The 112,411-nt window shown below is 69.9% G+C and carries 106 protein-coding genes, 1 tRNA gene and 3 pseudogenes (1 of these 110 cut by a window edge); 40 read left to right on the top strand and 70 right to left on the bottom strand.

The window, feature by feature from the left end:
* The 3 genes from pta to pyk form a co-directional block, all read left to right on the top strand.
* On the top strand, positions 1 to 715 hold the 3' end of the coding sequence (pta, locus tag PUR53_RS37510) for a phosphate acetyltransferase (protein ID WP_329898446.1). 1,379 nt of this gene lie to the left of the window's left edge; the window shows 715 of its 2,094 coding nt (coding positions 1,380-2,094); its start codon lies off the left edge, out of view; it ends in the stop codon at positions 713 to 715.
* A gap of 29 nt (positions 716 to 744) precedes the next feature.
* Positions 745 to 1,956, top strand: a complete 1,212-nt coding sequence (locus PUR53_RS37505; protein ID WP_329911294.1) for an acetate kinase — start codon at positions 745 to 747, stop codon at positions 1,954 to 1,956.
* A 135-nt stretch (positions 1,957 to 2,091) separates the two neighbouring features.
* Positions 2,092 to 3,522, top strand: a complete 1,431-nt coding sequence (gene pyk / locus PUR53_RS37500; RefSeq protein ID WP_329898444.1) for a pyruvate kinase — start codon at positions 2,092 to 2,094, stop codon at positions 3,520 to 3,522.
* Between the two features lie 104 nt (positions 3,523 to 3,626).
* Here the strand turns inward: pyk and PUR53_RS37495 are convergent, their stop codons facing one another.
* The 4 genes from PUR53_RS37495 to PUR53_RS37480 all read right to left on the bottom strand — a co-directional run bounded on the left by PUR53_RS37495 (position 3,627) and on the right by PUR53_RS37480 (position 8,089).
* A complete protein-coding gene (locus PUR53_RS37495) occupies positions 3,627 to 5,060 on the bottom strand; it encodes a hypothetical protein (protein ID WP_329911293.1) in 1,434 nt (477 codons plus the stop codon).
* Positions 5,050 to 5,673, bottom strand: a complete 624-nt coding sequence (locus tag PUR53_RS37490; RefSeq protein WP_239757333.1) for a DUF6114 domain-containing protein — start codon at positions 5,671 to 5,673, stop codon at positions 5,050 to 5,052. The genes PUR53_RS37495 and PUR53_RS37490 overlap by 11 nt, the downstream gene beginning before the upstream one ends.
* A 165-nt stretch (positions 5,674 to 5,838) precedes the next feature.
* Entirely contained in the window at positions 5,839 to 6,474 is a 636-nt protein-coding gene (locus PUR53_RS37485; protein ID WP_045558889.1) for a DUF6230 family protein, read from the bottom strand.
* 637 nt (positions 6,475 to 7,111) lie between these two features.
* Complete coding sequence (locus PUR53_RS37480; RefSeq protein ID WP_329898442.1) at positions 7,112 to 8,089, bottom strand: tetratricopeptide repeat protein; 978 nt, start codon at positions 8,087 to 8,089, stop codon at positions 7,112 to 7,114.
* A 188-nt stretch (positions 8,090 to 8,277) separates the two neighbouring features.
* On the opposite strand from PUR53_RS37480, the gene PUR53_RS37475 reads away from it, so the two are divergent.
* Positions 8,278 to 8,904 carry a TetR/AcrR family transcriptional regulator gene (locus PUR53_RS37475; RefSeq protein WP_329898441.1) on the top strand — a complete coding sequence of 209 codons (627 nt, stop codon included), beginning with the start codon at positions 8,278 to 8,280 and terminating at the stop codon, positions 8,902 to 8,904.
* 85 nt (positions 8,905 to 8,989) lie between these two features.
* On the opposite strand, the gene PUR53_RS37470 is transcribed toward PUR53_RS37475, so the two are convergent.
* Entirely contained in the window at positions 8,990 to 10,690 is a 1,701-nt protein-coding gene (locus PUR53_RS37470) for an acyl-CoA mutase large subunit family protein (protein WP_329898440.1), read from the bottom strand.
* Between the two features lie 94 nt (positions 10,691 to 10,784).
* Between PUR53_RS37470 and PUR53_RS37465 the strand changes: the two genes are divergently transcribed.
* Positions 10,785 to 11,126 carry a DUF3817 domain-containing protein gene (locus PUR53_RS37465; protein ID WP_329898439.1) on the top strand — a complete coding sequence of 114 codons (342 nt, stop codon included), beginning with the start codon at positions 10,785 to 10,787 and terminating at the stop codon, positions 11,124 to 11,126.
* A 10-nt stretch (positions 11,127 to 11,136) separates the two neighbouring features.
* On the opposite strand, the gene PUR53_RS37460 is transcribed toward PUR53_RS37465, so the two are convergent.
* From PUR53_RS37460 to PUR53_RS37435, 6 genes are all read right to left on the bottom strand, one after another.
* Positions 11,137 to 11,646, bottom strand: a complete 510-nt coding sequence (locus tag PUR53_RS37460) for a MarR family winged helix-turn-helix transcriptional regulator (protein WP_055523039.1) — start codon at positions 11,644 to 11,646, stop codon at positions 11,137 to 11,139.
* Positions 11,647 to 11,909: 263 nt separating this feature from the next.
* The gene (locus tag PUR53_RS37455) at positions 11,910 to 12,542 is read right to left on the bottom strand and encodes a TetR/AcrR family transcriptional regulator (protein ID WP_329898438.1); all 633 of its coding nucleotides are present in this window, start codon (positions 12,540 to 12,542) and stop codon (positions 11,910 to 11,912) included.
* Positions 12,539 to 13,273 (bottom strand): DUF4166 domain-containing protein, encoded by a 735-nt coding sequence (locus PUR53_RS37450; RefSeq protein ID WP_329898481.1) that lies wholly within the window; start codon positions 13,271 to 13,273, stop codon positions 12,539 to 12,541. The genes PUR53_RS37455 and PUR53_RS37450 overlap by 4 nt, the downstream gene beginning before the upstream one ends.
* Positions 13,274 to 13,278: 5 nt before the next feature.
* A complete protein-coding gene (locus PUR53_RS37445; protein ID WP_329898437.1) occupies positions 13,279 to 14,034 on the bottom strand; it encodes a hypothetical protein in 756 nt (251 codons plus the stop codon).
* Between the two features lie 165 nt (positions 14,035 to 14,199).
* Positions 14,200 to 14,493, bottom strand: a complete 294-nt coding sequence (locus tag PUR53_RS37440; protein ID WP_329898436.1) for an MTH1187 family thiamine-binding protein — start codon at positions 14,491 to 14,493, stop codon at positions 14,200 to 14,202.
* A complete protein-coding gene (locus PUR53_RS37435) occupies positions 14,490 to 14,834 on the bottom strand; it encodes a DUF3817 domain-containing protein (RefSeq protein ID WP_329898435.1) in 345 nt (114 codons plus the stop codon). Before PUR53_RS37435 ends, PUR53_RS37440 begins: the two co-directional genes overlap by 4 nt.
* Positions 14,835 to 15,013: 179 nt before the next feature.
* On the opposite strand from PUR53_RS37435, the gene PUR53_RS37430 reads away from it, so the two are divergent.
* The 4 genes from PUR53_RS37430 (at position 15,014) to PUR53_RS37415 (ending at position 17,711) form a co-directional block, all read left to right on the top strand.
* Entirely contained in the window at positions 15,014 to 15,646 is a 633-nt protein-coding gene (locus PUR53_RS37430) for an AIM24 family protein (RefSeq protein WP_239760535.1), read from the top strand.
* Position 15,647: 1 nt separating this feature from the next.
* Complete coding sequence (locus PUR53_RS37425) at positions 15,648 to 16,298, top strand: AIM24 family protein (RefSeq protein ID WP_033529327.1); 651 nt, start codon at positions 15,648 to 15,650, stop codon at positions 16,296 to 16,298.
* A gap of 2 nt (positions 16,299 to 16,300) precedes the next feature.
* Positions 16,301 to 17,098 carry an AIM24 family protein gene (locus PUR53_RS37420; protein WP_329898480.1) on the top strand — a complete coding sequence of 266 codons (798 nt, stop codon included), beginning with the start codon at positions 16,301 to 16,303 and terminating at the stop codon, positions 17,096 to 17,098.
* 136 nt (positions 17,099 to 17,234) lie between these two features.
* Positions 17,235 to 17,711, top strand: a complete 477-nt coding sequence (locus tag PUR53_RS37415; RefSeq protein WP_045558902.1) for a MarR family winged helix-turn-helix transcriptional regulator — start codon at positions 17,235 to 17,237, stop codon at positions 17,709 to 17,711.
* Between the two features lie 77 nt (positions 17,712 to 17,788).
* Here the strand turns inward: PUR53_RS37415 and PUR53_RS37410 are convergent, their stop codons facing one another.
* Both PUR53_RS37410 and PUR53_RS37405 read right to left on the bottom strand, forming a co-directional pair.
* On the bottom strand, positions 17,789 to 19,210 hold the full coding sequence (locus tag PUR53_RS37410) for a sensor histidine kinase (protein WP_329911292.1): 1,422 nt from the start codon (positions 19,208 to 19,210) through the stop codon (positions 17,789 to 17,791).
* The gene (locus PUR53_RS37405; RefSeq protein ID WP_329898433.1) at positions 19,207 to 19,875 is read right to left on the bottom strand and encodes a response regulator transcription factor; all 669 of its coding nucleotides are present in this window, start codon (positions 19,873 to 19,875) and stop codon (positions 19,207 to 19,209) included. Before PUR53_RS37405 ends, PUR53_RS37410 begins: the two co-directional genes overlap by 4 nt.
* Positions 19,876 to 20,056: 181 nt before the next feature.
* On the opposite strand from PUR53_RS37405, the gene PUR53_RS37400 reads away from it, so the two are divergent.
* Positions 20,057 to 20,764 carry a PepSY domain-containing protein gene (locus PUR53_RS37400; protein ID WP_329898432.1) on the top strand — a complete coding sequence of 236 codons (708 nt, stop codon included), beginning with the start codon at positions 20,057 to 20,059 and terminating at the stop codon, positions 20,762 to 20,764.
* A gap of 236 nt (positions 20,765 to 21,000) precedes the next feature.
* Here the strand turns inward: PUR53_RS37400 and PUR53_RS37395 are convergent, their stop codons facing one another.
* The 3 genes from PUR53_RS37395 to PUR53_RS37385 all read right to left on the bottom strand — a co-directional run bounded on the left by PUR53_RS37395 (position 21,001) and on the right by PUR53_RS37385 (position 24,803).
* A complete protein-coding gene (locus PUR53_RS37395; RefSeq protein WP_329911291.1) occupies positions 21,001 to 22,290 on the bottom strand; it encodes an MFS transporter in 1,290 nt (429 codons plus the stop codon).
* Positions 22,291 to 22,590: 300 nt separating this feature from the next.
* Entirely contained in the window at positions 22,591 to 23,547 is a 957-nt protein-coding gene (meaB, locus tag PUR53_RS37390) for a methylmalonyl Co-A mutase-associated GTPase MeaB (protein ID WP_329898430.1), read from the bottom strand.
* Between the two features lie 53 nt (positions 23,548 to 23,600).
* Positions 23,601 to 24,803, bottom strand: coding sequence for an acetyl-CoA C-acetyltransferase (locus tag PUR53_RS37385; protein WP_329898429.1), 1,203 nt, complete (start codon positions 24,801 to 24,803; stop codon positions 23,601 to 23,603).
* Positions 24,804 to 24,950: 147 nt separating this feature from the next.
* Here PUR53_RS37385 and mce point away from each other — a divergent pair, with 147 nt between their 5' ends.
* The 7 genes from mce to PUR53_RS37350 all read left to right on the top strand — a co-directional run bounded on the left by mce (position 24,951) and on the right by PUR53_RS37350 (position 35,030).
* Positions 24,951 to 25,391: a methylmalonyl-CoA epimerase gene (gene mce / locus PUR53_RS37380; RefSeq protein ID WP_239757317.1), complete on the top strand. Its 441-nt coding sequence runs from the start codon at positions 24,951 to 24,953 to the stop codon at positions 25,389 to 25,391.
* 275 nt (positions 25,392 to 25,666) lie between these two features.
* On the top strand, positions 25,667 to 29,518 hold the full coding sequence (scy, locus tag PUR53_RS37375; protein ID WP_329898428.1) for a polarized growth protein Scy: 3,852 nt from the start codon (positions 25,667 to 25,669) through the stop codon (positions 29,516 to 29,518).
* A 257-nt stretch (positions 29,519 to 29,775) separates the two neighbouring features.
* Entirely contained in the window at positions 29,776 to 30,714 is a 939-nt protein-coding gene (locus PUR53_RS37370; RefSeq protein ID WP_329898427.1) for a cellulose-binding protein, read from the top strand.
* A 264-nt stretch (positions 30,715 to 30,978) separates the two neighbouring features.
* The gene (locus tag PUR53_RS37365) at positions 30,979 to 31,953 is read left to right on the top strand and encodes an ATP-binding cassette domain-containing protein (RefSeq protein ID WP_329898426.1); all 975 of its coding nucleotides are present in this window, start codon (positions 30,979 to 30,981) and stop codon (positions 31,951 to 31,953) included.
* Positions 31,950 to 32,720, top strand: coding sequence for an ABC transporter permease (locus PUR53_RS37360; protein ID WP_329898425.1), 771 nt, complete (start codon positions 31,950 to 31,952; stop codon positions 32,718 to 32,720). The genes PUR53_RS37365 and PUR53_RS37360 overlap by 4 nt, the downstream gene beginning before the upstream one ends.
* Before the next feature lie 169 nt (positions 32,721 to 32,889).
* Complete coding sequence (locus PUR53_RS37355; protein ID WP_329898424.1) at positions 32,890 to 34,167, top strand: ABC transporter ATP-binding protein; 1,278 nt, start codon at positions 32,890 to 32,892, stop codon at positions 34,165 to 34,167.
* The gene (locus PUR53_RS37350; protein ID WP_329898423.1) at positions 34,164 to 35,030 is read left to right on the top strand and encodes an ABC transporter permease subunit; all 867 of its coding nucleotides are present in this window, start codon (positions 34,164 to 34,166) and stop codon (positions 35,028 to 35,030) included. The genes PUR53_RS37355 and PUR53_RS37350 overlap by 4 nt, the downstream gene beginning before the upstream one ends.
* Before the next feature lie 31 nt (positions 35,031 to 35,061).
* Here PUR53_RS37350 and PUR53_RS37345 read toward each other — a convergent pair whose 3' ends face one another.
* The gene (locus tag PUR53_RS37345) at positions 35,062 to 35,412 is read right to left on the bottom strand and encodes an ATP/GTP-binding protein (RefSeq protein WP_329898422.1); all 351 of its coding nucleotides are present in this window, start codon (positions 35,410 to 35,412) and stop codon (positions 35,062 to 35,064) included.
* Positions 35,413 to 35,633: 221 nt separating this feature from the next.
* On the opposite strand from PUR53_RS37345, the gene PUR53_RS37340 reads away from it, so the two are divergent.
* Positions 35,634 to 36,662: an LLM class flavin-dependent oxidoreductase gene (locus PUR53_RS37340; protein WP_329898421.1), complete on the top strand. Its 1,029-nt coding sequence runs from the start codon at positions 35,634 to 35,636 to the stop codon at positions 36,660 to 36,662.
* Positions 36,663 to 36,753: 91 nt separating this feature from the next.
* Here PUR53_RS37340 and PUR53_RS37335 read toward each other — a convergent pair whose 3' ends face one another.
* Positions 36,754 to 37,146 (bottom strand): SCO5389 family protein, encoded by a 393-nt coding sequence (locus PUR53_RS37335; protein WP_329898420.1) that lies wholly within the window; start codon positions 37,144 to 37,146, stop codon positions 36,754 to 36,756.
* Positions 37,147 to 37,540: 394 nt separating this feature from the next.
* Here PUR53_RS37335 and nucS point away from each other — a divergent pair, with 394 nt between their 5' ends.
* On the top strand, positions 37,541 to 38,212 hold the full coding sequence (nucS, locus tag PUR53_RS37330; RefSeq protein WP_239757309.1) for an endonuclease NucS: 672 nt from the start codon (positions 37,541 to 37,543) through the stop codon (positions 38,210 to 38,212).
* Positions 38,213 to 38,411: 199 nt separating this feature from the next.
* Here nucS and PUR53_RS37325 read toward each other — a convergent pair whose 3' ends face one another.
* Positions 38,412 to 39,035: a MerR family transcriptional regulator gene (locus tag PUR53_RS37325; protein WP_329898419.1), complete on the bottom strand. Its 624-nt coding sequence runs from the start codon at positions 39,033 to 39,035 to the stop codon at positions 38,412 to 38,414.
* Positions 39,036 to 39,125: 90 nt separating this feature from the next.
* On the opposite strand from PUR53_RS37325, the gene PUR53_RS37320 reads away from it, so the two are divergent.
* Positions 39,126 to 39,527: a DUF3291 domain-containing protein gene (locus PUR53_RS37320; protein ID WP_329911289.1), complete on the top strand. Its 402-nt coding sequence runs from the start codon at positions 39,126 to 39,128 to the stop codon at positions 39,525 to 39,527.
* Positions 39,528 to 39,573: 46 nt separating this feature from the next.
* The gene (locus PUR53_RS37315) at positions 39,574 to 41,031 is read left to right on the top strand and encodes an MFS transporter (protein ID WP_329898417.1); all 1,458 of its coding nucleotides are present in this window, start codon (positions 39,574 to 39,576) and stop codon (positions 41,029 to 41,031) included.
* A 74-nt stretch (positions 41,032 to 41,105) separates the two neighbouring features.
* Here PUR53_RS37315 and PUR53_RS37310 read toward each other — a convergent pair whose 3' ends face one another.
* The 4 genes from PUR53_RS37310 to PUR53_RS37295 all read right to left on the bottom strand — a co-directional run bounded on the left by PUR53_RS37310 (position 41,106) and on the right by PUR53_RS37295 (position 46,177).
* Complete coding sequence (locus tag PUR53_RS37310) at positions 41,106 to 43,760, bottom strand: PT domain-containing protein (RefSeq protein ID WP_329911288.1); 2,655 nt, start codon at positions 43,758 to 43,760, stop codon at positions 41,106 to 41,108.
* A 275-nt stretch (positions 43,761 to 44,035) separates the two neighbouring features.
* Positions 44,036 to 44,359, bottom strand: coding sequence for an STAS domain-containing protein (locus PUR53_RS37305; RefSeq protein WP_329898415.1), 324 nt, complete (start codon positions 44,357 to 44,359; stop codon positions 44,036 to 44,038).
* A gap of 198 nt (positions 44,360 to 44,557) precedes the next feature.
* Positions 44,558 to 45,406, bottom strand: coding sequence for a 3-hydroxyacyl-CoA dehydrogenase family protein (locus tag PUR53_RS37300; protein ID WP_329898414.1), 849 nt, complete (start codon positions 45,404 to 45,406; stop codon positions 44,558 to 44,560).
* A 129-nt stretch (positions 45,407 to 45,535) separates the two neighbouring features.
* Positions 45,536 to 46,177, bottom strand: a complete 642-nt coding sequence (locus PUR53_RS37295; RefSeq protein ID WP_329898413.1) for a TetR/AcrR family transcriptional regulator — start codon at positions 46,175 to 46,177, stop codon at positions 45,536 to 45,538.
* Between the two features lie 101 nt (positions 46,178 to 46,278).
* On the opposite strand from PUR53_RS37295, the gene PUR53_RS37290 reads away from it, so the two are divergent.
* From PUR53_RS37290 to PUR53_RS37280, 3 genes are read left to right on the top strand one after another with little or no spacing between them, the layout of a single operon-like run.
* Complete coding sequence (locus PUR53_RS37290; protein ID WP_329898412.1) at positions 46,279 to 47,061, top strand: ABC transporter ATP-binding protein; 783 nt, start codon at positions 46,279 to 46,281, stop codon at positions 47,059 to 47,061.
* A 19-nt stretch (positions 47,062 to 47,080) separates the two neighbouring features.
* Entirely contained in the window at positions 47,081 to 47,830 is a 750-nt protein-coding gene (locus tag PUR53_RS37285; RefSeq protein WP_329911287.1) for an ABC transporter permease, read from the top strand.
* A gap of 13 nt (positions 47,831 to 47,843) precedes the next feature.
* The gene (locus PUR53_RS37280; RefSeq protein ID WP_329911286.1) at positions 47,844 to 48,416 is read left to right on the top strand and encodes a cob(I)yrinic acid a,c-diamide adenosyltransferase; all 573 of its coding nucleotides are present in this window, start codon (positions 47,844 to 47,846) and stop codon (positions 48,414 to 48,416) included.
* Between the two features lie 22 nt (positions 48,417 to 48,438).
* Here PUR53_RS37280 and PUR53_RS37275 read toward each other — a convergent pair whose 3' ends face one another.
* Positions 48,439 to 48,654 (bottom strand): DUF5708 family protein, encoded by a 216-nt coding sequence (locus PUR53_RS37275; RefSeq protein WP_329911285.1) that lies wholly within the window; start codon positions 48,652 to 48,654, stop codon positions 48,439 to 48,441.
* Complete coding sequence (locus PUR53_RS37270) at positions 48,651 to 49,241, bottom strand: hypothetical protein (RefSeq protein ID WP_329898408.1); 591 nt, start codon at positions 49,239 to 49,241, stop codon at positions 48,651 to 48,653. Before PUR53_RS37270 ends, PUR53_RS37275 begins: the two co-directional genes overlap by 4 nt.
* Before the next feature lie 153 nt (positions 49,242 to 49,394).
* Here PUR53_RS37270 and PUR53_RS37265 point away from each other — a divergent pair, with 153 nt between their 5' ends.
* The 3 genes from PUR53_RS37265 to PUR53_RS37255 all read left to right on the top strand — a co-directional run bounded on the left by PUR53_RS37265 (position 49,395) and on the right by PUR53_RS37255 (position 53,195).
* Positions 49,395 to 50,582 (top strand): sensor histidine kinase, encoded by a 1,188-nt coding sequence (locus PUR53_RS37265; protein WP_329898407.1) that lies wholly within the window; start codon positions 49,395 to 49,397, stop codon positions 50,580 to 50,582.
* Positions 50,579 to 51,220, top strand: coding sequence for a response regulator transcription factor (locus PUR53_RS37260; protein WP_329911283.1), 642 nt, complete (start codon positions 50,579 to 50,581; stop codon positions 51,218 to 51,220). The genes PUR53_RS37265 and PUR53_RS37260 overlap by 4 nt, the downstream gene beginning before the upstream one ends.
* A 151-nt stretch (positions 51,221 to 51,371) precedes the next feature.
* Positions 51,372 to 53,195, top strand: a complete 1,824-nt coding sequence (locus PUR53_RS37255) for a glycoside hydrolase family 18 chitinase (RefSeq protein ID WP_329911282.1) — start codon at positions 51,372 to 51,374, stop codon at positions 53,193 to 53,195.
* 3 nt (positions 53,196 to 53,198) lie between these two features.
* On the opposite strand, the gene PUR53_RS37250 is transcribed toward PUR53_RS37255, so the two are convergent.
* From PUR53_RS37250 to PUR53_RS37125, 26 genes are all read right to left on the bottom strand, one after another.
* Positions 53,199 to 53,651, bottom strand: a complete 453-nt coding sequence (locus tag PUR53_RS37250; protein WP_329898404.1) for a DUF2550 domain-containing protein — start codon at positions 53,649 to 53,651, stop codon at positions 53,199 to 53,201.
* 133 nt (positions 53,652 to 53,784) lie between these two features.
* A complete protein-coding gene (locus PUR53_RS37245; protein ID WP_033526509.1) occupies positions 53,785 to 54,159 on the bottom strand; it encodes a F0F1 ATP synthase subunit epsilon in 375 nt (124 codons plus the stop codon).
* Positions 54,160 to 54,289: 130 nt separating this feature from the next.
* Positions 54,290 to 55,726, bottom strand: coding sequence for a F0F1 ATP synthase subunit beta (atpD, locus tag PUR53_RS37240; protein WP_329898403.1), 1,437 nt, complete (start codon positions 55,724 to 55,726; stop codon positions 54,290 to 54,292).
* Positions 55,726 to 56,640: a F0F1 ATP synthase subunit gamma gene (locus tag PUR53_RS37235; RefSeq protein WP_220646520.1), complete on the bottom strand. Its 915-nt coding sequence runs from the start codon at positions 56,638 to 56,640 to the stop codon at positions 55,726 to 55,728. Before PUR53_RS37235 ends, atpD begins: the two co-directional genes overlap by 1 nt.
* A 21-nt stretch (positions 56,641 to 56,661) precedes the next feature.
* Positions 56,662 to 58,257, bottom strand: a complete 1,596-nt coding sequence (gene atpA / locus PUR53_RS37230; RefSeq protein WP_033526512.1) for a F0F1 ATP synthase subunit alpha — start codon at positions 58,255 to 58,257, stop codon at positions 56,662 to 56,664.
* Positions 58,258 to 58,401: 144 nt separating this feature from the next.
* Positions 58,402 to 59,217: a F0F1 ATP synthase subunit delta gene (locus PUR53_RS37225; RefSeq protein ID WP_329911280.1), complete on the bottom strand. Its 816-nt coding sequence runs from the start codon at positions 59,215 to 59,217 to the stop codon at positions 58,402 to 58,404.
* Positions 59,214 to 59,762 carry a F0F1 ATP synthase subunit B gene (locus tag PUR53_RS37220; RefSeq protein WP_329911279.1) on the bottom strand — a complete coding sequence of 183 codons (549 nt, stop codon included), beginning with the start codon at positions 59,760 to 59,762 and terminating at the stop codon, positions 59,214 to 59,216. The genes PUR53_RS37225 and PUR53_RS37220 overlap by 4 nt, the downstream gene beginning before the upstream one ends.
* Before the next feature lie 40 nt (positions 59,763 to 59,802).
* Entirely contained in the window at positions 59,803 to 60,036 is a 234-nt protein-coding gene (atpE, locus tag PUR53_RS37215) for an ATP synthase F0 subunit C (RefSeq protein ID WP_003997868.1), read from the bottom strand.
* 77 nt (positions 60,037 to 60,113) lie between these two features.
* Positions 60,114 to 60,884 carry a F0F1 ATP synthase subunit A gene (gene atpB, locus PUR53_RS37210; RefSeq protein ID WP_217177345.1) on the bottom strand — a complete coding sequence of 257 codons (771 nt, stop codon included), beginning with the start codon at positions 60,882 to 60,884 and terminating at the stop codon, positions 60,114 to 60,116.
* 273 nt (positions 60,885 to 61,157) lie between these two features.
* Positions 61,158 to 61,595: a hypothetical protein gene (locus PUR53_RS37205; protein ID WP_329898399.1), complete on the bottom strand. Its 438-nt coding sequence runs from the start codon at positions 61,593 to 61,595 to the stop codon at positions 61,158 to 61,160.
* A 329-nt stretch (positions 61,596 to 61,924) separates the two neighbouring features.
* The gene (locus PUR53_RS37200; protein WP_329911278.1) at positions 61,925 to 63,208 is read right to left on the bottom strand and encodes an MraY family glycosyltransferase; all 1,284 of its coding nucleotides are present in this window, start codon (positions 63,206 to 63,208) and stop codon (positions 61,925 to 61,927) included.
* A 141-nt stretch (positions 63,209 to 63,349) separates the two neighbouring features.
* Entirely contained in the window at positions 63,350 to 64,588 is a 1,239-nt protein-coding gene (gene glyA / locus PUR53_RS37195) for a serine hydroxymethyltransferase (RefSeq protein WP_329898397.1), read from the bottom strand.
* A gap of 83 nt (positions 64,589 to 64,671) precedes the next feature.
* On the bottom strand, positions 64,672 to 65,343 hold the full coding sequence (locus tag PUR53_RS37190) for an arsenate reductase/protein-tyrosine-phosphatase family protein (RefSeq protein ID WP_329898396.1): 672 nt from the start codon (positions 65,341 to 65,343) through the stop codon (positions 64,672 to 64,674).
* Complete coding sequence (locus PUR53_RS37185) at positions 65,340 to 65,987, bottom strand: L-threonylcarbamoyladenylate synthase (RefSeq protein ID WP_329911277.1); 648 nt, start codon at positions 65,985 to 65,987, stop codon at positions 65,340 to 65,342. The genes PUR53_RS37190 and PUR53_RS37185 overlap by 4 nt, the downstream gene beginning before the upstream one ends.
* Positions 65,988 to 66,055: 68 nt before the next feature.
* Entirely contained in the window at positions 66,056 to 66,895 is an 840-nt protein-coding gene (gene prmC / locus PUR53_RS37180) for a peptide chain release factor N(5)-glutamine methyltransferase (RefSeq protein WP_196790165.1), read from the bottom strand.
* 81 nt (positions 66,896 to 66,976) lie between these two features.
* The gene (gene prfA / locus PUR53_RS37175) at positions 66,977 to 68,053 is read right to left on the bottom strand and encodes a peptide chain release factor 1 (protein WP_329898395.1); all 1,077 of its coding nucleotides are present in this window, start codon (positions 68,051 to 68,053) and stop codon (positions 66,977 to 66,979) included.
* 99 nt (positions 68,054 to 68,152) lie between these two features.
* Positions 68,153 to 68,374 (bottom strand): 50S ribosomal protein L31, encoded by a 222-nt coding sequence (rpmE, locus tag PUR53_RS37170; RefSeq protein WP_028804216.1) that lies wholly within the window; start codon positions 68,372 to 68,374, stop codon positions 68,153 to 68,155.
* A gap of 362 nt (positions 68,375 to 68,736) precedes the next feature.
* A complete protein-coding gene (locus PUR53_RS37165) occupies positions 68,737 to 69,894 on the bottom strand; it encodes an LCP family protein (protein WP_329898394.1) in 1,158 nt (385 codons plus the stop codon).
* A gap of 222 nt (positions 69,895 to 70,116) precedes the next feature.
* On the bottom strand, positions 70,117 to 71,823 hold the full coding sequence (locus tag PUR53_RS37160; RefSeq protein ID WP_329898479.1) for a trypsin-like serine protease: 1,707 nt from the start codon (positions 71,821 to 71,823) through the stop codon (positions 70,117 to 70,119).
* A gap of 208 nt (positions 71,824 to 72,031) precedes the next feature.
* The gene (gene rho / locus PUR53_RS37155; protein WP_329898393.1) at positions 72,032 to 74,074 is read right to left on the bottom strand and encodes a transcription termination factor Rho; all 2,043 of its coding nucleotides are present in this window, start codon (positions 74,072 to 74,074) and stop codon (positions 72,032 to 72,034) included.
* Between the two features lie 407 nt (positions 74,075 to 74,481).
* Entirely contained in the window at positions 74,482 to 75,435 is a 954-nt protein-coding gene (thrB, locus tag PUR53_RS37150) for a homoserine kinase (RefSeq protein ID WP_329911275.1), read from the bottom strand.
* A 335-nt stretch (positions 75,436 to 75,770) separates the two neighbouring features.
* Positions 75,771 to 76,829 carry a threonine synthase gene (gene thrC / locus PUR53_RS37145; protein WP_329911273.1) on the bottom strand — a complete coding sequence of 353 codons (1,059 nt, stop codon included), beginning with the start codon at positions 76,827 to 76,829 and terminating at the stop codon, positions 75,771 to 75,773.
* A gap of 6 nt (positions 76,830 to 76,835) precedes the next feature.
* Entirely contained in the window at positions 76,836 to 78,128 is a 1,293-nt protein-coding gene (locus PUR53_RS37140) for a homoserine dehydrogenase (protein WP_329898390.1), read from the bottom strand.
* A gap of 227 nt (positions 78,129 to 78,355) precedes the next feature.
* Entirely contained in the window at positions 78,356 to 79,747 is a 1,392-nt protein-coding gene (gene lysA, locus PUR53_RS37135) for a diaminopimelate decarboxylase (RefSeq protein ID WP_329898389.1), read from the bottom strand.
* A gap of 251 nt (positions 79,748 to 79,998) precedes the next feature.
* A complete protein-coding gene (nrtL, locus tag PUR53_RS37130; RefSeq protein ID WP_329911271.1) occupies positions 79,999 to 81,270 on the bottom strand; it encodes an ArgS-related anticodon-binding protein NrtL in 1,272 nt (423 codons plus the stop codon).
* Positions 81,271 to 81,427: 157 nt separating this feature from the next.
* Positions 81,428 to 81,949, bottom strand: coding sequence for a response regulator (locus PUR53_RS37125; RefSeq protein ID WP_443080411.1), 522 nt, complete (start codon positions 81,947 to 81,949; stop codon positions 81,428 to 81,430).
* A 193-nt stretch (positions 81,950 to 82,142) separates the two neighbouring features.
* Here PUR53_RS37125 and PUR53_RS37120 point away from each other — a divergent pair.
* Positions 82,143 to 82,214, top strand: a tRNA-Arg gene (locus tag PUR53_RS37120).
* Positions 82,215 to 82,443: 229 nt separating this feature from the next.
* On the opposite strand, the gene PUR53_RS37115 is transcribed toward PUR53_RS37120, so the two are convergent.
* The 9 genes from PUR53_RS37115 to PUR53_RS37075 form a co-directional block, all read right to left on the bottom strand.
* Entirely contained in the window at positions 82,444 to 83,850 is a 1,407-nt protein-coding gene (locus PUR53_RS37115) for a tyrosine-type recombinase/integrase (RefSeq protein ID WP_329911269.1), read from the bottom strand.
* Entirely contained in the window at positions 83,847 to 84,017 is a 171-nt protein-coding gene (locus PUR53_RS37110; protein WP_319112502.1) for a helix-turn-helix transcriptional regulator, read from the bottom strand. Before PUR53_RS37110 ends, PUR53_RS37115 begins: the two co-directional genes overlap by 4 nt.
* Positions 84,017 to 85,384 (bottom strand): replication initiator, encoded by a 1,368-nt coding sequence (locus PUR53_RS37105; RefSeq protein ID WP_329911267.1) that lies wholly within the window; start codon positions 85,382 to 85,384, stop codon positions 84,017 to 84,019. The genes PUR53_RS37110 and PUR53_RS37105 overlap by 1 nt, the downstream gene beginning before the upstream one ends.
* Positions 85,385 to 85,490: 106 nt before the next feature.
* Positions 85,491 to 85,799, bottom strand: a complete 309-nt coding sequence (locus PUR53_RS37100; protein ID WP_329911266.1) for a SpdD-like protein — start codon at positions 85,797 to 85,799, stop codon at positions 85,491 to 85,493.
* Positions 85,800 to 85,819: 20 nt separating this feature from the next.
* Positions 85,820 to 85,975 (bottom strand): hypothetical protein, encoded by a 156-nt coding sequence (locus tag PUR53_RS37095; protein WP_005476066.1) that lies wholly within the window; start codon positions 85,973 to 85,975, stop codon positions 85,820 to 85,822.
* A 15-nt stretch (positions 85,976 to 85,990) separates the two neighbouring features.
* The gene (locus tag PUR53_RS37090; protein ID WP_329911265.1) at positions 85,991 to 86,170 is read right to left on the bottom strand and encodes a mobile element transfer protein; all 180 of its coding nucleotides are present in this window, start codon (positions 86,168 to 86,170) and stop codon (positions 85,991 to 85,993) included.
* Between the two features lie 16 nt (positions 86,171 to 86,186).
* Positions 86,187 to 86,918 (bottom strand): DUF2637 domain-containing protein, encoded by a 732-nt coding sequence (locus PUR53_RS37085; protein ID WP_329911263.1) that lies wholly within the window; start codon positions 86,916 to 86,918, stop codon positions 86,187 to 86,189.
* An 85-nt stretch (positions 86,919 to 87,003) separates the two neighbouring features.
* Positions 87,004 to 88,374 (bottom strand): FtsK/SpoIIIE domain-containing protein, encoded by a 1,371-nt coding sequence (locus PUR53_RS37080; RefSeq protein WP_329911262.1) that lies wholly within the window; start codon positions 88,372 to 88,374, stop codon positions 87,004 to 87,006.
* A 5-nt stretch (positions 88,375 to 88,379) separates the two neighbouring features.
* Entirely contained in the window at positions 88,380 to 88,727 is a 348-nt protein-coding gene (locus PUR53_RS37075; protein WP_033526536.1) for an SCO3933 family regulatory protein, read from the bottom strand.
* Positions 88,728 to 89,000: 273 nt separating this feature from the next.
* On the opposite strand from PUR53_RS37075, the gene PUR53_RS37070 reads away from it, so the two are divergent.
* Positions 89,001 to 89,615 (top strand): hypothetical protein, encoded by a 615-nt coding sequence (locus tag PUR53_RS37070; RefSeq protein ID WP_329911261.1) that lies wholly within the window; start codon positions 89,001 to 89,003, stop codon positions 89,613 to 89,615.
* Between the two features lie 76 nt (positions 89,616 to 89,691).
* Here PUR53_RS37070 and PUR53_RS37065 read toward each other — a convergent pair whose 3' ends face one another.
* From PUR53_RS37065 to PUR53_RS37050, 4 genes are all read right to left on the bottom strand, one after another.
* On the bottom strand, positions 89,692 to 90,513 hold the full coding sequence (locus PUR53_RS37065; RefSeq protein ID WP_329911260.1) for a protein phosphatase 2C domain-containing protein: 822 nt from the start codon (positions 90,511 to 90,513) through the stop codon (positions 89,692 to 89,694).
* A complete protein-coding gene (locus tag PUR53_RS37060; protein WP_033526538.1) occupies positions 90,510 to 91,361 on the bottom strand; it encodes a sigma factor-like helix-turn-helix DNA-binding protein in 852 nt (283 codons plus the stop codon). The genes PUR53_RS37065 and PUR53_RS37060 overlap by 4 nt, the downstream gene beginning before the upstream one ends.
* A 172-nt stretch (positions 91,362 to 91,533) precedes the next feature.
* The gene (locus PUR53_RS37055; protein ID WP_329911259.1) at positions 91,534 to 91,929 is read right to left on the bottom strand and encodes an ATP-binding protein; all 396 of its coding nucleotides are present in this window, start codon (positions 91,927 to 91,929) and stop codon (positions 91,534 to 91,536) included.
* Between the two features lie 98 nt (positions 91,930 to 92,027).
* Complete coding sequence (locus PUR53_RS37050; RefSeq protein ID WP_329911258.1) at positions 92,028 to 92,879, bottom strand: helix-turn-helix domain-containing protein; 852 nt, start codon at positions 92,877 to 92,879, stop codon at positions 92,028 to 92,030.
* A 519-nt stretch (positions 92,880 to 93,398) separates the two neighbouring features.
* On the opposite strand from PUR53_RS37050, the gene PUR53_RS48415 reads away from it, so the two are divergent.
* Positions 93,399 to 93,953 carry an endonuclease domain-containing protein gene (locus PUR53_RS48415; RefSeq protein ID WP_443080408.1) on the top strand — a complete coding sequence of 185 codons (555 nt, stop codon included), beginning with the start codon at positions 93,399 to 93,401 and terminating at the stop codon, positions 93,951 to 93,953.
* A gap of 195 nt (positions 93,954 to 94,148) precedes the next feature.
* Here PUR53_RS48415 and PUR53_RS37045 read toward each other — a convergent pair whose 3' ends face one another.
* Positions 94,149 to 95,135: a DUF6414 family protein gene (locus PUR53_RS37045; protein ID WP_329911257.1), complete on the bottom strand. Its 987-nt coding sequence runs from the start codon at positions 95,133 to 95,135 to the stop codon at positions 94,149 to 94,151.
* A gap of 845 nt (positions 95,136 to 95,980) precedes the next feature.
* Between PUR53_RS37045 and PUR53_RS37040 the strand changes: the two genes are divergently transcribed.
* Complete coding sequence (locus tag PUR53_RS37040; protein WP_329911256.1) at positions 95,981 to 96,799, top strand: hypothetical protein; 819 nt, start codon at positions 95,981 to 95,983, stop codon at positions 96,797 to 96,799.
* A 769-nt stretch (positions 96,800 to 97,568) separates the two neighbouring features.
* Here PUR53_RS37040 and PUR53_RS37035 read toward each other — a convergent pair.
* Entirely contained in the window at positions 97,569 to 98,024 is a 456-nt protein-coding gene (locus tag PUR53_RS37035; RefSeq protein ID WP_329911255.1) for a hypothetical protein, read from the bottom strand.
* 385 nt (positions 98,025 to 98,409) lie between these two features.
* Between PUR53_RS37035 and PUR53_RS37030 the strand changes: the two genes are divergently transcribed.
* From PUR53_RS37030 to PUR53_RS37005, 5 genes are all read left to right on the top strand, one after another.
* A complete protein-coding gene (locus tag PUR53_RS37030) occupies positions 98,410 to 98,703 on the top strand; it encodes a hypothetical protein (RefSeq protein ID WP_329911253.1) in 294 nt (97 codons plus the stop codon).
* Between the two features lie 95 nt (positions 98,704 to 98,798).
* Positions 98,799 to 99,551, top strand: coding sequence for a DUF5677 domain-containing protein (locus tag PUR53_RS37025; RefSeq protein ID WP_329911251.1), 753 nt, complete (start codon positions 98,799 to 98,801; stop codon positions 99,549 to 99,551).
* 511 nt (positions 99,552 to 100,062) lie between these two features.
* Positions 100,063 to 100,629: a hypothetical protein gene (locus PUR53_RS37020; protein WP_329911249.1), complete on the top strand. Its 567-nt coding sequence runs from the start codon at positions 100,063 to 100,065 to the stop codon at positions 100,627 to 100,629.
* A 638-nt stretch (positions 100,630 to 101,267) separates the two neighbouring features.
* Positions 101,268 to 101,792 (top strand): hypothetical protein, encoded by a 525-nt coding sequence (locus tag PUR53_RS37010; protein WP_329911248.1) that lies wholly within the window; start codon positions 101,268 to 101,270, stop codon positions 101,790 to 101,792.
* Positions 101,793 to 101,972: 180 nt separating this feature from the next.
* Positions 101,973 to 102,197 (top strand): hypothetical protein, encoded by a 225-nt coding sequence (locus tag PUR53_RS37005; protein WP_329898383.1) that lies wholly within the window; start codon positions 101,973 to 101,975, stop codon positions 102,195 to 102,197.
* 204 nt (positions 102,198 to 102,401) lie between these two features.
* Here the strand turns inward: PUR53_RS37005 and PUR53_RS37000 are convergent, their stop codons facing one another.
* A complete protein-coding gene (locus PUR53_RS37000) occupies positions 102,402 to 102,857 on the bottom strand; it encodes a MarR family transcriptional regulator (RefSeq protein WP_329911246.1) in 456 nt (151 codons plus the stop codon).
* Positions 102,858 to 103,322: 465 nt separating this feature from the next.
* On the opposite strand from PUR53_RS37000, the pseudogene PUR53_RS36995 reads away from it, so the two are divergent.
* Positions 103,323 to 103,673, top strand: a pseudogene (locus tag PUR53_RS36995) (DNA-binding protein); the annotation flags it as partial.
* 6 nt (positions 103,674 to 103,679) lie between these two features.
* On the opposite strand, the gene PUR53_RS36990 reads toward PUR53_RS36995, so the two are convergent.
* Complete coding sequence (locus PUR53_RS36990; protein WP_329898381.1) at positions 103,680 to 104,051, bottom strand: (2Fe-2S) ferredoxin domain-containing protein; 372 nt, start codon at positions 104,049 to 104,051, stop codon at positions 103,680 to 103,682.
* Complete coding sequence (locus tag PUR53_RS36985; RefSeq protein ID WP_329911244.1) at positions 104,048 to 104,644, bottom strand: hypothetical protein; 597 nt, start codon at positions 104,642 to 104,644, stop codon at positions 104,048 to 104,050. The genes PUR53_RS36990 and PUR53_RS36985 overlap by 4 nt, the downstream gene beginning before the upstream one ends.
* A gap of 21 nt (positions 104,645 to 104,665) precedes the next feature.
* Here PUR53_RS36985 and PUR53_RS36980 point away from each other — a divergent pair.
* Positions 104,666 to 105,097: pseudogene (locus PUR53_RS36980) on the top strand (VOC family protein); the annotation flags it as partial.
* Positions 105,098 to 105,106: 9 nt separating this feature from the next.
* Here the strand turns inward: PUR53_RS36980 and PUR53_RS36975 are convergent.
* Complete coding sequence (locus PUR53_RS36975; RefSeq protein WP_329911243.1) at positions 105,107 to 108,220, bottom strand: SpoIIE family protein phosphatase; 3,114 nt, start codon at positions 108,218 to 108,220, stop codon at positions 105,107 to 105,109.
* A gap of 410 nt (positions 108,221 to 108,630) precedes the next feature.
* Here PUR53_RS36975 and PUR53_RS36970 point away from each other — a divergent pair, with 410 nt between their 5' ends.
* Together PUR53_RS36970 and PUR53_RS36965 are read left to right on the top strand one after the other, a co-directional pair.
* On the top strand, positions 108,631 to 109,866 hold the full coding sequence (locus PUR53_RS36970; protein WP_329911242.1) for a lysylphosphatidylglycerol synthase transmembrane domain-containing protein: 1,236 nt from the start codon (positions 108,631 to 108,633) through the stop codon (positions 109,864 to 109,866).
* 554 nt (positions 109,867 to 110,420) lie between these two features.
* Positions 110,421 to 111,671, top strand: a pseudogene (locus PUR53_RS36965) (beta-ketoacyl-[acyl-carrier-protein] synthase family protein); the annotation flags it as partial.
* Between the last annotated feature and the right edge of the window lie 740 nt (positions 111,672 to 112,411).

The raw sequence follows: 112,411 nt of genomic DNA, 5'->3' as shown, positions 1-112,411 counted from the left end.
CAGCATGGAGCTGGCGTACGACGTGGTGTCCGACGTGAACTACTTCGGCACCCTCATGGTCCAGGAGGGACTGGCGGACGGGATGGTCTCGGGATCGGTGCACTCCACCGCCGCCACCATCCGCCCCGCCTTCGAGATCATCAAGACCAAGCCGGACGCCGACATCGTCTCGTCCGTCTTCTTCATGTGCCTCGCCGACAAGGTGCTGGTGTACGGCGACTGCGCGGTCAACCCCGACCCGAACGCCGAACAGCTCGCCGACATCGCGATCCAGTCCGCCGCCACCGCACAGCGGTTCGGGGTGGAGCCGCGGATCGCGATGCTGTCGTACTCGACGGGGACGTCCGGGTCGGGCGCCGACGTCGACAAGGTGCGGGAGGCGACGGAGATCGTGCGCTCGCGGCGGCCCGATCTGCTGATCGAGGGGCCGATCCAGTACGACGCCGCGGTGGAGCCGAGTGTCGCGGCGACCAAGCTGCCGGGCTCCGAAGTCGCGGGCCAGGCCACGGTGTTGATCTTCCCTGACCTCAACACCGGCAACAACACCTACAAGGCCGTGCAGCGGTCGGCGGGCGCGCTCGCGGTCGGGCCGGTCCTCCAGGGGCTGCGCAAGCCGGTCAACGACCTGTCCCGGGGCGCGCTGGTCCAGGACATCGTCACCACGGTCGCCATCACGGCGATCCAGGCCCAGACCCCCGCGGCGCCGGCCCAGTGACCCCCACCGACGACAGAAAGCGCAGCCCCGTGACCGCCACCCGCGTCCTCGTCCTCAACTCCGGCTCCTCCTCGGTGAAGTACCAGTTGCTCGACATGCGTGACAGCAGCCGTCTCGCCATGGGTCTGGTGGAGCGCATCGGTGAGGAGACCTCCCGGCTGAAGCACAGCCCGCTCGTCGACGGGGGAGCCTCCCGCGAGCGCACCGAGCCGATCGCCGACCACGAGGCCGCTCTGAAGGCCGTCGCCGAGGAGCTGGCCGAGGACGGCCTCGGCCTCGACTCCCCCGAACTGGCCGCCATCGGGCACCGCGTGGTGCACGGCGGGCAGAGCTTCACGGAGCCCACCGTGATCGACAGCGCCGTGCTCGCCGAGATCGAGCGCCTGATCCCCGTGGCACCGCTGCACAACCCGGCCAACCTCACCGGGATCCGGACCGCCCAGGCACTGCGCCCCGATCTGCCGCAGGTGGCGGTGTTCGACACGGCGTTCCACACCACCATGCCGGAGTCGGCCGCCCGCTACGCCATCGACGTCGAGACGGCCGACGCGCACCGCGTCCGCCGCTACGGCTTCCACGGCACCTCGCACGCGTACGTGTCCCGGGCGACGGCCGAACTGCTGGGCAAGGACCCGTCCGAGGTGAACGTCATCGTGCTGCACCTCGGCAACGGGGCGTCGGCCTCGGCGGTCGAGCGCGGCCGGTGCGTGGACACTTCCATGGGGCTGACGCCCTTGGAGGGGCTCGTGATGGGTACGCGGTCCGGAGACCTGGACCCGGCCGTCATCTTTCATTTGATGCGCGTTGGCGGAATGTCCACGGACGAGATCGACACTCTCCTCAACAAGAAGAGCGGTCTGATCGGGCTGTGCGGCGACAACGACATGCGGGAAATCCGTCGGCGAATCGACGAGGGCGACGAACGGGCGAAGCTGGCCTTCGACATCTACATTCACCGGTTGAAGAAGTACATCGGCGCTTACTACGCGGTGCTCGGCCGGGTGGACGCGGTCGCGTTCACCGCGGGTGTCGGCGAGAACGCCGCACCGGTGCGGGAGGCCGCCGTGGCGGGCCTGGAGGGGCTGGGCCTGGCCGTGGACGGCGACCTCAACGCCGTACGGGGCGACGAGCCGCGGCTGATCTCGCCGACCGGTGCGCGGGTCGCGGTCGCCGTGGTCCCGACGGACGAGGAACTGGAGATCGCGGCACAGACGTACGCCCTGGTCGGAAAGAACATCTGAGCTTCGAAAAGAACAACTGAGCGCCATCGAGCAATACACGCCGGTAACACGGCTGAGCGCATAGCCGCCCATATGAATTACAGCATTCCGCCAGACGGAATATTCCGGAGCGAAACAAACCGATAGGATCGTCCCATGCGCCGTTCGAAAATCGTCTGTACTCTCGGCCCCGCGGTCGACTCCCACGAGCAACTGGTCGCCCTCATCGAGGCCGGCATGAACGTGGCCCGTTTCAATTTCAGCCACGGCAGCCACGCCGAGCACCAGGGCCGCTACGACCGGGTCCGGGCCGCCGCCGCCGAGACCGGTGTGGCCATCGGTGTCCTCGCCGACCTCCAGGGCCCGAAGATCCGTCTGGAGACCTTCGCCGAGGGTCCGGTGGAGCTGGTGCGCGGTGACGAGTTCACCATCACCGCCGAGGACGTGCCGGGCGACAAGCAGATCTGCGGGACGACGTACAAGGGTCTGCCCGGTGACGTCTCCCCCGGTGACCAGGTCCTCATCAACGACGGCAACGTCGAGCTGAAGGTCATCGAGGTCGACGGCCCGCGCGTGCGGACCGAGGTCGTCGAGGGCGGTGTCATCTCCGACCACAAGGGCATCAACCTGCCCGGCGCGGCCGTCAACGTGCCCGCGCTGTCCGAGAAGGACGTCGAGGACCTGCGGTTCGCCCTGCGGATGGGCTGCGACCTGGTGGCGCTGTCCTTCGTGCGGGACGCGAGCGACGTGCGGGACGTCCACAAGGTGATGGACGAGGTGGGCCGCCGGGTCCCCGTCATCGCCAAGGTGGAGAAGCCGCAGGCGGTGGAGAACATGGAGGACGTCGTGATGGCGTTCGACGGCGTGATGGTCGCCCGTGGCGACCTGGCCGTCGAGTACCCGCTCGAGAAGGTCCCCATGGTGCAGAAGCGGCTCATCGAGCTGTGCCGCCGCAACGCCAAGCCGGTGATCGTGGCGACCCAGATGATGGAGTCGATGATCACCAACTCCCGCCCCACGCGCGCCGAGGCCTCCGACGTGGCCAACGCGATCCTGGACGGCGCGGACGCGGTCATGCTGTCGGCGGAGTCCAGCGTGGGCGCGTACCCGCTGGAGACGGTCCGGACGATGTCGAAGATCGTCGCGGCGGCCGAGGAGGAGCTGCTCTCCAAGGGCCTCCAGCCGCTGGTGCCGGGCAAGAAGCCGCGCACGCAGGGTGGTTCGATCGCCCGTGCCGCCTGCGAGATCGCCGACTTCCTCGGCGGCCGGGCCCTGGTGGCGTTCACGCAGTCGGGTGACACCGCCCGCCGGCTCTCCCGCTATCGCGCCTCGCAGCCGATCATCGCGTACACCACCGACGAGTCCACCCGTAACCAGCTGGCGCTCAGCTGGGGTGTCGAGTCGCACGTCGTGCCGTTCGTGAACAGCACCGACGAGATGGTCGACCTGGTCGACCACGAGATGGTCAAGCTCAACCGCTTCAACGAGGGCGACATCGCGGTCATCACCGCCGGCTCTCCCCCCGGTGTCCCGGGCACCACCAACATGGTCCGGGTGCACCACCTGGGCGGCGGCGCCCGCGACTGACGCGGCCGTCACCGTCGTACGACGACACTGAGGGCGCCCCCTGGAAACAGGGGGCGCCCTCAGCGCTGTGCGGCTCCCGGAACGGGTCCTGGGTGACCGGCTGCTCAGTCGGTCATGAACTGGTGCATGCCGGGAACGGTGAGCGTTCCGCCGAACTGGCCCGCCTGGACGACCTTCACCTTGGTGAAGTAGATCAGCGGGATGTTCAGCGGCGGCGGGTGCTTCGGGTCGAAGGTCACCGGGATCAGCCCGAGCAGGTTGCCGGAGATGCTCTCGGTGTACATGACCGTCTTGCCCTCGCGGATCGTGGACGTCGTGCCCTTGCCGGCCTGCACGTGGTAGGTCACGCCGGCCTGCTTGTCCTCGACCGTCTGGTGGAGGTCGCCGATGTCGGTGCCGTCGGAGATGACGTACTTCAGCACCTCCTTGACCGAGCCGTCGGCGGTCTTCACCTTGACGACACCCTTGTAGTCGGCGCCCTTCAGCAGCAGCGAGCTGGCGTTCAGGTACCAGGGGTCGTTCGGCAGCGGCGGGATGCCCTTCTCGACGCCGCTCTCGTCGTCCGTGGCGACCGGGCAGCCCTCCGCGTCCGTGCTCTCGCTCGGCGAGGGGCTCGGCGTGGCGGTGGCATCGTCCGTGGCGTCGTCGGTGGCGTCCTCGGCCGTCTTGTCGGTGTCGTCGGCGCTGTCCGTGACGTCCTTCGCCGCGTCCTCGACCTTGTCGGAGGCGTTGTCGGCGGTGTCCTGGGCGTCCTTGCCGGCGTCCGAGCCCGTGTCCTCGTCCTCGTCCGAGCCGGAGGCGTCCTCCGAGGGGGAGGGCGACGGGGACGGGCTGGTGGACGTGGACGGGGTGGTGGTCTCCGTCTCCTTGTCGTCCGGCGTGAACAGGTCCTCGATCGCGGTGCCGATGTCCTCCAGCACGTTGCCGTCGCTGTCGGTGTCGGAGGTGTCGGCCGACGAGGTGTCGCCGGAGTCGGCCGTGTCCGTCGCGGACTTGTCGGTGCCGTCCGTCGTCGACGACTCGTCCGAGGTCGAGCTGTCCTTGTCGTCGGAACCTGAATCCGACGACGCGGAGTCGTCCGTGGTCGTGTCGTCGGCGGCCGAGTCGCCGGAGGAGTCGCTGTCGTCGGCGGAGTCGTCGCCCGCGGACGCGTCGTTGTCCTCGTCCGTCGACGTGCCCTCGTCCGTCGACGTGCCCTCGTCCGTGGAGTCGGTGCTCTCCTCGGCGGACGGCGTCGGGGTCGGCGTGGCGGAGGCGTCGGTTCCCTCCTCGGCGGCCTCCAGGGCCTCCACGCAGTCCTTGTACTCGTCGGCCGTCAGGCTCAGCTTCGTCGGGTCGTCGGCGCGGGCGAGCGTCAGCGTGGGCGTGAAGCCCATGCCCATGAGGACCGCCGTCGGCATCGCCGCCAGGGCTATCGCCTTGCCCGCCGGCACGTTCAGCCGGGTGAGAAGGGGCTTCTTGGGCGCCGCGTGCCGCGGTCCGGATCTCGCACGGGACTCTCCCACCGAAGTCCCGTGGGTCACCTCGTCAGCCGGCACTGTGCCTCCCGTTCGTCCCGTTCGTGGGGGTGGTACCTGTCAGGTCGTCGCCCTCGCCGTTCGGCGCCCCGCTCACCGAACCCGCTCCCGCGGGCTCCGGGGCATCGCCCTTGTGCAGGGGGACCGCACCTTGCTGTGCCGTGTTCTCGGGGGCCGTGTCCTGCGGCACCGGCGTCCGCGACGGGGTCTTGTAGGTGGACGGCACCGCCGCCTCCTCGTGACCGGGCGCCCAGGCGATGGCCAGCGCACCGCCGATCAGGGAGAGCAGGAAGCCGACACCGAAGCCACCGAGGTTGGAGACCGGGATGGACACGAGCGCCAGGAGGATCGCCGCCGTACCGGCGAAGGTGCGTACGTGCCGCTGGAACCAGAGGCTGACCCCCAGCACCACCAGCAGCACGCCGATGATGAGGGAACCCGCGCCGCCCGTCGTCGACATGGCGAGCGTGAGGTGACCGATCTGGAGGTTCGCGTACGGCAGGTACATGATCGGGAAACCGCCGAGCAGGACCAACAGGCCCGCCCAGAAGGGACGAGAGCCCCTCCAGTCGCTAAAGCGCCGCCGAAAGGCGCGGAGATAGTCTTCGTTCTGCCCCGTTGACTCGGCGCTCATGGACAACAGCTCCCTGGAACGGTGTTGCTGTGAGAAGTTCACGTACGACACGAACGAAGCGGCCGTACGGAATTCAGGTACGGAGGTCGCGTGCGCGGTGGAGCGCACGACGGGAGGGACGGGCGGGCGAAGAAGCGGACGCCCCCTCACCCGCCCAGGGAGTGCCTAGTAGCACTCCACGACGCCCTTGTGGAGCGACATCTTGAGGTTGCTCAGCTTGAAGGTTCCGGCAGTGGTGGCCCACGCCGTCTGCTTCACGCCGGTCAGCGAGGCCGAGTCGGCCTGCTGGGCGAACCCGTAGGGGTTGGCCTGCTCCGAGCCACCCTTCATACCCGGACCCTTGTTGGCGTCCTTGGCCGCCACACCGATGTCGATGCCCTTGAAGACGGCGTCCGCCTCAAGGTCCTCGACGTCGATGTAGAGGTTCTCGGCCTCGACCTTCTTGCCACCGGTGCCGGCGGTCAGCTTGAGGCTGACGCTGCCGAGGATCGGGACACCGGGGGTGACGACCGACTGGCACATGTTGGTGATGGTCGCGGACTTGAACGCCGAAACGGCGACGGGGTGAACCGTCTTCTCGCCCTTGAGGGTGTAACCCTCGTCGAGCGCTCCGTACTGCGAGAAGCCCGTGCCGTCGAGCTGGCCCGCCGTCACCTTGAACGACTGGCCCGACACACTGAACGACGCGGCGAGAGCACCCTGCGCGAGGGCGACACCTATCGCTGCTGTGGCGGCGACGCTGGGCACCATGACCACAGCGAACCGCTTCCATCTGGTCCCGCCACGCACCTGGGACTCCATATTTCCTCCTTCTCGGACGTACATCTCCTGACACCGGCTCGCCCCTTGGCGGCGGCTCGGCCGGACAGGGATGGGAGAAGTGCTACGTCCTCGGGAAGGAGAGCGCCCGCGCTCGGTGGCGCGAAAAGCGCCCGAATCACCGGCGATCACCCCCGAGCGACAACCACTGGTCGCGCCTGACACGCATCACGCACAACCTGCTGGACAGGCTCCGCGGTTGGCGGAGACCCCCCTGCCCAAGAGCCGGCGCCACTGTCGCCCGCTCTACTCGGTGGGGACCCAGAAAACCCGTTGACCCGACTGGCTGGCGGGGTAGGGGACAGGACCGAGCGTCGCCGATCGTGGTGCATTCTCGCCGCCCCCGCAAGGGGGGTCGTTACTGGCTAGTAACGGACGGATAACCGAACAACGACCCATCGGCATCGGCCAGCGACCCTGGGTGGCACCCAGTGAGGCGACACATGGGTGAACAGTCGGACAGAGTCCGACAGAACGACGACTTTCTCTTACTGCAAGTAACAGCGGCCGCGATTACCAAGATTTGGTAAAACGCGGCCGCGGTGTCGCTGTGTCGCCAAATCTTTCACTCGCGCACCACCCGTCCCGGCACTCCGGGACGGGGGCGCTCACGAGCCCGTCAGAACAGGGCCCGCGCCAGCGAACGGCGCGCCGCGGCCACCCGCGGGTCGTCGCCGCCGACCACCTCGAAGAGCTCCAGCAGCCGCAGCCGTACGGCGTCCCGGTCGTCACCGGCCGTGCGCCGCACCGTGTCGATGAGTCGCCCGAACGCGTCCTCCACATGTCCGCCGACGAGGTCGAGGTCCGCCGCCGCGATCTGCGCCTGCGCGTCGCCCGGGTTCTCGGCGGCCGCCTTGCGCACGTCCTGCGGGTCGACGCCCTGCACGCGCTGGAGCAACTCGGCCTGGGCGAGGCCCAGTTTGGCCTCGGTGTTGCCCGGGTCGTCGCTCAGCACGTTCTTGTACGCCTGCACCGCGCCACCGAAGTCGCCCGCGTCCAGGGCCCGTACGGCGGCTTCGAGCAGGTGGTCGTAGGGGCCGGCCGGGATCTGCGGGGCCGCCTCGACGGGGGCGCCGGACTCGGCGTCCGGGTCCACCACCAGGCCGGTGAGCCCGAAGCGCTCCTCGGCGACCTGGACGAGCTGGTCGAGGGTCGCGCGGATCTGCTGCTCGGGGGCGGCGCCCTGGAAGAGGGGCAGGGCCTGACCGGCGACAACGGCGAACACGGCCGGGATCCCCTGGATCCCGAACTGCTGCATCAACATCTGGTTGGCGTCGACATCGATCTTCGCGAGGACGAACTTGCCGTTGTACTCGACGGCGAGGCGCTCCAGCACCGGGCTGAGCTGCTTGCAGGGCTGGCACCACTCGGCCCAGAAGTCGATGACGACGGGGACTTCGGTGGACCGCTGCAGGACCTCGCTCTCGAACCCGGCCTCATCGACATCGATGACCAGGTCCGTCGGGGAGACCGCCCCTCCCCCGCCCTGCCGGGCCGCTTCGGCGCGCGCCTGCTCCGCCTTCGCCTTGGCCTCCTGGGCCGCCTTCACCGCGGCGAGGTCGACGACTCCGCTCATGGACATGTTCCGTGGCTGCATGAGTACATCCTCCCCCTTCCGAGCACGCAGGTGAAAAGCGTCCTGAGGCCGGCGTCCACCCCGGCTTTCGCTACGACTCGTAGCGTAACGGCCCCGGCGACTCTCCTGCACCCCTCATTACCCACTCCGCAGTGATCTGCCTCACGACGACGGGGAGGACTTCGACAACGGCCGGATATGGTCGGCGGATGCAGAGCCGCAGTCCCGCCGCCCGCGCCACGGGCGGCCGTCCGCGCAGCGCCGCCGCGGACACCGCGATCCTGGCCGCGACCCGTGCGGCGCTGGTCGAGCTGGGCTGGTCGAAACTGACCCTGGGCGACGTGGCCACCCGGGCCGGTGTCGCGAAGACGACCCTCTACCGCCGCTGGGCCGGCAAGAACGAACTCGTCGTGGACGCGGTGGCGGAACTCTTCGACGAGCTCCGCCTCCCGGACCGGGGCAGCCTGGCGGCCGACATCGAGGGCGTGGTGCTCCAGTTCGCGGCGATCCTGGCCCGCCCGGAGGCCAAGAGCGGCCTCATGGCCGTCGTCGCCGAGTCGACCCACGACGGCGCCCTGCGTGAACGCATCCGCGCGTCCATCGTCGACCGCCAGAAACGTCTCGTCCTCGAGGGCCGCGCCCGCGCCCAGGCCCGCGGCGAACTCCCCCCGGAACCCGACCCCACCACCGCCGCCCGCACCGTCGACCTCATCTTCGACGTGGTCGTGGGCACGGTCGTCCACCGCACCCTGGTCAGCGCGGAACCGGCGGACGAGACCTGGGCCAAGGGCTTCACGACCCTCCTGCTGCACGGCCTGAAGGGAAGCGCCCCGTAAGGGGCGCGGGGAACTGCGCGACCAGCCCACACCCACCCGCACCCGGCAGCGGACCCCCACCCGCCCCGCCGGAGGCAACCGCGCCCTAGAACCCCGCCGGCTCCGTATACACCCCCCACTCCTCCCGCAGCACCCCACAGATCTCCCCCAACGTCGCCTCGGCCCGCACCGCGTCGAGCATCGGCCCGATCATGTTGGCCCCACTCCGCGCCGCCGCGAGCATCGCGTCGAGCGCGGCCCGCACCGCCCCGTCGTCGCGCGCCCCCTTGCGCCCCGCGAGCACCCGCACCTGCTCCCGCTCCACCTCGTGGCTGACCCGCAGGATCTCCAGGTCCCCGGTCACCGACCCGTGGTGGACATTGACCCCGACGACCCGCTTCTCCCCCTTCTCCAGGGCCTGTTGGTACCGGAAGGCGGACTCCGCGATCTCCCCGGTGAACCATCCGTCCTCGATCCCCCGCAGGATCCCGGACGTGATCGGCCCGATCGGATGCACCCCGTCCGGACGCGCCCGCAGCCCCCGCTCCTTGATCTGGTCGAAGATCTTCTCGGCGTCGGCCTCGATACGGTCCGTCAGCTGCTCGACGTACCACGAACCGCCCAGCGGATCGGCGACGCCTGCGACGCCGGTCTCCTCCATCAGCACCTGCTGCGTCCGCAGCGCGATCTCCGCGGCCTGCTCGGACGGCAGCGCCAGCGTCTCGTCCAGCGCGTTGGTGTGCAGCGAGTTGGTGCCGCCGAGCACCGCCGACAGCGCCTCCACCGCCGTACGCACCACGTTGTTGTACGGCTGCTGCGCGGTCAGCGAGACCCCGGCGGTCTGGGTGTGGAACCGCAGCCACTGGGCCTTCTCCGTCCGCGCCCCGTACACGTCGCGCATCCACCGCGCCCAGATCCGGCGCGCCGCGCGGAACTTGGCGATCTCCTCGAAGAAGTCGACGTGCGCGTCGAAGAAGAAGGACAGTCCGGGCGCGAACACGTCGACGTCCAGCCCCCGGCTGAGCCCCAGCTCCACGTACCCGAACCCGTCCGCGAGCGTGTAGGCGAGTTCCTGCGCAGCCGTGGCCCCGGCCTCACGGATGTGATAGCCGGAGACGGACAGCGGCTTGTACGCCGGGATCTCGGCGGCACAGTGCTCCATCAGGTCCCCGATGAGCCGCAGATGCGGCTCGGGCTGGAAGAGCCACTCCTTCTGCGCGATGTACTCCTTGAAGATGTCGGTCTGGAGCGTGCCGTTGAGCACCCCCGGGTCGACGCCCTGCCGCTCGGCGGCGACGAGGTACATGCAGAAGACGGGGACGGCGGGCCCGCTGATCGTCATGGAGGTGGTGACGTCGCCCAGCGGGATGTCCTTGAACAGCACCTCCATGTCGGCGGCGGAGTCGACGGCGACCCCGCAGTGCCCCACCTCACCGAGCGAGCGCGGGTCGTCGGAGTCCCGCCCCATCAGGGTCGGCATGTCGAACGCGACGGACAGTCCTCCGCCCCCGTTGGCCAGGATCGTCTTGTAGCGCTCGTTCGTCTGCTCCGCGTTCCCGAAGCCCGCGAACTGGCGGATCGTCCACGTCCGCCCCCGGTAGCCGGTCGGATACAGCCCGCGGGTGAAGGGGTACTCCCCCGGCCAGCCGATCCGCTCGAAGCCCTCGTACACATCGCCCGGCCGGGGCCCGTACACGGGCTCCACCGGATCCCCGGAGAGCGTCGTGAAGTCGGCCTCCCGCTTCCGCGCGGAGTCGTAACGGTCCTGCCAGCGGCGGCGGCCCTCTTCGATGGCGTCAGCGTCCATGGAACCAATTTACTAGGACGTCCTAGTAAACGACAGCAACGCAGGTCAGGACGCGCCCGCGGAGCGCCGAGGAGCACCCGTTACGCTCGGTGCCATGAAGAAGAGCGTCTTGACCCGCTACCGGGTGCTGGCCTACGTCACCGCCGTCCTGCTGATCCTGCTGACGGCGGGCGTGATCGGGAAGCGTCTGCTGGGCCTGGACGGCTTCGACGGCTTCGTCACCGTGGTCGGCTTCGCCCACGGCTGGCTGTACGTGCTGTACCTGGTCTTCGCCTTCGACCTCGGCAGCAAGGCCAAGATGCCGCTCGGCCGCCTCGCCTGGGTGCTGCTCGCGGGCACGGTGCCCACGGCCGCCTTCTTCGTGGAACGCAAGGTCAGCCGCGAGGTCGAGCCGCTGATCATCAAGGAGACGGCCCCGAACCCGGCCGCCGCCTGACCGCCGCCGGTCAGCCCTCCTCGAAGTCCCCCGCCGCCACCCGCAGCGGCCTGAGCATCGCGAAGATCTCCGCGCACTCCTCGGCGTCGTAGGCGCCGAGGCCGAAGTCCATGGCCATGAGGTCACGGGTGGCGGCGTCGCAGACCTCGCGGCCCTTGTCGGTGATGGAGGCGAGGGTGCCGCGGCCGTCGTTGGGATTGGGGCGCTTGTCGACCAGACCGGACTTCACCAGACGGTCGACGGTGTTCGTCACGGAGGTGGGGTGCACCATGAGCCGCTCACCGATCTTGGACATCGGCAGCTCGCCCTTCTGCGAGAAGGTGAGCAGCACGAGGGCCTCGTAGCGCGCGAACGTCAGCCCGTACGGTTTGACCACCGCGTCGACCTCCGCCAGCAGGATCTGCTGGGCACGCATGATCGACGTGATCGCGGCCATGGACGGGACGTTTCCCCAGCGCTGCTTCCAGTGCTCGTCGGCGCGCGAGATGGGATCGAAGGAGAGGCTGAGCGGCTTCGGCACGCCCCCGACCTTACCGGCCGGTCACATGCCGGTCAGCCCCGTCTCGCCCTTCGGTCGCCCCCAAGGGGCGCGAGGAACCGCGCGAACGGGGTCCACCCCGGGGGCGCGGGGAACTGCGCGAACGGGGTCCGGGGCGGAGCCCCGAATCTTTGACGGGGGGTCGAAGGGGCGCCCAGCCCCTGGAGGATGGGACGGGTAGGGGCGGCGGGGGCGAAAAATCCCGCCGCGTCAACGGCCGGCACCCCCGCCCGCCCCCCGACGCCTCACCGCCCCGCGGCCCGCCGCAACTGATGCCGCACCGCCCGCTGCGCCACACCCCCGAGCCCATCCAACGCGGCAACAAGCCCCGCCAACTGCTCGAGCGCCCCGAGCGCCTCCCCCGCCCCCTCCGGATCAACCCCCTCGTACAGCTCCAGCCCCACGAACGAAGCCGCCACGGCCCGAGCCAGTCCCCCCGCATCGGCGAACTCCCCGAGCGGCGAGGCCGCGAGGACCCGCCGCAGCACCCCCTCCACCTCCGCGATCCACAGGTCCAGCCCCGCGGCCGTCGCCGGCGCCAGCCGCGCCTGGGTCTGGGCCCCGGCCAACAGCTGACCCAGCACGGCCACATGCCCCGCCGCCCGCTCCTCCACGTGCATCTCCCGCCCGAAGGCCAGCAGTTCGGAGAGTGACCCGATCGCCGCCATCCGCTCCCGGTGGCGGGCGACCCGCTGCTCCGCCCCGTACCGGCAGGCGGCCGCCAGGAGTTCGTCCACGGACCCGAAGTGGTAGAAGACGAGCGCCTGGTTCACCCCGGCGGTCGCGGCGATCGTACGGGCGGACGTCTTGGCGATCCCCTGCTCGACGAGCGTCCGCAGCGCGCCCTCCAGCAGCTTCGTCCGGGTCTCCGCGCTCATGCCCGCGCCTCCTCACGGACCGGCCGCAGCCCGGGCCGGACCCCGCACACCCGGACGTCCTGGTAGGTCGCGGCGAAGGAGCCCTCGTAGCCGAAGAGCGGCCCGACGTACCGGTTCACCACTCGCACCTGGATCCGGAAGCGCCCGGTCCGCTCGTCGAACCGCTCCCGCACCTCGGCGTCACCGCCGATGAGCCCGGGGACACGGACGTCGACCGGCCCCTCACGGAAGCGGTGCTCGCCGGAGCGGATCAGCAGCGACCCGTCGGGCTCCGCACGGAAGTGCAGGTCGCTGGCGAGGTGCTGGTGGGTGCCGAGGTAGTCGAGGACGCGGTCGCCCTTGGGGCTCAGCACCATCTGGGCGTCGAACCGGCGGGACCGGCCGGGCAGGTCGAAGGTACGCACGAAGGTCACCGTCTCACGGCCGAAACCGTCGGCGTACGGCACGTTCTCGATGGTGAAGGGGACGTCGCGCCCCTCGCGCGGGACGAGGATGTTCCGGGTGCCCCCGAGCGCGAGGAACGGTTTCACCAGGCCCCGCCCGTGCCAGACGCGGTCCATCACCCCCCGGCCCGTGCACGCCTGCCCGCTCGCCAGTCCGACCGAGAAACGGCGGCGCAGCTCGGGATGGAGCCGGTCGAAGTCCGCGCCCATGACCGTACGGAAGATCGAGGCCCGGGAGGGCTGCGCGGCGGAGGGGGACGGGGCGGACCCCGGAGTCGTGGCGTCCATGCCGGTCATCCCTTCAGGGTCGCGAGCAGCCGGGGCGCACGCGCACGTGCGGGCGCGGTCCGCAGGCAGCGGCGGGCGGAGGGGGTGCTGGGCAGGGGCGGTACGAGCAGGGCGGCCAGGACCGCCGACACGGCCAGGACCGGAGTCGCGAACAGCGCGAGCGGCGCGAGCTGCGCCGGCACGCCCGCCGGGTCCCCCAGCGCCCCGCACACGAGCCCGGCGCAGGCGGCCACGATCGTCAGCCCGCGCACGCCCGCCTCGGCGAGCCAGCGCCGCAGGGCCCGTTCGGGGGTGATGTCCCGCTCCAGCCACAGGCGGAGGCGGTCGAAGGACCAGGCGGTGGCCCAGCCCATGAGCGGGCGGAACAGCACCCGGTCGGCGAGGGCGCCCGCGCGGCCCCAGCGGGGGCGGTAGTCGTAGCCGGTGAGGAAGCGGACGCCCTCGTCGTCCGGGACGTATCGCCAGTAGCCGCTGCCCTCGGCGATCAGGGAGAGCGGGTGCGGCGAGGCGAACCGCAACGCCGAGGTCCTGGTGCCGTCCGGCCGCTCCTTCTCCCCCGCCGAGACCCCGGTCCCGGCGACCGTCAGGCCGGGGAGCACGCGGGTGGCGTACCGGAAGCGCTGCGGCTCGCCCTCCGCGTGCGGGAGGTAGTCGATCTCGGTGAAGCGCAGGTCCCAGCGCCGGTGGAGGGCGGGGTCCTGGGTGCGGGCCCACACCTCCTCCAGGTCCGCCCGTACGCGTGTCTCGATGTAGAGCCCCATCCGTGTTCCCCCAGGTCGATGCGGTCTTTCCGCGACTTTTGAGCGACTGCTCAATGTGCTGGGCACGACCGTATCCCGATTTGAGCGATCGCTCAAACGGCTTGGCACGAGAAAACCCCGGCCCACAAAGGACCGGGGTTCTCCGGGCGGCCGTACGGCAGACGACTACGCGGACAGGTGACGCTCCACCGTCTCCACCTTGGACGTGAGGCCGTCCGTGACGCCGGGGCGGATGTCGGCCTTGAGCACGAGGGAGACGCGGGGCGCGCGCTCCTCGACGGCGGCGACGGCTCGGCGCACGACGTCCATGACCTCGTCCCAGTCACCTTCGATCGAGGTGAACATGGCGTCGGTGCGGTTCGGCAGACCCGATTCACGGACGACCCGTACGGCCTCGGCGACGTACTCCCCCACGTCCTCGCCGACGCCGAGAGGGGTCACGGAGAAGGCGACGATCACGCGCTCACGACCCCTTCCTTGCGGGCGCGGGTCGCGATCACCGCGTCCTCGGCCTCGCGCCGCAGCCTGCGGTCGGCGAAGAAGCCGCCGGTGGGCAGGACGGAGAGGGCGAAGTAGAGCGCGGCGGTCTTCAGCGACCACTTCGTACGGTTCCAGGCGTCGGCCCAGAAGATCAGGTAGAGGATGAAGAGGATGGCGTGGACCCAGCCCATCACGGGCACCGCGTTGAACTCCGTGGTCCGCTTCAGCACCGAGCAGACGAGCAGCAGCAGGAAGGAGACGGCCTCGGGGGCGGAGACGAGGCGCAGGCGGCGGAGGGCGGAGACGGTCTTTATGTCCACGGGTCACCTTCGGTGGGGTCTGTTTTTCGGTGGGATCTATTTGTGAACGGATGCACAAGCTCGGTCCCATTCTGACATCCGGCGCTCCCGGGAGGTCCCCTAGGGTCCCTTCAGGGTCGAGATCCCCCTCTGGGCCCTGTCCTGTCCGGCCATCGGCCGGTTAACGTCACCCCGTGGCAATGTTCCGACTTCAAGGCAGCAAAGTGCTGGCCGTCGACATGACCGGGGACGCCGTGAAGGCGAAGAACGGATCGATGGTCGCCTACGACGGTCAGATGTCGTTCAAGAAACTGAGCGGCGGTGGTGAGGGCCTGCGGGGGATGGTGACGCGGCGGCTCACGGGTGAGCAGATGACGTTGATGGAGGTGACCGGCCAAGGGACCTGCTGGTTCGCGGACCGGGCCTCCGAGATCAACCTCGTGAATCTTCAGGGGGACAAGCTGTTCGTGGAGTCGAGCAATCTGCTCGCGACGGACTCCGGGCTGCGTACGGGCACGAGCTTCACGGGGCTGCGCGGCGCCTCGCAGGGCAACGGCCTGTTCACCACGACGATCGAGGGCCACGGCCAGGCGGCGATCATGTCCGACGGTCCGGCGGTGGTGCTGCGGGTGAGCCACCAGTACCCGCTGACGGTGGACCCGGGGGCGTATATCGCGCACCAGGGCAACCTCCAGCAGTCCTTCCAGTCCGGTGTGACGTTCCGCACGTTCATGGGCGAGGGCGGCGGCGAGGCCTTCCAGATCCGCTTCGAGGGCGACGGACTGGTCTACGTCCAGCCCAGCGAGCGCAACACGGTGGCGGGGGACGTCTGACATGGCCTTCCGTGAGATCAACTCGAAGATGATCGAGGCGACCGTGATGCCGGGCCAGCGGCTGTTCAGCCAGCGCGGCGCGATGCTCGCCTACAAGGGCGAGGTGTCGTTCACCCCCAACATGCAGGGCGGCCAGGGCGGTATCGCCTCGATGATCGGCCGCCGGGTGGCGGGCGAGGCGACCCCGCTGATGACCGTCGAGGGCAGCGGCACGGTCCTGTTCGGGCACGGCGGTCACCACATCCAGGTGATCAACCTGACCGGCGAGACGCTCTACGTCGAGGCCGACCGGCTGCTGGCCTTCGACGGCACCCTCCAGCAGGGCACGATGTTCATGGGCTCGCAGGGCGGCGTCATGGGCATGGTCCGGGGCCAGGTGACGGGCCAGGGCCTGTTCACCACCACCCTCAAGGGCCACGGCGCGGTCGCCGTCATGGCGCACGGCGGAGTGATCGAGGTCCCGATCACCCCTCAGCGCCCGGTCCATGTCGACCCGCAGGCGTACGTGGCGCACCACGGCGACGTACGCAACAAGCTCTCCACCGCGCTCGGCTGGCGCGACATGGTGGGCCGGGGCTCCGGCGAGGCGTTCCAGCTGGAGCTGAGCGGCAGTGGTGCGGTGTACGTCCAGGCCTCGGAGGAGAAGCTGTGAGCATGTACGGGGCCCCGGTCGCCGGCCCGACCGTCCACGACCCGATGACGCTGCCGTCGGACGACAACGTCAACAACTACACCTTCTGCGTGGAGCTCAAGGGGAGCCAGTGGTTCCTGCAGAAGGGCAAGATGATCGCCTACTACGGGCAGATGGAGTTCAACGGCATCGGGCACGGCGGGCTCGACCGTCTCGTCCGCTCCTCGTTCCATTCGCCTCTGCACGCGAGCGACTGGGTGGTGGCCCAGGGGTCGGGCAAGATGCTCCTCGCCGACCGGGCCTTCGACGTCAATTCGTATGACTTGGAGGAGGGCAACCTCACCATTCGCTCGGGCAACCTCCTCGCTTTTCAGCCAAGTCTCGCGCTGAAGCAGTCGATCGTCCCGGGCTTCCTGACCCTCATCGGCACGGGCAAGTTCGTGGCGGCCTCCAACGGCCCGGTGGTGTTCATGGAACCCCCCATCCGGGTCGACCCGCAGGCCCTGGTCGGGTGGGCCGACTGCCCCTCTCCGTGCCACCACTACGACCACGGCTACATGACCGGTCTCATGGGCGGTCTACGTGCGATGACGGGGGTCGGCGGGGCGTCCGGCGAGGAGCACCAGTTCGAGTTCGTCGGGGCGGGCACGGTGCTGCTCCAGTCCTCCGAGACGCTGATGGCCGAGCAGGCCACGGGGATGGTCCCGCACGAGCCGGGCGTACCCGGCGGCGGCGGGGTGCCCGGGCATCACGGACAGCCGGCGGGGGCACCGCGCCTTCCCGGACAGCTGGGGGACCTCCAGCGTCGCTTCGGGCTGTGAGCGGTAGTCTGCGGAGTGTGACATCGAACGTGTGCGCGTTGTCATGCCTCGACCCGTAAGGCCCGACCTGTCCGTACGAGCGGCACCACCGAACCCTCACTAGTTCGCCTTTCAACATTTTAGGTAGACTTCATTCATGGAGACCGAAACGGCCACGCGCTGGCTGACCGATGCGGAGCAGTGCGCCTGGCGCACCCATCTGGACGTCAACAGGCTGCTGACGCACCAGCTCGAAAGGGATCTGCAGCCGTTCGGCCTGACAATGAACGACTACGAGATCCTGGTGAACCTCTCCGAGTCGGAGGGGCGGCGGATGCGGATGAGCGACCTTGCCGCCGCCACGCTCCAGTCCAAGAGCCGCCTCTCGCACCAGATCACCCGGATGGAGAACGCCGACCTGGTGCGCCGGGAGAACTGCGAGTCCGACCGCCGCGGGCTGTTCGCCGTGCTCACGGAGCACGGCATGGCGACGATGCAGCGGGTGGCGCCGCATCATGTCGCGTCCGTGCGGCGGCACTTCATCGATCTGCTGTCGGAGGAGGCGATGGAGGAGCTGCACAAGTCGCTGGTGCCGATCGCGGAGCACCTCCGGAGCCATCGCGGTAAGCCGTAGGGGGTCGGGGGACTGCCGGTTCGGTTTCGGCCGCGGGTTCGTCGTGGCTGGTCGCGCAGTTCCCCGCGCCCCTGGGCCTACCGGGGGAGCCGTAGCTCGAACAGTGCGCCTCCGCCGGGAGCGTCGTCGATCGTCAGGGTGCCTCCGTGGCGGGTGGCGATGTCCCTGGCGATCGCGAGGCCCAGGCCCGCGCCGCCGTCGTCCCTCGCTCGGGACTCGTCCAGGCGGACGAAGCGTTCGAAGACGCGTTCGCGATCGGCCGGCGGGACGCCCGCGCCGTCGTCCACGACCTGGAGGACCACCCAGTCGGGCGTGGTGCGCAGCGTGACGGCGACACGGTCGCGGGCGTGGCGGGCCGCGTTGTCCAGGAGGTTGCCGAGGACGCGGCAGATCTGGTTGCGCGAGCCGCGCACCTCCACCGAGTCCACGCCGTCCAGCGTCACGCCCTCCCGGGACGCCACCTCTTCCCGTACGACCCTCGCCAGGTCGAAGCGCGCGTCCGGCGGCGGCCGCTCCCCCGCGTCCAGGCGGGCGAGCAGCAGCAGGTCGGCGGCGAGGCTCTGCAGCCGCACGGTGTCCTCGACCGCCCCGTCCAGGTCCAGCAACTCCGGGTGCGCGGCGCCCACTTCCAGCTGGGTGCGCAGCGAGGCGATGGGGCTGCGCAGTTCGTGCGAGGCGTCCGCGACGAACGCGCGCTGCCGCTCCACCGAGGCCTCCAGGGCGGCCAGCGTCTCGTTGGTGGTGCGCGCGAGCCGGGCGACCTCGTCGTGCGTGTCCGGCTCGGGGACGCGTCGGGAGAGGTCCTCGGACGCCGTGATCGCCGCCATCTCCGAACGGATGCCCTCGACGGGGCGCAGCGCCCGCCCGGTGACGACGTACGTCACGCCGCTCACGATCAGCAGCAGCAGCGGCAGCCCGATGAGCATCGTCGTCAGCGCGGTGCCGACGGCCTCCTCCTCGGTGGAGAGCGGGGCGCCCGCGTAGACGGTGAGCGGCACACCCGCCGGCGTGACCACGTCGACCCCGGCGAACCGGTAGTCCGCCGTGACCCCTTCGACGGTCGCGGAGCCCTCGCCGTACCAGGTCTCGTCGGCGACCTCGCCCGCCTTGAGGCTGCCCCCGTCCTCGGCGTCCTGGTCGCCCTCCGCCCGGTCGTCGGCGTCGTCGTTGGTCTCGGAGTTCAGCCGGTCCGAGTCGATGGCGGTCACCTCCATGCCCTCGACGTCCTCGCCGACCGCGACGGGCCTCTCGTTCCGGTCCAGGACCTCGACCGGGTTCTCGTCGCCGTCCGGCAGCCTGAGCTCGGCGTAGGCGAACCCGTTCGCCAGCGCGGAGGCCGCGTTGCGGGCCACGGAGTCGGCCTCCGCGTCCGCCTTGTCGGTGAGGGTGAACCGCAGCGACAGCAGGACGGCGGCGCCGGCCGCGACCAGGGCCACGGCGACGACGACGGTCGCGGCGAGGGTCGCCCGCGCCCGTACCGAGCCGAGACGGCGCTTCACGAGCGGCCCTCCAGTCTGTATCCGGCCCCGCGGACGGTCTTGATGAGGGGGGAGCCGAGCTTGCGGCGCAGCGTGCTGATGTAGACCTCGACGATGTTCGGGTCGCCGTCGTAGGCGAAGTCCCAGACGTGCTCCAGGATGTCGGCCTTGGAGACGACCTCACCGGCTCTCAGGACGAGTTGCTCCAGGACGGAGAACTCCTTGGTGGTGAGGGTGATCTCGTCGTCGGCGAGGAACACGCGCCGGGCGGCGGTGTCGACCTTCAGCTCGCCGACCTCGTGCACGGGCGAGGCGCCGCCCGAGGGGCCGCGCCGCCGCAGCAGCGCCTTCACCCGGGCGACGAGGACGACGTACGAGAACGGCTTGGTCAGATAGTCGTCGGCGCCCGTGTCGAGGCCCTCGGCCTCGTCGTACTCGCCGTCCTTGGCCGTGAGCATCAGGATCGGCACGTCGTGGCCGGCGGCGCGCAGGGCGGCGCAGACGCGGTAGCCGTTCATGCCGGGCAGCATGATGTCGAGGATCACGAGGTCGTACGACCCCTCGCTCGCCCGGTGCAGTCCGTCGATCCCGTCGTGGACGACGTCCACGGCGTACCCCTCGGCCGTCAGGCCCTTGGCCAGCGACACCGCGAGCCGCTTCTCATCTTCCACGATCAACAGGCGCATGCGTTCAGCTTGGCAAACCGAACCTGAAGCGGTCTTCAGGGGGCTTCAGGTCCGCTTCAGCGTCGATCGGCCAGATTGGTTCCCGTCGAAAGCAGACGAGGCGAACAAGCCAGATAAACCATCCGCAACCGGCGACATCATCCGTTACTGGTTGCAGCCAGTCGCATCCTGGAGGAACCTCATGAAGCGCAACATCGTCATCGCCACCGTCACGGCCGTCGCCCTGATCGGCGGCGGTACCGCGACCGCCATCGCGGTCTCGGGTGACGACGAGGCGCCGACGAAGAAGACCGTGTCGGTGTCGAACGGCGACCACGACCGCGACGACGTGAACGACGACTCCGACGACACGGCCGAGGACAAGGCGGACGACAAGGCCGAGGACCGGGCCGCCCGCGACACCGACCAGGACGCCGAGGACAAGGCCGAGAACGCGGCCGAGGCGAAGGCCGGTCAGGTCACGGCTGCCGAGGCGATCCGGACGGCGCTGCAGCACAAGGACGGTACGGCGGTCTCCGCCGACCTCGACGACGAGGGCACGAACCTGATCTGGGACGTCGACGTGCTGACCGGCGGCGGCAAGTGGTTCAGCGTCCAGGTCGACCCCGGCACCGGCAAGGTCCTCGGCTCGCACGCCGACCGCGACGACGACGGTGACGACGCCGCCGAGACCCGCCAGATCCAGGACGCGCTGAAGGGCAGCTCCGTGACCGCCGCCGAGGCCGCCGAAGCCGCCGCGGACAAGGGCACCGTGACCTCCGTCGACCTCGACGAGGAGAGCGCGGACCAGGCCTGGGAGGTCGACACCACCGCCGCCGACGGCACCGGCAGCGACTGGAGGGTGAACCCCGACTCCGGCAAGCTCACCGCCGACCGCTCGGAGGACTGATCCCTCGCGGTCCCGTCGAACCACCGGGAGGACCGACCCCGCCGACCCCCCTCGGCGGACGTCGCCCTCCAGGAGGACCGGCGCTCTCCCCCCACACCCCGGGAGCCCCGACTCCTCCTTCCACGCCGGGAAGTCCGACACCTCATCCCCCCCCCAGAGGTACACGGCCTTCCTCACCCCAGGTAGGGGCACCCGAGACCGGGTGCCCCTACCGGCGTTCGCGCGGTCGGCTCACCTCACGGCGACTGCGCCGCCCTCGCCTCGGCGCTCACGACCTGCTCGGTCGTGTGCCCCGCCGCTCCCGCCTCCGGCCCGGCCGCACGGCCCCGTCGGCTCCCCACCCCCACCACGGTCGCCGCAAGCAGGGCGGTGCCGCCCGCGAGGGCGAAGCCGAGGGTGGGCGAGACCCGGGCCACCAGCAGCCCTGAGGCGGCTGCTCCCACCGAAACGCCCGCGTTGACGGCCGTGTTGACCCAGGCGCCGGACCGGGTGCGAGCGGCGGCCGGGGCGCAGGCGTCGGCGACGAGGTACGCGGTGGTGAGGGCTGGGGCGACGAAGAGCCCGGCGCAGACGACAGCGCCGGTGAGGACGGCGAGGTCCGGGGCGAGCCCGGCACCCGCGAGGGCGAGGCCGAGACCCGCCACCAGCAGCGACAGCCGTACGCGTGCGCCGGAGCGCCACTCGACCGCGCCGTACAGCAGCCCGCCCACCGCGCTCCCGGCGGACAGCGCGGCGAAGATCCAGGCCACCACGTCGTCCCCGTGGCCCCGCTGCTCGGCGAAGGCCAGCACCAGCAGGTCGAGCGCGCCGAGCGAGAGCCCGACGCCACCGGCCGCGACGACGGGCGGCACGATGCCGGTGACGACCCACGACCGGCGTCGGCCCGTCGGCTTCTCGGACACCGCGCCCCGCCCCGGCACGCGCGCCACAGCCGGGGAGGCGACGAAACCGAAGGTCCCCGCCATCACCAGCACGGCACCCAGTGCCACGGCGGCGGCCGGAGCGGCGATCTGCACGACCCCGCCCACCACCAACGGCCCCGACACGAACAGCAGTTCCTCCGCGACCCCGTCGAGGCTGTAGGCGCGCGGCAGCAGCCCCCGGTCCGCGGCGAGGTCGCTCCACACCGTGCGCATCGTCGGCCCGAGCGGAGGAGTACAGGCACCGGCCGCCACCGCGACCGCGCCCAGCAGGGGGGCCGGGGCACCAGGCCGCCAGGTCGCCACCGCCAACAACCCGAGCAGCACGGCGTACAGCGAGGCCATCGGCGGCAGTGCCCGGCGCGGGCCGTACCGGTCGACGAGCGCAGCCCTCGCGGGCGACAGAAGGACACTGGTGGCCCCGAACAGGGCCATGACCGTACCGGCGACGGCGTACGAGCCCGTCGCGCGGGTCACGGCGAGCAGCACGGCGACCGGCACCATGCCGTAGGAGAGCCGGCCGACGAGTACGGCGGCGAAGGTGCGGCGGGCGTACGGGATGCGGAGCACCGCTGCGTACGACGGCCGCGAGGAGGTCGCGGACATGCGAAAGGTTCCTCACCGGGAGGCGTGAAGGGGACACCGATGCCCCGCACGACGACGGCACGTCGCCTGCGGGGGGGGCGTCTCTACGCAAGGTGAGTGAACACGCGGCCAAGCTAGCAGCCCGGGGGCGGGTGCGTCGCGTCTGCGGGTAAGGAAGGCCTACGGCCATTCCACCGGGGCGCGGGGAACTGCGCGAACGGGGTCCGGGGCGGAGCCCCGAATCTTTGACGGGGGGTCGAAGGGGCGCCCAGCCCCTGGAGGTTGGGACGGGTAGGGGCGGCGGGGGCGAGAATCCCGAGGTCAGCCCTCCGTCAACCCGGCCACCAGCTCATCCGCCGCCCGATACGGATCCAGCTCGCCCGTCACGATGCGCTCGGCCAGGGCATCCAGCCGGCGGTCTCCGTGCAGGTCGCCGATCCGCTCCCGGAGCGCGGTCATCGCGATCGCTTCCACCTCACGCGCCGCACGCGACCGGCGTCGCTCCGCGAGAACTCCCCGTTCCTCCATCCACGCCCGGTGTTTCTCCAGCGCCTCCACGACCTCGTCGACCCCCTCGGCGCGGGCCGCGACCGTCTTGACGATCGGCGGGCGCCAGTCGCCGGGGCCCCGGGACTCGCCCAGCCCGAGCATGTGGTTCAGCTCGCGCGCGGTCGCGTCCGCGCCGTCGCGGTCGGCCTTGTTGACGACGTAGACGTCGCCGATCTCCAGGATCCCGGCCTTGGCCGCCTGGATGCCGTCCCCCATGCCGGGGGCGAGGAGCACCACGGACGTGTCCGCCTGGGAGGCGATCTCCACCTCGGACTGGCCGACCCCGACCGTCTCGACGAGGATCACGTCGCAGCCGGCCGCGTCCAGGACCCGGATGGCCTGCGGGGCGGCCCAGGCGAGACCGCCCAGATGACCACGGGTCGCCATCGAACGGATGTACACGCCGGGGTCGGAGGCATGGTCCGACATCCGCACCCGGTCGCCCAGCAGCGCGCCACCGCTGAAGGGCGAGGACGGGTCCACCGCCAGCACCCCGACCCGCTTCCCGGCCCTGCGGTACGCGGTCACCAGCGCCGACGTGGACGTGGACTTGCCCACGCCCGGCGAGCCGGTGAGGCCCACGACGTACGCCCCGCCCGTGAGCGGCGCCAGCGCGGCCATGACCTCACGCAGCTGCGGGGACGCCCCCTCCACCAGGGAGATCAGCCGGGCGACGGCCCGAGGCCGCCCTTCCCTGGCCTGTGCCACCAGCGTGGGGACGTCCTGCATCACAGCTCCGATCCAATAAACGAGGGGCCACGTACGTCAGGAACCGACGGGCCTCAGGCCTTGGGTACCCGCACGATCAGCGCGTCACCCTGGCCACCGCCACCGCACAGCGCGGCCGCGCCGACACCGCCGCCGCGCCGCTTCAGTTCCAGGGCGAGGTGGAGGACGAGCCGGGCGCCGGACATGCCGATGGGGTGCCCGAGAGCGATCGCACCACCGTTGACGTTCACCTTTTCCGGGGACACGCCGAGGTCCTTCATTGACTGCACGGCGACCGCGGCGAAGGCCTCGTTGATCTCGATGAGGTCCAGGTCCGCCACCTCCAGCCCGTCCTTCTTCAGGGCGTGCTCGATCGCGTTCGACGGCTGGGACTGGAGCGAGTTGTCCGGCCCGGCGACATTCCCGTGGGCGCCGATCTCGGCGAGCCACGTCAGACCCAGCTCCTGCGCCTTGGCCTTGCTCATGACGACCACGGCGGCGGCGCCGTCGGAGATCTGCGAGGCGGACCCGGCCGTGATGGTGCCGTCCTTGGTGAAGGCCGGCCGCAGCTTGCCCAGCGACTCGGCGGTCGTCTCACCCCGGATGCCCTCGTCCTGGCTGAAGACGACCGGCTCGCCCTTGCGCTGCGGGATCTCCACCGGGGTGATCTCGGCGTCGAAGAGGCCGTTCTTCTGCGCGGCGGCGGCCCGCTGGTGGGACAGGGCGGCCACCGAGTCCTGCTCCTCGCGGCCGATCCCGAGGCGGGTGTTGTGCTTCTCCGTGGACTCGCCCATGGCGATGTTCTCGAAGGCGTCCGTGAGCCCGTCGTGCGCCATCGCGTCGAGCATCTGGATCGCCCCGTACTTGTAGCCCTCACGGGACTTCGGGAGCAGGTGGGGGGCGTTGGTCATGGACTCCTGGCCGCCCGCCACGATCACGTCGAACTCGCCGGCGCGGATCAGCTGGTCGGCGAGCGCGATGGCGTCGAGGCCCGACAGACACACCTTGTTGATCGTGAGCGCGGGCACGTTCATGGGGATGCCGGCCTTGACCGCGGCCTGGCGTGCCGGGATCTGCCCCGCCCCGGCCTGAAGCACCTGTCCCATGATCACGTACTGGACCTGGTCGCCACCGATCCCCGCACGGTCCAGGGCGGCCTTGATCGCGAAGCCGCCGAGGTCGGCTCCGGAGAAGGACTTCAGCGAACCGAGCAACCGTCCCATGGGCGTACGGGCGCCCGCGACGATCACCGATGTGTTGCCGTTCGAACCAGACATGAGGTGCGATCCCCTTCCAGCTTGCAAGCCGAGGAGTGAACGAGGGTTTACTTCGAATGTACTGAGTGGCACTCCGTGCCGTCATCGGGCTGTCGGTGTGATCGCGCGCACGTTGCGTAACCGTCGCGAGAGCGCTGCACTGACACCATGCTGACGCGAATCGACCACATCGGAATCGCCTGTTTCGATCTCGACGCCACCGTCGAGTTCTACCGGGCCACGTACGGCTTCGAGGTGTTCCACTCCGAGGTCAACGAGGAGCAGGGCGTGCGCGAGGCCATGCTCAAGATCAACAGCACGGACGACGGCGGCGCCTCCTACCTGCAGCTTCTGGAGCCGACCCGCGAGGACTCCACCGTCGCGAAGTGGCTGGCCAAGAACGGCGAGGGGGTCCACCACATCGCCTTCGGTACGGCGGATGTCGACGGCGAGGCGGCCGCGATCAAGGACAAGGGCGTACGCGTCCTGTACGAGGAGCCTCGAGTCGGTTCCATGGGGTCACGGATCACGTTCCTGCACCCCAAGGATTGTCATGGCGTACTGACAGAACTGGTCACTTCGGCGCCAGTTGAGTCACCTGAGCACTGACCCCCGTACATATGGGCCGGTAGGGTTGGGGTCGGCCGTCGCCTTCGCGGGGACGGCCCGGGTCCTGCCGCCTTCCGAGGAGCGGGATCCAAGGGCGCCGCGGAGATCCATCAGCGGCCGCCCGAGGGCCGGGGTCCAGGTTTCGGGGGACGAGGGTGAGGGCGGCAGCCCGTGCTCCGCCGTTGATCTGACACCATTCCCCGGGGGCACCGTTCGGCGGTTGGACGGAGCTCGTTTGCCAGAGGTTGCGACCAGGGGACGGATGGGACCGCGCAGTGCGGGGCTACGAACGCCAGGAGCGAGAGCCGGCGGCTGACGTCGACCACCTCTCTCGGTTCGAGGCCGAGATGGAGCGGCTGAAGACCGAGCGGGAAAAGGCGATTCAGCACGCCGAGGACCTCGGCTACCAGGTCGAGGTGCTGCGCGCCAAGCTGCACGAGGCGCGCCGCACCCTCATGTCCCGGCCCGCCTACGACAGCGGCGGCGATCTCGGCTACCAGGCCGAGCAGATGCTCCGCCAGGCCCAGATGCAGGCCGACCAGCTGCGCGCGGACGCCGAGCGCGAGCTGAGCCAGGCCCGGGCGCAGACGCAGCGGATCCTCCAGGAGCACGCCGAGCAGGCCGCGCGCCTCCAGGCGGAGCTGCACCAGGAGGCGGTCACCCGCCGCCAGCAGCTGGACCAGGAACTCTCCGAGCGCCGGCAGACCGTCGAGTCGCACGTCAACGAGAACGTGGCGTGGGCGGAGCAGCTGCGCGCCCGCAGCGAGTCCCAGGCCCGTCGGCTCGTCGACGAGTCCCGCGCGGAGGCCGAGCAGGCGCTGGCCGCCGCCCGCGCCGAGGCCGAGCGGCTCGCCACCGAGGCCCGCCAGCGGCTCCAGAGCGACTCGGAGGCCGCCCGCAGCGAGGCCGACCAGATCCTGCGCCGGGCCCGCGCCGAGGCCGAGCGACTGCTGAACGCGGCGTCCACGCAGGCCCAGGAGGCCACCGAGCACGCCGAGCAGCTGCGCACCTCCACCGCCACCGAGTCGGACTCCGCCCGCCGCCAGGCCTCCGAGCTGAGCCGGGCGGCCGAGCAGCGCATGGCGGAGGCCGAGGCGGCGCTGCGCGAGGCGCGCGCCGAGGCCGAGAAGCTGGTCACGGAGGCGAAGGAGAACGCGGCCAAGACCGTCGCCGGCGCCGAGTCGACCAACGAGCAGCGCACGCGTACGGCGAAGGAGCAGGTCGCCCGGCTGGTCGAGGAGGCCACGAAGGAGGCCGAGGCCACCAAGTCGGCCGCCGAGGAAGCCGTGGCGGACGCCCGGGCCGAGGCGGAGAAGCTGCTGGCCGAGGCAGCCGAGAAGGCCCGCTCGATCACCGCGGAGGAGTCCGCCTCCCAGCTCGCCAAGACGGCCAAGACCGCCGAGGACGTGCTGAACAAGGCGTCCGAGGAGGCCCGGAAGACCACCAAGGCCGCCACCGAGGAGGCCGAGCGCATCCGCGCCGAGGCCGAGGCCGAGGCGGACCGGCTGCGGGCCGAGGCCCACGACCTCGCCGAACAGCTCAAGGGCACGGCGAAGGACGACACCAAGGAGTACCGCGCCAAGACCGTCGAGCTGCAGGAGGAGGCGCGCCGGCTGCGCGGCGAGGCCGAGCAGCTGCGCTCCGACGCGGTCGCCGAGGGTGAGCGGATCCGCTCCGAGGCCCGGCGCGAGGCCGTCCAGCAGATCGAGGAGGCGGCCAAGACCGCCGAGGAACTGCTCGCCAAGGCCCGGACGGACGCCGACGAGCTGCGGCAGACGGCCACCGCGGACAGCGAGAAGGTCCGCACCGAGGCCATCGAACGCGCGTCCACGCTGCGCCGCCAGGCCGAAGAGACGCTGGAGCGCACCCGCAAGGAGGCCGAGCGGCACCGCGCCGAGGCCGAGGAGCAGACCGAGGAGCTCAAGGCCGAGGCCGAGCGCGCCGCCCGTGAACTGCGCGAGGAGACCGAGCGCGGCGTCGAGGCCCGCAAGGCGGAGGCGGCCGAGGAGCTGACCCGGCTGCAGAGCGAGGCCGAGGCGCGGCTGGTCTCCGCCGAGGAGGCGCTCGCCGACGCCCGCGCCGAGGCCGAGCGGATCCGCCGCGAGGCCGGCGAGGAGAGCGACCGGCTGCGCTCCGAGGCCGCCGAGCGCATCCGTACGCTCCAGGCGCAGGCCGAGGCCGAGGTCGAGCGGCTGCGCGACGAGGCCGCGTCCGACGCGTCCGCGTCCCGCGCCGAGGGCGAGGCCGTCGCCGTACGGCTGCGGTCGGAGGCCGCGTCCGAGGCCGAGCGGCTGAAGTCCGAGGCACAGGACACCGCCAACCGGGTACGGGCGGAGGCGCAGGCCGCGGCCGAGCGGCTCGCCACGGAGGCCTCGGAGACGCTGGCCGCCGCGCAGGAGGAGGCTCTCCGGCGCCGCCGCGAGGCCGAGGAGCTGCTCGGCGCGGCCCGGCAGGAGGCCGACCAGGAGCGGCTGCGGGCCCGCGAGCAGAGCGAGGAACTGCTGGCCTCGGCGCGCAAACGCGTCGAGGAGGCCCAGGCCGAGGCCGTACGGCTGGTCGAGGAGGCCGAGCGGCGCGCCATGGAGATGGTGTCGGCCGCCGAACAGCACGCCCAGCAGGTGCGGGACTCCGTCGCCGGGCTGCACGAGCAGGCCCAGGAGGAGATCGCCGGGCTGCGCAACACCGCCGAGCACGTGGCGGACCGGATGCGCCGGGAGGCCGAGGAGGAGTCGGACCGGGTCCGCGCCGACGCCTACGCGGAGCGGGAGCGGGCCACCGAGGACGCCAACCGGGTGCGCCGCGAGGCCCGGGAGGAGTCGGAGGCCGCCAAGTCGCTCGCCGAGCGCACGGTCGCGGAGGCCATCGCCGAGGCGGAGCGGGTGCGTTCCGACGCCTCCGAGCATGCCCAGCGGGTCCGTACGGAGGCCTCGGACACTGTCGCGCGGGCCGACCAGGACGCCTCGCGCACCCGTGCGGAGGCCCGCGACGACGCCAACCGCATCCGTTCGGACGCGGCGACCCAGGCCGACACCCTGATCACCGAGGTGACGGCCGAGGCGGAGCGGCTGACCCGGGAGACCAACGAGGAGGCCGAGCGGGTCCGGGCCGAGTCCGTCGCGAAGGCCGACCGGCTGATCGGCGAGGCCACCGACGAGGCCGAGCGGCTGCGGGCCGAGGCCGCCGAGACGGTGGGCTCCGCACAGCAGCATGCCGAGCGGGTCCGGGCCGACGCCGAGCGCGCGCGGGCCGAGGCGGAGGCGGAGGCCGACCGGCTCATGGCGCACGCCCGCGAGGAGGCCGACAACACCCTCGACCAGGCCCGCAAGGACGCCAACAAGCGGCGTTCCGAGGCCGCCGAGCAGGTCGACAAGCTCATCTCGGAGACGGCGGCCGAGGCCGACAAGCTGCTCACCGAGGCGCAGACGCAGGCCCTGCAGACCACCGCGGACGCCGAGGGGCAGGCCGACTCCATGGTCGGGGCGGCCCGCAAGGAGGCCGAGCGGCTGGTCGCCGAGGCGACCGTCGAGGGCAACTCCACGGTGGAGAAGGCCCGTACGGACGCCGACGAGCTGCTCGTCGGCGCGCGCCGGGACGCGACCGCCATAAGGGAGCGGGCCGAGGAGCTGCGCGACCGCATCACGGCCGAGATCGAGGCGCTGCACACGCGGGCCCGCCGTGAGGCCGCCGAGACGATGAAATCCACCGGTGACCGCTGTGACGCGCTCATCAAGGCCGCCGAGGAGCAGTTGGAGAAGGCGACGGCGAAGGCCAAGGAGATCGTTTCCGAGGCGAACTCCGAGGCGGGCAAGGTGCGTATCGCCGCGGTGAAGAAGGCCGAGGGTCTGCTGAAGGAGGCCGAGCAGAAGAAGTCCACGCTCGTCCGTGAGGCCGAGGAACTGAAGGCCGAGGCGATCCGCGAGGCCCGCCGGACGGTCGAGGAGGGCAAGCGCGAGCTGGAGGTGCTGGTCCGCCGCCGCGAGGACATCAATGCGGAGATTTCCCGTGTCCAGGACGTGCTGGTCGCGTTGGAGTCTTTTGAGGCCCCGTCGAGCGGCAAGGACGGTGGAGTCAAGACGGGCGCCGCGGCGGGTGCGACTCGTTCGGGTGGCAAGTCGTCAGACGGCTAGCGGTGCCGGGGTGTTGCGGGTATCTTCCCGCCCCGCCCTGGCGCTATGGACACCAATTTGTGCTCGTTCTGTGCTTGCCTTCTGTGCCGTCTGTGCTTTCAGGGCCTTTACGCAAAGTTTCTGGCAAGTATTCCGATGGTCGGCCACTCAAAAGGGGTGTCATTCTCCAGATCAAACGTGCATCTGCTCGATGACACGCCGCTTCGCCCCCTAGGATTCCACCTATCACCTCACCGGTCTCATTCGACAGGAACCCCATGAGCGACACTTCCCCCTACGGCTTCGAGCTTGTGCGGCGTGGATACGACCGCGCTCAGGTGGACGAACGTATCTCCAAGCTCGTCTCCGACCGTGACTCCGCTCTCGCCCGCATCACCGCCCTGGAGAAGCGCATCGAGGAGCTCCACCTCGAGACGCAGAACGCCCAGGCCGCGGTGACCGACGCCGAGCCGTCCTACGCCGGTCTCGGCGCGCGCGTCGAGAAGATCCTCCGCCTCGCCGAGGAGGAGGCGAAGGACCTGCGCGAGGAGGCCCGCCGCGCCGCCGAGCAGCACCGTGAGCTCGCCGAGTCGGCGGCCCAGCAGGTGCGCAACGACGCCGAGTCCTTCTCGGCGGAGCGCAAGGCCAAGGCCGAGGACGAGGGCGTCCGGATCGTCGAGAAGGCCAAGAGCGACGCGTCGCAGCTGCGTGCCGAGGCGCAGAAGGACGCGCAGTCCAAGCGCGAGGAGGCGGACGCCCTCTTCGAGGAGACCCGGGCGAAGGCCGCGCAGGCCGCCGCCGACTTCGAGACGAACCTCGCCAAGCGTCGCGAGCAGTCCGAGCGCGACCTGGCCTCGCGTCAGCAGAAGGCGGAGAAGCGTCTCGCGGAGATCGAGCACCGCGCGGAGCAGCTCCGCCTGGAGGCCGAGAAGCTGCGCACCGACGCCGAGCGCCGCGCCCGCCAGACGGTGGAGACCGCGCAGCGTCAGGCCGAGGACATCGTCGCGGACGCGAACGCCAAGGCCGACCGGATCCGTTCGGAATCCGAGCGCGAGCTGGCGGCGCTCACCAACCGCCGCGACTCGATCAACGCCCAGCTGACGAACGTGCGCGAGATGCTGGCCACCCTCACGGGTGCGGCGGTCGCCGCCGCGAGCTCGCCGGTCGCCGACGACGAGCCGATCTCCCGCGGGGTTCCGGCGCAGCAGTCCCGGTAACACGGACACCTGCCGTCTTACCGGCCGAGGCACCACGGGCCCGCGTCTCCCTCCGGGGGGCGCGGGCTTCGGCGTTCCGGGGGGCGTGGGCCTTCGTCATCCCGCTGTCCGTCAGCTGCGGGCAGTCGTGCCGCCTAATGGGTCGGGGTGCACGTCGGATCGCGGCTGACACCGGTACGTGGCTGGTCGCGCAGTTCCCCGCGCTCCTGAAGGGGCTTCGCCCCTCCGGTGGCAGGGCCCCCGGCACCGTTTTAGCGTGGCCGCATGATCGAGCTTGACGGGCTGACCAAGCGGTATGGCGAGAAGGTCGCGGTGAACAATCTGACTTTCGCCGTGCGGCCCGGGATCGTGACCGGTTTCCTCGGACCCAACGGAGCCGGGAAATCGACGACGATGCGCATGATCCTGGGGCTGGACCGCCCGACGGCGGGGGACGTCCGGATCGACGGCACGCACTACGACCGCCTGAGGGACCCGCTGACGTACATCGGCGCGCTGCTGGACGCGAAGGCCATGCACGGCGGCCGCAGCGCCTTCAACCACCTGCTGTGCCTCGCGCAGAGCAACGGCATCCCCCGGGCCCGGGTGCACGAGGTGCTGGACACGGTCGGACTGACGTCGGTCGCGCGGAAGAAGGCGAAGGGGTTCTCGCTCGGCATGGGTCAGCGGCTCGGCATCGCCGGCGCGCTGCTCGGCGATCCGCGGATCCTGATGTTCGACGAGCCCGTCAACGGCCTCGACCCCGAGGGCATCCACTGGATCCGGAACCTGATGAAGTCCCTCGCGGCCCAGGGCAGGACCGTGTTCGTGTCGTCGCACCTGATGAGCGAGATGGCGCTGACCGCCGACCACCTCGTGGTGATCGGACAGGGACGGCTCCTCGCCGACACCTCGATGGCGCAGTTCATCCAGCGGAACTCACGGTCGTACGTACGGATCCGCACCCCCCAGCGCGAACAGCTCCTCGACGCGCTGCACACGGTCGGTGTCATGGCCGTGGAGACGGGCGACGGGGCGCTGGAGGTGGACGGCGGGAAACCGGAGCAGATCGGTGAGCTGGCCGCCGAGCACCGGATCGTGCTGCACGAGCTGAGTCCCCGCCAGGCGTCGCTGGAGGAGGCGTTCATGCGGCTCACCGCCGAGTCGGTGGAGTACCACGCGCACGACGGCACCCCGGTGGCGAGTCCGCCGCCCGCCCCCGCCTGGGGCGCCGCCTGGAAGCCGGAAGGCCGGCCGTGACCGCGGCACAGGTCGTCCGCTCGGAGTGGACCAAGATCCGTTCGGTGGCGTCGACGGTGTGGACGCTGTCGCTGGCCGGGATCGTCACGATCGCGCTCGGCGTGCTCATCTCCCTGCTGTCGAAGAACGAGTTCGACAATCTGAGCCGCGCCGACCGGCTCTCGTTCGACCCGACGTTCATCAGCTTCGCCGGGATGACCCTCGGCCAGCTGGCGATGATCGTGTTCGGTGTGCTGGTGGTGTCGAACGAGTACAGCACCGGCATGATCCGGACCTCGCTGGCCGCCGTGCCCCAGCGCGGCACGTTCCTCTTCAGCAAGATCGCGGTGGCCACCGCCCTCTCCTTCGCGGTGGGACTCGTGACCAGCTTCGTGACGTTCTTCCTGGGGCAGGCGATGCTCGGCTCGCACCGGGCCGAGATCGGCGATCCGGGTGTCCTGCGGGCGGTCCTCGGCGGCGGGCTCTACATGACCCTGATCGCGATGTTCTCGATGGGCGTCGCGGCGATGCTGCGCAGCCCGATGCTGTCGCTCGGCATCCTGATGCCGTTCTTCTTCCTGATCTCCAACATCCTGGGCAACGTCGGCGCCACCGAGAAGGTCGGCCGCTACCTCCCCGACCAGGCCGGCAGCAAGATCATGCAGGTGGTCACCCCGGTCGACGACGACACGCCGTACGGGCCCTGGGGCGGTCTCGGCGTCATGGCGCTGTGGGTGGCGGCGGCCCTGCTCGGCGGCTATCTGTCGCTGAAGCGGCGCGACGCGTAGGCAGCGCCTGCCCAGAGGTCACGTACATGCCAAAACAACCGGCCGGTGACCTGCGTGGTTTTACTTCCTCTTGGGCGCAACCGTCAGCGCCCCGATAGGGTCCTAATCCTTACGGGGGCGTGTGCCCCGACGTCCTGAGACGTCCTGAACCGTTCGATGGGTGCGGAGCATGATCGAGGCAGTCGGCCTGACGAAGCGCTATGGCGCCAAGACAGCCGTGTACAACCTTTCCTTCCAGGTGCGGCCGGGGGCCGTCACCGGCTTCCTGGGCCCCAACGGCTCGGGCAAGTCGACGACGATGCGCATGATCCTGGGCCTGGACAATCCCACCTCCGGGCAGGTGACGATCGGCGGCTATCCGTACCGCAAGCTGCCGAACGCGGCCCGTCAGGTCGGTGCGCTCCTCGACGCCAAGGCGGTGCACGGCGGCCGGCACGCCCGCAACCACCTGCTGTCCCTGGCCCAGCTGTCGGGCATCCCGGCCCGCCGGGTGGACGAGGTGCTCGGCGTCGTCGGCCTCCAGGACGTGGCCAAGAAGCGCTCCAAGGGCTTCTCGCTCGGCATGGGACAGCGGCTCGGCATCGCCGCCGCCCTGCTCGGCGACCCCCAGGTGCTGCTCTTCGACGAGCCGGTCAACGGCCTCGACCCCGAGGGCATCCTCTGGGTCCGCAACCTGATGAAGGCGCTGGCCGCCGAGGGCCGTACGGTCTTCGTCTCCTCGCACCTGATGAGCGAGATGGCGCTGACCGCCGACCACCTCATCGTGATCGGGCGCGGGCAGCTGCTCTCCGACATGAGCATCAAGGACTTCATCTCGGCGAACTCCGCCGACTTCGCGCGCGTACGGACGCCGGACACCGAGCCGCAGCAGCGCGAGAAGCTGTCGGCGGCCCTGACCGAGGCGGGGGGCCAGGTGCTGCCCGAGCAGGACGGGGCACTGCGTGTCATGGGTCTGCCGCTCCCCCGGATCAGCGACCTCGCGCACGGCGCCGACGTACGGCTGTGGGAGCTGTCGCCGCACCAGGCCTCGCTGGAGGAGGCGTACATGCGGATGACGCAGGGCGCCGTCGACTACCGCTCGACGACCGACCAGAAGGCCGGTCTCCAGCAGCCCCTGCCGCCCGGCGCGCAGCCGCCGATGCCGGTGCCCGGGCAGGGCCAGCCGGGCTGGTACGCACCGCCGGCACCGCAGCAGGGCGGCCGGCCGTACGCACCGCAGGGCCACCCGGCACCGCAGGGCCAGCCGCCGGCCGGTCCCTACGGCGCTCCGGCTCCCGCAGCGCCCGCTCCGGCGCCCGCGCAGCCCCAGGCGAACCCCTACGCCCAGTCCGCGCCCCCGTCCGCGCCCCAGCCGCCCGCGCAGCCCGCCGCCGCGCCGGCCCCCTCCCCCGCACCCGCGGCCCCCGCGCCCGCCGCCGACCTGACGAAGTCCGAGGACGCCCGATGAGCACGCCCCAGCCGCCCGTCATGCAGCAGCCGCCCGCCCCCAACTGGCAGGGCGCGCCGGGCACTTCGTACACCTCGCCGATCCCGATCGTGCGCACCCACCTCGGGCACGCGATCTCCTCCGAGTGGACGAAGATCAAGTCGGTCCGTTCGACGATGTGGACGCTGGGTGTCTTCGTCGTCCTGGTGATCGGCCTCGGTCTGCTCTTCGCCCTGATCGCCTCGTCCACGGACATGAACCTGGAGGGCGAGTCCCCGCTCGGCCTCGGTCTGTTCGGACTGATGATCGGCAGCGTCTGCATCATCACGCTCGGGGTGCTGACCACCGCGTCCGAGTACGGCACGGGAATGATCCGGACCACGATGACGGCCTGCCCGAGCCGTGGCCGGGTGCTGCTCGCGAAGGCCATCGTGTTCTTCGCGCTCACCTTCACGGTCACCCTGGTCACCACCGCGTTCGTGGGCTTCGCCCAGGCGGCGATCCTGGAGGGCAACGGTGTGGTGAGCCCCGACGGCGAGGAGTGGCTCAAGGCCACCGTCGGCGTGAGCCTGTTCCTCGCGCTCTTCGGGCTGCTGTCGCTGCTGATGGGCTCGCTGATCCGGCACTCCGCCGGTGCGATCACCATCATGCTCGGCGTCTTCCTCGCGCCGCTGGTCATCGCGATCTTCATGTTCTCGGAGTCGCTGAAGGACGTGCAGGAGTTTCTGCTGGAGTACTCGATCCCGAGTCAGCTCAGCGTCTTCTACGGCGCGGAGCTCAGCCAGACCGGCCCGTCGGGCTGGGACCCGCTGTGGATCATGCTCGGTCTGGTGGCGGCCGCGTTCGTCGGCGCGTACGCCCTGCTGGAGAAGCGGGACGTCTGACCGGGGACCACGACCGAGAGTCCGCGAGGTGTCAGAACCTCGGCGCGTTACGGGACCGCTGCACCCGCGAGGTGCGGCGGTCCTTCGCGTTCCAGCAGGCCTTGTGCCAGTGCCGGCGCTCGTCGACGCCCGAGTGCTCGGGCCAGGCGACCACGTGCGGCACCCCGGAGGGGATCATCTGGTCGCACCCGGGGCAGCGGTAGGTCTTGCCGGCCGCGCTCGCGCCCGCCACATGGCGCACGCTCCACTCCTCGCCCCGCCAGGGCTCGCTGGTCTGCCAGCCGCCGTACCGGTCCGACGGGTCCTCGTCCGCGCTGCGGCCTGACGGACCCGACGGGCCCGACGCACCAGAGTCCTTGGGGCGGTTGCGACGCGGGGACACAGAACACCTCACGGGGCTATACAGGGAGCAGGGTTGGCATCCAGCCTACGCGGGCCCGGTGGGGGTATGCGTACGTGACCAATCCCCTCAGAACGCCCTCCGCCCGGCCCATTCTGCAGACAATCCGCAAATCTCGTCGCCAGGCCGTGTCTTCGGCACGTGTCACGGGGTTATGCCGGTGGGGGAGCTCCCGAGTCGGAGCCGAGGAAGCAGGAAGAGCGATGCACGTAGGAACATTTGTACTGGGCGCCCAGTTCCCCGGCCAGGGCCAGGGGGAGGCGCTCCACCGGGCGGTGCGGACCGCCGAAGTGGCGGACGAGGCAGGGCTGGACGCGGTCTGGCTGGCCGAGCACCACTTCGTGCCGTACGGCACCTGCCCGTCGGCGATCACCCTCGCCGCGTTACTGCTGGGGCGCACCCGGCGCATCCGGGTCGGCACGGCGGTCAGCGTGCTGCCCACCGTCCACCCCGTGGCCCTGGGCGAACAGGCCGCGCTGCTGCATGTGACCTCCGGCGGACGCTTCTCCCTGGGCGTCGGGCGCGGCGGGCCGTGGGTCGATCTGGAGGTCTTCGGCTCCGGGCTCGAGGCGTACGAGAAGGGCTTCCCGGAATCACTCGATCTGCTCATGCGCTGGCTGCGGGAGCCCACGGTCTCGGCGTCGGGGGAACGATTCAGCTTCCGTGAGGTGCCCGTCGTCCCGAGGCCCGCCGAGGACCTGGGCGAGACACCGGGTCCGGAGGTCGTCGTCGCCTGCACCTCGCCGACGAGTGTGAAGCTGGCCGCCGAGCGCGGGCTCTCGATGCTCCTCGGCATGCACGTGGGCGACGAGGAGAAGGCCGACATGGTCGCGCTGTGGCGCACCTGCGCCCGGGCGGCGGGCCGTTCACCGGAGGAGATCTCCGGCGCGGCCCATGTCTCCGCCGGCGTCTGCCAGATCGCGGACCGGCGCACCGATGCCGTGGAGGCGCTGACCAAGGCGATGCCGGGCTGGCTGAAGCAGGGGCTCGACGCGCATGTGACCGTCGACGGCCGTGCCCGCGCCATGCGTGACCCGCTGGCCTACACCGAACTGCTCTGCGGGCTGCACCCGGTGGGGACGCCGCGGCTGTGCGCCGACCGGCTCGCGGCGACCAGCGAACGGACGGGCATCTCCCGCTTCGCCCTGCTCGTCGAAGGCTCCGGCGATCTGGCGGCGACGGAGGAGAACGTACGGCGACTCGGCGCCGAGGTGCTGCCTCACCTCGGCTGAGCCACTGCGACTGCGACTGCGGGGAGCTTGCCGCCCCGGTTACCGATGCACCTCCCGCGATGGGAGCGGCAAGCTGTGGCGCTTCATGCCCTCAGCAGTCCCGGAGTTCCGGGGACTGGTTGAGGAGTTGGCCGCGGATCGAGGTGAAGCGGGCCAGCCTGTCGTCCACGGACGGGTCCTGTGGGAACACCGCCACCCGGTGGCAGTTCTGGAAGGCCAGCCGTACACCGAAGTGCCGCTGAAGCGCGCCGCGAATCGCGTCACTGGCGAGCGCGCGCAGCAGTTGTCCGCGCGCCTGCTCGTCCGGCGGGGGCGTCTGGTTGTCGGCGAACTCTCCGCCGTCGACCTTCAGCTGGGCCACCAGAGAGCTGATCATCTCCCACGCGTAAGGCAGGGAGGTCCGGACGCAGTCGACGAAGGCGGCTTCGTCGACCTCGCCTCGCTCGGCCTGTTCGAGTAGGGCCGGTGAGACGTCGAGCGACATGGGTTCTCCTCTCGCACCCCCACAACAACAGGGGTTGACGGACAGGGCGGAGATCGGGTCGGCGAACACGCAGAGTGCACGCTTCGCGACCTCCAGTTTCTACCGTAGGCAACCGAACATGACCGCACCAGGAGATTGCGCGCACCGACAGGGCCTGTGACGCACACAATCAGCCAATGCCGAACAGGAGTTGACAGCGGCACATGCCACGGGACGACGAAGGCCCACATGAGGGGCGGGAGAGCGTGACGGAGGGCGACAGTCACCGGGCGGGGTCGACGGGGTCGTCGAACGGTGCCCGGGAAGGTGCGTCGGCAGCGGAGCGGGCTCCGGTGAAGGCTGTTCCGGCGGTCGAATCGCGCGCACCCGTCGGCGTCGAGTAGCGTTGCCGACCATGCGTCTCGTCATTGCCCGCTGCTCCGTCGACTACGCGGGCCGGCTCACCGCCCATCTCCCCTCGGCCCCTCGCCTGATCCTGGTGAAGGCTGACGGCAGCGTCTCGATCCACGCGGACGACCGGGCCTACAAGCCCCTCAACTGGATGTCGCCGCCCTGCACGCTGAAGGAGGGTTCCGGGGACGAGGAAGGGGTCTGGACCGTCATCAACAAGGCGGGCGAGAAGCTCATCATCACGATGGAGGAGGTCCTCCACGACTCCTCGCACGAGCTGGGTGTCGACCCCGGGCTGATCAAGGACGGCGTGGAGGCGCATCTGCAGGAGCTGCTCGCCGACCGCATCGAGACCCTGGGCGAGGGCTACACCCTCATCCGCCGCGAGTACATGACCGCCATCGGCCCCGTCGACATCCTGTGCCGGGACGCCGACGGCGCGACCGTCGCGGTGGAGATCAAGCGGCGGGGCGAGATCGACGGCGTCGAGCAACTCACGCGCTATCTGGAGCTGTTGAACCGCGACCCGCATCTGGCGCCGGTCCGCGGCATCTTCGCCGCCCAGGAGATCAAGCCCCAGGCCCGGGTCCTCGCCACCGACCGCGGCATCGGCTGCGCGGTCCTCGACTACGACGCCCTGCGCGGCATCGAGGACGACAAGCTGCGCCTGTTCTAGCCGCGCGCCTCTCCCCCTGCCCGCGAACCGACCCGCGGGCACGGGAGGGGGCCCCTGTCTCATGGCCCCACTCCGATGAAATCGTCGGGTCCCACGGGGCACCAATCGCCGGGCGATCCGCCGCCGCACCGGGACCGGATCCCAGGTCGACTGGTTGGCGTTCCCCCCAACAGGACCGACAGGCAGACGTAACGGAGTCCTACTGATCTCCGGCGTACCGGCGTGCCGACTCGTTCTCCTGGGCCATGCGCCTGAGCGCCAGCAGCGCGGGTTCCAGGAGGACGGTCAGCAGCAGGGCGCGCTCGGCGGCCTCCAACGAGTCCTCGATCCCCTCCAGTTGGTCGAGGTCGAGGGTCGCGGTGCGCTCCGCGAGGCGGGCGTACGGCAGCAGTACCTGCCAGTCGAGCGGGGCGCCCAGGGTCCGCAGCGTGGTCAGGGTCTCGGCCAGCACCGCGCGCGCGGGGGCCGACTCGTGCACGTTCCACCCCAGCTCCTCGACCAGGGCGTCGACCTTCCCCGTCTCCGAGGGCGCCTCGGCGGCTTCCTCGGTGAGCCGGATGGCCCCCAGGGCGAGGCCCAGCTGGCGGTGGGTGTCCCCGGCGTGCTCCGCCAGCGCGCCCAGCAGCTCGCGGGTGGTGCTGACGGACAGCCCTCGGACGCCGATCAGCGCGCGGATCAGCCGAAGCCTGCGCACATGGCTCTCGTCGTACTCGGCCTGCGTCGCCGAGATCTGCCGCCCGGCCGGGAGCAGCCCCTCGCGGAGGTAGTACTTGATCGTCGCGACGGAGACATCGCTGCGGCGGCTCAGCTCGGAGATGCGCATCGGTCGCCCCCAGCCCTAGAAGTTGGATACCTTCACTGTCTAACATAGATAGTGAAGGTATCCAATATCTCCCCGGAGAGGGCCACAGTCATGCCCACGCTGCGCTGGACCACGGTCAGCACCCCCGCACCGGACACCGAGGCGTTCGTCATGGCCTCGCGCTTGGAGGTCCGCTCGTTCAAGGACGTACCGCGGTTCTTCCTCCAGTCCCTGTCCGCGTGGAAGCAGGTCTCCGGCGCGCCCGGGGCCTACGGCGCCTCACTGATCGCCCAGCCCCTGAAGCGCACGTTCTGGACCCTGTCGGCGTGGGAGGACAAGGAGGCGCTGTACACGTACGCGAGGACCGAACCGCACCGGTCGATCATGAACGGCCTGCGGCCCACGATGAAGGACTCGGTCTTCACCTTCTGGCAGGTCCCCTCGGCCGATCTGCCCATCGCCTGGCCGGACGCCCGGCGCCGCCTCGCCGAGCAGGCGCAGAGCACCTCGTGATCCCCACCGGCCGAGCCTTCCACGCCTTCCGCTAGGAGACCCCACCATGACGTTGTCCGGAGAGAACGCCGTTCTCGACAGTCCCGCCCCGGAGCCCGCCGCCCCCGGCGAGCGGCGCGTCCCCCTGTGGCTCGCCGTCGTCGCGTGCAGCCTGCCCATGTTCATGGTCGCGCTCGACAACCTCGTCGTCTCCACGGCCCTGCACACCCTGGCCGTCGACCTGGAGGCGAACACCCAGCAGCTCCAGTGGTTCGTCAACGCCTACGTCCTCAGCTTCGCCTGCCTGTTGATGACCGGCGCGGCCCTCGGGGACCGCTTCGGGCGCCGCATGGTCTTCGTCGTCGGCATCGTCGTGTTCACGCTGGCCTCCATAGGCTGCGGCCTGTCCGACACCAGCGCCCAGCTGATCACCTTCCGCACGCTCCAGGGCTTCGGCGCGGCCGCGGTCATGCCGCTGTCGCTGACCCTGCTGTCCCAGGCGGTCCCCGAGCGCCTGCGCGGGATGGCGCTGGGCATCTGGTCCGGCGTGAGCGGCCTGGCCGTGGCCATGGGCCCCGTGGTGGGCGGCGCGGTGGTCGAGGGCCTCGACTGGCGGTGGATCTTCTGGATCAACGTGCCGGTGTGCGTGATCGCCGTCCCCCTGGTTCTGATCGCCCTGCGGGAGAGCTCCCTGCCCCGCGCACGCCTCGACGTGCTCGGCATGCTGCTGGCGGCGGCCGGGCTGTGCGCCGTGGTGTGGGCGATCGTGCACGGCGAACCCGACGGCTGGACCTCGGCGAAGGTCCTGGGCGCGTTCCTCGGCGGCACCGTGCTGCTGGTCGCCTTCGTCGCCTGGGAGGCCCGGTCCCCCGAGCCCATGCTGCCGCTGTCCTTCTACCGGGTACGCGCCTTCACGCTCACCAACGTCGTCTCGGCGACGATGTACTTCGGCGTGTTCGGCTCCCTGTTCCTGCTGGCCCAGTACCTCCAGCTCGTGCCGCCGCGCACCCCGCTGGAGGCCGGCGTCCGCACCCTCGCCTGGACCCTCATGCCGATGTTCGTCGCCCCCGTCGCCGGACTCCTCACCGACAAGGTCGGCGGTGGCCGTCTGATGGCACTCGGCCTGTTCCTCCAGGGCGTGGGGCTGGGCTGGATCAACCTGGTCGCCGGCACCGACACGCCCTACTCCGCCCTGGTCGGCCCGATGATCGTGGCGGGCATCGGCATGGGCTTCGTCTTCGCCCCCACAGCCGCGGTGGTCCTGGGCTCGGTCGCCAAGGAGCACGCGGGCAAGGCGTCCGGCGCCAACACCACCGTCCGCGAGATCGGCGGCGCGCTCGGCATCGCCGTGCTCAGCACCGTGTTCGTGGCCTACGGCAGCACGCGGAGCCCTCAGGAGTTCGTCGACGGCCTGCGGCCGGCGGTATGGGTGGGCGTCGCGGTGGTGCTCGCCGGCGCCCTGTGCGCGCTCGCCATTCCACGCCACCCGCGCCCGGCCACGACGACCACGCCCGACGGCGACTGAACGCCCCGCGGAACCCCGTCTCCCGCGCGAACCTCTCGTTCACGCGGGAGACGACCGGACCGTCACCATCACCGTCAGGCCACGGTGTCGGCCGGAGGCTCGGGCACGGTAGCCGAGGCGGTCGTCGCCGTCGGGGCGGTGGCGGTGTCGGTGGTGCCGGGGGGCGGCGGGTCGTCGGTCGGATCCTCCGTCGGGTCGTCGGTCGGATCGCCCGTCGGGTCGTCCGTGGGATCGCCCGTCGGGTCGTCCGTGGGGTCGCCGGTCGGGTCGTCCGTGGGATCCGTCGACGGGTCGTCGGACGGCGTCGGCTTCGGGGAGGTCTTCGACGGCGACGGCGACGGCTTGCCCGACGACCCCGTCGTCCCGCTCGGGTCGTCCGACGGCTCCGCCGTGTCGGTCGGCGTCGGGTCGTCCGACGTGCCGTAGGTGCCGTCGGGCCCCGGGTCGGTCGGTTCGGGCAGGGTGCCCGGGGTGTCGTTCTCGTCGCCCGCCTTGGGGCGGTCCGCGACGAGGCCACCGTCGTCGGTGCCCTCGCTGGCCGACGGGTTGACGCCGACCCGCTCGGCCGGGGTGTCACCGTTGCGGTCGGACGTCGCGCCGAGGGTCACGACGGTGCCCAGGACGGCGGCGAGGAGCGCACCCGCCCCCGCCGCGACCAGGTTGCGCCGGGCGCCGCCGACCAGGCTCTTGAGGCTGCTCAGCCGGTGCGCGGGCGACCTGGAGCCGACCCGCTGGGTGACGAGCGTCGTCTCCTTGGCCGCCGGCGTCGAGGAGACCCCGCCGCTCCCCACGGCCCCCGTTCCCGCTCCCCACGCTCCAGAGCCGGTCACCGCCCCGAAACCGGCCCGGTCCGAACCCACCGCCCCGAAACCGGCACCGCCGAGGCCCGTGGCCCCGAGGCCGGCGCCGGCCGCCGGGTACGCGGACGGCACGCCTCCGGGCGGTGAGGCCGACTCCTCGTGACGGGCGTCCGGCACCTCCTCCCCCGCCGCCGTGCGCCCGCCGGGCGGAGTCGCCCCGGAGCGGTCGGCGACCAGGGCGAGGGCCCTGCGTCCAGCGACGGTGCCGCGCTTGTCGGCGAGGACGTTGCGCAGCCCGATGGATGCCTCCAGCTCCGCCCGGGCCCGCTCCAACTGCCCGGAGCAGAGCGCGAGGACGCCCAGCTCATGGTGGAAATAGGCCTGTTCGCCGGTCTCGTCGGCGAGACCGGCCGCCTCGGCGCCGGCCCGCAGCGCACGCTCCCAGGCGTTCCAGCGCAGCCCGGCGGCGAACGCGGGCGCCGCCTGCCGGGCCAGCACCACGGCGGCGCTCTCCTCGTCCTCGCCGGGCGGTGTCGTCACGGGCACGAGCGCGGTGAGGGCGGCCAGGACGGCGTCCGCCTCGGCCGCGACCCGCTCGGGGGTGACCGAGGGGTGCCCGGCCCACCAGGCGTAGTGCTGGGCGGCGGTGTGGGCGCGCGCCTCGGTGTCGTCGGCGTACCCGGCGGCCTCCAGCTGGGTCCGTACCCCGGCGGCGAGCCGGTAGCGGGAGCCGACAGGTGTCACCAGGGCGCAGCCGACCAGCTCGCCGAGAGCGGCGTCGGCGTGGGTGTCGCCCACCAGGGCGGGCAGGTGCGCCTGGTGCGGGATCTCCCCGCCGAGCGCGACGGCGAACCTGAGGGTCTCGCGGGCGGAGGCGCTCAGCCGGGAGGCGAGCAGCGCGGCGGGCGCGGCCCCTTCGGCGAGCGACGGCAGGGGCAGGTCGGGCCCGTCCGGGACGGCGTCGAAGGGCTCGTCGACGGGCGGCGCCTCCTGGAAGACCCCGAACTCGTCGACGGCGTCCGCGCCCGCCCGCTGCCGGTCCCGCTGCCTGAGCAGCGCACCGGCCTGGGTGAAGCGCAGCGGCAGTCCCTCGGACTCGAACCAGAGGTCACCGGCCCAGTTCGACTCGTCCTCGGTGAGCGGCCGCCCGACGGCACGCTTCAGGAGCTCCTCGCTGCCGGCCCGGTCGAAGCCGCCGAGGACGATCTCCTCCAGGGGGGCGTCGGCGGACGGCAGGGGGGTGTCGTGGGTGGCGCCGATCAGGAAGGCGCACTCGGGGGTGGCGTCGAGCAGTTCGTCGAGCGCGATCCCGCCGAACTCCAGGTCGTCCAGGACGACGACCGCGCCGATGTCCCGCACGATGTCGAGGATCTGCTGCCGGGCGGGCCGGAACAGCGGTGTGCTGTACACGGCTGCGAACAGGTCGTACAGCAGGTCGTCGACCGTGCGCCGGAAGCCGCTCAACCGGACGACGCCGTCGGGGGCCAGATCCGCGCAGTCCTCGGCGACGGCGTCGAGGAGGGTGGTGCGACCGGATCCGGGGGCTCCGGTGAGGCGCACGGAGCGGCCGCGCGCGAGCAGCCGTACGAGGCGTGCTCTCTCCTCGTCGCGCTGGAGCAGCGGCAGTCGGGGCAGCGAGGGGCCCGGGGGCACCGGCGGCCGGGCGGCGCGGTCGATGGCGTCGCGGTCGGCGGGTGTGTGCTTCACGGGCTGACCAGGCGCTTCGCCCGGTGGGCAGTTCTCTATCTCGCTGCCGTCGACGGGGTTGACGGTGAGCAGGAAGTCGCCCGAGACGAGCTGGACGGTGCGGGCGAGTGCCGGGGCGTGCCGGTCGAAGTCCTGCGTCAGCGCGTCCCGTGGTGGACGCTTGCTCTGCGCCTGTCCGTCGTCATGGCCGTACTCTTCGGGTCCCCGGTTGTTCGGGTCCATCGGTCCTAGCCCCCCAAAAGCGTCTCGTGTGCTGGAGCCCCTCCCGGCCGTGTCGCACACCGCGCTGTCGCTTCTGGTCCGGAACCCGCTCGAGGGTAGCTGGCAGCGGGCAGCCGAACCCTAAACCTTCGCACAGTATCTCCGACAGTCCGGGGTCCCGCGCCGTCCGAGACATCACAGTCTCGTGAGGATTGCGAGCGTGGTGCGTTTCGCCCTCATGAGCCCCACGGGTGCCCCGCCCACACAGAGCCATACGTTCAGGCCCGTACACGCGTTCACACTCTGGGCAATGACTCCAGGCCGATTCCGCCCTCGATCGCGAGGATCCGGTGCAGCCGGGTGGCCACGAGCAGCCGCTGCATCTGCGGTGGCACATCGCGCAGCACGAGCCGCCGTCCGCACCGTCCCGCCCGCCGGTGGGCTCCCATGATCACCCCGAGTCCGGTGGCGTCCCAGGAGTCCAGCTCTGACAGGTCGAGCACCAGGTCGCCGGCTCCGTCGTCGACGGCCGAGTGCAGGACCGTACGGGCGTCCGCCGCGCTGCGTACGTCGAGGCGGCCCCCGACGACCAGCTCGGCGTGGTCGCCCCTGATGAACATAAGCGCTCCCGTGAGTGCGTCTCGTACTCCGTGATCTGAGTGATGCAACGTCTGACGGCGTTCGACACCGCCAGGTTGCCGTCTGTGAGCGAACCGATACCGAATTCACCTCAAGGGGTGAGGCCGGAGAGGCTCATGCGTTCACATGCGTGGGAGGGGCCGCCCGTGACACGCGCGCCGGCGTCAGCCGGGTCCGCGTCAGTAGGTGTAGAAGCCCTGCCCGCTCTTGCGTCCGATGTCACCGGCGTCCACCATCCGGCGCATCAGCTCCGGAGGGGCGAACTTCTCGTCCTGCGACTCGGTGTAGATGTTGCTCGTGGCGTGCAGCAGGATGTCGACGCCCGTCAGATCGGCCGTGGCCAGGGGCCCCATCGCGTGGCCGAAGCCCAACTTGCAGGCGAGGTCGATGTCCTCGGCGGTGGCGACGCCCGACTCGTACAGCTTCGCTGCCTCGACGACGAGGGCGGAGATGAGACGGGTCGTCACGAAGCCGGCGACGTCCCGGTTGACGACGATGCAGGTCTTGCCGACCGACTCGGCGAACTCCCGTGCGGCGGCGAGCGTCTCGTCGCTCGTCTTGTAGCCGCGCACCAGTTCGCAGAGCTGCATCATCGGCACGGGCGAGAAGAAGTGGACGCCGACGACCCGCTCGGGACGCTCGGTGGCCGCCGCGATCTTGGTGATCGGGATGGCGGAGGTGTTGGAGGCGAGCACGGTGTCCTCGCGGACGACCTTGTCGAGCGCCCGGAAGATCTCGTGCTTCACCTCCAGCTTCTCGAAGACGGCCTCGACGACGACGTCCGCGTCGGCGGCCGCGTCGAGGTCGGTGGTGGCGGTGATCCGCCCCAGCGCCGCCTCGGCGTCCTCGGCCGCCAGCTTCCCCTTGCTCACGAACTTGTCGTACGACGCCGTGATGGAGCCGATGCCACGGTTCAGCGCCTCGTCGGTGACGTCACGCAGGACGACGTCCCAGCCCGCCTGCGCGGACACCTGGGCGATCCCGGACCCCATGAGTCCGGCTCCGATCACGGCGAGCTTCCGTGCCACTGTGCGACTCCCCTGGTACGCGCTGTCGATGACTGACCTCTCGGCCGGACACTAGCGCTCGTGAAGGGCTGTGTGACCGCTTAGTAACGCGAGTCACGTCTCAAAGGACGGACATCACACCGGCAGCACTCACTCGAAGGGTCGTACGGCGTAGTTGAGCACCTTCTCGCTCAACAGGCCCTCCATACCGTCCAGAAGAACAAGCACCTCTCGTGACACTTCGCCCGGATTGCGCCCCTCGAGCATCTCGCGCCCGATGACGGCCATCACCGTCTGGTGGACCCAGTTGATCTGACCGGCGATCAGGGTGGGCAGCGGGTCGTCGGGGGCCGCGCCGGTCTCCTCCCGGAGGGCCGCCTCCAGGTTGTCCTGGACCTCCTGCTGGATGCTCCACAGCCGGGACCGCAGCGCGGGCGCCTCGTGGATGGCCTTCATGAAGCGGTCGTAGCCCTCCATCAGACCGACGCGCGGCGAGACCACCTCGACCTCGGCACGCAGCTCGCGCAGCACGGCGGCGACGGCCGACTCGCCCCGGTCGCGACCACGCACCCAGCGGGCGAGCCGTTCGACGATGCCCGCACTGCGGTCGAAGAAGAGGTCCTCCTTGGCCGGGAAGTAGTTGTAGACCGTGTTCACGGAGACATCGGCAGCCTCGGCAACCTCCGCGATGGTGACGGTCACGAAGCCGTGCTCCAGGAACAGCCCGGTGGCGATGTCCGAGATCCGCTGCCTCGTCTCGCGCTTCTTGCGCTCCCTGAGCCCCTCTGCCATGGGCACATCGTAGGTCGCCCCGCCGGGCGACGGCGCATTCCTGGGGCCACTGAAAACTTGGTGACATTGCAAATTTTCAGTGACTCTGTTTTTCTGGGGTCATGCCCATCATCAGTGCGGCCGGACTGAGCCGTACCTTCCAGACGAAGCGCGGCCCCGTCGAAGCCGTGCGCGGAATCGACCTGACCGTGCGCCCCGGCGAGATCCTCGGCCTCCTCGGCCCGAACGGCGCGGGCAAGACGACGACCCTGCGCATGCTCACCACCCTGCTGCCCCCGACCGGCGGCGCGGCCACCGTCGCGGGCCACGACCTGGCGACCGACCCCTCCGGAGTACGCCGGTCCTGCGGCTATGTGGCGCAGTCGGGCGGGGTGGACCCACAGATCACCGTGCGGGAGGAACTGGTCACCCAGGGACGGCTCTACCGCCTGACGAAGAGCCAGGCCGCCGAGCGCGCCGAGGAGTTGGCGGGAGATCTGGACCTCACCGAGCTGCTGGACCGCAAGTGCGCCACGCTCTCCGGCGGTCAGCGGCGCCGTCTCGACATCGCGATGGCGCTCACCCACCGGCCCCGAGTCCTCTTCCTGGACGAGCCGACGACCGGACTGGACCCGGCGAGCCGCGCCGACCTCTGGGAGTTGGTCCGCCGACTGCGCGACGAGCACGGCACCACCGTCCTTCTGACGACGCACTACCTCGACGAGGCGGACGCCCTCGCCGACCGGATCGTCGTCGTCGACCAGGGCCGGGTCGTGGCGGACGACACCCCGAGCGCGCTCAAGCTGAAGCACGGCGGCTCGATCGACGCCACGCTCCAGGACACCTTCCTGGCCATCACCGGACGCGGGCCCTCCCCCGCCGACACCACCCCCGTAGCCGTCTAGAACCGGTCCGAGGACTCCCATGCTTCTTCACGACACCGCGCTGATCTTCGGGCGGTACGCCCGCCAGACCCTGCGCTCCCGCTTCGCGATGCTGTTCGGCGTACTGATGCCGCTGCTGTATCTGCTCTTCTTCGGTCCCCTGCTCACCGACATCCCGCTCGGCTCACGGGGCAGCTCCTGGCAGGTGCTGGTGCCCGGCCTGCTGCTGCAACTGGGCCTGTTCGGGGCCTCGTTCGCGGGTTTCATGGTCATCCTGGAGAAGCAGACCGGGGTGATCGAACGTATGCGTGTCACCCCGGTGAGCCGGCTCGCCCTGCTGCTGGGCCGGGTGCTGCGCGACGCGGCGGTCTTCGTCTTCCAGGCATTACTGCTGGTCCTCGCCGCGCTCGTCATGGGACTACGGGCACCCCTCGCCGGCGTCCTGATCGGCTTCGCCTTCGTGGCCGCGCTGACCGTCTCGCTCGCCTCGCTGTCGTACGCGCTCGCCATGACGGCGCGTTCCCAGCACGAGTTCGGCCCGGCGGTCAACGCGCTGACCATGCCGTCGATGCTCCTGTCGGGTCTGATGCTCCCGATGTCCCTGGCCCCGGGCTGGCTGGACATCCTGTCCCACTTCGTCCCGTTCCGCTATCTGGTGGACGCGATGCGGGACGCGTACGTGGGCGCGTACGCCACCCCGGCCATGCTGTACGGCGTTCTGGTGGCCGTCGGACTCACGGCCGTCTCCGTGACGGTGGGCACACGGGTCTTCCGGACGGCCGGGGCGTAACTACGCTGGTCGCATGGTCAATCTGACGCGCATCTACACCAGGACCGGCGACCAGGGCACCACCAACCTCGGCGACATGAGCCGGGTGCCCAAGACCGATCCGCGGATCTCGGCGTACGCGGACGCCAACGAGGCCAACGCGGCGATCGGCACGGCGGTCGCACTCGGCGGACTGGACGAGGAGATCGTCAAGGTCCTCGTGCGGGTGCAGAACGATCTGTTCGACGTGGGCGCCGACCTCTCCACCCCCGTCGTCGAGAACCCCGAGTTCCCGCCCCTGCGGGTCGAGCAGTTCTACATCGACAAGCTGGAGGCCGACTGCGACCGCTTCAACGGGGAGCTGGAGAAGCTGCGCTCCTTCATCCTGCCCGGCGGCACCCCCGGCGCGGCCCTGCTGCACCAGGCCTGCACGGTGGTCCGGCGGGCCGAGCGCTCGACCTGGGCAGCCCTGGAGACCCACGCCGACGGGATGAACCCCCTCACCGCGACCTACCTCAACCGCCTCTCCGACCTCCTGTTCATCCTCGCGAGGACGGCGAACAAGGAGGTCGGAGACGTGCTGTGGGTGCCGGGCGGGGAGCGGTAGCCGCCACCGCCACAGCCACGGCCTAGGACCGCGTTCCGCGAGCCCGCTGGTAGAGGCCCGTGGCGATGAGGACGCCCCCCACGCACATCATCACCACGCCGACCTTGGTCAAGGTGACGACCGGGACCTCCACCCCCTCGGTGAAGAACCACAGCACCAGGCCGATCACGAGGGTGGCGACCCCTTCCACCAGGTTCCGCGTCGCCCGGCCGACCGTCCCGTCCGTCGCGGCGCTCATCGTCCGATCCTCTCCTTCGCGTGCGCGGAGTCCCGGTCCCCGCCCTCCGGGGCGCCCGGCTCCTTCTTCGGCCAGATCGTGTAGGCGAGGGCGACCAGACCGTGGATGCCGGCGGCCCGGAGGGCCACCCACTGGAACGACCTCAGCGAATCGACGTTCCCGTCGTCGCCGACGTACCAGACGGCCAGCTGCAGCAGGGCCAGGGCGACCCCCGTCGCCACCAGCGTCCGGGTCCACAGCCTGCCCTCGTGCCGGGCCCTGGCCAGGCCGTACTTCGGCGGGCCGGGCGGCCTGGGCCCGCCGGCCAGGCGGTGGGCGGCGTGACCGTCCAGCCACTTGATCATGTAGTGGCCGTAGCCGACGGTGAAGCCGATGTAGAGCGCGGCCACCCCGTGCTCCCAGCTCGGCTCGGCGCCGTTCTTCAGGTCGATCGCGGTCACGACGAACAGCACCAGCTCCAGCACGGGCTCGCAGAGCAGCAGCACGACACTGGCCCGGCGCTTGTTCAGTAGGTAGCGGACGGCCAGGGCCAGGGCCAGCAGCACCCAGAAACCGACCTCGCAGGCGATGATCAACGCGACGATCACGACTCGCTCCTCTCGTTCACCCTTCCAGGCTCCCGGCGGGCGGCCCCCGATACGTCGTCGGCGGTGACGAAGTGCCGGTACATCGAAAGATGCAGTCCGGGACCCTTCTCGGGCACCAGGCGCCGGACTCCCGTCCCGTGTTGGATGGAGGGCATGGCCGTACGACCGCCCCGCCCGCACCGGATGGACCTGTGCATCGCCGCCGCCGGACTCCTCGGTGGTCTGCTGCTGTGGGTCCTGGGCCTGGACACGCGCACGCCCCGCGACGGACTCGTGGTGCTCGAGAGCCACTGGTGGGTCCTGCCGCCCCTCGTCGTGACGGCGGGCTGCGAGGCGCTGCGCCGCGTCATGCCCCGCACGGCCCTGCTGGTCGGCTGGGCCGCGCTGACCCTGGACACCATCACCCAGGGCAGCCTGATCACGGTCCTGATGTTCACCGACCTGGTCTACGCGGCCGTCCTGTACGGCCCGCCCGCCACGGCCCGCCGGGTGCCCTGGGTCTCCGGGCTGGTGACCGTCGCCTTCACCGTGGTCCCGCTGACGGCCTTCCGGAAACCGGAGGCGCTGCTGATCGGGGTGGTGGTCGGCCTGGTCTCCCTGATGCCCGCCGGCACCGGCTGGATCGTGCGCAACCACCGCGACGCCGCCGAGGCGGCCCGGCTGCGCGCCGAACAGACGGCCCTGCTGGCGGAGATGGACCGCGCCCAGGCCGTCGTGTCCGAACGGGCGCGCATGGCGAGGGAGTTGCACGACATGGTCGCCAACCACCTCTCGGCGATCGCGATCCACTCCACGGCCGCACTCTCCCTCGACGACCCGGACACCTCCAAGGACGCCCTCGGGGTCATCCGCGAGAACAGCGTGGCGGGTCTCGCCGAGATGCGCCGGCTGATCGGCATCCTCCGGGACTCCGGCGACGACGCCGAGCCGTCGGCCGCGCCCACGCTCGACGGACTCGGCGCACTGGTCGACACCGCCCGCACCAATGGTCTCGACGTCACCCTGGACGCCGACCACGCCGACACCCTCCCCGCCCCCGTCGAGCTGGCGGCCTACCGCATCGTCCAGGAGTCGCTCACCAACGCGCTCAAGCACGCCGCCCCCGGCCGGGTCACCGTCGCGCTGCGCCGGGCGAACGGCTCCCTCGACATCGCCGTGACCAGCCCGTACGGCGACCGCGACGGGCCGAGCGCGCCCGGTTCCGGCGCGGGTCTGGTCGGGATGCGGGAGCGGGTCGCCCTGCTGGGCGGCACCTTCGAGGCGGGCCCCGAGAGCTCGGTACACGGCAAGATCTGGAGCGTCCGCGCCACCCTCCCCGTCTCCCAAGGAGAACCCGCATGATCCGTGTGCTCGTCGCCGAGGACCAGTCCGCCGTACGGGCCGGGCTGGTGCTCATCCTGCGCAGCGCGCCGGACATCGAGGTGGTCGGGGAGGCCGCGGACGGCCAGCGGGCGGTCGCGCTCGCGCGGGAGCTGCGGCCGGACCTGGTGCTGATGGACGTGCAGATGCCGCGCCTGGACGGGGTGTCGGCGACCCGGCAGGTGGTCGCCGAGGGGCTGGCCGATGTCCTCGTGCTCACCACCTTCGACCTCGACGAGTACGTGTTCGGGGCGCTGCGGGCCGGCGCCTCCGGGTTCCTGCTGAAGAACACGGAGGCGAGGGACCTCATCGAGGCGGTGCGGACGGTGGGGCGCGGCGAGGGGCTGATCGCCCCGGCGGTCACCCGGCGGCTGATCGCGGAGTTCGCCGCCAAGCCCGTACGGGAGCCCGCGGTCGATCCGTCCGTCCTCGGCTCCCTCACCCGGCGGGAGCGGGAGGTCCTCTCCTGTCTGGGCGAGGGCCTGTCGAACGCGGAGATCGCCGGTCGCCTGGACATGGCGGAGGCGACGGTGAAGACACATGTCAGCCGTCTGCTGGGGAAGCTCGATCTGCGCAGCAGGGTGCAAGCGGCCGTGCTGGCACAGGAGTTGCGGGTCTGACCTCGACACGACCCGCCAGGAGACCCGGTCTGGGGTGCCGGGCGTGAGCGCACTGGTCCAGACCCATTGACCTATGGTCCAGACCTTTCTATTCTCAGCCGCAGTGCGCCACGTCATGCTCATGATCAAGACACCCCACAAGGAGGCGCACATGCGCTTCAGGCACAGAGCCATAGCGGGTCTCGCGACCCTCCTCCTCCCCCTCGCCGGCCTGGTCGGTCTCGCCACGCCCGCGCAGGCGGCCACGGAAGCGACCGCCACCTACGCCAAGCCCCAGGACTGGGGCTCCGGCTTCGAAGGCAAGTGGACGGTGAAGAACACCGGCACCACGACCATCAGCTCCTGGACCGTCGAGTGGGACTTCCCCTCAGGCACGACGGTCACCTCCGCCTGGGACGCGGACGTCACCTCCTCCGGCACCCACTGGACCGCCAAGAACAAGTCCTGGAACGGCACCCTCGCCCCCGGCGCCTCCGTCTCCTTCGGTTTCAACGGGAGCGGCTCAGGCTCCCCGGCCAACTGCAAGCTCAACGGCGGTAGTTGCGACGGCGGCCCCAGCGTCCCCGGCGACACGGCGCCCTCCGCCCCCGGCACCCCGACCACCTCGGACGTCACCGACACCTCGGTGAAGCTGAGCTGGCGCGCCGCCACCGACGACAAGGGCGTCAAGAACTACGACGTCCTGCGCGGCGGCACCAAGGTAGCCACCGTCACCGGCACCACCTACACGGACACCGGCCTGAGTGCCGGCACCGACTACTCGTACACCGTCCAGGCCCGTGACACCGCCGACCAGACCGGCCCGGTCAGCGGCGCCGCGGCCGTCCGGACCACCGGGGGCGGCACGAACCCGAACCCGGGCTCGAAGATCAACCTCGGCTACTTCACCGAGTGGGGCGTCTACGGCCGCAACTACCACGTGAAGAACCTGGTCACCTCGGGCTCCGCGGCCAAGATCACCCACATCAACTACGCCTTCGGCAACGTCAAGAACGGCCAGTGCACGGTCGACGACACCTACGCCGCCTACGACAAGGCGTACACCGCCGACCAGTCCGTCAGCGGCACCGCCGACACCTGGGACCAGCCGCTGCGCGGCAACTTCAACCAGCTCCGCCAGCTCAAGGCCAAGTACCCGCACATCAAGGTGCTGTACTCCTTCGGCGGCTGGACCTACTCCGGCGGCTTCGGCCAGGCCGCGCAGAACCCGGCCGCGTTCGCCAAGTCCTGCAAGGCCGTGGTCGAGGACCCGCGCTGGGCGGACGTCTTCGACGGCATCGACATCGACTGGGAGTACCCGAACGCCTGCGGGCTGACCTGCGACACCTCGGGCCCGGCGGCCTTCAGGAACCTCTCCCAGGCACTGCGTGCCGAGTTCGGCGCGAACTACCTGGTCACCGCTGCCATCACCGCCGACGGCTCCTCCGGCGGCAAGATCGACGCGGCCGACTACGGCGGCGCCGCCCAGTACCTCGACTGGTACAACGTGATGACGTACGACTACTTCGGCGCCTTCGACAAGGACGGCCCGACCGCCCCGCACTCCCCGCTCACCTCGTACTCCGGGATCCCGCAGGCCGGCTTCAACTCCGCCGACGCCATCGCCAAGCTGAAGTCGAAGGGCGTCCCGTCCGCCAAGCTGCTGCTCGGCATCGGCTTCTACGGCCGAGGCTGGACCGGCGTCACCCAGTCCGCCCCCGGCGGCACGGCGACCGGAGCGGCCCCGGGCACCTACGAGGCGGGCATCGAGGACTACAAGATCCTGAAGAACTCCTGCCCGGCCACCGGCACGATCGCCGGCACGGCCTACGCCCACTGCGGCGGCAACTGGTGGAGCTACGACACCCCGTCCACCATCGCCGGAAAGATGACCTGGGCGAAGAACCAGGGCCTGGGCGGCGCGTTCTTCTGGGAGTTCAGCGGAGACACGAGCAACGGAGAGCTGGTGAACGCGATCAGCAACGGGCTGAAGTAGAAGTCAGGCCACGTTGACGCGCTGACCGGGCGGGGCTGCCTCCAGCCACGCGAGGAAACCGGTCAGCGCGTCCTCGCTCATCGCCAGTTCCAGCCGGTTCCCGCGGTGCAGACACGCGAGGATCACGGCGTCGGAGAGAAGCGCCAGCTCCTCCTCGCCCTCGGGAGTGCGACGCCCGGCCACCTCGATCGAGGCACGCTCCAGGACGCGGCGGGGGCGGGGCGAGTACGAGAAGACGCGGTACCACTCGATGCGGTCGCCGTTGTAGCGGGCGACGCCGTACCCCCAGCCCTTGCCGCTGTCGTCGCTGCCGGGTTTCTCCGGGGCGTCCCAGCGGAGGCTGCAGTCGAAGGTGCCCCCGGAGCGCTGGATGAGGCGTCGGCGCAGTCCGAAGACGAAGAGCCCGACCACCACGAGCGCGATCACCGAACCGCACACAGTCAGAGCGAGGACCATCGACACCGACCTCCTCGTCTCCTAGGTAACGAAACGTAAAAAACACCCATATTCGCCTCAGCCGCGGCCGGGTCGGGATGAGGACATCCAGACCCAGCCGCGGCTGAGGTACAGCATCACACGGCGTCTGCGCTCAGCGCGCACCCGCCGTACGCAGTCGTACATCCGCGCGGCGCTCGGCGGCGGCATCGCCCTCCGCCTTCGCGCGCTCCAGCTCCCGCTGGGCGCCCTGGACGTCGATCTCGTCGGCCAGCTCGGCGACCTCGGCCAGCAGGGACAGCTTGTTGTCCGCGAACGAGATGAAACCGCCGTGCACAGCGACGACGACGGTGCCGCCCTCACTCGTACGGATGGTCACCGGGCCCGACTCCAGCACACCGAGCAGCGGCTGGTGACCGGGCATGACGCCGATGTCGCCGGACGTGGTCCGCGCGACGACCAGGGTGGCCTGGCCCGACCAGACCTCTCGGTCGGCCGCGACCAGCGCGACGTGCAGCTCAGCAGCCAAGGTGGCTCCTCGGGTCACCACCCGGCGCCTCGGCCGGGTGTTGGGTCAATTCTAGAGGGAGTACAGAGGGGGGCGGGACGCACCCCATGAGGTGTGGCCTCGCCCCCCACTGATCACGATGTGCCTGACGTCAGCTGACGCCGAGTTCCTTCGCGTTCTTCTTCAGGTCCTCGATACCACCGCACATGAAGAACGCCTGCTCCGGGAAGTGGTCGTACTCGCCGTCGATGATCGAGTTGAACGCGGCGATCGACTCGTCCAGCGGCACGTCCGACCCGTCGACGCCGGTGAACTGCTTGGCGACGTGGGTGTTCTGGGACAGGAAGCGCTCCACGCGACGGGCACGGTGGACGACGAGCTTGTCCTCCTCGCCGAGCTCGTCGATACCGAGGATCGCGATGATGTCCTGGAGGTCCTTGTACTTCTGCAGGACCGACTTCACGCGCATCGCGGCGTTGTAGTGGTCCGCCGCGATGTAGCGCGGGTCCAGGATGCGGGACGTGGAGTCCAGCGGGTCCACGGCCGGGTAGATGCCCTTCTCCGAGATCGGACGGGAGAGAACCGTCGTCGCGTCGAGGTGGGCGAAGGTGGTGGCCGGGGCCGGGTCGGTCAGGTCGTCCGCGGGGACGTAGATCGCCTGCATCGAGGTGATCGAGTGACCACGGGTCGAGGTGATGCGCTCCTGGAGGAGACCCATCTCGTCGGCCAGGTTCGGCTGGTAGCCCACCGCGGAGGGCATACGGCCGAGCAGGGTCGACACCTCGGAACCGGCCTGGGTGAAGCGGAAGATGTTGTCGATGAAGAACAGCACGTCCTGCTTCTGCACATCGCGGAAGTACTCCGCCATGGTCAGACCGGCGAGGGCCACGCGCAGACGGGTGCCCGGGGGCTCGTCCATCTGGCCGAAGACCAGCGCGGTCTTGTCGATGACGCCGGACTCCGACATCTCCTCGATGAGGTCGTTGCCCTCACGGGTGCGCTCACCGACACCGGCGAACACGGAGACACCGTCGTGGTTGTTGGCGACGCGGTAGATCATCTCCTGGATGAGCACCGTCTTGCCGACACCGGCACCACCGAACAGACCGATCTTTCCACCCTTGACGTACGGGGTGAGAAGGTCGATGACCTTGACGCCGGTCTCGAACATCTCGGTCTTCGACTCGAGCTCGTCGAAGTTCGGGGCCTTGCGGTGGATGCCCCAGCGCTCGCCCGTGTACTGCTCGTCGACGTTCAGCACCTCACCGAGGGTGTTGAACACCTTGCCCTTGGTGAAGTCGCCGACCGGCACGGTGATGGAGGCACCGGTGTCGGTGACCGGGGCCTGGCGGACCAGGCCGTCGGTGGGCTGCATGGAGATGGTGCGGACCAGGCCGTCACCCAGGTGCTGGGCGACCTCCAGGGTCAGCGTCTTCAGCTCGCCGGCGTTGGCCGGGTCGGCCACCTCGACGTGAAGGGCGTTGTAGATCTCCGGCATCGCGTCGACGGGGAACTCCACGTCGACGACCGGGCCGATGACCCGGGCGACGCGGCCCGTGGCAACGGCCGTCTCAGAAGTCGTCGTCATTACTTGTCACTCCCCGCGGTCGCGTCGGAAAGGGCTGCGGAGCCACCGACGATCTCGCTGATTTCCTGGGTGATTTCGGCCTGGCGGGCCGCGTTGGCAAGGCGGGAGAGCGTGTTGATCAGCTCGCCCGCGTTGTCGGTCGCCGACTTCATCGCGCGGCGGGTGGCGGCGTGCTTGGAGGCAGCCGACTGCAGCAGCGCGTTGTAGATGCGGCTCTCGACGTAGCGCGGCAGCAGGGCGTCGAGGACGTCCTCCGCCGACGGCTCGAAGTCGTACAGCGGGAGGATCTCGCCCTTGGGCGCCTCCTCCGCGACCTCTTCGAGGCTGAGCGGCAGCAGACGCGCGTCGAGCGCCTGCTGCGTCATCATCGAGACGAACTCGGTGTAGACGATGTGGAGCTCGTCCACGCCGCCGTCCGCCGTGTCCTTCTCGATGGCCTCGATCAGCGGGCCCGCGACCTTCTTGGCGTCCGCGTACGTGGGCTCGTCGGTGAAGCCGGTCCACTGCTCCACGACCTTGCGCTCGCGGAAGTTGTAGTGGGCGACACCGCGGCGGCCGACGATGTACGTGTCGACCTGCTTGCCCTCGGCCTCGAGGCGTGCCGTCAGCTTCTCCGCCGCCTTGATGGCGTTGGAGTTGAAGGCACCGGCGAGACCGCGGTCACTCGTCAGCAGCAGCACTGCGGAACGCGTGACCTTCTCGGCCTGCGTGGTCAGCGGGTGCTTGGTGTTCGAACCAGTGCCCACCGCCGTGACCGCGCGGGTGAGCTCGGTCGCGTAGGGCGTGGAGGCCGCCACCTTGCGCTGCGCCTTGACGACGCGCGAGGCGGCGATCATCTCCATCGCCTTGGTGATCTTCTTGGTCGCGGTGACGGATCGGATGCGACGCTTGTAGACCCGGAGCTGAGCTCCCATGAGTCAGGTCCCTTCCTTACGTCACTTGGAGACGTTGACGGCCGGAGCGTCCTCGCCGAGCAGCTTGCCGTCCGCGGTCTCGAACTGCTTCTTGAAGTCGGTGATCGCGTCCGCGACGGCGGTCAGCGTGTCGTCCGAGAGCTTGCCGCCCTCCTTGATGGAGGTCATGAGGCCCTGCTCCTTGCGGTGCAGGTACTCCAGCAGCTCCTTCTCGAAGCGGCGGATGTCGGCGACCGGCACGTCGTCCATCTTGCCGGTGGTGCCGGCCCACACGGAGACGACCTGGTCCTCGGTGGACATCGGCTCGTACTGGGCCTGCTTCAGCAGCTCGACCATGCGCTGACCGCGCTCCAGCTGCGCCTTCGACGCGGCGTCCAGGTCGGAACCGAAGGCGGCGAACGCCTCCAGCTCACGGAACTGGGCGAGGTCCACGCGCAGACGGCCGGAGACCTGCTTCATCGCCTTGTGCTGGGCGGAGCCACCGACTCGGGAGACGGAGATACCCACGTTCAGCGCGGGGCGCTGACCGGCGTTGAAGAGGTCCGACTCCAGGAAGCACTGGCCGTCGGTGATGGAGATGACGTTGGTCGGGATGAACGCCGAGACGTCGTTGGCCTTCGTCTCGACGATCGGCAGACCGGTCATCGAGCCCGCGCCCAGCTCGTCGGAGAGCTTCGCGCAACGCTCCAGCAGACGGGAGTGCAGGTAGAAGACGTCACCCGGGTAGGCCTCACGGCCCGGCGGGCGGCGCAGCAGCAGGGACACGGCGCGGTAGGCGTCGGCCTGCTTCGAGAGGTCGTCGAAGATGATGAGGACGTGCTTGCCCTCGTACATCCACTGCTGACCGATGGCCGAACCGGTGTAGGGCGCCAGGTACTTGAAGCCGGCCGGGTCGGACGCCGGGGCGGCGACGATGGTCGTGTACTCCAGCGCGCCGTTCTCCTCCAGCGCGCGGCGGACCGACGCGATGGTCGAGCCCTTCTGGCCGATGGCGACGTAGACGCAGCGGACCTGCTTCTTCGGGTCGCCCGAGCGCCAGTTGTCGCGCTGGTTGATGATCGTGTCGACGGCCAGGGCGGTCTTGCCGGTCTGGCGGTCACCGATGATCAGCTGACGCTGACCACGGCCGATCGGGGTCATCGCGTCGACGGCCTTGTAGCCGGTCTCCATCGGCTCGTGCACCGACTTACGGGCCATGACGCCCGGGGCCTGCAGCTCCAGGGCACGACGACCGCTGGTCTCGATCTCGCCGAGGCCGTCGATCGGGTTGCCGAGCGGGTCGACGACGCGGCCGAGGTAGCCCTCGCCCACCGCGACCGACAGGACCTCGCCGGTACGGGTGACCGGCTGACCCTCCTCGATACCGCTGAACTCACCGAGGACGATGGCGCCGATCTCGCGCTCTTCCAGGTTGAGCGCGAGGCCGAGGGTGCCGTCCTCGAACTTCAGCAGTTCGTTGGCCATGGCCGAGGGAAGACCCTCGACCTTCGCGATGCCGTCGCCGGCAAGGGTGACCGTACCGACCTCCTCGCGCGAGGCCGCGTCCGGCTTGTACGACTGGACGAAGTTCTCCAGCGCGTCCCGGATCTCCTCCGGCCGGATCGTGAGCTCCGCCATCTGGGTTCCCTGCTCTCCTTGTTGGGCCCGAAGTTTCACTTGGGGGGAATGCCTAAACACCCGGACTCCCCCCTGAACGAGGTGAATCCTCTGCACGGCCCAACCGGGCCGTAGGTACACGTACGTACTGCTATGAAGTTTGTGCTAGCTCGCCAGGCGGCGGGCGGCGTCCTCGAGTCGGTCCGCGATCGAGCCGTTGATGATCTCGTCACCGACCTGCACCCGGATCCCGCCGAGGACACCGGGGTCCACGTCGAGGTTGAGGTGCATCGGGCGGCCGTAGAGCTTCCCCAGGGCGGCGCCGAGGCGTCGCTTCTGCGGGTCGCTCAGCGGGACCGCCGAGGTGACGACGGCGACCATGCGGTCCCGGCGCTCGGCGGCGAGCTTGGACAGGGACTCGAGTCCCCCCTCCAGGCTACGTCCACGCGGCGCGGCCACGAGGCGCGTCACCAGACGCTCGGTGGTGGCCTTGGCGCGGCCGCCGAGCAGGCTGCTCAGCAGCGCGCTCTTGGCCTGGCCACCCGCGGCACGGTCGGTCAGCGCGGACCGCAGCTCGGTGTTCGAGGCGACGATCCGGCCGAAGCGGAACAGCTCGTCCTCGACGTCGTCGAGCGTGGCCGACTGCTGCGCGGCCGTGAGGTCGGCGACGTCGGCCAGCTGCTCCAGCGCGTCCACCAGGTCGCGGGGCTGCGACCAGCGGGAGCGCACCAGACCGGACACCAGGTCGACGGTGGTCGTACCGATCTGACCACCGAGGATGCGGCCGACCAGCTCGGCCTTGGCCTCGCCGGACTGCGCCGGGTCGGTGAGGACCCGACGCAGCGACACCTCGCGGTGGAGCAGAGCGGTGACGGCGGCCAGCTCGTCGGCGAGCCGCGCCGCGTCCACGGACGTGGAGTCCGTCAGCGCGTCGAGGCGCTCACGTGCGGCTGCCAGGGCCTCGCGGCTCGCTCCGTTCATCGCGTGGCCTCGGCCTTCTCCTCGAGGTCGTCGAGGAAGCGGTCGATGACACGGCTCTGCCGGGCGTGGTCCTCCAGGGACTCACCGACGAGCTTGCCGGCCAGGTCGGTGGCGAGCTTGCCCACGTCCTGGCGCAGCGCCGAAGAGGCGGCCTTGCGGTCGGCCTCAAGCTGCGAGTGACCGGCGGCGATGATCTCCTCGCGCTGCCGCTGGCCCTCGGCCCGCATCTCGGCGATGAGCTCGGCGCCCTGCTCCTGCGCCTCCTGGCGCAGCCGCGCGGCCTCGTGCCGAGCCTCGGCGAGCTGGGCCTTGTACTGCTCCAGCACGCTCTGGGCCTCGACCTTCATGCGGTCGGCCTCTTCGATACCGCCCTCGATCGCGTCGCGGCGCTCTTCCAGAACCTTGTTGATGTTCGGAAGCGCCTTCTTCCAGAAGAAGAAGAACACGATGGCGAAGGCGATGGCGCCCACGAGCAGCTCGGGGCCCGGCGGGATGAGCGGGTTCTGCTCCTCCTCGGCCGCCAGCTGTACCAGGTTGGCGATCACATCAGTGCCTTTCGTTGAAAGGTTTGCTCGTCAGGGCTCGTCAGTTGTAGACGAACGGCATGACGATGCCGATGAGGGCGAGCGCCTCACAGAAGGCGAAGCCGAGGATCTGGTTGGCACGGATCAGGCCGGCGGCCTCGGGCTGGCGGGCCAGGGCCTGGGTGCCGTTGCCGAAGATGATGCCGACGCCGACGCCGGGGCCGATGGCGGCGAGGCCGTAGCCGATGGAGCCGATGTTGCCGTCGACAGCGGCGAGGGTCTCAAGGGCAGCCATGCTGATTCTTCCTTCTCTTTCATGGACCGGCGGGGGTTGGCCACCGGACGTTCTGGGGGCTTGTGAAGCGGCGTGACTCAGTGGTGCTCGGCGAGCGCGCCCTGGATGTAGGAGCAGGCGAGGAGCACGAAGACGTACGCCTGGACGGCCTGCACGAAGAGCTCGAAGAGGATCATGACGATGGTCATGATGAAGGAGACACCGGCCGCCGGGATCATCCAGCTGTTCAGCAGGTACCAGGAGGCCACGGTGAACATGACCAGCATCAGGTGGCCGGCGAACATGTTGGCGAACAGTCGCACCGCGTGCGTGAACGGGCGGACCAGCAGGTTCGAGAAGAACTCGATGACCACCACGAGCGGCAGCACCGGGCCGAGCGACTTGTCGTAGCCGGTGACGTTCTTGAAGAAGCCGACGAAGCCGTGCTTCTTGAAGGTCAGCGAGACCCAGACCACGTAGACGACCAGGGCGAGGACCATCGGGTAGGCGATGATCGACGACACCGGGAACTGGGCCAGCGGGATCACGGACCAGATGTTCATGATCCAGATGAAGAAGAACAGCGAGACCATCAGCGGGACGTACTTCTCGCCCTCCTTCCGGCCCAGCGTCTCGTAGACGATGCCGCGGCGTACGAAGTCGTAGCCCGCCTCACCGATCATCTGCAGCTTGCCCGGGACGACCTTCGCCTTGCCGAAGGCGAGGGTGAAGAACGTGATCACCAGGAGAGTGGTGACGAGGGCGAGCAGCATCACCTTGTTGAACTCGAACCCGCCGACCGTGGCGATCGGCTTGAAGAGGAACGAGTGCAGGCCCGGAGCCGGGAAGCCACAGCCGTTGTCGGACATGATCCGACAGCTCCAGTCAAAGGCGAGCTGGGTCTGGTCAGCACTCACCACGGGCTCCTTCGGCGTGACGCATGGGTACGGCAACCTCGTTGTGTCGGCGCGGCGCGCAGCCGCGGGTCGGCACTGGACTGGTGTTACGGATGTGGGGGCGGCTGGGGGGCATCAAGCCTCGCGATTGAGCAGGCGTCAGCTCAGATGCCCGCGCCCGCGATGCCGCAGTTGGCACCGGACGATAGCAGGAGTTCGCACACGCCCTTATCCCGGCCCTACTCCTCACGACGAGTGCCCCGATTTTTCGGGCTTGTTGCCCGTCGGCGCATCGGGTTCGACATAGAGGATCTTGGCCTTCATATGAGCACGCGTCTGTGCGGCGATCCACACGAGCGTGGTGCCGACCAGCGTGAACGCGAAGGCCCGAGGGTGGAACAGCGTGGTGTCCTTGAACGCGGACAGAAAGATGAACAACAGCAGAATCTGCGCCGCGTAAAGCATCAGGCCCATCATCTGGAACAGATGAGGAAGCGATTTGGCAGTGCGCTGCAGAACGTAGAGCCCGATTCCCATGAAGAAGATCGTGATCACCGCCGCCACGACGGCGCCGAGGGCCCCCTTTCCTCCGACGATGACACCGCTGATGACAGCGGCGATCGCGCCGGCGGCTGCCGTGGGTACGGCGGCCTGAAGGAGGGTCCGGACGTCATTGGACGGCATGGCGGCAACTCCGCTTGCTAAGGGGGCAGGGTGTCGTCATGGACGAGCGTAGACCCCGGGGGCGAGCGAGAATCTCGCGCCAACGGACCGTCGCAGTGCGGTCCTTCGACTCTGTCCCGGGTTCTCGTGAACCGTATCACAAACTATTTGATGAGGTCTTTACCTGAATGCTGTGCCAGGTGTCACACATGAGAGTGAAGCCGCCCGTCTGTGCAAAATCCCCACCGACTTGTCTGGTATAAGACCGGTTTGCTCCGTCACGCACTCGCATGGCATCGGCAAAGTGTTAGTCAGATTCTTACCTTGCCGTCAGCGCGACGCCCGCGCCCTCAGCGGCGCGCGCCCGCCGGGCTGCGTTCCGCTTCGTGCGTACGGCCCCCGATCGCCGTGGCCCCGTTGAGGGACGGCGTCCAGTCCGGGACCGGGTCCGGCGCGGCAGCCGGGACCGGGCGCCGACGGTAGCGGGGCGGGACGAAACTCTGCGCCCAGCGCGGCGCGCGGGGGGTGAAGCGGGGCAGCAGCAGGAGGAACAGCCCGACCCCGCTGAGCATGGCGATCGCGAGGACGATCCACATGGACGCCGAGTTCACCGTGTAGGCGAGGGTGCCGAAGGCGATCACCGCGGACCAGAAGTACATGATCAGCACGGCCCGGCTGTGCGAGTGCCCGACCTCCAGCAGCCGGTGGTGCAGATGCCCCCGGTCGGCCGCGAACGGCGACTGGCCCCGCCAGGTGCGGCGCACGATCGCGAGGATCAGGTCCGCCGCCGGGATCGCGAGGATGCTCAGCGGCATCAGCAGCGGGATGTAGACCGGCACCATCGAGTAGACCGTGCTGCGCTCCGAGCCGTACAGGTTCATCACGTCCGGGTCGACCTGCCCGGTGATGGAGATCGCGCCGGCCGCCAGCACCAGGCCGATCATCATCGAACCCGAGTCGCCCATGAAGATCCGCGCCGGATGCATGTTGTGCGGCAGGAAGCCTAGGCACATGCCCATCAGGACCGCCGCGAACAGCGTGGCCGGGGCCGCGGCCTCGATGCCGTAGCTGAACCAGAGGCGGTAGGCGTACATGAAGAACGCGGCGGAGGCGATGCAGACCATGCCGGCCGCGAGACCGTCGAGGCCGTCGACGAAGTTGACCGCGTTGATGGTGATGACGACCAGGGCGACCGTGAGCAGGGTGCCCTGCCACTGGGTCAGTGCGACGATCCCCACACTGGGGATGGGCAGCCACAGGATCGTCAGACCCTGCATGACCATCACGCCGGCGGCGATCATCTGGCCGCCGAGCTTGATCAGGGCGTCGATCTCGAACTTGTCGTCCAGGACGCCGATGAGCCAGATCAGCGCGGCGCCGGAGAGCAGGGCGCGCGGTTCGTTGGACTCGGCGAAGACCTGGCTGAGGTTGGTCAGATGGTCGGCGACCAGCAGACCCGCGCACAGCCCGAAGAACATCGCGATGCCGCCGAGCCGGGGCGTCGGTTCACGGTGGACGTCGCGCGCACGAACCGCCGGCATGGCTCCGGCCACGATCGCGAACTTCCGTACCGGCCCTGTCAGCAGGTACGTCACCGCGGCCGTGATGCAGAGCGTCAGGAGGTATTCACGCACGGGCTTCCCCACAGGTCTCGCTGGCCATCACAGCCTCACACCCTAGCGATGCGCGCGACGGTGCACGCATACGGTGGAGGACATCCGGGTAGCGACGATGGTTGCACGTGATGCTGTGCCTGGTGGTGCGTCTACCCCACCTCAGCGCGGATACGGCGGAAATCTTCCGGCCAGGTCCCGTACTTCTTCACGCGTCCGCTTGCCGTCGCCGCCGTCCCGCAGGGCCCCCGCGAACAGCGCCGCGAGCCGCGCCATCTCCGCCTCGCCCATGCCCTGGGTGGTGAGCGCGGCCGTGCCGAGCCGCAGGCCACGGGCGTCCCCATGCGGGAGGGCGCAGCAGTCCAGGACCATCCCGGCGGCCGCGAGCCGTCCCTTGGCCGTACGGCCGTCGACGCCCAGTGGCGCGGGATCGACGGTCAACAGGTGGGTGTCGGTGCCGCCGGTGACGACCACCAGCCCCTCCTCGGCCAGCCCCCGGGCCAGGACGCGGGCGTTCGCGACCACCTGATGGGCGTACGCGGTGAACGCCGGGGTTGCCGCCTCCCCGAACGCGACGGCCTTCGCGGCGATGGTGTGCATCTGCGCGCCACCCTGGGTGAACGGGAACACCGCCCGGTCCACCCGCTCGGCCAGCTCGCTCCCGCACAGCAGCAGCCCGCCGCGCGGCCCCCGCAGCACCTTGTGCGTGGTGGCGCACACGATGTCGGCGTACGGCAGCGGGTTGGGCGCCGCTCCCCCGGCGACCAGCCCGATCGGATGGGCCGCGTCGGCGATGAGATAGGCGCCCACCTCGTCGGCGACTTCGCGGAAGAAGGCGTAGTCGATGTGCCGGGGATAGGAGATCGACCCGCACACGATGGCCTTGGGGCGGTGCGTACGGGCCAAGGTGCGCACCTGCTCGCGGTCGATCAGCCCCGACTCGGCCTCGACCCCGTATCCGACGAAGTCGAACCAGCGGCCGGAGAAGTTGGCGGGTGAGCCGTGCGTGAGGTGACCGCCGAAGTGCAGGCCCATGGCGAGGACGGTGTCGCCGGGGCGCAGCAGGGCGGCGTACGCGGCCAGCACGGCCGAAGACCCGGAGTGCGACTGCACGTTGGCGTGTTCGGCCCCGAAGAGCGCCTTGGCCCGCTCCACGGCGAGCCGCTCGGCGACGTCCACCATCTCGCAGCCGCCGTGGTACCGGGCGCCGGGGTAGCCCTCCGCGTACTTGTTGGCGAGCGGCGACCCCAGCGCGGCCAGCACGGCGGGCGAGGTGAAGTTCTCGGCGGCGACGAGTTGCAGCGTCGTCGCCTGCCGATCGAACTCACCGAGCAGGATGTCGGCCAGCTCAGGGTCCTGCCGCCGCAGGACATCGGCCTCTAGAACAGGGGTGACCGACATGATGGACTCCGGGGCGACGTGTTTGGGAGCGACTCGGGTGACGTACCGCCAATGTAGACCCACGGGTCGGCACGCGCCCGGTGTCACGCCCTCGCGGGCACCCCGGTCAGCGCCGTCACCACCGGATCGAGGGCCTGGTGTATCTCGTCGCCCACCGACCGGAAGAACGGCAGCGGGGCGCCGTACGGGTCGTAGACCTCGTCGGCCTCGGCGGTGGGGGCCAGGAGCCACCCGCGTAGAGCGGCGGCGGCGCGGACCAGGGCTCTCGCGCGAACGACCATGCCCTCCTCCAGCGGAGGCAGGGTGGTGGGGTCGATCGCGCGGACGAGCCGGGTGAACTCCTTCAGGGTGAAGGTGCGCAGCCCCGCGGAGTGCCCCATCGAGATGACCTGCGCCCGGTGGTCGCGCGTGGCCGTCAGCACGAGGTCGGCCCGGATGACGTGCTCGTCCAGCAGCTCACGCCCGGTGAAGCCGGAGGCGTCCGCGCCGAAGTCCGCGAGGACCGCCTCCGCGTTCGCCTCCATCGGCGCCCCCTCGTGCCCCCACGTCCCCGCGCTCTCGACGATCAGCCCGCCCCACAGCGGGTCCCCGAGCCGGTCCGCCAGGGCGTGCCGGGTCAACCGCTCGGTGATCGGCGAGCGGCACACGTTGCCGGTGCTGACGTGGAGGATGCGGAAGGCGTCCCGCGGCAGCCCCGTGAAGGTCCGCGTCTCTTCCCCGTCCCATATGCCACGCCCCGCGTCAGGGGCCGTCAATTCGCCACCTCAAGGTCGGGTACGACCTTGCGGAGCTCCTCCGCCAACAGGGCGCCCGCGCGCAGCAGCACCGGGACCTTGCCCGTGACGTCGACGATCGAGGACGGCTCGTTGCCGGGGGTCGGGCCGCCGTCCAGGTAGACGGAGACGGAGTCGCCGAGCATCGCCTCGGCGGCGTCGCAGTTCTCCGGCGCCGGGTGCCCGGTCAGGTTGGCCGAGGAGACCGCCATGGGGCCGACCTCGGTCAGCAGCTCGATGGCGACCGGGTGCAGCGGCATGCGCACGGCGACGGTGCCCCGGGTGTCGCCGAGGTCCCACTGCAGCGACGGCTGGTGCTTGGCGACGAGCGTGAGCGCGCCCGGCCAGAACGCGTCGACCAGCTCCCAGGCCATCTCGGAGAAGTCCGTGACCAGGCCGTGCAGGGTGTTCGGGGAGCCGATGAGCACGGGCGTGGGCATATTGCGCCCCCGGCCCTTGGCCTCCAGGAGATCGGCCACGGCCTCCGACGTGAACGCGTCCGCGCCGATGCCGTACACGGTGTCCGTCGGCAGCACCACGAGCTCGCCCCGGCGAATGGCGGACGCGGCCTCGCGCAGACCGGTGGCGCGGTCGGTCGCGTCGTTGGTGTCGTATCGCCGTGCCATTTAGCGGGCCTCCTCGTACACGTACTGCTGGGGGGTTGTCGTCGGGCGCGTGCTCAGGTCCGTGCTCATCAGGGCAGCGCCTTGCGGGCGGTCGCGAACCGCGGCCGGTTGTTGAGGTCCGGGTGGTCGGCCGCGTCGGCCCAGCCCCGTTCCTCGGTGAAGATCCACGGCACCTGGCCGCCCTGGGTGTCGGCGTGCTCGATGACGACGACACCGCCCGGGCGCAGGAGCCGGTGTGCGGTGCGTTCCAGGCCGCGGATCAGATCCAGGCCGTCCTCCCCTGAGAACAGGGCGAGTTGGGGATCGTAGTCGCGGGCCTCGGGCGCCACGTACTCCCACTCGGTGAGCGGGATGTACGGCGGGTTGGAGACGACCAGGTCGACCTGTCCGTCGAGGTCGCGGAAGGCGTCCAGGGCGTTGCCCTGGCGCAGGTCGACGCGGGAGCCCGCCATGTTCTTACGGGTCCACGTCAGGGCGTCCTCGGACAGCTCCACGGCGTGCACGCGCGAGCGCGGCACCTCCTGGGCGAGGGCGAGGGCGATGGCACCGGAGCCGGTGCACAGGTCGACGATGAGCGGCTCGACGACGTCCATCGCGCGGACGGCGTCTATGGCCCACCCGACGACGGACTCGGTCTCGGGCCGGGGCACGAACACCCCGGGCCCGACCTGAAGTTCGAGGTAGCGGAAGTAGGCCCGCCCGGTGATGTGCTGCAGCGGCTCACGCTGCTCGCGCCGGGCGATGACCTCCCAGTACCGGGCGTCGAAGTCGGAGTCCTTGACGGTGTGCAGCTCGCCCCGCTTGACGCCGTGCACGAACGCGGCGAGCTCCTCCGCGTCGTTGCGCGGCGAGGGCACACCGGCGTCGGCCAGGCGCTGGGTGGCCTGGGCCACTTCCGCGAGCAGCAAGCCGCGGGGGTTGGGGGGCCGCCCCCCAAGATGATGCTGCACGCAAGTCCTCCGTCGTACTTCTTCGTGCTCGTACGTGCCTTACGCGGCCGCCAGCTTCGCGGCCGAGTCCGCGTCGACGCAGGCCTGGATCACCGCGTCGAGTTCACCGTCCAGGACCTGGTCCAGGTTGTAGGCCTTGAAGCCGACGCGGTGGTCCGAGATGCGGTTCTCCGGGAAGTTGTACGTGCGGATCTTCTCGGAGCGGTCGACGGTACGGACCTGGCTGCGGCGGGCGTCGGCGGCTTCCTTCTCCGCCTCCTCCTGTGCCGCGGCGAGCAGCCTGGAGCGCAGGATACGCATCGCCTGCTCCTTGTTCTGCAGCTGGCTCTTCTCGTTCTGGCAGGAGGCGACGACTCCGGTGGGAATGTGCGTGATGCGCACGGCGGAGTCGGTGGTGTTGACGGACTGGCCGCCAGGTCCGGAGGAGCGGTAGACGTCGATCCGCAGGTCGTTCATGTTGATCTCGACGTCGACCTCCTCGGCCTCGGGCGTGACCAGCACACCGGCGGCGGAGGTGTGGATCCGGCCCTGCGACTCGGTGGCCGGCACGCGCTGGACGCGGTGCACGCCGCCCTCGTACTTCAGCCGGGCCCAGACGCCCTGGCCGGGCTCGGTGGCGCCCTGGCCGCCCTTGGTCTTCACGGCGACCTGAACGTCCTTGTAGCCGCCGAGCTCGGACTCGGTGGAGTCGATGATCTCGGTCTTCCAGCCGACGCGCTCGGCGTACCTGAGGTACATCCGGAGCAGGTCGCCGGCGAAGAGGGCGGACTCGTCGCCACCCGCACCGGCCTTGATCTCCAGGATGACGTCCTTGTCGTCGGACGGGTCCCGGGGCACGAGCAGCAGCCGCAGCTTCTCGGTCAGCTCCTCGCGCTGCTTCTCCAGCTCCTTGACCTCGGCGGCGAAGTCCGGGTCGTCCGCGATGAACTCACGGGCCGTGTCGATGTCGTCGCCGGTCTGCTTCCAGGAGCGGTACGTGCCGACGATCGGGGTCAGCTCCGCGTAGCGCTTGTTCAGCTTGCGCGCGTTGGCCTGGTCCGCGTGGACCGACGGGTCGGCGAGCTTCTTCTCCAGGTCGGCGTGTTCCCCGACCAGTTCCTCGACCGCCTCGAACATCTCTCCGGCTCCCTGTACGACGTTGTGAATGGGCTGCACCGCAAAGCGCCGGTCCCGACGCCCCCGATGGGGGCGCCGCGGACCGGCGCTGGGGGCTCGCTACTTCTTGGCAGCGGCAGCCTTGCCGAAGCGGGCCTCGAAGCGGGCCACGCGGCCACCGGTGTCGAGGATCTTCTGCTTGCCCGTGTAGAACGGGTGGCACTCGGAGCAGACCTCGGCACGGATGGTGCCGCTCTCGATCGTGCTACGGGTGGTGAACGACGCGCCACAGGTGCAGCTGACCTGCGTCTCGACGTACTCGGGGTGGATGTCGCGCTTCAAGGTGTCTCCTAGTTTCGGGAGGGCGCCGGGTCGCTGCCGCGGGCTGCGAGAGCGTGAACCGGAGCCGACGTACCAGTCTGCCAGGACTGGCGCCATCTCCCAAAACCAGGGGGTGCGCACAGGTATTCCCACAGCCGCCGCGTCGCTGCCGCTGAACCTACGCAGCCCGGGCGGCCCGCCGCTGCCTCGCCCCATCCAGCTGCGGGCAGTCGTGCCGCTGGGGCGGCACGGGTGGGCGCAGGCGGCGCCCTGTCAGCGCCGGTAAGCGCCTCCCTGGTCCAGCACGCACCATGGGGTGCCTCATGATCGCCATGGGCGGCTGCCGGCCGTGCGGGGCTGGTCGCGCAGTTCCCCGCGCCCCTTTAGGTGCCGGCGGCCACAACGCCCCCGGCGGCCCCCGTCGCCGTGCCCTTCGTCGCCGACTTCGGGATCGGCTTGTCGGCCTTGAGCGCCGCCCAGACCTGCCGGGACTTGGCCTCGTCCACCAGCACACGGTTCGGGTCGGCGGGGTCGTACTGCACCGGCATCGTGACCATGGTCATGTTCTTGGAGCCGATGCCCTTGAGGCCGTTCGCGAAGGAGGCGAGGTTCTTGACCGTGTCCAGCTCGGAGTCCGTGGTGACGGCGTCGGTCGCGGACTCGGCGAGATCGTAGATCTTCTTGGGGTTGCTGAAGATCCCGACCGACTCGACCTGCTCGATCAGCGCCTTGATGAACGCCTGCTGGAGCTGGATGCGCCCGAGGTCGGACCCGTCCCCCACCCCGTGCCGCGTCCGGACGAGCCCGAGCGCCTGCTTGCCCGTGAGCGTGTGCTCCCCGGCCTTCAGGTCCAGATGGCTGTCGGGGTCCTTGATGTCCTTCGTCGTGGTGATGGGCACCCCACCGAGGACGTTGATCAGCTTCTCGAAGCCCGCGAAGTCGACCTCGATGTAGTGGTCCATCCGGATCCCGGTCATGGACTCCACGGTCTTCACCGCACATGCGGCACCCCCCGTGGAGTACGCCGAGTTGAACATCGCGTACGAGGCCGCCGGGTGCGTCTTGCCCTTCGCGTCGGTGCACTCGGGCCGCTCGACGAGGGTGTCCCGGGGGATGGAGACCACACTGGCCCGCTTGTGGCCCTCGTAGACGTGCACGACCATCGCCGTGTCCGAGCGGGCGCTCCCGTCGTCGACACCACCGCCGAGCTTCTTGTTGCTGCCCGAGCGGGTGTCGGAGCCGAGGACCAGGATGTCCTGCGAGCCGTTGTCGACGTCGAGGGGCCGGTCGGTGCCGAGGGCCTGGTTGATGTCGACGCTCTTGAGGTTGTCGTTGAGCCTGAAGTAGAGGTAGCCGATTCCGGTTCCGCCGAGCACCAGGACACCCGCGGCGGTCCAGACGACGGCGAGCGCCGCTCTGCTGTGGCCGTCGCGGGGCTTGTCGCGAGGCTTGCGGCGGCGCCCCTTGGCGCCGCGATGACGCGGGCCCGTGGTGCCCGTCTTCCCCGGTATGCCGGCGTCCGGCGTGCTCTCGGCGGACATCTGCTCCTCGTTCTCTCTCCGGTCGGTTACCCCCTGCGCTCAGGCCCAGGCCTGTCGGGTCGGATGCGGCCATGCGCTCTTCTCGGCGCCCCATGGCCGCTCCGCCCGGTCAGACGGGATATGCCGGGAAAGGGTTGCACAACGAACGGTGCCCATCGCGTAAAACGCGATGGGCACCGTGTGTGACGGATGAGCCCGGCGGGACCGGGTTCACCTGGTGTTTCAGCCGAGCAGGTCGTACTGGGCGTAGCTGGTTCCGACCGAGACGCGTGTGCTGAAGATCTCGCTCGTGGCCTTGCCGGTGCCCTTGTAGAGGTACAGCGTGCCGGCCGGCGTACGGGCCAGCAGGTCCGCCTTGCCGTCGCCGCTCACATCACCGGGAGTGATGAGCGTGTTGTACGCGCTCCAGTCCGAGCGGACCTTGATCCGGGTGGCGAACGCGCCCGTGCCCGACTTGCCGGTGCCCTTGTAGAGGTAGACGTCCGAGCCGGTCTTGGTGCGCGCGATCAGGTCGGCCTTGCCGTCGCCGGTGAAGTCGCCGTGACCGAGCACCGCGTTGTAGGTGTTCCAGCCCGTGCCGACCTTGACGCGGGTCGAGAACGTCCCGTTCCCCTTGCCCGGGTAGATCCACAGGGCGCCCGCCGAGTCGACCGAGAGCAGGTCGGGCAGGGCGTCCCCGGTGACGTCACCGGGGGTGAGGATCCGGGTGCGGGTGGCCCAGTTGTCGAAGATCTGCGTGGTCGTCCAGGTGCTGGACGAGGCGGACCGCCGCCGCCAGAAGACGTCGCCGTCGGAGGAGCGGCGCAGGACGTAGTCCTGGTAGCCGTCCCGGTTCAGGTCGGTCTGCTGGACCAGGTTGTAGCCCTTCCAGCTGCCCTCGGCGGTCAGGGCCGCGCGGTCGCCGAGCGTGGAGCCCGTGGAGGCGCGGACGTAGCCCGTGCCGGTCTCCTTGTTGCGCAGGAAGACGTCGGCCTTGCCGTCCCGGGTGATGGCGGCGTCGTCGACCCGCGGCTGGATCGCGCCGACGTAGGTGCTGACCTTGGCGAAGACCGGGTAGGCGCCCTTGTACACGCAGTCCTCGACGCCCCACGAGACGACGCCGACGAGCTTGTTGTTGACGACGAGCGGGCCACCGGAGTCACCGTTGCAGGTGGCGGTGGTCGTGGCGTCGGTGCCGCCGGCGGGCTTGCCCGCGCAGACCATGTGCCCCTTGATGAAGTAGGGGCTCCAGGTGTTCCCGCACGTCGTGTCGCTGACGATCGGCAGCGTGGCCGTCTTCAGCGTCTGCGAGATGTCCTGGGTCTTGGAGCTGGTACGGCCCCAGCCGTAGGCCTTGGCGCTGGTGCCCGCCGTGTACGAGGCCGTGTCACCGGACGTCGTCATCTTGAGCGGCGTGGCCTTGACGGGACTGGACAGCGTGAGAACCGCGACGTCGTTGTCGATCGCCTCCTCGTCCCACGAGGAGTGGTTCCACTGGCGCGACACCGTGCTGGGGGTGCCACCGTGGTAGTCGAGGTGGTCGAAGCTGCCGTCGTCGTTGTAGACGGCGGTGGGCAGCTGGTCGGTGCCGGTGACGACCTCGCCGTACTTGACCCAGTTGTAGTGGTTCTTGTCGACGCAGTGCGCGGCGGTGAGGATCTTCGTCGGCGAGACGACCGTGCCGCCGCAGAAGAATCCGAGGTCCTGCGTCTCGTCGTAGTACCAGAGCTGCGCCATCCAGGGCGCCGAGGCGATGCTCGTCTGCGAGCCGCCGATGATCTGGGCCGACGGGTTCAGGCCGCTGTCGCTGCCGGTGTCCGCGCTCGCGGTGGACGACGGCTCCCGCGTCATGGCAGCGGTGTCGTCCGCCGCCATCGCCTTGGCGATCCGTACATCCGCCTCGTCCGGTGTCGAGGTGGTGTCGGCGCCGGCCGCGCCCGCGGACGACATCAGCAGCGTCCCGGCTATCGCGGCGGCTATGGCTCCGGACAAAGGTCTAGCCACTCAATTCCCCCCTGGGAGTGCAATGGTTGAGCATGCTTGATCAGAACGTGAAGAAGCTGATCGTAGAAGACCGTGATCGTACACGTGTCCCCTACAGAAAACTGGGGCCACCCTCACAAAGAGGGTGGCCCCAGCACTTTCAGAGGTACGAGACCTAGTCGCCGTTACCGGGCATCGGCGTCGTCTTCTGGATCTGCAGCAGGAACTCGCCGTTCGACTTCGTCTGCTTCATCTTGTCGAGGAGCAGTTCGATCGCCTGCTGGGAGTCGAGCGCGTGCAGCACCCGGCGCAGCTTCCAGGTGATGGCGAGCTCGTCGCTGCCGAGCAGGATCTCTTCCTTACGGGTACCGGACGCGTCCACGTCCACCGCCGGGAAGATGCGCTTGTCGGCGAGCTTCCGGTCGAGCTTCAGCTCGGCGTTGCCCGTGCCCTTGAACTCCTCGAAGATCACCTCGTCCATGCGGGACCCGGTGTCCACCAGGGCGGTGGCGAGGATGGTCAGCGAGCCGCCGTCCTCGATGTTCCGGGCCGCACCGAAGAAGCGCTTCGGCGGGTACAGGGCGGTCGAGTCGACACCACCGGACAGGATGCGGCCGGAGGCCGGCGCCGCCAGGTTGTAGGCACGGCCCAGACGCGTGATGGAGTCCAGCAGGACGACCACGTCGTGGCCCAGCTCGACGAGGCGCTTCGCACGCTCGATGGCGAGCTCGGCGACCGTCGTGTGGTCCTCGGCCGGGCGGTCGAAGGTCGAGGAGATGACCTCGCCCTTCACCGACCGCTGCATGTCGGTGACCTCTTCCGGACGCTCGTCGACGAGGACGACCATCAGGTGGCACTCGGGGTTGTTGTGCGTGATCGCGTTGGCGATCGCCTGCATGATCATGGTCTTGCCGGTCTTCGGCGGGGCCACGATCAGACCGCGCTGGCCCTTACCGATCGGCGCGACGAGGTCGATGATGCGGGTGGTGAGCACGCCCGGGTCGGTCTCCAGGCGGAGCCGGTCCTGCGGGTACAGCGGCGTCAGCTTGTTGAACTCCGGGCGGCCACGGCCGTGTTCGGGCGCCATGCCGTTGGTGGAGTCGAGGCGGACGAGCGCGTTGAACTTCTCGCGGCGCTCGCCGTCCTTGGGCTGACGCACGGCACCGGTGACGTGGTCGCCCTTGCGCAGGCCGTTCTTGCGGACCTGGGCGAGGGAGACGTACACGTCGTTCGGACCGGGCAGGTAGCCCGAGGTGCGGATGAACGCGTAGTTGTCGAGGATGTCCAGGATGCCCGCGACGGGGATCAGGACGTCGTCGTCGGCGAGCTGCGGCTCGGGGGCGCCGATCTCGTCACGGCCGCGACGGCCGCGACGGTCCCGGTAGCGGCCGCGACGGCCACGGCGTCCGCCGTCGAAGTCGTCGTCGTCCTGCGGGCCGTTGTCACGCTGACGGTCCTGACGGCCGCCGCTCTGCTGCTGGCCCTGCTGCTGGCCGCGGTCGCGCTGCGGCTGGCCGCCGCCCTGCTGCTCGTCGCCCTTGCCGCGGCGGCCGCGGTCGCCGCGCTCACCGCGGTCCCCACGCTCGCCCCGGTCACGGCCACGCTCACGGCGGCCCTGACGGCCCTCGCCGCCCTGGTCACCGGCGTCGGCCTTGGTCTCGGCCTGCGCGGCCGGGGTCTCGGCCTGCGGCTCGCTCTTCGCCTCGGCGGCGACCGTCTCGGGGCTGCCCGCGTCGGCGGTGGCCCGGCGCCGACGGCGCTCGGTGGGCGCCTCGTCGCCACCGGCCGGCTGGCCGGGGATCTCGATCTGCTGCTGGGCCACGGCCTTCTCGGCCTTCTCGGCGGGCGCCGCGGTCTTCTTGGCGGTGGCCTTCTCTGCGGTGGCCTTCTCGGCCGGGGCGGCGTCGTCGCCCGTACGCGCCTTCGAGGTGGCGCGGCGCTTCGGCTTGGTCTCGGTGGCGGCCTCGGCCTTCGCCGGGGCACCCCCTCCCGCCTGCGCCTCCTTGATGACCTCGATCAGCTGGCTCTTGCGCATCCGCGCGGTGCCCCTGATGCCGAGGCCGGATGCGACCTGCTGCAGCTCGGCCAGCACCATGCCCTCGAGGCCGGTGCCACGGCGCCGCCGGGAGCCGGCACCGCTGGCAGGCGCGGCGTCCGTGGCGGGCGCGGCAGCGGTGTCCTCGACACGTGCGCCCATCAGATCGGTGGTGTCGCTCACGAAGGGTCCTTCCCTGGAGCGGACGTCGGCCTTCTGGCTCGGCGACCGTTTGTGCTGTCCGGCTTCGGTCCTGTTCGTGTGGACCGTGCCGGGGCGGTGGTCCGCCAAAGGCGGCGGAGGGGAATTTCTGGTGATTCGGCGCTTTCCGGGCCGTGGCACTGAGTGTCTGTGTCACGCGGCTCGGCGATGCGCCGGTTCCGGAGCCTGCTCGGCAGACCGCTCAGTGCCTGCGTACGGCGTACAGCTTGACGTACGAAGCACAGTGCGGCTTGGGAGACTCCCGGAAGAATGGTTGTCCCGGACGGGGACGATAAGCACCTCGCCATGGCTGGGGCAGGTGCAGACTTGAGGTTAACACTACCGGATCCAACAAACATTCCCCCTCTCGAAATCCGGCAACCGAACGCCTACTCGTCGCCGCTGTCGGCGCCGGGTTCGGCGACGGTGGTGGTGAGCGGCAGGACACACGCCCCTCGGGCGTCGAGGTCCAGCCGGTTGGCGGCCCATCCCGTACCCGCGAGATCGGCCACCTTGTCGGCACTGGCCTCGTCGGCCAGGGCCAGGACCGTGGGTCCGGCGCCGGAGATGACCGCCGGGACGCCGTCGGCCCGCAGTCGCTCGACCAGGGCCGCGCTCTCCGGCATGGCGGGCGCCCGGTACTCCTGGTGCAGCCGGTCCTCGGTGGCGGGCAGCAGCAGCTCGGGACGCCTGGTCAGGGCTTCCACGAGGAGGGCCGCCCGGCCCGCGTTGGTGGCCGCGTCGACGTGCGGGACGTTGCGCGGGAGCAGTCCGCGCGCCGTCTCCGTCAGAACCGCTTTCCCGGGGACGAAAACCACCGGAACGATGGAATCCGCGGGGTCCATCCTGATCGCCCGCGCGGCGCCGCCCTCCATCCAGGAGAGGGTGAAACCACCGAGGAGACAGGCCGCGACGTTGTCGGGGTGGCCCTCGATCTCCGTGGCCAGTTCGAGCAGCGCGGCGTCGTCGAGCCGGTTGTCGCCGCCTATGGTCACGGCGCGGGCGGCGACGATGCCGGCGCAGATGGCGGCGGAGGATGAGCCGAGGCCGCGGCCGTGCGGGATGCGGTTGGCGCAGACGATCTCCAGGCCCCGGGGCTGTCCGCCCAGCAGGTCGAAGGCGGTGCGCAGGGAGCGGACGAGCAGATGCCGCTCGTCGCGCGGGAGCGTCTCGCTGCCCTCCCCCGCGATGTCGACGTGCAGGCCGGAGTCGGCCACCCGGACGACCACGTCGTCGTAGAGCCCCAGCGACAGGCCGAGGGCATCGAAGCCCGGACCGAGATTGGCGCTGGTGGCGGGGACGCGCACCCGTACGGCGGCGGCGCGGAACGCTGGACCGGCCATCGCTCGATGACTCTCCTTGAGCTGCGAGATTGACGATTGTCGAATGACATTCGATTGACGTTCGACAGGTACCTGAAACCCGGCGGCCGCCGAGGACGGCACGGCGCCGCGCCCTTGCGGGGCATATGCAGCGGGCGGGTTCACCACAGCCTATCGAAGGAAGGTTCTGTGGCGACATAGGGCGCACAGGAGGCGCACGATGCGTGTCGTAAGCCCCCTGTGCACCCCCTGTCGGGTCCTGTCAGGGTTATCCCCCGAGAATCCACGTCTACGCGCGGCTCTCAGGTCTTTTCGAACGGCTGGGCGAGAGGATACGCGAGCGCCCGGGGGTGTGGTTACGCGAGACCGAGGCGCTCGGCCGCCGTCGCCGCGTCCACCGGGACCGTGACGGGCTGCGGGGCGCCCGCGACGGCCCAGTCCGGGTCCTTGAGGCCGTTGCCGGTGACCGTGCAGACGATGGTCTGGCCCGGATCGACCTTGCCGGCCTCGGCGGCCTTCAGCAGACCGGCCACGGAGGCGGCGGAGGCGGGCTCCACGAAGACACCCTCCTGAGCGGCCAACAGCCGGTAGGCGCGCAGGATCTCACGGTCCGTCACCTCGTCGATGAAGCCGCCCGACTCGTCCCGCGCGGCCAGGGCGTAACTCCAGGACGCGGGGTTGCCGATGCGGATCGCGGTGGCGATCGTCGACGGGTCCTTGACGACCTCGCCGCGCACGATCGGCGCGGAGCCGGAGGCCTGGAAGCCCCACATGCGGGGCGTCTTCGCGGCGATGCCGTCGGCGGCGTACTCCTTGTAGCCCTTCCAGTACGCCGTGATGTTGCCCGCGTTGCCCACCGGCAGGACGTGGATGTCGGGCGCGTCGCCGAGCATGTCCACGATCTCGAACGCGGCGGTCTTCTGGCCCTCGATGCGCACCGGGTTCACCGAATTGACCAGCGCCACCGGGTAGTTGTCGCTCAGTTCACGCGCGAGGGTGAGGCAGTCGTCGAAGTTGCCGTCGACCTGGAGGATCTTCGCGCCGTGCACCAGGGCCTGGCCCATCTTGCCCAGCGCGATCTTGCCCTGGGGGACGAGCACGGCCGAGACCATGCCCGCGCGGACGGCGTAGGCGGCCGCGGAGGCAGAGGTGTTGCCCGTGGAGGCACAGATGACGGCCTTCGCGCCTTCTTCCTTCGCCCGGGTGATGGCCATGGTCATACCGCGGTCCTTGAAGGACCCGGTGGGGTTCGCGCCCTCCACCTTGAGGTGGACCTCGCAGCCCGTGCGCTCCGAGAGCACCTGCGCGGGGACGAGGGGCGTGCCGCCCTCGCGGAGCGTCACGACCGGCGTGCTGTCGGAGACGGGCAGCCGGTCCCGGTACTCCTCGATGATTCCGCGCCACTGGTGGGTCATTGCTGGTTACTCTCCTTCAACCCGCATGATGCTGGCGACACCCCGCACGGTGTCGAGGTTGCGCAGCGCCTCGACGGTCCCGGTGAGGGAGGCGTCGGAGGCGCGGTGGGTGACGACGACGAGAGAGGCCTCGCCGTCCTTGCCCTGCTGGCGAACCGTATCGATCGACACTCCGTGCTCCGCGAACACGGTCGCCACCTGGGCGAGAACACCCGGTTTGTCGGCGACGTCGAGGCTGATGTGGTAGCGCGTGACGACCTCGCCCATGGGCGAGACCGGCAGGGCGGCATAGGCGGACTCGCCGGGTCCGGTGGACCCCGCGAGGCGGTTGCGGCACACGGCCACGAGGTCCCCGAGCACGGCGGAGGCGGTGGGGGAACCGCCCGCGCCGGGACCGTAGAACATCAGCTGACCGGCGGCGTCCGACTCCACGAACACGGCGTTGTAGGCGCCGCGCACGGAGGCGAGGGGGTGGGTCAGCGGGATCATCGCGGGATGCACGCGCGCGGTGACGGACCCGCCGTCCGCGGCCCGCTCGCAGATGGCGAGCAGCTTGATGGTGCAACCCATGTTCTTGGCGGAGGCGAAGTCGGCCGCCGTCACCTCGGTCATGCCCTCGCGGTACACGTCGTCGAGGCGTACGCGCGAGTGGAAGGCGATACCGGCGAGGATCGCGGCCTTGGCGGCGGCGTCGAACCCCTCGACGTCGGCGGTCGGGTCGGCCTCCGCGTACCCGAGGGCGGTGGCCTCGTCGAGGGCCTCCTGGTACCCGGCCCCCGTGGTGTCCATCTTGTCGAGGATGAAGTTGGTCGTCCCGTTGACGATGCCCATCACCCGGTTGATCTTGTCGCCGGCGAGGGACTCGCGCAGCGGCCGGATCAGCGGGATGGCACCGGCGACGGCGGCCTCGTAGTAGAGGTCCGCGTCGTGGTCCCCGGCGGCGGCGTGCAGGGCGGCGCCGTCCTGGGCGAGGAGGGCCTTGTTGGCGGAGACGACGGAGGCGCCGTACTCGAACGCGGTGGTGATGAGGGAGCGGGCGGGCTCGATACCGCCGATGACCTCGACGACGACGTCGATGTCCCCGCGTTTGACGAGCGCGGTGGCGTCGGTGGTGACGAGGGCGGGGTCGATGCCCTCACGGACCCTGGAGGGCCGCCGCACGGCCACCCCCGCGAGCTCGACCGGGGCCCCGATCCGGGCCGCGAGGTCGTCGGCGTGCGTCGTCATGATGCGCGCCACCTCTGAGCCGACAACCCCACAGCCCAGCAGCGCCACCTTCAGCGGACGCGTACGCATCATCCGACCTCGTTTCCTCACATACCGACATACCGAACACGGTGGGACCAGTCTCACTCACCGGACGGGAGTTTCTATCCCTGGTCCGGATCGTGAGACATCTATTTCATTTTCACCGGGCCGGAAGACGAAGATCTTCCGGCCCGGGTCTTTCCTTCGTCCGAGGATCGGCCGACGTCGCCAGCGGATCAGCAGATTCCGTCTGCGGGCCGGCCAATTCCGTCCGCAGATCAGCCGACGTCGAGCCGGAGAAGATCATCCTCCGTCTCGCGGCGGACGATGACCCGGGCCTCTCCATCATTGACGGCGACGACCGGCGGGCGCAGGACGTGGTTGTAATTGCTCGCCATGGAACGGCAGTACGCACCGGTGGCCGGTACGGCGATCAGGTCACCCGGTGCCAGGTCCGCCGGCAGGAACGCGTCCTTCACCACGATGTCACCGCTCTCGCAGTGCTTGCCGACCACGCGCGCGAGCATGGGCTCGGCGTCGGAGGTGCGGGACACCAGCGCGACGCTGTACTCGGCGTCGTACAACGCGGTCCTGATGTTGTCCGACATGCCCCCGTCGACGGAGACGTACGTCCGCAGCCCGTCCAGCGGCTTGATGGTGCCGACCTCGTAGAGCGTGAAGGCGGTCGGGCCGACGATGGCGCGCCCGGGCTCGACGGAGATCCGGGGCGCGCGCAGCTTCGCGGCCTCGCACTCCCGGTTGACGATCTCGGTGAGCGCCTTGGCGATCTCGTGCGGCTCGCGGGGGTCGTCGTCGCTGGTGTAGGCGATGCCGAGACCGCCGCCGAGGTCGATCTCGGGCAGCTCGACGCCGTGCTCGTCACGGATGTCCTTGAGCAGCCCGACGACGCGGTGGGCGGCGACCTCGAACCCGGAGGTGTCGAAGATCTGCGATCCGATGTGGCTGTGGATCCCGATCAGTTCGAGCCCGTCGAGCTTGAGCGCCCGCCGTACGGCCTCGGCGGCCTGCCCGCCGGCCAGCGGGATCCCGAACTTCTGGTCCTCGTGAGCGGTGGCGATGAACTCGTGGGTGTGGGCCTCGACGCCGACGGTGACGCGGATCTGCACCCGCTGCCGCGTGCCGAGGGACTGGGCGATGTGCGCGACCCGCACGATCTCCTGGAACGAGTCGAGCACGATCCGCCCGACGCCGGCCTCGACGGCCCGACGGATCTCGTCCTCGGACTTGTTGTTGCCGTGGAAGGCGATGCAGTCGGCGGGCATACCGGCGGAGAGCGCGGTCGCGAGTTCGCCGCCGGAGCAGACGTCGAGGTTGAGCCCCTCCTCGTGCAACCAGCGCACGATGGCACGGGACAGGAACGCCTTGCCCGCGTAGAACACGTCGGCGTCCTGCCCGAACGCGGTACGCCAGGCGCGCGCCCGCGCGCGGAAGTCGGCCTCGTCGACGAAGTACGCGGGCGTGCCGAACTCCTCCGCGAGCGCCTTCACATCGATCCCACCGACGCTGACGACTCCGTCGGCGCCACGGGTGACGGTCTGCGCCCACACCTTCGGGTCGAGTGTGTTCAGGTCGGCGGGCGGGGCGGAGTAGTGCCCCTCGGGCAGCACGTCGGCGTGACGGGGCCCGGCGGGGTGTGCGGAACGGCTCATGTCTGTACGACTTTCTGTGTGCTCTCTGGGCGGGGGCGGGGGGCTTTGGCGGGGGGGGGGAGAGAGAGTGGGGGCGGGGGCAGAGGCGGGGCGAGGGCGGGGCTTCGGCTGAGCTTCGGCTATGTGTTGCCGGCTGTCTGCTCCATGCCTGCCTTGCTGCTCTGGCTTGCAGCTCCCTGCTTCCTGCTTCCTGCTTCCTGCTTCCTGATCTCCGCTCTGTGGGCTGGGCTCCGCGAGGTTGCTCAGAGGTATCAGAGGTATTCGGGGGCGTCGATGCCGAGCAGGGACAGGCCGCCGGCCAGCACCGTCCCGGCGGCTTCGGCAAGGGCCAGCCGGGCCCGGTGGGCGGCCGAGGGTTTCTCGTCGCCGCGCGGCAGCACCGTGTGCTGGAAGGCGAGCAGGGCGTCGGCGAGGACGACCAGGTGCCGGGCGAGACGATCGGGAGCGTGGTGCGTGGCCGCTCGGGCGAGGGTGGAGGGGTACTCGGTGAGGGCGCTGACGAGGGGGGTGGTCACGTCGGGGGTGGCGACGGCGGTGGGGGGCGCGGGCGTGGCGTCGGGGGTGGTGACGGCGACGGCCGGGCGAGAGGTGGACAGGGCGTCGGGGGTGTCGAGGTCGCCCGGGGTGCCGGTGAAACCGAGGGCCGCGGCGTTACGGGTGAGCGCGCGGGCTCGGGCGTGGGCGTAACGCACCCGGAAGAGGGGGTTGGCCGCCCGCTGCACGAGGAGGTCCGCCGTGATCCGGGGCCGATCGTGGGCGGCCGGGTGCAGCAGGGCCCAGCGGAGGGCGTCGGGGCCGAGGGGGGTGGGGTCCTCGGGGGCGGGGACGGGGCGGAGGTCGATGGGGGCGGGGGCGGGTTCCGGGTCGGTGACCGGGCCGGGCCGACTGGGGTCACCTCCAGGACCGTGGAGGGAGGTGCCGCCGTCGACCTGCTCTTCTGCTTCGGCCTCTGCCTCTGCCTCTGGCTGTGCCTCTGCCTGTGCCTGTGCCTCTGCCTGTGCCTGTGCCTGTGCGGCGACATTGAGCCGGGCGTGATGGACCTCGACTCGACCGCCCTGACTGCCGACGATCCGTACGAGCGCGTCCGCGACGACCTCGGCGCGAATGTCGTACGGGATCCGCAGCCGAACGACGTGCCCGGCGAGGGTGTCGCTGTGGCCGTAAGGGAGCGGGGTGGGGCCTTGGCCGGGTGGGGTGCCGTGATCGCGCTGGATCCGGCGGACCAGGGCGGTGACGGCGGCCCGGTCGAGGTGGATGTTGAGGAAGCCGGGGCCGGTGATCTCGACGGCGGCGACGCCCTCGGTGCGGCTGAGGTGGGGGCGCAGTATCTCGGCGACCTGCAGCGGGGGCCGACCGGCGGGCCGGGCCAGCTGTAGGGCGATGTTCGTCGCGTAGTCCCCGCGTCCGCCGGGCCCGGGCGGGGTGACGACGGCGCGTGCGGGCACGGCCACGCTCAGCTCCCCCTCGTCCACAGCACGACGCACCGCGCGCAGCACGGTGCGGGAGAGCTCGACGGGGGTCACGGGACAAGCGTATGGGAGGAGGGGGGTGGGTATGCGAGCCGGTTTACCTCGGGGTCCGCGATGTGGACGGGCGGTGGGGAAACGACGGCAGGCCGCCGGGCCCGGATGCCGAGAGATCGCCGAACCACTCGCCCTCTCATCCCCGAACTCTCGAAGGTCAACTTGCGGGTCGGCCGGTGCGTTCCGCGTGCTCGGGGTGGTCACTCCCGCCGGCCGGGGCACCGGCGGAGGCGGCAGTGCCATGGGCGGCGGTGGCGATTGGACTGTCGACGCCGATGCTGTCGCCACCGATCCCGTCAGGCGAGGTCTCCCCGCTCCCCAAACGCGATCCCTCGACCAACTGCCGTACCAGAGCAACGAGTTCGCTCGGCTCGAAGGGCTTGGCGAGAAACGCGTCGACGCCGACATCGAGCCCGGCCTCGACCTCGTACTGGGTACAGGCACTGACGATGGCGAGCGGAAGACGCCGTGTGCGCGGGTCCCCGCGGAGCTGGGCGGCGGTACGGAGACCGTCGAGCCGAGGCATCGCGACGTCGAGGGTGATGAGGTCGGGCCGCACCTGATGAACGACGTCCAGGCACTCGACACCATCGGCCGCGGTCACCACCTCGAAACCCTCCAGCTCGAGGTTGACCCTGATCAGCTGCCGGATGACCTTGTTGTCGTCCACAACAAGCACCCGGCCGGACGCGCCTGGCACAACTCGAGAGTAGGTCCGCGCCCACCGCCGCGTCCGGGTTTTCCCGACTTCCACCCCCTGCGGGTGCCTCCGGCTGCTCAACCCCGCTCCCACCCCCGCAAAACCCGTTCATGATCTCCCTCGGAGAGCTGGTAGGGTTCTACCCGTCGCCGCCGAACAAGGCGCCCGACACGCCCCCGTAGCTCAGGGGATAGAGCAACGGCCTCCGGAGCCGTGTGCGCAGGTTCGAATCCTGCCGGGGGCACCCTTCATGAGGTGCCCAAAGACCCCGTCACCAGCGGAAACGCTGAGGCCGGGGTCTTCGCGTATGTGCAGCCGTATGCCGCTCGGAGCGGCCGTATGTCGGGTGCTGTGGACTATGTGTGGACTAGCCGCAGGACAGGAATCCGCAGGTCATCCCCGGAAAACGCCGAGGCCCCTGGACCTGAGTCCAGGGGCCATCATGCCGCAGGTGTGCGTGAGGAGTGCGTGGATCAGGGCCCGGCGCCGGGCCCGTCCTCCTGGTCGTCATCCTCGCCGAGGAGTTCGGCGATCCGCCGATTGGCGACGTCCTGCCGACCGTCGAGGCACTTCGCGTAGCGACTCAGCAGCACCTCGACGCTGTTGCCCGCGCGCTCCGCAACCTCGGTGGGGTCCACACCAGCGTTGAGCCAGGAGGAGAGCGCGGCGTGCCGCAGGTCGTACGGCCGAGCGGCCAACGGCGAGGCCACCTGCTCCGGCGTGAGCGCCAGGTGTCGAGCCTCGTCCCAGACGCGCCAGTAGGTAGTGGAGGCGACCACTCCCCCGCGCTCGTTGGCGAACATCCGTCCGTCCTTGGCGGTACCGAATTCCTTGATGTGGGCGAGAAGTATGCGGACCAGGCGAGGAGGGATGGGGACGATCCGGGTTTCGTTCGCGGGGCGGTTCTTGAGGCCCCGGTTGTCGTGCACTTCCCCGGTTCCGGTCCAGCGCTTTCCGACGGTCGGGCGCGTCTTCTCCAGGATCAGCGAACCCCAACCCGCGTCCGGCAACGTGCAGTCCGGGCGTCGCAGACCCACGGCTTCCGCCGGCCGCAGCCCACCGAAGTACATACAGGCGAAGAGAGCGACGAGGCGGCGCCCACGGGCCCGGCGGTAGCCGCCCACGTACGAGACCGCAGCGAGGAGGTCCCGGGCCTGCTGAGGGTTCACCACAACCCGCCGGTCCACTTCCTTGGTGACCTTGGGCAGCTTCCACTTCACGAGCGTCACGGGGTTCTCCGGCAGCTCCCCCAGTTCGACTGCGTAGGCGAGGGCGTTGAACAGGACCGCTCGCTTTCGCCGCACCGTCTCGGCAGCCGCCGGATCCCCGGAAAGCCTGAGCTTGAGCGAGTCAAGGACACGACGGATGTCCGCCGGATTCTTGAGCGTGGCCAGCGGCAACGAGGCTTTGGCCACCCAGCGAAGAGCGTTCGCGATGTCCACCGGGGGCTCGTCCTCGTCCCTGGCCTGGACAACGAAGGCCCAGCCACGCAGAGCACGCCGCAAGATGTCGTCGGCCGGGCGCCCAGGCCGATCACCCAGGAGTTCAGTCGTGACGAGGGTCATGGTCTCGTTCAGACTGTCGCGGGAGTTCGGAGCGGCGTGCGGCCACTTCATGGCGACGTATGCCCGCGCGAAGTCGTACCAGGTGCGGGACTCCTTGGCAGGTGCCATGGAGTCTGGCAGCCCGGTTTCCGTGTCGAACGCCTCCCCCTTCTGAGCAGCCCGGAGAAGCTTCGCGCGGAAGTTGTCGGCGAGCGCCTTCGTCCGGAAGGTCTCGGAGAATGGCGGGACATCGCTGACCTTCCATCGCACGTCGTATGACGGCGTCCTGTACGGCCGCTTACGGATGCTCCACACCTTCACGTCATGCGACTTCACGCCGCCTCCCCGAGTCCGTGAAGCCACGCAGTGAAGTCACTGCGCCAGAAGCGGAGTTCACCGTTCGGGAGCTTGATCGCTTCCGGAGCCTGTCCCAGCTCGCGCCAGCGGTAGAAGGTGCGGCGAGAGATTCCGCCCAGCTCGGCGAGGATCTGCGGGACAGTCATCAGTTCGTCTCGTCGGCGGTCCACGCCGAGTCTCCTTCCGTGTCAGGGGCGTCGTCGGGCCGACGTGAGGTGGCGAACCAGGTCTCTGCAGCGGTCAGGCCGGTCCCGGCGAAGCGCCAGTGGGAGAGGACGAGGACGCTGTTCGGGTCAGGCAGTGGGTGACCCGCTTCGGCCGCGCGTTCGCGGGTGAGGGCTTCGTTGTGGTCGGCGCGTTCCTGGCGGAGGGCACCGAGGGTGACGGAGTAGGCGCGGGACTTGGTGGAGAAGTGGCCGCGGAAGCCGAGCATGTGGGCCCACTTGCGCAGGCGGAGGGCTTCGAGTTCGGGACGGGCGCCGAGTTGCCAGCAGGTGAGGATCAGCTGTCGGGCGTGGTCGGTGACGCCGGAGCCGATCAGGTCCGTGATCGGGTTGCGGATGGGCCGGTCGAGGGTGCCGGCCGTCTCGGCGCCCTTGGTGGCGTACTTCGCGATGTACGCGGCGACGGCGCGGCTGGACAGCTCCGAGGTGCCCGCGAAGTCCGCCGAGCGGATGGGGCGGATGTCGAGCTGTGTGCCGAAGCGGAAGGCGTAGGGGCGTCCGTCGAGGACCGGGCCGGAGGCTTCGGCGAGGCAGGCCGCCGTGCGGATGGCATCGGTGAGGAGTTCGGTCGTGGCCCAGGGTGGTGGGGAGTCCTCTGCACCTTCCGGGCCGTCGAGGCGGATCACGGCGTGGAAGTGGACGGCGCCGCGCCGCTGGTACTCGGCGACCTTCGCGTACGAGACCTTCAGGCAGTGGCGGAGTTCCGAGCGGGTGAGGCCCGCGCGAGAGGCAAGTTGCTGGCGCAGGTAGGTGGTGAAGCGGGCCCACAGTGCGCCAGCGTGCGCGTTCCAAAGGACGGCCGCGCGGTAGTCGTACCGGTCAGGGTCGAGGGGGGTGCCCAGGGCGGGGTCGTCCTCCGGGTGGGTCTGGCCGCAGCGGCACCGGCCGCCGGTGGGACGGTTGTGGACGGGGCCGAAGGAGGGGGCGGTGAAGGTGGCGAAGACGCGGGGGTGTTGGGCGACGTCGGGGCCGATGCCCTTTCCGCCGCTCAGTCCAGCGGTGACCAGGTGGAAGGTGTCCTTGCGGTACACCTCGGCGCAGGCGGCGCAGCGAGTGGCCCGCCGGTTGTTGCAGCGGATGAGGAGTTGGCCGGCCGGAAGGTCGGTGTCGGCAATCTCCCGGACGATCTCTCCCGTGGCGGCGTGGACGTCGAGCCGGTGGCCCTCCATCCGTACGGGCCGCTCGCAGCCGCCGAGGCGCTGGATCTGTCGAGCGTAGGCGCCGAGGTCGCCGTGTCGGGCGAGGGTGGCCAGGTGGCGGATGGCTCCGAGCGGAGCCGGGGGGCGCATGTGCGGGTTCCTCCTGCCATGGGATCAGGGTTGTGCGCGCCCACCGCCCACACCGTCCAGGGGGCTAGACAGTGTGGGCAGGCTGAACGCAAGTGGAGCCGTTGAGTCAGCGGCGAGTGAGAAGGGAGCGGATGACGACGGCGCAGACGGCGGTCGAAGTGGCCGTGACGGCGACGGCGAGGAGCATGGAGACGAGGACGGCGCCGACGACCAGGACCACGGCGGTACCACCGCCGACGAGCGCGAGCGCGGTGCCGGGGGTGAGCTGGACGGCCGGACGGGACGGCGCCGGAGTGGCGGCGAGGGCCGGTTGCGGAGTCGGGACGGCCGGGGGGACGGTGGTCGACTCGACGACTGCGGGCGGGGTGACCAGGCCGGTCGGCTGAGGCATGGTCGGGATCTTCGGCCGGAACATGAGCGGATCTCCTTTCTCGGTTACTTGACGAGGGAGTTGATGACGGGGGCCAGCAGGCTGTCGGCGATGAGGTAGCCGCCGAGGAGCAGCACAGTGATGAGCCACCAGGGCGGGCGGATGAGCTTGACGCCCAGGACCCCGACGCAGAGCAGGGCGAGCCAGAGCGGTACGTCCATGGGGTTGGTCTCCTGTCAGGCCGGGCAGCGGTGGGTGCGGGCGGCGAGTTCTGCGGCGGCGCGGGAGTCGTACTCGGCGGAGAAGTCGCAGCGGGGCGCTGTGCAGGCGGCCAGGTGACGGTTCTTGCCGCGTTCGACGAACGAGGCGACGTTCACGGGGCCGATACGGCGGACGTTGCGGAAGCGCCGGTGCATGGCTTGGGTTCCCTTCTCAGAGGTGGGCGGCGACGGACGCGGTCATGGACGGGGGCAGGCCGAGCCGGGCGCGTACGGCGTCGGGGTCGGCGGGGTGGCCGGTGGCCGAGTGGTGCTCGTCGGCCAGGGCCCGGACGCGGTCGACGAGCGCGGGCGGCAGCGCGACGGCGGGAACGGGCGCCGGGGCCGGAGCGGGGACCAGATCGGTCACCGGTTCGGCAGTGGTGGGATCAGGAGCGGAGTCGGGGGCAGTGGCCGGTGCCGGAAGCGCGTCCCGGTCGGACATGTCGACGGCGACGGGGGCTGCGGTGCGCGGTTGGTCGTGCGGGCCGGTCGTCGACGGGGCCGGGACCGCTGGTGCTTCCTGGTGGTGGTGCGGAGCGTGGGCAAGGAGCGTGCCGCCGAAGAAGGCAACGGCCGGCCAGCCCGCGACCACGACGCGGAGCCACGCGGGTACGTGGTCCAGGTCGAGGAGCCCGGCGGTGGCGACGTTGGCACCGAGGGATGCAGCCAGGGCGACGAGGAACCACAGCCGCGGGCCCTCGGACGGCTGTCCGGCCCGCTGTTCTTCGCGCATCCGGCGCCAGGCGGCGACCAGCAGGAGGTCAACGCTGATCGGGTAGGCCCATGCCTTCCAGCCGCCTTGTCCGGCCGCTTCGGCGAGGTCGTGGAGGTGGGAGAAGGACAGGGCGCCCGCGATGACGGCTTGGATGATCACGGCGTCCAGGCGGGCCAGTTGGGCGCGCATCGGCTCGTCTTCCTTCCTGCTTTCGGCATGGGAGGGGTAGGGACCTTGGCGTGAGGTGGTCACGCCGACCGTGGGAGGAAGGGGGCTACTCGGTGACCGGGCGCGTGGTGGGCGCGGCGGGTGCTGCGGCCGGGGCCGACTCGACCGGTGTCGCGGCGAGGGCGGGGCGGAAGGTGGCGAGCCGGGGCAGGTCCGGGACCATGGCCGAGGTGTCGCGGCAGATGGCCGCCGCTTCGTCGAGGGTGAGGTGGGGTGAGCGGACGCGGCACCAGCCGCCGGAGGAGTCGCCGACAACCGCGACGCCGGGCCGTTCGGCCGGGATGGACGTGGCGGCCAATGCCGCTTCGGGAGCGATGTCGGCGAGCGCCATGTTCGCCGAGGTCTCGTCGTTGACGCGGTGGCAGACACGGCCGGTGAGCTGGGCGCGGAGCATCGTGGCGCCCTTGCCGAGTTCGGAGCCGAAGCGCTGCCCGCAGACCTCCAGGTAGATGCCGGCCGCGCGGCCGAGCTGGGCGAGGCGGATGAGCTTGGTGACCATGGCGTCGCGTCGTTTCTCGTCGTCGCGGCTCGCGGCGAGGAAGAGTTCCGCGACCTCGTCGACGACAACCACGACCGGCACCGGCCGCACGTCGTCCGGCAGCCCCCACACGTCGGAGGTGAGCACGGCATCCGGCCCGGCCACGCTCGACAGGCCGATGAGCCGGAACCGTGCCTCCATCTCCTCCAGCAGGGCGTCAAGGATGTCGTTCGCGCGGTCCGAGGTGTCGGCGAGGGCGGACAGGCGGGGCGCGAACGGCGCCAGTTCGACGCCCCACTTGCAATCGATGCCGACCAGGGCGACGGGTTGCCGGGCGAGCCCGCACAGCAGGTTGCGCAGGTACACGGACTTGCCGGACTGTGTGGCGCCGAGGATCAGTTCGTGTGGCACGGTGCGGAAGTCCCGTACGTGCCAGTGACCGTCTTCGCGGAGCGCCAGCGGGAGGGTGAGTGGTCCGCTCCCCCGCCAGCGGCGGGCGGGGCGTACGTCGGAGAGCACGTCCCAGCCGATGAGGCGCAGTTCGAGCCGTCCCGGCTTGGTGGGGCGGATGTGCACGGCGTGGGCGCCCCAGGCGTGCCGTAGCCGGTCGGCCGAGGCGGCGAAGTCCTCGGGTGCCTGCCCGGCCGCCATACGCAGCCGCATCACGAGACCGGACCCGGTCGGGCGTGGCAGCGACCGCCAGGGCGGCACCGGGGCCGCTTCCCGCCCGATCATCCGGGCCGTGGCCCGACGGACGGCCGAAGCCGGAACCGTCAGGCCGCAGGCATCCATGGTTGCCCGGTATGTGGTGAGCACGCGCAGGGCGATGGCCGGGTATCCGACGAGCCACCAGAACAGGACCGGCGTTCGCCGACGCAGGACCACCAACGCGGCCACCGTCAGCAGCACCAGACCCAGAGTCCATACGGCATCGGTCATGGCGATCAGCCCTGGACCGGCGCCGGAGCGTTGACCATGACGGCGTCCGCCCGGTAGGCGATGCCGTGCCGGGTACGGCCGCCGAACTCGCTCTCCCACGGTCGGGCGAACAGACCGGACAGGATGACCGGGGCGCCCATGACCAGCCCGTCACCGATGCCCGGCTCGGGAACGGTGACCTTGATCATGTCCGAGCCGCCAGCGGCGATGAAGACCAGCTCCAGCGTCATGAGCCGCTGGTTGGTCACCGGGTCGACGGCGACCTCACCGGTCTGACGGTCCCTCACCTTGACCTCGGGCAGCTTGGTGACAAGCAGAGTCGCGGCGGAAGTGTCCACGGGGATGACACGCATTTCTTCGAACCTCACAGGTTGGCGGCACCGCTCTCGGCGCCGATTCGAACTGGATACCCCCCTAGACAGCAGGAGGTAGGCCCCGCCTGAACTGTCTAGGGGGGTTGACGCCAACAGTAAACCGACGACCCCTCAACTGTCTAGGGGGGTATACGGGATGGCCAAGGCAAGGCCCTCGATGGATATACACCGTATGTAACAGGACTGTGACTAGACGTGATAAGCGGGTGTGGGTTGGGTAGTTCTCGGCCCTCAAGATCAGAGGAGTTCTCCGTGAGCACTACCCAGCAGCGTGTGCCAACCCCCAGTCCTGATCCCCAATCGGACGACCCCACGACCACGACCGCCCCGTCGTGGTGGCGGCAGATCGCCATCAGCATCGGGAAGCCGATTGGGTACGCCCTTGCCACCATCGGACTCGTCGCAACAGCTACAGGCGTCACGCTGTCCGACGCATATCCATGGGTGTTGAGTGTTTTTCAGGACGATGCCAACATCGCGTTCGTCGGCCCCAAGCCGGTCAACAATGGTCCGGCAGTCGTGAAGCGCTGCACCACCGTACGGATCGCGGTCACCGGGGACTTGTCGGCCGAGCACGAGTTGTGGCTCGGAACGAATCGAAACGGACGCAAGGTCGTAGTCGAGCCTCTGGATCCCGCGGGGGATGGAACGTATTCGGGTCAGATCACCATCGGCCAGAAGGGCGATTTCAACCAGAAGCGCCAGCTCGTAGCATTGCTGGTGGGACCCGAAACGAGTGCCTGGCTGCGGAACATCCAAGATGGGCTCTCACGCTACGACGTTCCCAGCCTGTACTGGCCTCCTGGGACGAAGGTCATGAAGCAGATTGCAGTCCAACGAGATGCGGTAAGCACAAGAGCCTGCTGACACAGCCTTCCCATCGGTCGCTCATACAACTGGCGACAGATTCGCATTACTGAATCGCATGATCCAGACTTGCTTGCTACGTGAGCACCCAGTGAAGGGCCGTTGCGTCATCCTGGGCCTTACCGCGCGGCCATCGACGACCATCAGGATCTCCGGCCTCCGCTGCCCGCACCAGGCGGATCAGTTCATCGGGGCCGGAGGAGTTGAGCACACTCAACAGCTTGGCCCAGTCGGCGAGTTCGAAGCGGTCGACGAGTCGGGTGGCGCCGTCGCTCAGCAGGGTCACCGAGGTGAGGGAGTCGACCCGCACGGTCCCGGTCAGGGCATGTTCGGCGGCACGCGGATCGGGGCCGGCGATCCAGAAGCCGCCCGGCCGGTTGCGTAGCCCTGTCAGGGCGTTCCGGTACTGAGCGAGCGCGGCAGCGTGTTCCGGTGAGCTGGTGGGCAAGTCGTCGACGTGGCCCCGGAGCCGCTTGCCGACCTCGTCCAATCGCCGGTCCGTCACCACAGACGTAGCCCCGTCGCGGTCGGCCAGCAGCAGCGACGAGTCGCCGAGAACGAGATATTCCAGCCCCGCGTCGCCAAGTCGAACCGCGACGACCGTACTGGTCGGGCTGGCTCGATACGTCAGGTCGCAGCGGTCGCCGTGCAGCGAGCGAACCTCCCCGATCGAGTCGGCCAGGCAGTCAGCAAGAGTTCGGTCAGGGTGAGCGGTGACCTTACGCAGCAAGAGTGCCCCAAGAGTCCCGGAAAACCAGGCGACCCCGTGCACACACCCCGTCTCCGCCCCCGCCACCCCAGCACCGTCGAGGAGAACGGCGGCACCCGGTGCGGCAGCTGCGAAGTCTTCGTTGTCCAGACCGGGGGCGGAGGACAGAGAGCCGAGCGCGACTCTCACGCTTCGGCTCCTTCGTCGTGCAGGTAGAGCGGGCAGAGCAGTTCGACGGACTGAGGCTCGCTGGTCTCAGGGTCGTACTCGACACCCACCAGTGTGGAGAAGCGGCGCTCTCCCACTTGCCCCCACAGGGCATTGAGGTCCGAGGCGAGCAACTGGACGACACCGAGTGAGCCTTGGGTGTGGATACCGGCAATGGCGAGCACGGAACCCTTGCCGTCCGGGCGGGACAGCCGGCCGAGGTATCCCACGTCATGCGGACGAGACGGATCAGCGTCCATCCCTGACCGGTGGACGGTGCCGGTGCGCCGGTCCAGCAGCGTCCAGGGTTCGCCCTCCGCATGCTGCCAGCTCAGAACCGGGTCCTGGGCGTACAGGTTGCGCATGTCCTCGGACATGCCCGGCCCGCAGACGACGACCAGGCCGTTGCGGTTGAGATTGACTTCGCCGCTCACGAGCACGTTGCCGGAGGCGACATCGAGGCTGTACGACTTCGCCAGCTCTTCGAGGCGCTTGCCCGAGTTCATGTCGTCCATGGCGACGACCGTGCGCTTCTTCACGTCATCCGACCGCAGCGGAGTGACCACCGTGACGACACCTGAACCGAAGAAGGCACCTTCGGGCGCCGGGCCGGTGTGGCGGATCTGGTGGATACGACCGCGGCTCAGACCAGCCTTCTCGGCGATCTGCGCATACGACAACCCTTGCGCGTGGAGGTCCTGCACCACGCGTCGACGGAGGCGAGCCAGTTCCGTCACCTCTTGCTGCGCATCGGCCAACCTGGTCGTGACCTCGCGCAAGAGCAGATACGGATCATCGATCGCCATGATCCGCTGCAACTCGTCCGACATGACCTCACCTCCTAGCAATAACCAGGAGTCTAGGGCCCTAGACGGAATGGGCGGGAGACGGCGTCCCGTATCGACGCCGACCACAAAGAACCGGGACCGTCGACTGGGCACACCCCGAGGGCTCACCCGTCACCGCCCACCACACCAGAGGCGACGGCCGAGGCAGACGTGATCACACGCCCTCCCGCACCAGGTCTGCCCATACAGTTCGCCCGTCGGGCCAGGTCTTGACCCCCCAGTCCTTGGCGCAAGCCGCGATGAGCGCCAACCCACGGCCGCCCTCTTCGTGGTCCGCGACGTCGCACAGGTGGGGCTGACGTTCGCCGCCCAGGTCGACTACCTCGATGCGAACAAGGTCACTTTCGCCACCGAGGCTGACGATCACGACGAACCAGCCGCCGGCCGCGCCGCTCAACGAGTGCCGCACAGCGTTGGTCGCAAGCTCACTGACGACCAGGACCGCCTCGTCGACCGGGCCTTGCCCGTCGAGCAAAGCCGCAACGAAATGTCGAGCATGGCCCACTTCCTCGGCCAGGCCGGGAAAGGCGCGGCACCACTTGGTTCGCATGGGAGATCCCTCACTCTACGTCTAGGGGACTAGACAGCGCAACGGCAGAGTATTCCCATGACTAGGTGATGAGCCAGGCATCTTGAGGAATTATTCCTCTATCGAGTGAGCATGTCTCCCAAGTCGCGGAACTGCGCCATCGCTCTCAACAGCAGCTCGCGCACTTCGTCACCGAAGATCGCAGCCCCCTCGAAGCGAGTGAACGTCTCCTCGTAGGCGGCCAGTTCGACGGGATCAGCCGAGACTCGCTCACTGTCGAAGGTCTCGACGACCACGGCCCGCTGGTCGCACAGAGTGAACCCGTGGCGAGGCAGCACCGGCACGGGACGGCGCCAGGGGATGACCCCGAGCCGTACCGTGCTCAAACTCTCGACAGCCAGCAGCCGGTCAAGCTGCGCCAGCATGAGCGCCGGAGTCCCCGGCCAAGTACGCAACACAGCTTCCGTCAGCACGAACACCGACTCCCGCCCCGGCTCGTACAACACACTCTGCCGCTCAACGCGGGCAGCCACGGCCCGACCGACGGCATCAGGCGCCGAGTTCGGCGCACTGGCGAAGACGTGCCGGGCGTACTCCGCAGTCTGAAGCAACGCGGGCAACACAACGCACTGGAACGACCGCACCAGCCGCGCGGACCGAACCTCACCATCAACGCTGGTGCCGACGAGCGGAGTTGTGTCCGCGGACTGGCCGGCATCCGAAGCAGCCACCACGGCGTGCAACAACTCCCGGACCTCACGAGCCGCCAACTCATCGAGACCGAGGGCCCGCAAGAGCCGGTCGAGCACCTCACCGCTCGGCACCATGCGCCCGGTCTCGACCTTGGACACAGTCGGCTGGCCCACACCGGCACGCTGCGCCAGCACAGCCCCCGTCAACCCGGCCTCTGTCCGAAGAACACGAAGACGCGCACCAAGCGCCTGCATCCGCTCCCGCCGCTCACTCCCCATGGTCAGGGTTCTACACCACAGGGCAGCGGGAGCATGATTCAAACTTTCTCTACTGGTTCAAGAGCCCGCGCACGGCGCGGGCGCGCGCCGCCTCTGCGGCGCGGCCTGCCTCCTGTCTGCGCCCCGGCTGGCCGCGCCCGGCGGCGCGCTACGTGCATGCGGGCAGAGGCGAGGGGTCACCCGCGGGTCAAAGACATGCCTCCGGCGGGGGCGCTCAGGCTCCGAGATGGCGGGGGCGCCGTTCGCGAGTGCCGGCCGTTTGTGGTGTGCGCGGGGAACTCCCATCCCGTCTGCCGTCGACCCAGGCAGAGCCGAGCAGTCGCGGCCCAGGGCGTCAAGGTCGTTCGTACAGTGGCGCGCTCCACCTTGACGCCCTGAACCACGCCCGCTCCACGGTGTGTGGGTCGACGGCAGACGGGATGGGAGCTGGGGAGGGTGGTGGGTTGAGGTGGAGGTGAAGCGCCGGCAGAGTGCACCAGCCCAAAGCGGCTCAGTTGCTCACGGCACTAGCCTGAAAGCATGGCGGCCAAGAAGAAACCCGATCTGAACCAACCAGCTTGCTGGGGCTGGAAGGTTGACGGCCAGACCGTCGAGAACGCCCGATACTACGCGACGGCCCCTAACTGGGGCAGTCATGCTGCTCGCTTCCAGGCCGTGACGTTTGAGATTTTGCGCTGGCAAGGCTTGCGATGCGCCATTTGTGGTCGGCGACACTCTCAAGTAAAGCTGGTACGCGATCACGACCACAACACCGAGCCTGAGCTCTTCCGCGGGTGGCTGTGCGACGGATGCAACCGGGCAGAGGGGAGACGATCAACTCGGCACCCCCGCTATCAGAGGTATCGAGAGAGAAGCCCCGCCGTGATGCTCGGCGTGGAGATTGAACATCATGATTCGTTCCGTCGTGGACCCTCACGAGCAGACCTCCGGCGCCTCCTCGCGCAACAGGCGGAACTGCACGTTGTAGTGCAACAACAGCGGGACGGGGGTCATGCCATAGCAGAAAGCACCCTGTCGGAACTGCTGGCCAATCACTCAGCCATGGCGGACGCGCTAAGGCACCATGCCGTGTAGCTATCGTTGCAGCACCCGGCCCCGGCAGTACAGCAGCGAAGTACAGCGACCACCGCGACCACAGCCGACCGTCACCGGCGCACGATGACCGCTTGACCAGCTGAGGAGACCTCAGCGACCGTCCGGCCCGTAGTTCGCATCGAGGGGCGCACACGTCGAACAATGGCTGGACTCAGTCGTTGAGACTCCACCGACCTACGGCTGCACCTGCACCAATTCGGTACTGCGAGGAATACCCCTGTAGACGGCGAACGGGATAAGGGAAAAGCCCGGATGCTGGGGCAGGTCGATAAAACCGATCCTGCCGAGGTTGCGCATTTGTGCGTTCATGGCCTCGGCGAATAGGCCACGATTAATATTTCCGCCGGGATTGTAGAAATTCATATCTGGCAGTTCGGTTTCTTCGGTTCCGTAGCTTCCGATGCTGCCGACCAGTGTCCAATCATGTCGCTCTGTGCCGTAGCGGGCGAAAAGAATCTCTGCCTCTGTGTCGAGATACTGGCGCCCCTCTTGGAGGCGCGCGCTAATTAGGGCGCCCTTGGCTGGGGTCATGTTCATGTGCAAGCCCGGGGTGAATACCCCCTTTGAGATCTGCACGAAAGACCGGAGAGTGTTCCCGTCCGTTCCGCCGACCTCTGGGAAGTCCGGGATTGCATCCTCCAATTGGTCGGCGCTACCCTCCCCCCTTTTTGCTGGCCTGGGGCGCTGCTGGCTCTGTTTCCCCTTGCCTGTCCGCTGCGGCTCGTTTGATGGCGAGGCGCCGATGCCCTTAAGTCCAACATTCACGTGGCCGAAGGCAGCGAACGCTGCGGCCGCATACCTGGTGTCGAATAGGGACCCTGGGGCTGTGATTCGGACGAGTGACCCCGGGGGGTATTTAGTCTTCAAGCTACCTGATTCCCAGGCATCGGCATCTGATGCTTCCTCTGAGATGTCATTCAGTAGAAGTTCGGATTCCAATGCTTCTTCCAAGGTAGGGAAGAGCGCGTCGCCGAGGGATTTGTTTGTGTAGCTCTCGCTGCCGGTTCCCTGTAGATGCTGAGCTGCGGAGCGCGGGCCGATGGTGGTTCTCTTCTCTTTGCGTTCCGTTTCGCGCGATTCTTCCACGATTCCGCCATCGAGTTGAGCGAGAAGGGCACGCACCTTATCGGTGTCTACGTAGAGGAACTCGCGTAGAATCATTGATCTCTCCTCGCCTTGCACGTTCTTCGCGGGCTCCAGTGCGGCCCCATGCGACGAGATTGAACACCCAACCTGCGCAGCTGTCTCGATTTTCGTAAAAGGCGGTCCTCTGCCGTACTTGTCCGCGTCGGCGCTCGAAGGGGGGGCGCGCTCGGATCCTGGGCCGTCCCTGGGCCGTGCGAGGTCGACCAACGCTGACAGTCGGCACCCACGGGTGACCACCCCCACCCCCCTGTGGCCTGGGCTCCCCGAGTTGATCTGCGACACTGGGTGGGTTATGCCGAAGCCCGGAGAACTGAGCTGACGCTGGTCTCGCGCAGCGGGAGCAACACCAGGCGCGTGCTCTAACTGCGTGACAACACCGACGAACACGCGGACGACCGCGAACATCGGCAGACCATCAGCGCAGGTGAGAGGCAAACCAGCCCAAGGCCGAGCGCCCACCCAAGTTGCTTCGGACGAAGAGGTCCTCACCCAAGGTCTCCGCCACGCTTCCGCCGGCGCAACTTGCTCTGGTCGACGGCATGGCAGCGTAGCCGAGGCCGGTGGGGGTGCAGCGAGGCTCACGCGTGCGTGCTCGGTCGACGCACCCGCCGTCGTGGCTGACTATCGTCGGCTGAGACTCAGACACTCCGGGGCCCCAGTTCCGCTAAAGGGCCATCGAGGCGAAGAGACCGTGCCATTCACGTGCCAGATCCTGCGGGGAGCCGCGGGGACCAGCGGGGACTGACCAACGGTACGGCCAGGGCTGCAACTCCACTCCGCCGCACTGCGCGCAAAACTGCTAGCTCCAGTCCAAGGCACGACAGTAAGGTAGCGCCAGGTAACGGGAGTTAGGCCATAAAGTGGACTTCGGCGATCAAGTTAGTCGTCTGGCGCGAGCCCATCAGCTTGGAGCAGCGCTGTCGGCCGACATGCAGGCGTGGGGCGTTAGCACCCCTTATGGCGTCCGAGCCAGCATCGCGGAGGATCGACTCAGCTGGGAGCTGCGGCTCCAGGTATCTCAATCTCCATCACTTGCCGACTGGGGCTTCCGATTCGGTGAGGCCGTCAATCACCTGAGGGCGGCCCTAGACAACCTGATCGTGGCCATCGCGCGGCAGTCTGGTGTGACGGACGAGAAGCAGCTCAAGGGGCTCGTGTTCCCCATCTGCGGCACCCTCAAGGAGTGGAAGAGCCGCCAAAGGGCGCTGTCTTGCTTGCCCGACTGGTGCCGCGAGGCTCTGGAGCAGGTCCAGCCGTTCCAGCGACCCGAGCACGGCGGCACTCTTGATGGGGACCTGCTGTTAATCCTGCGCGACCTAGACAACAGCACCAAACACCACCTTCAGGTCAAGCCCGATCTCGCACCACAGAGCATCCAGCACACACCAAGAGTCGAGTTCGAAACCGAGGAAGGGGCTGCCGCTAGCGTGCCACCCGACGCGGAGGTGATAGTTGGCCCGTTTGAAGATGGCGCCGTGCTACTCCGATATCGGACCAAAGGCCGCATCAAGTCAATCAAGGGACAGTACAACATCACGGCTCAGGTCCAGGCCGTCTCTCCCGATGGTCGGCCTCACGGCGTAACGGACTTGCTGGCGGCCCTGTGGGAGTACACGCGGATCATCATGGGGCACATGATGGGCGCGGCCGACCAGGCTGAGAGAAGGTCCGGGGCCTAGTTGCTAGCCTGCCCGTCTCAGTTTCCGTCTCATTCAGCCCCGTTCACGGCCGTTCAGGCGAGACCCGGAAGCGTCTCCGCGTCGGCAGCTAGTCGCCCATGAACCCAGGTGAACGCCCTCGAACGACGCCCGCCACCCCACCACCACAGTTGGAAAGCGTGTGGGCAAGAAAACGCGGCATGATCGGCGGAGCCACTACCCCTGGACGGGAAGGTCCGGGTGAGTGGCTAGAAAGATCATGTAAGCGATCGCCGCTGTTCCTCCCAGGAGGGACAGCACACCACCCATCACCGCTCGCGACCTGCTCGCCCCGCCATGCGCTGACGCCTGGTACTCAACGTAGGCCCGCGCAAGGCCGACAAGGGCGACGGGCAGTGTGAAGAAGCAGACGAGTATCCAGAAGGGGCAGCAAAACCAGCACGCCACGGACGCCCCGCCGAACCAGACCGCGAGCTCCTTTATCTCTTGTGTCTCGCCCGGCGCCCCAACGGAAGTCATGGGCCGATTCAAGCAGAACCCTTGTGGGAGCTCCGCAGCAGGAGAAGCCACCTCGGCCACGGAGGCCAGCGCGCCAACACGGCCAGGGCGCCGCAGCAGACGCGCACCACAAGCGCACCAGATCGAGCGGGGAACAGCGGGGAACCGCGGGGAAGGCAGCCAAGTCCGACGAGGACACGCCGTAGCCGTTCACCCAGGTCAACCACCGAACCCGCCCCAAGAGACCGCAGCTTCCCAAGCTGAGAGCGTCGCGCGCCTGCTCAGTCGTGATTCAGGGCCGCACCAGGGCGGCGACAGCCGCACCAAGGCCGACGACTCCGAACACAGCCAACCCCACGGTCCACACTCGATGGGAACGAAGCTTGACCAAGCCCTTGGGCTGTATGCCCGCAGCCTGGCAGCGCTCTGCTCCTGGAGCATGGACCTCAGGCAGACCTCTCACCTTCTCGAACTCCTGCAACCAGATACTGTCAGCCAGTTCGTGGTGTCGGTGCTTCGCCAAGAGCTGCACGGACAGGAAGGACACCACCATCGACAGCACCCCAGACGTGACCCGCGCCAGTTGCCCTGTATCTGGGCTGAGGGCGATCGTCATGAGGAACGCCTGAGCCGTCAGCCCCAGACCGGGCACTTGCCACATCATCGTGTCAAAGCCAGCGCGGCGGGTGGCTACCGCTTGGTACTGGAGCAATGCTTGCTCATCGCTCGGGGGCGGAGGCGTCGACATACTCCAATGGAACCAGCAGTCGGTACCGGTTCGCGGGCATATCGATGAGCTTCGGATCAGTAGGCTCCGTGCCCCACCCGTGCCCGATCGTGCGGGAACTCACGGGGAATCACGGTAGTTGGCAGACACCGAACAGCACAACGGCCCCCGACCATATGACCTGGTCAGGGGCCTTTTCACCTGGCGGTGGGTGTGGGATTTGAACCCACGGTGACTCGCGCCACGACGGTTTTCAAGATCGCTCCTGAACGGAGCAGTAAGAATGGCGCAATTACCGTCGAGGTCATGGAATGATCACATGCCGACAAGACCCACGAAGTCAGAGCAAACGGATTGGGCTGCGACCCTGATGACTACCGTCCTCATCCTGGTCTACGGAGCGGTCATGGTGCTGCTGGCATTCCTGGCAGTTGATACTCACATTGAGGGACCAGACCTCAGCGGGGGCATGACCGCCCTCGGAGGTGTCCTACTCGGATTGGTAATGAACCCGACATACTTCAAGAACCGTGAGCTCTTCGTTCTCATGGTTTTGGCACCAGTCGCCGTCGGGGTGATCGCAACGTGGAAGCTCTTCACGGTCCAGCCGGACCATCCATCGGCTGGGCTTGTAGTTGCAACGTGCCTTGCGATCTTCGCGGGCCTCTTCGTAAACACCAGTAACATCACGCAGCCGTGACGGTGTCGGTGTGTCACAAAAGCATCGCGTGCGTGCGGAGCTGACGTTGAGAAATCCCGTAGCGCAGACGAGGACGCTCCGACGATGCTGGGTCAGTGGCTGAACCAGACCCGAGAGACGGCCTGATGCGTCTCGAAAACTTGATCACCGGCAACCTTCACCAGTACATCGACCCCGTTGACCGCGCCTCTGTAATCGGCTGGGGACTCTTCTTCAACGTGGCGCACCAAGTGCGTGCGGTCCTCACGCTGCACCATGCCGGCGCGTGCGGCGCTGCGTCCCCCAACCGCCGGAGTGCTCTGGAGTACGCCATCACCCTTCGGTGGTGCGTGGACCAGGGCGATCGGATAGGCGACATCTACAACCGCAAGCTGCGGGGCGACCAGATCCAACTCGCCAAGGCCCTCAAGGCGGACGGGACGAAGGACCGCTACAGGGACGCCTACGAGATCATGGCGCAGACCGTGAAGACGGTCAACGAGACCATCGCGTCGGACCCCAACGAGAAGTTGGTGAAGATCGACAACCTAGTTAAGGGTTACGGCCTCACGAAGGAATGGAGCTTTTACACCGTCGAGTCCCGCTTCACCCACCCGACCCCCACCGGCGTGCAGATGTTCTTCAAGGACGATGGGGAGGCGATCCACGTCAGTCAGGCACCGATCCATGAGGAGATCGTGGCGTGCCAGCCGTACGGCCTGTGGATCCTGCACATCGCGATGCTGGCCTTCAATGAGGTGCTCACTGGCAAGCCGTGGACCGCCGAGCTTGAACAGGTCGCCAAGGAGTATGGGTTCGCCATGACGCTCCCGCAGTGGCAGGGGCCCGGAGACCTGCACGCGCAGTGATGGTCACAACACTATGGACTATCCGTGGACGGACCGCAGCCAGTCATGGACTCATACCGATCTGACCAGCAGCTTTCTCCGAGACTCAAGCGGCCTCCGGAGCCGTGTGCGCAGGTTCGAATCCTGCCGGGGGCACCTTGGATTAGGTGCCCAAAGACCCCGCCATCAGCGCTTTCGCTGAGGACGGGGTCTTCGCGTATGTGCAGGCGTGTGCCGCTGGGGGCTGCCGTATGTCGGGGGCTGTCGGCTATGCGTCGACTGGCTGCGGAACAGAAAACCGCAGGTCGAGCCGAGAGAGCGCCGAGGTACGGCTTCGCAGGTGGGAGTAGGGAACGCGGGTCCGCGCAGCAGGGGGCGACGGCGCCCAGCTATACGTCCCAAGGCTGATGCGGCGACGCTGCGGTTACGTCCTGTGGTGGACGCAGTGCATACCCTGGCCGGACGAAAGCGGTAGGGGACCGCGGAAGCATCAAGGGCACCGCACTACATGGCTGATCGAGGAGCGTGCCGCATGCCCACCATTGCTTCCCTCTCCGCCAACGGCCCCGCGAACAAGGGGCGCTTACCCGGCCGCGCTCCGGGCCGGACGGTACCCGGTGTCCCGGGCTGGGCGAGATACGCGGCCGCAGCGGTTGTTTGGGCATCTTTGCCGTCGGCGTTGTGGCGTCTCGCCGCGGTGCTGGGCATACCGCTCGGCCTGGGACAGTCCGAGTACGACGCGATGCTCATACCCGGCTGGGGCCTGCTGGTGCTGCCCCTGCTGTCGCTGGCCCAGGAGGGCTTGGCCTGGCTGACACTCGGGCTGGTGCGTCCGTGGGGTGAGGTGTGGCCGCGTTGGCTGCCGTACCTCGGAGGCCGTCCGGTCCCGGTCCTCGCCGCGGTTGTGCCGGCCGCATTCGGCGCAGTCGCCTGCAGCGTCTACGGCGTGCTTCTCGTCTGGACGACCCTGCACGCTGAAATGGACATCACGCCGTGGGGCAACTGGCTCCTGGCCGCCTGCTATCTGCCCATGGCAGCCTGGGGGCCGCTGCTCGGCGCGGTAACCGTGCACTACTACAGGCGCCGTATCCACAGGTGAAGGGCGCGAGTGCGAGCAACTCATCCACAGCTGCCGTCCGCGAACCCCAAGACACCCGGACCAGAGTCCGGGTGTCGTCATGCCGGTGGGTCCAACGCAGGTAGGTCGAGATCTGGTCTCGTCCGGGTGCCGGTCTCCTGGCCGTCGTCGCCGCCGAGGAGTTCGGCGATCCTGCGGTTGGCGACCGTCGAGGCACTTGGCGTACCGACTCAGCAGTGGTGACGCCACCTGCTCCGGCGTGAGCGCCAAGTGCCAAGTGCCAAGTGCCAAGCTTCGTCCCAGACACGCCAGTACGTTGTCGAGGCGACCACTCCCCCGCCGTCGTTGGCGAACAACCGGCCGTCCTTGGGCGTGCCGAACTCGTCAAGGAGGGCGAGAAGCATCGGTCCCCTTGATGGTCAGCCATTCACAGGCGGCGGTGATCATATGCGTCTCGGCTTGAATCGCGAGGCCCGGAAGTCACCCGGGCGTCTTGGATCCTGACGTTGAAGTCACGGTTCCGCCAATGCCGTGCGAACTGGCGGCCAACGGCGCGCATCGGTATCGGGCCGAGAGGGGCGGGCGGTTTACCGAGGGTCGCGCGGCGTACATAGTGAATCCTGCGCCCGTCCCGGCAGGCGCATGCGGAGGGGAAAGCCGTGGTGCGCTACGTTCACCATCAATTGGCGACGATCGTTGAGGTGGGGGTCGCCATGGCCGTCACTGCGCCTGTGGTCTTCGGCGTGCGTGGGCTACAGCAGGCCGAAAGCGGCAAGGTACTTCCCCTTTTGAGTATTTTGGGAGTCAGCGCGCTCTTCGGCCTGCTGGCGGTTTCTTCCCGGTCGCACTGGCTGGGCGGCGAGAAGCTCGATTTCGAGAGCGCAGTCCCCCTGGCCAATCCCGAGGCGATGCTCCCCGCCCCGCGTGAGTCCATGCGCCGCAGCTTCGCCGCACCCTTCGTTGTCGTTGTCGCGCTGCCGTCCCTGATTTTCGGTCTGCTCTGGGGTCCCTGGGCCATCGGTTGGGGGCTCTTCTTTGTACCGGAGCGGATCGTCAAGGGCGTTTACATCTTCTTCTGGGAGCGACGCCACGGCGTACTCCTGTGGTCTGGAAAGGCCAAGGAACAACCCTTGGGCAAGGGCCAGTTCCTCTACTCCTCACCACGGATAGCGACGTCCGGGTGACCTTTTGGGAAGGTCTGGTGGAACTGGGCCGACCGCCCGACGTCCGACCGTCCGACCGCCGAGCTGGAGTTCTGCCCCTACCCGGATCTGATGGACGGCTGACATCAACGGCTGACATCAACGGCTGACATCGACGACGCCGGACGGGGGCATACACCGAGGCCATCGCATCATGGGTGCATGCTGCTGCAAGGGGAACCGGCCCTGGTGGACAGGGTATTGCTGGTGAACGAGCTGCGTTTCGATCCAGACGCCATTTACGAGCTGGACCGTCCTCTGCTGCTCATGCCCGGAGACCAAGTGCACCGCCGAGGTCAACGAGTGATCGTCAAGCGCGCGGCCGGGACAATGGAGGCGCCAGTCGGCCGCTGGGAGCCATGGTGCTGGGAGTGGCGCCTTCTCTGACGAGCGCACCTGTACGCAGCTCGTTCAGGGAGCCGCACCACAACCGCACCAGATCGAGAGCGGGGAGCAGCGAGGAGCAGCGGGGAGCAGCGGGGAGCAGCGGGGGAACCACGGTTGAGGTCCAAGACGGGGCGCGTCGAGGGCTGGGCGTCCCTGGGCCGTCCGCGGTTTCTTGACCTGCGGACGGCCCCGGCCGGTGGGCAGTTACGGAAGGTCGCTGTCGCCTCCAAGGTTGGTGATCATCCGGCGGAGCACGTTCAAGGTGGTCACATAGTCGGCCGTCTCCACGCCGTTGTGCATCTGCTCGTGGACCTTGAGGTTGCGGTCCCTCGCACGCTGTCGTCCCTCTTCGCCAGCCTCGGTGAGGGTGAGGCCGCCGCCAAGCTCCGCAATCCAGCCGCGGGAGGCAAGGTCGGCGTAGACCGCCTCGAATGCGGTGTCCTGGCGGTCAAAGGGGGAGAGCTTGACGGTCAGGGAGGCACGGGTCCACTGTCCGGGGGCGCCGGCAACATGGTTGAGGATCCACCAGTGCGGTTGCGTGAGCCCTTCCTCGGCGAGGGCGGCACGTATGCTGCCGACGATGATCTCGTTTGCGACCCCACTCCAGTAGCCGATGGGCTGGGCGGCAAGCTGATCCTGCGAGTACTCCTTGATCGTCATGCCAGGAACGTAAAACCTGAAGCGCAGTTGAGGTCAACAGTCGACATCGAATCCTGACATCAACGGCGGTGAATGACCGTGCATCGCAAGGCTGGGTCGTGGAGTCAATCCGCGCCGACCGGAAGCCGCTGAGTAGCGTAAGGACGGCGCAAAGACAGCAGGCGTATCGAATCCCTGAAACGGTGCTCTGCCAGCCGTGGACCGTTCGTGGACTCATCCCGCCGCATCTGCCACGTGCAGGTTCGCATCCTGCCGGGGGGACCTTGTGTGAGATGTCCGGAGATCCCGCCGTCAGATTTTCGGCGAGAACGAGGTCTTCGCGTATGTGCGGGTGGCCGTATCAGCTGTGGGCAATCGAGCAACGGTCTGTCGTCGCTGAAACTCACTCATGAATGGTGCCGTTCGGACAGTTTGGGCCCTCGTGGCATTGCGGTGCCGGAGCCTACTGGCAAGTCCTCGATCACCATGCCTCGCGACATCGCCGAAGCCGCCAGAGCCCGTAGCGGACCTTCCGGTCTCTCCGCCTACGTGGCTGCCGCGGTGGCCGAGGAGATCCAGCCTCTGCGCGATCGTGCGGTCACTGGCCGGCTTGGCCTCGCCCGCGGCGACGACCTTCGAGTGATCACCTCTGCGGCCACCCTCGTCGAACCGGTCACCGAACCCATCGCACGCCGTGCCGCCGCCCTCCTCTCCGACGCCGGCCTGCATGGGCACACGTACGCCGTCGATGCCATGTTCGGCGCCACCGCCCTGGCCGCCCCGAGCCCGGTCACGATCCTCACCTCGGATCCCGAGGACATCGCCGTGCTGTGCGGCCGGGCGTCAGGGGGACGTGCGGCGGGCCGGTGGGGTGAAGAGGTAGAGGTCGAGGATGGGGGGCATGGGGGCGATGCCTGGGCCGCCGGATTGGACCCAGGTGGCTATGTCCTCGGTGGCGTCGGGGTCGTTGACCAGGCCCAGCCAGACGGGGCGGGCGCCTGCGGCTCGGCCCGCGGCGGAGGGTTGGACGACGATCACGTTGGCCTGGTCGCAGGCGTCCAGGCACGTGGAGATGCGGGTGGGGACGAGGGACTGGAGGCGGGCGGTCTGGGACTCGTGGTCGACGCCGGGGAGTTTGGGGGTGCCGCAGCAGCAGTCTCGGCAGACCGTTACCCGGCAGGGGGTGGGGCCCGAGTTCAGTCGGTTGCGGGTCACCTGAGTGCCGGGTGGGTGGGGGTGCGGTGCGTCATCCGGTGGCCTCGTCGGGGGTGGGGTGAACTGGGCTTTCGCGGCGGGAGTTTACTCGCCCCGCCTCCCCTACCCATCCCGTCACCAGGGACTCCGCTCCTTCGACCCCGGGCATCGGCCCACCGGCCACCGGTCCCGGCCACCGGTCCCGGCCGCCGATCCCGGCCGCCGATCCCGGTCACGGTCGTAGCCTCCGGCCAGAAAGAGGTCGGCGGTGATCGCGGAGGGTTCCGTACCTCCGACTGCGGGGTCCAGGAGCCGTGGACCAGGCGCGCCGAGTTTGTGTGGTCGGCGATCGTGTCGGGGAGGGTGATCTTCCAGTCGCGGATGCGGCTGTTGAGGGTCTCCAGGGCCGGGGGCACCGCCTCCGTCGCCCCGAAGACGTCCCGGACGGTGATGCCTTGGACGTGCAGGGGGCGGGAGAGGCGGAAGAGGATCTCCGGTCGCATGCGCGGGGCGGCGCAGTAGCGGGCGGCTCGGGCCGTGGTGCCGTCCTCGTGGAGCGTGTCGTCGAGGAGGTGCCTGAAGTCCGGCTCGTCCAGCCCCGCGAGTTTCTGCATCGCGGCTGCCGTCAGGCCTACCGGGTGAACGAGCGCCACCACTCGATCGCGATCGCCGCCGTGCGGGGGCTGCCCATCGACCCCGTCCGCACCCGGGTCCAGCACCTGAACGTGCAGGTGGCGAGCCTCGACACGTCGCCCGCAGCTATCAGCGGGTGTGCGAACTCGGCTTCGACATGGCCCTGTCCGTCGGCCGGCACACCAACGACAGGGAGGTGTCGTACTACGCCCGTACGCCGTCGGGCTTCGAGTGGGAGGTGGGCTGGAACCCGATCGTCGTCGACGAGTCCACCTGGGAGCCCAGCACCCACCAGGGCATGTGTCTGGGGGCACCGGCCGGTCGGGCGGACCATCGTCGACAAGCTCGAACAGTTCCGGCTGGGCGCGCGGTCGCCGGCACGGGTGGAGAGCACCGTGCCCGCGCTGAGCGGGGCGGGCGTCCCGGACGACTGAGGCGCTGCATCACGGCCGGGGCAGGGGCTGTTCGGTCCAGATGGTCTTGCCGTCGGGGGTGTAGCGCGTGCCCCAGCGTTCGGTGAGCTGGGCCACGAGGAAGAGGCCCCGGCCGCCCTCGTCCTCCGTGCGGGCGCGGCGCAGCCGGGGTGAGGTGCCGCTGCCGTCGTAGACCTCGCAGATCAGGGCGCGGTCGCGCAGCAGCCGGAGCTGGACCGGGCCGGTGGCGTGGCGGATGGCGTTGGTGACGAGTTCGCTGGCCACCAGCTCGGTGGTGAAGGCCAGTTCGTCCAGGCCCCAGGCCGCGAGCTGCCCGGTGACGGCCTCCCTGGCACGGGAGACGACCGCCGGGTCGCTGGGCAGGTCCCACTGGGCGACCCGTTCCGGCCCCAGCGTGTTCGTGCGGGCGACGAGGAGGGCGACGTCGTCGCAGGGTCGGGCCGGGAGCAGGGCGTCGAGAACCGCCTCGCAGGTGTCCTCGGGGGCGCGGTCGGAGCGGGCCAGGACGGTACGGAGCCGGTCGAGGCCGGTGTCGATGTCGCGGTGCCGGTCCTCGACCAGGCCGTCGGTGTAGAGGACCAGCTGACTGCCCTCGGCCAGTTCGAGTTCGGCAGTCTCGAAGGGCATGCCGCCGAGGCCCAGCGGGGGCCCCGAGGGCAGGTCGACGAAGTCCACCGTCCCGTCCGGGGCGACGACCGCCGGCAGCGGGTGCCCGGCGCGGGCGAGGGTGCAGCGCCGGGACACCGGGTCGTAGACGGCGTACAGACAGGTCGCGCCGACGATGCCGGAGTCCTCGTGGGTGTTCTCCACCGCCCAGCCCTCGCCCCGGTCGAGGCGGCCGACGAGGTCGTCGAGGTGGGTGAGCAGTTCGTCCGGGGCGAGGTCGAGGGCGCAGAAGTTGTGGACGGCGGTGCGCAGTCGGCCCATGGTCGCGGCGGCGTGCAGGCCGTGGCCGACGACGTCACCGACGACGAGGGCGACGCGGGCTCCGGAGAGCGGGACGACGTCGAACCAGTCGCCGCCGACGCCCGCCTGGGCCGGGAGGTAGCGGTAGGCGACCTCGACCGCGCTCTGGTCGGGGCGTCCGCGCGGCAGCAGGCTGCGTTGCAGGGCGAGGGCGGTGTTGTGCTCGCGGGTGTAGCGGCGGGCGTTGTCGATGCAGATCGCCGCGCGGCCGACCAGTTCCTGGGCCAGCGACAGGTCGTCGTCCTCGAACGGGGCGGGCTGCTCGGAGCGGTAGAAGCTGACGACGCCGAGGGTCGCGCCGCGGGCGCGCAGCGGCACGGTGATCAGGGAGTGGATGCCGGCGGCGAGGGCGCGCTCCAGCCGGGCCGGGTCCTGGGCGAGCCAGCCGCCCGCCTCCGCGAGGACGGGTTCCAGCACCGAGCGGCCGGTCTCCCAGCTGCGGGCCTGCGGGGTGGAGGGGACATAGCGCACCGGGTCGCCGACCTCGTACAGGTGCGACTCCTCGTGTACGGCGCTCAGCGCGACCCTGCGCAGCCGGGTGCCGGGGCCGAGGGGCTCCGGCTCGTCGCCCAGCAGGACGGAGACGGGCAGGTCCACGGCCGCGAAGTCGGCGAAGCGGGGGACGGCCACGTCGGCCAGTTCCTCCGCGGTACGGGTGACGTCGAGCGTGGTGCCGATGCGGACTCCGGCGTCGTGCAGCAGCTCCAGCCGGCGACGCGCGAGTACGGCGAGCCGGCCGACCCCGGGTTCACCGACGAGGAGCAGCCAGGAGTCGGGGGCGGGGTCGAGGGTGGGGGTGGTGGGGGTGGGGGTGGAAGTGGGGGTGGGGCGCGAGGGTGCTTGTGGGGTCGGCGGTGGGGTCGGCGGTGGGGTCGTTGGTGATGTGGGCGGTGGTGTGGGCAGTGCTGTTCGCGTCGGGCGGGGGTGGAGGGGTGTGGGGGCGCGGGGGCGGAGGAGGACGGTCGGGGGTGGAGGGGCGGTGGTGGGGCGGGGGGTTGGGGAGGGGTTGGGGCGAGGGGGCGGCTGTGGGCTAGTGGGCAGAGGAGGCGCGGGGGGCAAGGGTGCCGTCCCGGTCGCGACGCGATGGGGGCGTGGTGGTTCCGGCGGGGCTTCGGGGGGCGTGGTCAGTTGCGTGTGGCGGAGGTGGGGGCCGCCCAGGACGCGGGCCTCGACGACGACGCCGGTCTCGCCCGACTCGCTCATGATCGGGCGGCGCAGGAGGGTGGCGACGCGGTTGCCGGAGAGGGTGACCTCGTCGAGGGTGCGGTGGGGCGAGGCGATGAGTTCCTCGGCCTTCTCCCGGAGGAGGGCCAGGTCGACGCGCCCGAGGGGCTCGGCGTACCGGCCGTCGCCGCCCCACGCCGAGGGTGGGCGCTCGGGTTGGCGGGGCCAGATGTCCGTGCCTGTGACTGCTGCTCCGCCGGAAACCGCGCCCGCACCCGCACCTGTCACTGGAACCGGGCCCGGGCCCGGGCCTGCGGCGGCGCGGGCGGCCCGGCGGTAGGCGGCCAGGAGTGCCCGCTCGCGTTCCGTGGCCTGCTCCAGGAGGGCGGCCTCGATGTCGTGGGCGGCCTCTCGGACGAGCCGCAGCATGGCGGGGTCGCCGTCGTCGCGCAGGCAGGTGAGGTCGAGGACGGCCTCGACGCGGCCGCTGAGCGGGTTGCGGACGGGGGCGCCCGCGCAGGCGAACGGGGAGAGGCAGTCGGCGAAGTGCTCCCGGCCGAGGACGAGGACGGGTTGCCGCTCGGCGAGGGCGGTGCCCACGCCGTTGGTGCCCGCGGCGGCCTCGGAGGCGCAGAAGCCGGGGGCGAAGTTCACCTCGTCGAGACGGGTGAGGAGCTGTCGGTCGCCGCCGTGCCGCTGGACCATGCGGGCCTGTCCGTCGCAAAGCACGACGGTCATGCTGACGTTCGCGAGGGAGGTGGTGAGCTGGGTGAGCACCGGGTCGGCTGCCCGCAGGAAGGGGTCCTCCATGGCGAGATCGGGCACGAAGGGGATCAGCAGCCGGTGGGGTTCGAGGCCGGCGGAACGGCAGCGCTTCCAGGAGTCGAGCACCGGGTCGCGGACGTCGGAGTCGACGTGCGCGCCCGTGAGGAAACGTTCATGGGCATCGACGAGACCGCCGATGTCGTCCCAGGAGACGGACAACGGGCTCACTTCCCTCACCTGTGCACGACCCGCCGCACCCCACCACCGGACGCACCCACGGGCCGCCTGCCAGGCGCTACAACCCTAGACCTTGAGTGACGCACATCACAATGGAGGGGGATTGGATGGGCCGAGGCCGGCGGGCGGTCGCCGAAGGCGAGCGCGGGGCCCTGCGACGGGGGGTCAGGGAGTGACTTGTGTCTCATGTGGGGTGGTGGGGTTCCGGCCGGTCTCGGCGGCGGAGTCGCTGCTGGGAAGCGGTGTCGTCGTTCTGGCGGTGGCAGGAGTTCGGGCGGTGCATACCGGGGAGTCATTTGGGGTGGGAACGGTCCTGGGGTTCCCTTCGTTCTTGACTTGCCCTGCCTCCGTCGGTGCGGTCCCCCGCCGTACCGACGCGACGCGGAAGGACGACGTGCCCTTTGTTCCCGCTCCCGCTCGACGCGCCGCCCCCCTCGGGGCCCACCCCGCCCCCGGTCCCCGACCCCCTCACCCTGATACCCAGCCCGGCCCGCCCCGTGGACCTCACCCGGGTTTCGAGTCACGCCACACCCACGGCTGACGACCGCGCGGTTCCCACGAACCCCGAGAACCCCACGAACGCGACGGCGCCCACCGCCCCGTCGTGCGATCCCACCTGCGACCCCTCCCCCGCCCAGCCCACCGGGCTCGTCGCGCTTCTCCCCCGCAGGGTCCGGGCGCTGCTGCCCGCCCGGACGGCCGCCAATGGCCGACGGCTGCGGTTGGCCCTCGCGCTGTTGCCGTTGGTGCTGCTCGGCGCCTGGGCGGCGTTCGACTGGCGGACCGTGCACGGCGGGGCGGTCCGGCTGGCCTCGGCCGATCTGCGATGGCTGCTGGCCGGGGTGTTCTTCACCGCCTTGTGCTCGGTGGCCTCCGCGTGCGTACGGCAGGGGGCTGTGCCGGAACGGCTGCCGCCGGGCCAGCTGCTGGCGACACAGTTCGCGGCCGGGGCGGCGGGTCACGCGCTGCCGGGCAACATAGGCGCCCACGCCGTCGTCCTGCGCTTCCTGCGCCGCCGGGGCATCCCCCTCGCCCGGGCCACGTCGTCGCTCGCCCTGTACTCCGCGGTCAAACCCGTGGCCAAGACCCTGGTGATCGTCGCCTTCGTCGTCGCCTTCCCGGGCACGCTCCGCCTGACCGAACTCCTCCCGAAGGGCGAGACGCTCGCCCTGGTCGGTGCGATCACCGGCGTCAGCCTCGCCGCCGTGGTCACACTGATCACGACCGTACGGCCGTTGCGGCGTCCGTTGATCGGAGGGCTGCGTTCCGCCCTCACGGACACGCGGATCGTGCACAGCCGTCCCGTTCGCGCGCTCGCCCTGTGGGGCGGGGCCGCGGCCTTCCCGCTGTGCCAGGGGGCCGTACTCGCCTCGGTCGGCTCCTCGCTCGGGCTGCCCGTCTCCTGGCCGCAGATGCTCTTCGCCTACCTCGTCGCCAGTACGGCCGCCGGGGCCGTGCCCGCGCCGGGCGGCCTCGGTCCGATGGACGCGGCGCTCGTCTTCACCCTGGTCGCCTTCGGCGCGCCGGCGACCCTCGCCACCACCACGGTCATCGGCTACCGCGTACTCACCGTCTGGCTCCCCCTCCTGCCGGGCACGCTCGTCCTCTCGGCGTTGGTGCGGGCGAAGGTGCTCTGAGCGGAGCGCGGGGGCGCGCGGCGCGCTCGACGGGCGCGTGGTGGGCGGTCGACGTGCGCGTACGAGCGCCGGGTGGTCGTCGGGTTGACGGCTCCCGGCGGCGGAGGGGGTGGCAGTGGCAGTGGCGGGATGCCGACATCAGCCGCCGCCGCAGGGGGGCGCCGGGGTGTGGGTCGCGGGGTGGGGGCGTGGGCCTTGGGGTCGTGGGCCCCGGGGTCGTGGTCCGGAAGTTCGTGAGCCGTGAGGCCGTGAGGCCCCGGGGGTGCCGCGCGGGATGGGCTTGTGGGGCACCCTCCTACGACACCCCTCATGCGCCCTCTCCTGCGCGCCCTCCTACGACGCCCCTCGCGTGCCGCCTCGTATGACGCCTCACCGCAGTCCTCGTGCGATGCCTCGCGCCCCGCCCCTCGTGGGTGCCCCGTGCGAACCCTCATGTGACGCCTCGCCTGTCGCGGTCGTGGGGGTGCAGTAAGCAGTTGAAGCGGGAACCATCTCTGGGGCAGGAGATCGGGCGGGGCTGGGCAGGTCGGGGAGGGCGTGTGTCGTATTCGGTGGGGCGTCGGGTGGTCGTCACGGGGCTGGGGGCCGTCACCCCGCTCGGGGTGGGCGTGGGTGAGTTGTGGCAGGGCCTGTTGGAAGGGCGTTGCGGGATACGGGAGCTGGACGGGGAGGAGTTCGCGGAGTTACCCGTGCGGGTCGCGGGGACGGTGCCGGTGGATCCCGCCGAGCTGCTCCCTCGGCCCCGCGCCCGGCGCATGAACCGGGCCGCGCGGTTCGCCGTACTGGCGGCGCGGGAGGCGTGGCGGGACGGGGGCTTCCCTCCTGGCGGTACGGCGGACAGCGGCCTCGACGCGGGGCGGGTCGGGGTGTCCGCCGGGGCGATCCTCGGTGACGCTTCGGTGCTCGTCGCCGGCGACCGGCAGTTACGGGACCGGGGGCCACGCGGTGTCTCCCCGCTCACGACGCCGATGTGCGTGCCCTCGCAGGCGGCGTCGCAGATCTCGTTGGACCTCGGTATCACCGGGGAGGCCCGGACCGTCACCAGTGCGTGTGCCTCCGGGACCGAGGCGATCGGGCAGGCGGTCGACCGGATCCGGTACGGGCGGGTGGACGTGGCGCTCGCGGGCGGGGCCGAGGCGGTGGTGACCCCGGCGATCATGGCGTCCTTCGCGGCGATGCGGGCGTTGTCGCGGCACGGGCTGGACGAGGGTGGGGCGAGTCCGTCCCGGCCGTTCGCGAAGGACCGGGACGGGTTCGTGAACGGCGAGGGGGCGGCGTTCCTGCTGCTGGAGGCGGAGGACCACGCCCGGGCTCGTGGGGCCCGGGTCTACTGCGAGGCGGCGGGGTGGGGGCTGTCCGCCGACGCGCATCACATGGCGGCGCCCGATCCGTCGGGCTCGGGGGTGGCGCTCGCGCTGCGGCGGGCGCTGGAGGACGCGGCGGCGGGGCCCTCGGACGTGGTTCACGTCAACGCGCACGCCACCGCCACGGTCGACGGCGACCTCGCGGAGGCGAACGCGCTGACGGCGGTGCTGTCGGGGCGGCGGGTGCCGGTGACGGCGCTCAAGGGGCACCTCGGGCATCTACAGGGGGCGGCCGGGGCGGTGGAGGCCCTTGCCACCGCGCTCACGCTCCACCACGGGCTCATCCCGCCGACCATCGGCTGCGCCGACCAGGACCGCGCCATCACCCTCGACCTCGTCACCGCCGCCCCGCGCCCCCTCCCATCCGACGGCGACCTCGCCCTCACCAACTCCTTCGGCTTCGGCGGCCACAACGCGGTCCTGGCCCTACGCCGCACGTAGCCCTCCGGGCAGGCGAGCCGAAAAGGGTCCCGCGCATCCGGCCGTCTCGGCACCGCCGACCTCCACCGCCGTGGCTGAGCGCCGCTGCGGCGGAGTGGGGGATCGGCAGAGTACGGACTCCGCAGCGTATGAGCCGACAGAGGAGGGATCGGCGGGGTGCGGGCTCGACAAAGGGACAGCGCGGCGGGGTCAGGGCTCGGCAGAGTGCGGGGTCGGCAGAGGCAGGGCCCGGCGGAGAGAGGTCTCGGCAGGGACAGCGCGGCGGGGGTCAGGGCTCGGCGGAGGGCGGGCTCGGCACAGGGCGGGCTCGACAGAGGGCGGGCTCGACAGAGTGCAGGTCGGCGGAGCGCAGGTCGGCAGAGCGCAGGTCGGCACAGGGCTCGGCAGAGCAAGGACTCGGCAGAAGGCCGGCGGACAGCAGCCGAGCCAAGGGCCGGCGGGCAGCAGCGGAGCCGGGGGCCGGAGTCAGGGGCGGAGTCGAGCGTCGGAGTCAGGGGCGGAGCCGAGGGCCGGAGCCAAGCGTCGGAGTCAAGGGCGGAGCCGAGGGCCGGAGCCAAGCGTCGGAGTCAAGGGCGGAGCCGAGGGCCGGAGCCAAGCGTCGGAGTCAAGGGCGGAGCCGAGGGCCGGAGCCAAGGGCCGGAGTCAAGGGCGGAGCCGAGGGCCGGAGCCAAGGGCCGGAGTCAAGGGCGGAGCCGAGGGCCGGAGCCAAGGGCCGGAGTCAAGGGCGGAGCCGAGGGCCG

The sequence above is a fragment of the Streptomyces sp. SP18BB07 genome (assembly GCF_036322545.1).
GTDB classification, from domain to species: Bacteria; Actinomycetota; Actinomycetes; order Streptomycetales; family Streptomycetaceae; genus Streptomyces; species Streptomyces deccanensis.
Note: the sequence above shows the minus strand (reverse complement) of the source record. Positions and strands in the feature narration are given on the sequence as shown.

Excerpts from the sequence above, each read along its gene's own strand:
- pyk (WP_329898444.1), top strand. The coding sequence starts at position 2,092 with ATGCGCCGTTCGAAAATCGTCTGTACTCTCGGCCCCGCGGTCGACTCC.
- PUR53_RS37490 (WP_239757333.1), bottom strand. The coding sequence starts at position 5,673 with ATGAGCGCCGAGTCAACGGGGCAGAACGAAGACTATCTCCGCGCCTTT.
- PUR53_RS37485 (WP_045558889.1), bottom strand. The coding sequence starts at position 6,474 with ATGGAGTCCCAGGTGCGTGGCGGGACCAGATGGAAGCGGTTCGCTGTG.
- PUR53_RS37480 (WP_329898442.1), bottom strand. The coding sequence starts at position 8,089 with ATGCAGCCACGGAACATGTCCATGAGCGGAGTCGTCGACCTCGCCGCG.
- PUR53_RS37475 (WP_329898441.1), top strand. The coding sequence starts at position 8,278 with ATGCAGAGCCGCAGTCCCGCCGCCCGCGCCACGGGCGGCCGTCCGCGC.
- PUR53_RS37470 (WP_329898440.1), bottom strand. The coding sequence starts at position 10,690 with ATGGACGCTGACGCCATCGAAGAGGGCCGCCGCCGCTGGCAGGACCGT.
- PUR53_RS37465 (WP_329898439.1), top strand. The coding sequence starts at position 10,785 with ATGAAGAAGAGCGTCTTGACCCGCTACCGGGTGCTGGCCTACGTCACC.
- PUR53_RS37455 (WP_329898438.1), bottom strand. The coding sequence starts at position 12,542 with ATGAGCGCGGAGACCCGGACGAAGCTGCTGGAGGGCGCGCTGCGGACG.
- PUR53_RS37450 (WP_329898481.1), bottom strand. The coding sequence starts at position 13,273 with ATGGACGCCACGACTCCGGGGTCCGCCCCGTCCCCCTCCGCCGCGCAG.
- PUR53_RS37445 (WP_329898437.1), bottom strand. The coding sequence starts at position 14,034 with ATGGGGCTCTACATCGAGACACGCGTACGGGCGGACCTGGAGGAGGTG.
- PUR53_RS37430 (WP_239760535.1), top strand. The coding sequence starts at position 15,014 with ATGTTCCGACTTCAAGGCAGCAAAGTGCTGGCCGTCGACATGACCGGG.
- PUR53_RS37425 (WP_033529327.1), top strand. The coding sequence starts at position 15,648 with ATGGCCTTCCGTGAGATCAACTCGAAGATGATCGAGGCGACCGTGATG.
- PUR53_RS37420 (WP_329898480.1), top strand. The coding sequence starts at position 16,301 with ATGTACGGGGCCCCGGTCGCCGGCCCGACCGTCCACGACCCGATGACG.
- PUR53_RS37415 (WP_045558902.1), top strand. The coding sequence starts at position 17,235 with ATGGAGACCGAAACGGCCACGCGCTGGCTGACCGATGCGGAGCAGTGC.
- PUR53_RS37405 (WP_329898433.1), bottom strand. The coding sequence starts at position 19,875 with ATGCGCCTGTTGATCGTGGAAGATGAGAAGCGGCTCGCGGTGTCGCTG.
- PUR53_RS37400 (WP_329898432.1), top strand. The coding sequence starts at position 20,057 with ATGAAGCGCAACATCGTCATCGCCACCGTCACGGCCGTCGCCCTGATC.
- PUR53_RS37395 (WP_329911291.1), bottom strand. The coding sequence starts at position 22,290 with ATGTCCGCGACCTCCTCGCGGCCGTCGTACGCAGCGGTGCTCCGCATC.
- meaB (WP_329898430.1), bottom strand. The coding sequence starts at position 23,547 with ATGCAGGACGTCCCCACGCTGGTGGCACAGGCCAGGGAAGGGCGGCCT.
- PUR53_RS37385 (WP_329898429.1), bottom strand. The coding sequence starts at position 24,803 with ATGTCTGGTTCGAACGGCAACACATCGGTGATCGTCGCGGGCGCCCGT.
- mce (WP_239757317.1), top strand. The coding sequence starts at position 24,951 with ATGCTGACGCGAATCGACCACATCGGAATCGCCTGTTTCGATCTCGAC.
- PUR53_RS37370 (WP_329898427.1), top strand. The coding sequence starts at position 29,776 with ATGAGCGACACTTCCCCCTACGGCTTCGAGCTTGTGCGGCGTGGATAC.
- PUR53_RS37365 (WP_329898426.1), top strand. The coding sequence starts at position 30,979 with ATGATCGAGCTTGACGGGCTGACCAAGCGGTATGGCGAGAAGGTCGCG.
- PUR53_RS37355 (WP_329898424.1), top strand. The coding sequence starts at position 32,890 with ATGATCGAGGCAGTCGGCCTGACGAAGCGCTATGGCGCCAAGACAGCC.
- PUR53_RS37350 (WP_329898423.1), top strand. The coding sequence starts at position 34,164 with ATGAGCACGCCCCAGCCGCCCGTCATGCAGCAGCCGCCCGCCCCCAAC.
- PUR53_RS37340 (WP_329898421.1), top strand. The coding sequence starts at position 35,634 with ATGCACGTAGGAACATTTGTACTGGGCGCCCAGTTCCCCGGCCAGGGC.
- PUR53_RS37335 (WP_329898420.1), bottom strand. The coding sequence starts at position 37,146 with ATGTCGCTCGACGTCTCACCGGCCCTACTCGAACAGGCCGAGCGAGGC.
- nucS (WP_239757309.1), top strand. The coding sequence starts at position 37,541 with ATGCGTCTCGTCATTGCCCGCTGCTCCGTCGACTACGCGGGCCGGCTC.
- PUR53_RS37325 (WP_329898419.1), bottom strand. The coding sequence starts at position 39,035 with ATGCGCATCTCCGAGCTGAGCCGCCGCAGCGATGTCTCCGTCGCGACG.
- PUR53_RS37320 (WP_329911289.1), top strand. The coding sequence starts at position 39,126 with ATGCCCACGCTGCGCTGGACCACGGTCAGCACCCCCGCACCGGACACC.
- PUR53_RS37315 (WP_329898417.1), top strand. The coding sequence starts at position 39,574 with ATGACGTTGTCCGGAGAGAACGCCGTTCTCGACAGTCCCGCCCCGGAG.
- PUR53_RS37310 (WP_329911288.1), bottom strand. The coding sequence starts at position 43,760 with ATGGACCCGAACAACCGGGGACCCGAAGAGTACGGCCATGACGACGGA.
- PUR53_RS37305 (WP_329898415.1), bottom strand. The coding sequence starts at position 44,359 with ATGTTCATCAGGGGCGACCACGCCGAGCTGGTCGTCGGGGGCCGCCTC.
- PUR53_RS37295 (WP_329898413.1), bottom strand. The coding sequence starts at position 46,177 with ATGGCAGAGGGGCTCAGGGAGCGCAAGAAGCGCGAGACGAGGCAGCGG.
- PUR53_RS37290 (WP_329898412.1), top strand. The coding sequence starts at position 46,279 with ATGCCCATCATCAGTGCGGCCGGACTGAGCCGTACCTTCCAGACGAAG.
- PUR53_RS37285 (WP_329911287.1), top strand. The coding sequence starts at position 47,081 with ATGCTTCTTCACGACACCGCGCTGATCTTCGGGCGGTACGCCCGCCAG.
- PUR53_RS37280 (WP_329911286.1), top strand. The coding sequence starts at position 47,844 with ATGGTCAATCTGACGCGCATCTACACCAGGACCGGCGACCAGGGCACC.
- PUR53_RS37275 (WP_329911285.1), bottom strand. The coding sequence starts at position 48,654 with ATGAGCGCCGCGACGGACGGGACGGTCGGCCGGGCGACGCGGAACCTG.
- PUR53_RS37265 (WP_329898407.1), top strand. The coding sequence starts at position 49,395 with ATGGCCGTACGACCGCCCCGCCCGCACCGGATGGACCTGTGCATCGCC.
- PUR53_RS37260 (WP_329911283.1), top strand. The coding sequence starts at position 50,579 with ATGATCCGTGTGCTCGTCGCCGAGGACCAGTCCGCCGTACGGGCCGGG.
- PUR53_RS37255 (WP_329911282.1), top strand. The coding sequence starts at position 51,372 with ATGCGCTTCAGGCACAGAGCCATAGCGGGTCTCGCGACCCTCCTCCTC.
- PUR53_RS37250 (WP_329898404.1), bottom strand. The coding sequence starts at position 53,651 with ATGGTCCTCGCTCTGACTGTGTGCGGTTCGGTGATCGCGCTCGTGGTG.
- atpD (WP_329898403.1), bottom strand. The coding sequence starts at position 55,726 with ATGACGACGACTTCTGAGACGGCCGTTGCCACGGGCCGCGTCGCCCGG.
- PUR53_RS37235 (WP_220646520.1), bottom strand. The coding sequence starts at position 56,640 with ATGGGAGCTCAGCTCCGGGTCTACAAGCGTCGCATCCGATCCGTCACC.
- atpA (WP_033526512.1), bottom strand. The coding sequence starts at position 58,257 with ATGGCGGAGCTCACGATCCGGCCGGAGGAGATCCGGGACGCGCTGGAG.
- PUR53_RS37225 (WP_329911280.1), bottom strand. The coding sequence starts at position 59,217 with ATGAACGGAGCGAGCCGCGAGGCCCTGGCAGCCGCACGTGAGCGCCTC.
- atpE (WP_003997868.1), bottom strand. The coding sequence starts at position 60,036 with ATGGCTGCCCTTGAGACCCTCGCCGCTGTCGACGGCAACATCGGCTCC.
- atpB (WP_217177345.1), bottom strand. The coding sequence starts at position 60,884 with ATGTCCGACAACGGCTGTGGCTTCCCGGCTCCGGGCCTGCACTCGTTC.
- PUR53_RS37205 (WP_329898399.1), bottom strand. The coding sequence starts at position 61,595 with ATGCCGTCCAATGACGTCCGGACCCTCCTTCAGGCCGCCGTACCCACG.
- glyA (WP_329898397.1), bottom strand. The coding sequence starts at position 64,588 with ATGTCGGTCACCCCTGTTCTAGAGGCCGATGTCCTGCGGCGGCAGGAC.
- PUR53_RS37185 (WP_329911277.1), bottom strand. The coding sequence starts at position 65,987 with ATGGCACGGCGATACGACACCAACGACGCGACCGACCGCGCCACCGGT.
- prfA (WP_329898395.1), bottom strand. The coding sequence starts at position 68,053 with ATGTTCGAGGCGGTCGAGGAACTGGTCGGGGAACACGCCGACCTGGAG.
- PUR53_RS37165 (WP_329898394.1), bottom strand. The coding sequence starts at position 69,894 with ATGTCCGCCGAGAGCACGCCGGACGCCGGCATACCGGGGAAGACGGGC.
- PUR53_RS37160 (WP_329898479.1), bottom strand. The coding sequence starts at position 71,823 with ATGTCGTCCGCGGGCGCGGCCGGCGCCGACACCACCTCGACACCGGAC.
- thrB (WP_329911275.1), bottom strand. The coding sequence starts at position 75,435 with ATGGCCGGTCCAGCGTTCCGCGCCGCCGCCGTACGGGTGCGCGTCCCC.
- thrC (WP_329911273.1), bottom strand. The coding sequence starts at position 76,829 with ATGACCCACCAGTGGCGCGGAATCATCGAGGAGTACCGGGACCGGCTG.
- PUR53_RS37140 (WP_329898390.1), bottom strand. The coding sequence starts at position 78,128 with ATGATGCGTACGCGTCCGCTGAAGGTGGCGCTGCTGGGCTGTGGGGTT.
- lysA (WP_329898389.1), bottom strand. The coding sequence starts at position 79,747 with ATGAGCCGTTCCGCACACCCCGCCGGGCCCCGTCACGCCGACGTGCTG.
- PUR53_RS37110 (WP_319112502.1), bottom strand. The coding sequence starts at position 84,017 with ATGACTGTCCCGCAGATCCTCGCCGAGCTGGGCGGAATCTCTCGCCGC.
- PUR53_RS37105 (WP_329911267.1), bottom strand. The coding sequence starts at position 85,384 with ATGCGCCCCCCGGCTCCGCTCGGAGCCATCCGCCACCTGGCCACCCTC.
- PUR53_RS37100 (WP_329911266.1), bottom strand. The coding sequence starts at position 85,799 with ATGTTCCGGCCGAAGATCCCGACCATGCCTCAGCCGACCGGCCTGGTC.
- PUR53_RS37095 (WP_005476066.1), bottom strand. The coding sequence starts at position 85,975 with ATGGACGTACCGCTCTGGCTCGCCCTGCTCTGCGTCGGGGTCCTGGGC.
- PUR53_RS37090 (WP_329911265.1), bottom strand. The coding sequence starts at position 86,170 with ATGCACCGGCGCTTCCGCAACGTCCGCCGTATCGGCCCCGTGAACGTC.
- PUR53_RS37085 (WP_329911263.1), bottom strand. The coding sequence starts at position 86,918 with ATGCGCGCCCAACTGGCCCGCCTGGACGCCGTGATCATCCAAGCCGTC.
- PUR53_RS37080 (WP_329911262.1), bottom strand. The coding sequence starts at position 88,374 with ATGACCGATGCCGTATGGACTCTGGGTCTGGTGCTGCTGACGGTGGCC.
- PUR53_RS37075 (WP_033526536.1), bottom strand. The coding sequence starts at position 88,727 with ATGCGTGTCATCCCCGTGGACACTTCCGCCGCGACTCTGCTTGTCACC.
- PUR53_RS37060 (WP_033526538.1), bottom strand. The coding sequence starts at position 91,361 with ATGTCGGACGAGTTGCAGCGGATCATGGCGATCGATGATCCGTATCTG.
- PUR53_RS37055 (WP_329911259.1), bottom strand. The coding sequence starts at position 91,929 with ATGCGAACCAAGTGGTGCCGCGCCTTTCCCGGCCTGGCCGAGGAAGTG.
- PUR53_RS37050 (WP_329911258.1), bottom strand. The coding sequence starts at position 92,879 with ATGGGGAGTGAGCGGCGGGAGCGGATGCAGGCGCTTGGTGCGCGTCTT.
- PUR53_RS48415 (WP_443080408.1), top strand. The coding sequence starts at position 93,399 with ATGGCGGCCAAGAAGAAACCCGATCTGAACCAACCAGCTTGCTGGGGC.
- PUR53_RS37045 (WP_329911257.1), bottom strand. The coding sequence starts at position 95,135 with ATGATTCTACGCGAGTTCCTCTACGTAGACACCGATAAGGTGCGTGCC.
- PUR53_RS37035 (WP_329911255.1), bottom strand. The coding sequence starts at position 98,024 with ATGTCGACGCCTCCGCCCCCGAGCGATGAGCAAGCATTGCTCCAGTAC.
- PUR53_RS37030 (WP_329911253.1), top strand. The coding sequence starts at position 98,410 with ATGGTGCTGCTGGCATTCCTGGCAGTTGATACTCACATTGAGGGACCA.
- PUR53_RS37020 (WP_329911249.1), top strand. The coding sequence starts at position 100,063 with ATGCCCACCATTGCTTCCCTCTCCGCCAACGGCCCCGCGAACAAGGGG.
- PUR53_RS37005 (WP_329898383.1), top strand. The coding sequence starts at position 101,973 with ATGCTGCTGCAAGGGGAACCGGCCCTGGTGGACAGGGTATTGCTGGTG.
- PUR53_RS37000 (WP_329911246.1), bottom strand. The coding sequence starts at position 102,857 with ATGACGATCAAGGAGTACTCGCAGGATCAGCTTGCCGCCCAGCCCATC.
- PUR53_RS36985 (WP_329911244.1), bottom strand. The coding sequence starts at position 104,644 with ATGCAGAAACTCGCGGGGCTGGACGAGCCGGACTTCAGGCACCTCCTC.